The sequence below is a fragment of the Nostoc sp. FACHB-892 genome (genome assembly GCF_014698795.1).
Classification (GTDB): Bacteria; Cyanobacteriota; Cyanobacteriia; order Cyanobacteriales; family Nostocaceae; genus Nostoc.
The window spans coordinates 57,672-173,014 of sequence record NZ_JACJTR010000011.1 but is presented as its reverse complement, the minus strand read 5'-3'; the positions used below and the strand labels follow the sequence as shown (position 1 = coordinate 173,014).

94 protein-coding genes, 3 tRNA genes and 3 pseudogenes (2 of these 100 cut by a window edge) are annotated in these 115,343 nt (G+C 41.8%); 49 read left to right on the top strand and 51 right to left on the bottom strand.

The annotated features are described in order from the left end of the window. Positions 1 to 1,512, top strand: partial view of a S8 family peptidase gene (locus H6G96_RS16995; protein WP_190912543.1) — the 3' portion only. The gene continues 369 nt to the left of window position 1, outside the view; 1,512 of the gene's 1,881 nt are visible here — the last part of the coding sequence; the start codon falls outside the window, past its left edge; it ends in the stop codon at positions 1,510 to 1,512. Between the two features lie 180 nt (positions 1,513 to 1,692). On the opposite strand, the gene H6G96_RS16990 is transcribed toward H6G96_RS16995, so the two are convergent. The 3 genes from H6G96_RS16990 to H6G96_RS16980 all read right to left on the bottom strand — a co-directional run bounded on the left by H6G96_RS16990 (position 1,693) and on the right by H6G96_RS16980 (position 4,778). Further along, positions 1,693 to 3,201: an HlyD family efflux transporter periplasmic adaptor subunit gene (locus tag H6G96_RS16990; RefSeq protein WP_190912542.1), complete on the bottom strand. Its 1,509-nt coding sequence runs from the start codon at positions 3,199 to 3,201 to the stop codon at positions 1,693 to 1,695. 69 nt (positions 3,202 to 3,270) lie between these two features. Then, a complete protein-coding gene (locus H6G96_RS16985) occupies positions 3,271 to 4,146 on the bottom strand; it encodes an SDR family oxidoreductase (protein ID WP_190912541.1) in 876 nt (291 codons plus the stop codon). 254 nt (positions 4,147 to 4,400) lie between these two features. Further along, the gene (locus H6G96_RS16980; protein WP_190912540.1) at positions 4,401 to 4,778 is read right to left on the bottom strand and encodes a hypothetical protein; all 378 of its coding nucleotides are present in this window, start codon (positions 4,776 to 4,778) and stop codon (positions 4,401 to 4,403) included. 129 nt (positions 4,779 to 4,907) lie between these two features. Between H6G96_RS16980 and H6G96_RS16975 the strand changes: the two genes are divergently transcribed. Together H6G96_RS16975 and H6G96_RS16970 are read left to right on the top strand one after the other, a co-directional pair. Next, entirely contained in the window at positions 4,908 to 5,096 is a 189-nt protein-coding gene (locus H6G96_RS16975) for a hypothetical protein (RefSeq protein WP_114085552.1), read from the top strand. A 659-nt stretch (positions 5,097 to 5,755) separates the two neighbouring features. Then, the gene (locus H6G96_RS16970; RefSeq protein ID WP_190912539.1) at positions 5,756 to 6,667 is read left to right on the top strand and encodes a GUN4 domain-containing protein; all 912 of its coding nucleotides are present in this window, start codon (positions 5,756 to 5,758) and stop codon (positions 6,665 to 6,667) included. A gap of 421 nt (positions 6,668 to 7,088) precedes the next feature. On the opposite strand, the gene H6G96_RS16965 is transcribed toward H6G96_RS16970, so the two are convergent. After that, positions 7,089 to 7,991 carry a S1 RNA-binding domain-containing protein gene (locus H6G96_RS16965; RefSeq protein ID WP_190912538.1) on the bottom strand — a complete coding sequence of 301 codons (903 nt, stop codon included), beginning with the start codon at positions 7,989 to 7,991 and terminating at the stop codon, positions 7,089 to 7,091. 101 nt (positions 7,992 to 8,092) lie between these two features. Further along, positions 8,093 to 8,833: a dienelactone hydrolase family protein gene (locus tag H6G96_RS16960; protein ID WP_190912589.1), complete on the bottom strand. Its 741-nt coding sequence runs from the start codon at positions 8,831 to 8,833 to the stop codon at positions 8,093 to 8,095. A gap of 318 nt (positions 8,834 to 9,151) precedes the next feature. Here H6G96_RS16960 and H6G96_RS16955 point away from each other — a divergent pair, with 318 nt between their 5' ends. Both H6G96_RS16955 and H6G96_RS16950 read left to right on the top strand, forming a co-directional pair. Beyond that, positions 9,152 to 10,135 carry a GntR family transcriptional regulator gene (locus H6G96_RS16955; RefSeq protein WP_190912537.1) on the top strand — a complete coding sequence of 328 codons (984 nt, stop codon included), beginning with the start codon at positions 9,152 to 9,154 and terminating at the stop codon, positions 10,133 to 10,135. 41 nt (positions 10,136 to 10,176) lie between these two features. After that, positions 10,177 to 11,376, top strand: a complete 1,200-nt coding sequence (locus H6G96_RS16950) for an FAD-dependent monooxygenase (protein ID WP_190912588.1) — start codon at positions 10,177 to 10,179, stop codon at positions 11,374 to 11,376. 14 nt (positions 11,377 to 11,390) lie between these two features. Here H6G96_RS16950 and H6G96_RS16945 read toward each other — a convergent pair whose 3' ends face one another. From H6G96_RS16945 to tig, 4 genes are all read right to left on the bottom strand, one after another. Then, entirely contained in the window at positions 11,391 to 12,311 is a 921-nt protein-coding gene (locus tag H6G96_RS16945; protein WP_190912536.1) for an alpha/beta hydrolase, read from the bottom strand. Positions 12,312 to 12,408: 97 nt separating this feature from the next. Next, a complete protein-coding gene (gene clpX / locus H6G96_RS16940; protein WP_190912535.1) occupies positions 12,409 to 13,749 on the bottom strand; it encodes an ATP-dependent protease ATP-binding subunit ClpX in 1,341 nt (446 codons plus the stop codon). Between the two features lie 9 nt (positions 13,750 to 13,758). After that, positions 13,759 to 14,457 (bottom strand): ATP-dependent Clp endopeptidase proteolytic subunit ClpP, encoded by a 699-nt coding sequence (clpP, locus tag H6G96_RS16935; protein WP_190730227.1) that lies wholly within the window; start codon positions 14,455 to 14,457, stop codon positions 13,759 to 13,761. Between the two features lie 341 nt (positions 14,458 to 14,798). Then, on the bottom strand, positions 14,799 to 16,241 hold the full coding sequence (tig, locus tag H6G96_RS16930) for a trigger factor (protein ID WP_190912534.1): 1,443 nt from the start codon (positions 16,239 to 16,241) through the stop codon (positions 14,799 to 14,801). Positions 16,242 to 17,347: 1,106 nt separating this feature from the next. On the opposite strand from tig, the gene H6G96_RS16925 reads away from it, so the two are divergent. The 4 genes from H6G96_RS16925 to H6G96_RS16910 all read left to right on the top strand — a co-directional run bounded on the left by H6G96_RS16925 (position 17,348) and on the right by H6G96_RS16910 (position 22,173). After that, a complete protein-coding gene (locus H6G96_RS16925) occupies positions 17,348 to 18,391 on the top strand; it encodes an aspartate-semialdehyde dehydrogenase (RefSeq protein WP_190912533.1) in 1,044 nt (347 codons plus the stop codon). Positions 18,392 to 18,524: 133 nt separating this feature from the next. Then, positions 18,525 to 19,409 carry a 4-hydroxy-tetrahydrodipicolinate synthase gene (dapA, locus tag H6G96_RS16920; RefSeq protein WP_190912532.1) on the top strand — a complete coding sequence of 295 codons (885 nt, stop codon included), beginning with the start codon at positions 18,525 to 18,527 and terminating at the stop codon, positions 19,407 to 19,409. Between the two features lie 283 nt (positions 19,410 to 19,692). Next, positions 19,693 to 21,465 carry a ribonuclease J gene (locus H6G96_RS16915; RefSeq protein ID WP_190912531.1) on the top strand — a complete coding sequence of 591 codons (1,773 nt, stop codon included), beginning with the start codon at positions 19,693 to 19,695 and terminating at the stop codon, positions 21,463 to 21,465. Positions 21,466 to 21,612: 147 nt separating this feature from the next. Continuing rightward, the gene (locus tag H6G96_RS16910) at positions 21,613 to 22,173 is read left to right on the top strand and encodes a Uma2 family endonuclease (protein ID WP_190912530.1); all 561 of its coding nucleotides are present in this window, start codon (positions 21,613 to 21,615) and stop codon (positions 22,171 to 22,173) included. 12 nt (positions 22,174 to 22,185) lie between these two features. Here the strand turns inward: H6G96_RS16910 and H6G96_RS16905 are convergent. Further along, positions 22,186 to 22,413, bottom strand: a pseudogene (locus H6G96_RS16905) (anion transporter); the annotation flags it as partial. Between the two features lie 526 nt (positions 22,414 to 22,939). Between H6G96_RS16905 and H6G96_RS16900 the strand changes: the two are divergent. Beyond that, positions 22,940 to 23,317, top strand: a complete 378-nt coding sequence (locus H6G96_RS16900; protein ID WP_190912529.1) for a Mo-dependent nitrogenase C-terminal domain-containing protein — start codon at positions 22,940 to 22,942, stop codon at positions 23,315 to 23,317. A 94-nt stretch (positions 23,318 to 23,411) separates the two neighbouring features. Here H6G96_RS16900 and H6G96_RS16895 read toward each other — a convergent pair whose 3' ends face one another. Beyond that, a complete protein-coding gene (locus H6G96_RS16895; RefSeq protein WP_190912528.1) occupies positions 23,412 to 25,280 on the bottom strand; it encodes a caspase family protein in 1,869 nt (622 codons plus the stop codon). A 199-nt stretch (positions 25,281 to 25,479) separates the two neighbouring features. On the opposite strand from H6G96_RS16895, the gene H6G96_RS16890 reads away from it, so the two are divergent. The 3 genes from H6G96_RS16890 to H6G96_RS16880 all read left to right on the top strand — a co-directional run bounded on the left by H6G96_RS16890 (position 25,480) and on the right by H6G96_RS16880 (position 27,197). Beyond that, positions 25,480 to 25,971, top strand: coding sequence for a hypothetical protein (locus H6G96_RS16890; protein ID WP_190912527.1), 492 nt, complete (start codon positions 25,480 to 25,482; stop codon positions 25,969 to 25,971). Positions 25,972 to 26,139: 168 nt separating this feature from the next. Continuing rightward, entirely contained in the window at positions 26,140 to 26,313 is a 174-nt protein-coding gene (gene rpmF, locus H6G96_RS16885) for a 50S ribosomal protein L32 (protein ID WP_190892708.1), read from the top strand. Positions 26,314 to 26,591: 278 nt separating this feature from the next. Further along, positions 26,592 to 27,197 carry a sulfite oxidase-like oxidoreductase gene (locus H6G96_RS16880; RefSeq protein ID WP_190912587.1) on the top strand — a complete coding sequence of 202 codons (606 nt, stop codon included), beginning with the start codon at positions 26,592 to 26,594 and terminating at the stop codon, positions 27,195 to 27,197. Positions 27,198 to 27,338: 141 nt separating this feature from the next. Here H6G96_RS16880 and H6G96_RS16875 read toward each other — a convergent pair whose 3' ends face one another. Both H6G96_RS16875 and H6G96_RS16870 read right to left on the bottom strand, forming a co-directional pair. Continuing rightward, positions 27,339 to 28,721: an aldehyde dehydrogenase gene (locus tag H6G96_RS16875; RefSeq protein WP_190912526.1), complete on the bottom strand. Its 1,383-nt coding sequence runs from the start codon at positions 28,719 to 28,721 to the stop codon at positions 27,339 to 27,341. Positions 28,722 to 28,866: 145 nt separating this feature from the next. Next, entirely contained in the window at positions 28,867 to 30,021 is a 1,155-nt protein-coding gene (locus H6G96_RS16870) for a hybrid sensor histidine kinase/response regulator (protein WP_190912525.1), read from the bottom strand. A 784-nt stretch (positions 30,022 to 30,805) separates the two neighbouring features. Here H6G96_RS16870 and H6G96_RS16865 point away from each other — a divergent pair. Beyond that, positions 30,806 to 31,474, top strand: coding sequence for a hypothetical protein (locus H6G96_RS16865; RefSeq protein ID WP_190912524.1), 669 nt, complete (start codon positions 30,806 to 30,808; stop codon positions 31,472 to 31,474). Between the two features lie 364 nt (positions 31,475 to 31,838). On the opposite strand, the gene ureC is transcribed toward H6G96_RS16865, so the two are convergent. The 7 genes from ureC to H6G96_RS16830 all read right to left on the bottom strand — a co-directional run bounded on the left by ureC (position 31,839) and on the right by H6G96_RS16830 (position 37,336). Beyond that, entirely contained in the window at positions 31,839 to 33,554 is a 1,716-nt protein-coding gene (gene ureC, locus H6G96_RS16860; RefSeq protein ID WP_190912523.1) for an urease subunit alpha, read from the bottom strand. Between the two features lie 9 nt (positions 33,555 to 33,563). Next, positions 33,564 to 34,100 (bottom strand): DUF1349 domain-containing protein, encoded by a 537-nt coding sequence (locus tag H6G96_RS16855; RefSeq protein WP_190912522.1) that lies wholly within the window; start codon positions 34,098 to 34,100, stop codon positions 33,564 to 33,566. Positions 34,101 to 34,108: 8 nt separating this feature from the next. Continuing rightward, a complete protein-coding gene (locus H6G96_RS16850; RefSeq protein ID WP_190912521.1) occupies positions 34,109 to 34,414 on the bottom strand; it encodes an urease subunit beta in 306 nt (101 codons plus the stop codon). A 45-nt stretch (positions 34,415 to 34,459) separates the two neighbouring features. Then, positions 34,460 to 35,206: a hypothetical protein gene (locus H6G96_RS16845; RefSeq protein ID WP_190912520.1), complete on the bottom strand. Its 747-nt coding sequence runs from the start codon at positions 35,204 to 35,206 to the stop codon at positions 34,460 to 34,462. Positions 35,207 to 35,300: 94 nt separating this feature from the next. Beyond that, entirely contained in the window at positions 35,301 to 35,603 is a 303-nt protein-coding gene (gene ureA, locus H6G96_RS16840; RefSeq protein ID WP_190736634.1) for an urease subunit gamma, read from the bottom strand. A gap of 39 nt (positions 35,604 to 35,642) precedes the next feature. Then, a complete protein-coding gene (locus H6G96_RS16835; RefSeq protein WP_190912519.1) occupies positions 35,643 to 36,482 on the bottom strand; it encodes an urease accessory protein UreD in 840 nt (279 codons plus the stop codon). 74 nt (positions 36,483 to 36,556) lie between these two features. Beyond that, complete coding sequence (locus tag H6G96_RS16830; RefSeq protein WP_190912518.1) at positions 36,557 to 37,336, bottom strand: class I SAM-dependent methyltransferase; 780 nt, start codon at positions 37,334 to 37,336, stop codon at positions 36,557 to 36,559. A gap of 72 nt (positions 37,337 to 37,408) precedes the next feature. Here H6G96_RS16830 and H6G96_RS41400 point away from each other — a divergent pair. The 3 genes and pseudogenes from H6G96_RS41400 to H6G96_RS16820 all read left to right on the top strand — a co-directional run bounded on the left by H6G96_RS41400 (position 37,409) and on the right by H6G96_RS16820 (position 38,716). Next, positions 37,409 to 38,017 (top strand): annotated as a pseudogene (locus tag H6G96_RS41400) (ParA family protein). Continuing rightward, on the top strand, positions 37,992 to 38,297 hold the full coding sequence (locus H6G96_RS41395; protein WP_242063299.1) for a hypothetical protein: 306 nt from the start codon (positions 37,992 to 37,994) through the stop codon (positions 38,295 to 38,297). The pseudogene H6G96_RS41400 and the gene H6G96_RS41395 overlap by 26 nt, the downstream one beginning before the upstream one ends. After that, complete coding sequence (locus tag H6G96_RS16820; protein WP_190912517.1) at positions 38,297 to 38,716, top strand: hypothetical protein; 420 nt, start codon at positions 38,297 to 38,299, stop codon at positions 38,714 to 38,716. Before H6G96_RS41395 ends, H6G96_RS16820 begins: the two co-directional genes overlap by 1 nt. A gap of 27 nt (positions 38,717 to 38,743) precedes the next feature. Here H6G96_RS16820 and H6G96_RS16815 read toward each other — a convergent pair. The 3 genes and pseudogenes from H6G96_RS16815 to groES form a co-directional block, all read right to left on the bottom strand. Then, positions 38,744 to 39,560 (bottom strand): annotated as a pseudogene (locus H6G96_RS16815) (DUF4351 domain-containing protein). 79 nt (positions 39,561 to 39,639) lie between these two features. Further along, complete coding sequence (gene groL, locus H6G96_RS16810; RefSeq protein ID WP_190912516.1) at positions 39,640 to 41,274, bottom strand: chaperonin GroEL; 1,635 nt, start codon at positions 41,272 to 41,274, stop codon at positions 39,640 to 39,642. A 122-nt stretch (positions 41,275 to 41,396) separates the two neighbouring features. Beyond that, on the bottom strand, positions 41,397 to 41,708 hold the full coding sequence (gene groES / locus H6G96_RS16805; protein WP_190729978.1) for a co-chaperone GroES: 312 nt from the start codon (positions 41,706 to 41,708) through the stop codon (positions 41,397 to 41,399). A gap of 341 nt (positions 41,709 to 42,049) precedes the next feature. Here groES and H6G96_RS16800 point away from each other — a divergent pair, with 341 nt between their 5' ends. Further along, positions 42,050 to 42,508 carry a ferredoxin gene (locus H6G96_RS16800; RefSeq protein ID WP_190912515.1) on the top strand — a complete coding sequence of 153 codons (459 nt, stop codon included), beginning with the start codon at positions 42,050 to 42,052 and terminating at the stop codon, positions 42,506 to 42,508. 329 nt (positions 42,509 to 42,837) lie between these two features. Further along, on the top strand, positions 42,838 to 43,515 hold the full coding sequence (locus H6G96_RS16795) for a response regulator transcription factor (RefSeq protein ID WP_012407592.1): 678 nt from the start codon (positions 42,838 to 42,840) through the stop codon (positions 43,513 to 43,515). A gap of 77 nt (positions 43,516 to 43,592) precedes the next feature. Here H6G96_RS16795 and H6G96_RS16790 read toward each other — a convergent pair whose 3' ends face one another. Then, positions 43,593 to 43,901 carry an NIL domain-containing protein gene (locus H6G96_RS16790; RefSeq protein WP_190912514.1) on the bottom strand — a complete coding sequence of 103 codons (309 nt, stop codon included), beginning with the start codon at positions 43,899 to 43,901 and terminating at the stop codon, positions 43,593 to 43,595. A 636-nt stretch (positions 43,902 to 44,537) separates the two neighbouring features. On the opposite strand from H6G96_RS16790, the gene H6G96_RS16785 reads away from it, so the two are divergent. Continuing rightward, a complete protein-coding gene (locus H6G96_RS16785) occupies positions 44,538 to 45,809 on the top strand; it encodes a hypothetical protein (RefSeq protein WP_190912513.1) in 1,272 nt (423 codons plus the stop codon). A 165-nt stretch (positions 45,810 to 45,974) separates the two neighbouring features. Then, positions 45,975 to 46,172 carry a hypothetical protein gene (locus tag H6G96_RS16780; RefSeq protein ID WP_190912512.1) on the top strand — a complete coding sequence of 66 codons (198 nt, stop codon included), beginning with the start codon at positions 45,975 to 45,977 and terminating at the stop codon, positions 46,170 to 46,172. 130 nt (positions 46,173 to 46,302) lie between these two features. Here H6G96_RS16780 and asnS read toward each other — a convergent pair whose 3' ends face one another. Together asnS and H6G96_RS16770 are read right to left on the bottom strand one after the other, a co-directional pair. Beyond that, positions 46,303 to 47,694, bottom strand: coding sequence for an asparagine--tRNA ligase (gene asnS, locus H6G96_RS16775; RefSeq protein ID WP_190912511.1), 1,392 nt, complete (start codon positions 47,692 to 47,694; stop codon positions 46,303 to 46,305). A 2-nt stretch (positions 47,695 to 47,696) separates the two neighbouring features. Continuing rightward, positions 47,697 to 48,059 carry a hypothetical protein gene (locus H6G96_RS16770; RefSeq protein ID WP_190912510.1) on the bottom strand — a complete coding sequence of 121 codons (363 nt, stop codon included), beginning with the start codon at positions 48,057 to 48,059 and terminating at the stop codon, positions 47,697 to 47,699. Between the two features lie 44 nt (positions 48,060 to 48,103). On the opposite strand from H6G96_RS16770, the gene H6G96_RS16765 reads away from it, so the two are divergent. Continuing rightward, the gene (locus tag H6G96_RS16765) at positions 48,104 to 48,382 is read left to right on the top strand and encodes a DUF6439 family protein (protein ID WP_094328229.1); all 279 of its coding nucleotides are present in this window, start codon (positions 48,104 to 48,106) and stop codon (positions 48,380 to 48,382) included. A 48-nt stretch (positions 48,383 to 48,430) separates the two neighbouring features. Here the strand turns inward: H6G96_RS16765 and H6G96_RS16760 are convergent, their stop codons facing one another. Further along, the gene (locus tag H6G96_RS16760; protein WP_190912509.1) at positions 48,431 to 48,889 is read right to left on the bottom strand and encodes an ATP-binding protein; all 459 of its coding nucleotides are present in this window, start codon (positions 48,887 to 48,889) and stop codon (positions 48,431 to 48,433) included. Between the two features lie 389 nt (positions 48,890 to 49,278). Then, a complete protein-coding gene (rlmD, locus tag H6G96_RS16755; protein WP_190912508.1) occupies positions 49,279 to 50,685 on the bottom strand; it encodes a 23S rRNA (uracil(1939)-C(5))-methyltransferase RlmD in 1,407 nt (468 codons plus the stop codon). A 187-nt stretch (positions 50,686 to 50,872) separates the two neighbouring features. On the opposite strand from rlmD, the gene apcD reads away from it, so the two are divergent. After that, positions 50,873 to 51,358, top strand: a complete 486-nt coding sequence (apcD, locus tag H6G96_RS16750) for an allophycocyanin subunit alpha-B (RefSeq protein ID WP_190912507.1) — start codon at positions 50,873 to 50,875, stop codon at positions 51,356 to 51,358. Between the two features lie 619 nt (positions 51,359 to 51,977). On the opposite strand, the gene H6G96_RS16745 is transcribed toward apcD, so the two are convergent. Beyond that, complete coding sequence (locus H6G96_RS16745) at positions 51,978 to 54,335, bottom strand: hypothetical protein (RefSeq protein WP_190912506.1); 2,358 nt, start codon at positions 54,333 to 54,335, stop codon at positions 51,978 to 51,980. Positions 54,336 to 54,716: 381 nt separating this feature from the next. Between H6G96_RS16745 and purL the strand changes: the two genes are divergently transcribed. The 5 genes from purL (at position 54,717) to H6G96_RS16720 (ending at position 60,279) form a co-directional block, all read left to right on the top strand. Continuing rightward, entirely contained in the window at positions 54,717 to 57,089 is a 2,373-nt protein-coding gene (gene purL, locus H6G96_RS16740; protein ID WP_190912505.1) for a phosphoribosylformylglycinamidine synthase subunit PurL, read from the top strand. 197 nt (positions 57,090 to 57,286) lie between these two features. Further along, a complete protein-coding gene (purF, locus tag H6G96_RS16735) occupies positions 57,287 to 58,786 on the top strand; it encodes an amidophosphoribosyltransferase (RefSeq protein ID WP_190912504.1) in 1,500 nt (499 codons plus the stop codon). A 154-nt stretch (positions 58,787 to 58,940) separates the two neighbouring features. Further along, positions 58,941 to 59,507 carry a Uma2 family endonuclease gene (locus H6G96_RS16730; protein ID WP_190912503.1) on the top strand — a complete coding sequence of 189 codons (567 nt, stop codon included), beginning with the start codon at positions 58,941 to 58,943 and terminating at the stop codon, positions 59,505 to 59,507. Between the two features lie 77 nt (positions 59,508 to 59,584). Next, complete coding sequence (locus H6G96_RS16725; RefSeq protein ID WP_190912502.1) at positions 59,585 to 59,866, top strand: type II toxin-antitoxin system Phd/YefM family antitoxin; 282 nt, start codon at positions 59,585 to 59,587, stop codon at positions 59,864 to 59,866. 74 nt (positions 59,867 to 59,940) lie between these two features. Then, complete coding sequence (locus H6G96_RS16720; RefSeq protein WP_199339572.1) at positions 59,941 to 60,279, top strand: type II toxin-antitoxin system VapC family toxin; 339 nt, start codon at positions 59,941 to 59,943, stop codon at positions 60,277 to 60,279. A 93-nt stretch (positions 60,280 to 60,372) separates the two neighbouring features. On the opposite strand, the gene H6G96_RS16715 is transcribed toward H6G96_RS16720, so the two are convergent. The 3 genes from H6G96_RS16715 to H6G96_RS16705 all read right to left on the bottom strand — a co-directional run bounded on the left by H6G96_RS16715 (position 60,373) and on the right by H6G96_RS16705 (position 62,440). After that, the gene (locus H6G96_RS16715) at positions 60,373 to 60,654 is read right to left on the bottom strand and encodes a hypothetical protein (RefSeq protein WP_190912501.1); all 282 of its coding nucleotides are present in this window, start codon (positions 60,652 to 60,654) and stop codon (positions 60,373 to 60,375) included. A gap of 77 nt (positions 60,655 to 60,731) precedes the next feature. After that, positions 60,732 to 61,778, bottom strand: coding sequence for an ABC transporter permease (locus H6G96_RS16710; protein WP_190912500.1), 1,047 nt, complete (start codon positions 61,776 to 61,778; stop codon positions 60,732 to 60,734). A gap of 143 nt (positions 61,779 to 61,921) precedes the next feature. After that, positions 61,922 to 62,440, bottom strand: a complete 519-nt coding sequence (locus tag H6G96_RS16705; protein ID WP_190729995.1) for an adenine phosphoribosyltransferase — start codon at positions 62,438 to 62,440, stop codon at positions 61,922 to 61,924. Positions 62,441 to 62,872: 432 nt separating this feature from the next. On the opposite strand from H6G96_RS16705, the gene H6G96_RS16700 reads away from it, so the two are divergent. Together H6G96_RS16700 and H6G96_RS16695 are read left to right on the top strand one after the other, a co-directional pair. Then, positions 62,873 to 63,499, top strand: a complete 627-nt coding sequence (locus H6G96_RS16700) for a DUF3038 domain-containing protein (protein ID WP_190912499.1) — start codon at positions 62,873 to 62,875, stop codon at positions 63,497 to 63,499. After that, positions 63,496 to 64,926: a DUF4335 domain-containing protein gene (locus tag H6G96_RS16695; RefSeq protein ID WP_190912498.1), complete on the top strand. Its 1,431-nt coding sequence runs from the start codon at positions 63,496 to 63,498 to the stop codon at positions 64,924 to 64,926. The genes H6G96_RS16700 and H6G96_RS16695 overlap by 4 nt, the downstream gene beginning before the upstream one ends. 127 nt (positions 64,927 to 65,053) lie before the next feature. Here the strand turns inward: H6G96_RS16695 and H6G96_RS16690 are convergent, their stop codons facing one another. Continuing rightward, the gene (locus H6G96_RS16690) at positions 65,054 to 67,324 is read right to left on the bottom strand and encodes a transglycosylase domain-containing protein (RefSeq protein ID WP_190912497.1); all 2,271 of its coding nucleotides are present in this window, start codon (positions 67,322 to 67,324) and stop codon (positions 65,054 to 65,056) included. 430 nt (positions 67,325 to 67,754) lie between these two features. Between H6G96_RS16690 and H6G96_RS16685 the strand changes: the two genes are divergently transcribed. After that, positions 67,755 to 68,438 carry a hypothetical protein gene (locus H6G96_RS16685; protein ID WP_190912496.1) on the top strand — a complete coding sequence of 228 codons (684 nt, stop codon included), beginning with the start codon at positions 67,755 to 67,757 and terminating at the stop codon, positions 68,436 to 68,438. Positions 68,439 to 68,644: 206 nt separating this feature from the next. On the opposite strand, the gene lspA is transcribed toward H6G96_RS16685, so the two are convergent. Beyond that, a complete protein-coding gene (gene lspA, locus H6G96_RS16680; protein ID WP_190730000.1) occupies positions 68,645 to 69,121 on the bottom strand; it encodes a signal peptidase II in 477 nt (158 codons plus the stop codon). Positions 69,122 to 69,456: 335 nt separating this feature from the next. Next, entirely contained in the window at positions 69,457 to 70,044 is a 588-nt protein-coding gene (locus H6G96_RS16675) for a biotin transporter BioY (protein ID WP_190912495.1), read from the bottom strand. A gap of 797 nt (positions 70,045 to 70,841) precedes the next feature. Between H6G96_RS16675 and pstS the strand changes: the two genes are divergently transcribed. The 4 genes from pstS (at position 70,842) to pstB (ending at position 74,924) form a co-directional block, all read left to right on the top strand. Then, the gene (pstS, locus tag H6G96_RS16670; protein ID WP_190912494.1) at positions 70,842 to 72,014 is read left to right on the top strand and encodes a phosphate ABC transporter substrate-binding protein PstS; all 1,173 of its coding nucleotides are present in this window, start codon (positions 70,842 to 70,844) and stop codon (positions 72,012 to 72,014) included. A 197-nt stretch (positions 72,015 to 72,211) separates the two neighbouring features. Continuing rightward, the gene (pstC, locus tag H6G96_RS16665) at positions 72,212 to 73,162 is read left to right on the top strand and encodes a phosphate ABC transporter permease subunit PstC (RefSeq protein WP_190912493.1); all 951 of its coding nucleotides are present in this window, start codon (positions 72,212 to 72,214) and stop codon (positions 73,160 to 73,162) included. Between the two features lie 19 nt (positions 73,163 to 73,181). After that, positions 73,182 to 74,063 carry a phosphate ABC transporter permease PstA gene (gene pstA, locus H6G96_RS16660; protein ID WP_190912492.1) on the top strand — a complete coding sequence of 294 codons (882 nt, stop codon included), beginning with the start codon at positions 73,182 to 73,184 and terminating at the stop codon, positions 74,061 to 74,063. Positions 74,064 to 74,117: 54 nt separating this feature from the next. After that, on the top strand, positions 74,118 to 74,924 hold the full coding sequence (pstB, locus tag H6G96_RS16655; RefSeq protein WP_190912491.1) for a phosphate ABC transporter ATP-binding protein PstB: 807 nt from the start codon (positions 74,118 to 74,120) through the stop codon (positions 74,922 to 74,924). Between the two features lie 454 nt (positions 74,925 to 75,378). On the opposite strand, the gene H6G96_RS16650 is transcribed toward pstB, so the two are convergent. The 3 genes from H6G96_RS16650 to H6G96_RS16640 all read right to left on the bottom strand — a co-directional run bounded on the left by H6G96_RS16650 (position 75,379) and on the right by H6G96_RS16640 (position 80,343). Then, positions 75,379 to 75,449 (bottom strand) — tRNA-Gly (locus tag H6G96_RS16650). 50 nt (positions 75,450 to 75,499) lie between these two features. Further along, positions 75,500 to 76,744: a hypothetical protein gene (locus H6G96_RS16645; RefSeq protein ID WP_190912490.1), complete on the bottom strand. Its 1,245-nt coding sequence runs from the start codon at positions 76,742 to 76,744 to the stop codon at positions 75,500 to 75,502. A gap of 68 nt (positions 76,745 to 76,812) precedes the next feature. Next, complete coding sequence (locus H6G96_RS16640; protein WP_190912489.1) at positions 76,813 to 80,343, bottom strand: response regulator; 3,531 nt, start codon at positions 80,341 to 80,343, stop codon at positions 76,813 to 76,815. A gap of 1,047 nt (positions 80,344 to 81,390) precedes the next feature. On the opposite strand from H6G96_RS16640, the gene H6G96_RS16635 reads away from it, so the two are divergent. Beyond that, on the top strand, positions 81,391 to 81,996 hold the full coding sequence (locus H6G96_RS16635; protein ID WP_242063302.1) for a GNAT family N-acetyltransferase: 606 nt from the start codon (positions 81,391 to 81,393) through the stop codon (positions 81,994 to 81,996). A 711-nt stretch (positions 81,997 to 82,707) separates the two neighbouring features. After that, positions 82,708 to 83,262, top strand: a complete 555-nt coding sequence (locus H6G96_RS16630; RefSeq protein ID WP_190912487.1) for a hypothetical protein — start codon at positions 82,708 to 82,710, stop codon at positions 83,260 to 83,262. 8 nt (positions 83,263 to 83,270) lie between these two features. Here H6G96_RS16630 and H6G96_RS16625 read toward each other — a convergent pair whose 3' ends face one another. From H6G96_RS16625 to gor, 3 genes are all read right to left on the bottom strand, one after another. Next, positions 83,271 to 84,416, bottom strand: a complete 1,146-nt coding sequence (locus tag H6G96_RS16625; RefSeq protein ID WP_190912585.1) for a histidinol-phosphate transaminase — start codon at positions 84,414 to 84,416, stop codon at positions 83,271 to 83,273. 117 nt (positions 84,417 to 84,533) lie between these two features. Beyond that, entirely contained in the window at positions 84,534 to 85,169 is a 636-nt protein-coding gene (locus H6G96_RS16620; RefSeq protein WP_190912486.1) for a YqiA/YcfP family alpha/beta fold hydrolase, read from the bottom strand. Positions 85,170 to 85,274: 105 nt separating this feature from the next. Further along, on the bottom strand, positions 85,275 to 86,651 hold the full coding sequence (gene gor / locus H6G96_RS16615; protein WP_190912485.1) for a glutathione-disulfide reductase: 1,377 nt from the start codon (positions 86,649 to 86,651) through the stop codon (positions 85,275 to 85,277). A gap of 233 nt (positions 86,652 to 86,884) precedes the next feature. Between gor and H6G96_RS40755 the strand changes: the two genes are divergently transcribed. After that, the gene (locus tag H6G96_RS40755) at positions 86,885 to 87,064 is read left to right on the top strand and encodes a hypothetical protein (protein ID WP_242063298.1); all 180 of its coding nucleotides are present in this window, start codon (positions 86,885 to 86,887) and stop codon (positions 87,062 to 87,064) included. A 331-nt stretch (positions 87,065 to 87,395) separates the two neighbouring features. Here H6G96_RS40755 and H6G96_RS16600 read toward each other — a convergent pair whose 3' ends face one another. Continuing rightward, positions 87,396 to 88,838 carry a FecR family protein gene (locus H6G96_RS16600; protein ID WP_190912483.1) on the bottom strand — a complete coding sequence of 481 codons (1,443 nt, stop codon included), beginning with the start codon at positions 88,836 to 88,838 and terminating at the stop codon, positions 87,396 to 87,398. A gap of 677 nt (positions 88,839 to 89,515) precedes the next feature. On the opposite strand from H6G96_RS16600, the gene H6G96_RS16595 reads away from it, so the two are divergent. Beyond that, entirely contained in the window at positions 89,516 to 90,814 is a 1,299-nt protein-coding gene (locus H6G96_RS16595; RefSeq protein ID WP_190912584.1) for a hypothetical protein, read from the top strand. A 40-nt stretch (positions 90,815 to 90,854) separates the two neighbouring features. Here the strand turns inward: H6G96_RS16595 and H6G96_RS16590 are convergent, their stop codons facing one another. Next, positions 90,855 to 91,676 carry a sulfurtransferase gene (locus H6G96_RS16590; protein ID WP_190912482.1) on the bottom strand — a complete coding sequence of 274 codons (822 nt, stop codon included), beginning with the start codon at positions 91,674 to 91,676 and terminating at the stop codon, positions 90,855 to 90,857. 34 nt (positions 91,677 to 91,710) lie between these two features. Between H6G96_RS16590 and H6G96_RS16585 the strand changes: the two genes are divergently transcribed. From H6G96_RS16585 to glmU, 3 genes are all read left to right on the top strand, one after another. Next, on the top strand, positions 91,711 to 92,673 hold the full coding sequence (locus H6G96_RS16585; protein ID WP_190912481.1) for an MnmC family methyltransferase: 963 nt from the start codon (positions 91,711 to 91,713) through the stop codon (positions 92,671 to 92,673). An 806-nt stretch (positions 92,674 to 93,479) separates the two neighbouring features. Next, entirely contained in the window at positions 93,480 to 94,712 is a 1,233-nt protein-coding gene (locus tag H6G96_RS16580) for an HD domain-containing phosphohydrolase (protein WP_190912480.1), read from the top strand. Positions 94,713 to 94,793: 81 nt separating this feature from the next. Beyond that, positions 94,794 to 96,176 carry a bifunctional UDP-N-acetylglucosamine diphosphorylase/glucosamine-1-phosphate N-acetyltransferase GlmU gene (gene glmU, locus H6G96_RS16575; RefSeq protein WP_190912479.1) on the top strand — a complete coding sequence of 461 codons (1,383 nt, stop codon included), beginning with the start codon at positions 94,794 to 94,796 and terminating at the stop codon, positions 96,174 to 96,176. 205 nt (positions 96,177 to 96,381) lie between these two features. On the opposite strand, the gene H6G96_RS16570 is transcribed toward glmU, so the two are convergent. The 5 genes from H6G96_RS16570 to H6G96_RS16550 form a co-directional block, all read right to left on the bottom strand. Beyond that, entirely contained in the window at positions 96,382 to 97,335 is a 954-nt protein-coding gene (locus tag H6G96_RS16570) for an isoaspartyl peptidase/L-asparaginase (RefSeq protein WP_190912478.1), read from the bottom strand. 97 nt (positions 97,336 to 97,432) lie between these two features. Beyond that, on the bottom strand, positions 97,433 to 97,588 hold the full coding sequence (locus tag H6G96_RS16565) for a DUF2256 domain-containing protein (protein ID WP_190912477.1): 156 nt from the start codon (positions 97,586 to 97,588) through the stop codon (positions 97,433 to 97,435). Positions 97,589 to 97,976: 388 nt separating this feature from the next. Further along, positions 97,977 to 98,369, bottom strand: a complete 393-nt coding sequence (locus H6G96_RS16560) for a type I restriction enzyme HsdR N-terminal domain-containing protein (protein WP_199339566.1) — start codon at positions 98,367 to 98,369, stop codon at positions 97,977 to 97,979. Positions 98,370 to 98,454: 85 nt separating this feature from the next. Further along, a complete protein-coding gene (locus tag H6G96_RS16555) occupies positions 98,455 to 98,736 on the bottom strand; it encodes a hypothetical protein (RefSeq protein WP_190912591.1) in 282 nt (93 codons plus the stop codon). Between the two features lie 127 nt (positions 98,737 to 98,863). Continuing rightward, positions 98,864 to 101,785, bottom strand: coding sequence for a GAF domain-containing protein (locus H6G96_RS16550; RefSeq protein WP_190912476.1), 2,922 nt, complete (start codon positions 101,783 to 101,785; stop codon positions 98,864 to 98,866). A gap of 299 nt (positions 101,786 to 102,084) precedes the next feature. Between H6G96_RS16550 and H6G96_RS16545 the strand changes: the two genes are divergently transcribed. Both H6G96_RS16545 and H6G96_RS16540 read left to right on the top strand, forming a co-directional pair. After that, positions 102,085 to 102,867, top strand: a complete 783-nt coding sequence (locus H6G96_RS16545; protein WP_190912475.1) for a PEP-CTERM sorting domain-containing protein — start codon at positions 102,085 to 102,087, stop codon at positions 102,865 to 102,867. A 296-nt stretch (positions 102,868 to 103,163) separates the two neighbouring features. Then, on the top strand, positions 103,164 to 104,297 hold the full coding sequence (locus H6G96_RS16540; RefSeq protein ID WP_190912474.1) for a quinone-dependent dihydroorotate dehydrogenase: 1,134 nt from the start codon (positions 103,164 to 103,166) through the stop codon (positions 104,295 to 104,297). A 26-nt stretch (positions 104,298 to 104,323) separates the two neighbouring features. Here H6G96_RS16540 and H6G96_RS16535 read toward each other — a convergent pair whose 3' ends face one another. Next, on the bottom strand, positions 104,324 to 105,052 hold the full coding sequence (locus H6G96_RS16535; protein ID WP_190912473.1) for a hypothetical protein: 729 nt from the start codon (positions 105,050 to 105,052) through the stop codon (positions 104,324 to 104,326). 541 nt (positions 105,053 to 105,593) lie between these two features. Here H6G96_RS16535 and H6G96_RS16530 point away from each other — a divergent pair. The 3 genes from H6G96_RS16530 (at position 105,594) to H6G96_RS16520 (ending at position 107,526) form a co-directional block, all read left to right on the top strand. Next, positions 105,594 to 105,720, top strand: a tRNA-OTHER gene (locus H6G96_RS16530). A 40-nt stretch (positions 105,721 to 105,760) separates the two neighbouring features. After that, positions 105,761 to 105,888, top strand: a tRNA-OTHER gene (locus H6G96_RS16525). 36 nt (positions 105,889 to 105,924) lie between these two features. Continuing rightward, on the top strand, positions 105,925 to 107,526 hold the full coding sequence (locus tag H6G96_RS16520; RefSeq protein WP_190912472.1) for a TROVE domain-containing protein: 1,602 nt from the start codon (positions 105,925 to 105,927) through the stop codon (positions 107,524 to 107,526). A 171-nt stretch (positions 107,527 to 107,697) separates the two neighbouring features. Here the strand turns inward: H6G96_RS16520 and H6G96_RS16515 are convergent, their stop codons facing one another. Beyond that, positions 107,698 to 110,586, bottom strand: a complete 2,889-nt coding sequence (locus H6G96_RS16515) for an NACHT domain-containing protein (RefSeq protein WP_190912471.1) — start codon at positions 110,584 to 110,586, stop codon at positions 107,698 to 107,700. 322 nt (positions 110,587 to 110,908) lie between these two features. Here H6G96_RS16515 and H6G96_RS16510 point away from each other — a divergent pair, with 322 nt between their 5' ends. After that, the gene (locus tag H6G96_RS16510; protein WP_190912470.1) at positions 110,909 to 111,376 is read left to right on the top strand and encodes a hypothetical protein; all 468 of its coding nucleotides are present in this window, start codon (positions 110,909 to 110,911) and stop codon (positions 111,374 to 111,376) included. A gap of 325 nt (positions 111,377 to 111,701) precedes the next feature. Continuing rightward, the gene (gene gorA, locus H6G96_RS16505; RefSeq protein WP_190912469.1) at positions 111,702 to 113,048 is read left to right on the top strand and encodes a glutathione-disulfide reductase; all 1,347 of its coding nucleotides are present in this window, start codon (positions 111,702 to 111,704) and stop codon (positions 113,046 to 113,048) included. Between the two features lie 230 nt (positions 113,049 to 113,278). Here the strand turns inward: gorA and H6G96_RS16500 are convergent, their stop codons facing one another. Then, positions 113,279 to 115,343 carry the 3' portion of a serine/threonine-protein kinase gene (locus tag H6G96_RS16500; RefSeq protein WP_190912468.1) on the bottom strand. Its footprint extends 296 nt past the window's final position, so only the last 2,065 of its 2,361 coding nucleotides appear in the window; its start codon lies beyond the right edge, outside the window; its stop codon occupies positions 113,279 to 113,281.

The following is a 115,343-nucleotide window of genomic DNA, read 5'->3' as shown; positions in this document are numbered from 1 at the left end:
TACACAGGTAAGAGCGTTGTCGTCGCTGTTGTCGACACTGGAGTTGACTATAACCACGAGGATTTAAGAAATAATATCTGGACAAATGCCAAAGAAATTGCAGGTAATGGTATAGATGATGATGGCAATGGCTATATTGATGATAATTATGGTTGGAACTTCTCTGATAAAAACAACAATACCCTAGATAACAATGGTCATGGCACTCATGTTTCCGGCACGATCGCAGGAGAAAATAATAACTACGGTGTCACTGGTATTGCTTATGATGCCAAGATTATGCCTGTCAAGGTTTTGAATGACTCTGGCTCTGGTTCCTATAGTTCCATATCTAAAGGTATTCGCTACGCTGTGGATAATGGGGCTAATGTGATTAACCTCAGCTTAGGAGGCGCATCTTCCAATCGTAGTTTAGAGTCAGCCATTGACTATGCCAGCAGCAAAGGAGTAATTGTCGTTATGGCAGCAGGTAATGATGGTGAATCATCACCAGACTATCCCGCCCGCTATGCATCCAAGTCGGGAATTGCCGTTGGAGCAGTGGATAGGAATAATAATATGCCCGACTTCTCTAACCGCTCTGGAACAGATGAAATCGCTTATGTTACAGCCCCAGGGGTCAAAGTTTACTCCTCAGTTCCAAATAATCAGTATGCCACTTATAACGGCACGTCTATGGCTACTCCCCACGTTGCTGGTGTAGTTGCCCTGATGCTTAGTGCTAACCCCAACTTGACTGATGCCCAAGTCCGTCAGATTGTCACAGAAACCGCAGGAAATAGTACACAAAGTACAACCTCTAGTTTAAAGCTTTCTAATGTCAGTTCTCTGGCAAAGCAGGTGATTGCAGACACAGCAATAGATGATACACAAGCTACAATTTCTAGTTTTAATATTTCCAATGTCAGTTCTCTGGCAAAGCAGGTGATATCTGGCGACAACCTGCTAACTATCGGCGCACAAACTGCAAATTATCTTACATCACAGACAATTTCTAGTTTTAATAGTTATGATGTCGGTTCTTTAGTTGGTCAGGGAATTACAGAAACAACAAAATATCTGACGCTAGAGAGTATTGCTAATTTTAATAGTTATGATGTCGGTTCTTTAGTTGGTCAGGGAATTACAGAAACAACAAAATATCTGACGCTAGAGAGTATTGCTAATTTTAATAGTTATGATGTCAGTTCTCTAATCGGTGAGGAAATTACAGAAAAAACAAAATATCTAACACCAGAGAGTATTACTAGTTTTAATAATACTGATGTTGGTTCTCTAATCGGTGAGGAAATTACAGAAAAAACAAAATATTTAGCACCAGCCGAAGGGAATAATAGATTAAGTAATCTAGAATTATGGTCGCAATTCCAAAACTATGACAAGATTTTAAGCAGCATCAATATGGATAGCAATGATGATAAAAAAAATGAGAATAATCCTGATTTTTGGAAATTATTAGAGGGAATGCAAAAACAAATGGAGCAGTATAGAAAGTTCTTAGGTATCGCTTGAAAATTATCACAATTTGCAGTTTAGTTCGATACTGCTCGGTTAAAAAATCAACCACTTGCTCGTTTGTCGTGAATGAATATAGATAGGGGTTTAGTAATTCTAAACCCTTATGTCTTAAACATGGTTTGTGGATGCTAGGCGTAGCTTTTGAAGTGGTGATGAAATCAGGAGAGGCTAGACCTACCTAACTGAAAATGCCTCGCTGAACCGGCGTGTCACAGGCTCAGTAATGAATGTCAAAACTGACTTTTTACGAGTGACAATCTCACCTGAAGCAGCCATACCTGGTGTAAATTGTACTTCTTGACCTCGCACATTAACTGAGTGTTTATTTAGCTTAATTCTGGTGGGAAAAACTAAGCCTAATTCTTTATCAACGATTGCATTCGGACTGACTTGCATAACTTCGCCATTAACAGTGCCAAATTCCTGGAAGGGGAAAGTTGCCATTTTCACTTTTGCCTTCATTCCTTGACGAATAAATCCAATATCGCGGTTGAGAACTTTCACCTCTAGGAGCATTTCTTCCCCTTCTGGCAAAATTGATAGCAATTCTTCACCTGATTGCACTGGCCCCTTAGTGGCTTTAACTCTGTAAATCGTGCCGGCAACAGGAGCCTCAATCGTTTCTAAAGCTTGCTGCTTCCTCGCCTGCTCTAATTGACCTTGAACAGTTGTTAGTTCTTCTTTACGCTTGTTGAACTGGGTCAAAATTTCACTTTGGCGTTCTGATGCTACACGCTGGGCTTGGCTGCGTGCAGCATTGTAAGCTTGTTCTGCTTGGCGAATTTCTTGGACTTGAGCAGCAATATCTTTTTCTAATGATGTGACTCTATCTTGAGCCTCTGTGATTCTATTCTGGACATTAATCACTTCATCTTGTGCTTTAGTGATTTCTGTCTGTGTACGAGTTAATCTTTCTTGGGCATCCAAGTAATCGACACGAGGTACAGCACCAGGAGTCATTAAACTGCGTAGGCTTTTTTCCCTTTCTTGTGCAAGTGCCAAATTACTTTCAATTTTGATCCGAATGCTATCTGCGTTGACAAGGTTTGTTTTGGCATTGGCAACGCTGCTTTTGGCATTAACTAAGTTGTCTTGCAACCTAGTCAAGCGGACTTTGGCTTGATCTATGAGTGATTGTTGGCGATTTGCTTCTGCTTCCGCTCCTGCTTGACGCGCTTGGTAGTCTTGCAGGCGGGAGGTTAAAAGTTCATCTTGTAGTTTCGTTCCAGTAGTTGTGCCTCCGGTACGTTCTGCATCCAAACGTTGCAAATCGTCTTGAATCAATCTAGTAGACTTGGTTAGGCGGGCAACATCAGTTATTTGCAAGTCTGGATCTTTTTGAATCAGAACTTGACCTTTAGTAACGCGATCGCCTTCTCGTACTTTAACAGCAACAATTGATCCCCCATTTAAGGATGTCACCGGTCTTACCTGGGTAGAAGCAATTAATTCCCCTGGTGCTGTTGCTACCTCATCGATTTGTGAGAAGTACGCCCAGGCGATCGCTCCAAATACAATAACACTGATCGTTCCCGCTAATAATCTAGTGTATAAGGGTGGTAATTCCTGTACTGCTTTCCCCAATTCATAGGTTAGTTGTTCCTCTGGTTGGGCGAATCGCTCTTTTGTCTGACGTGCTTGAGCAGCATTTACCATATATTTTTGTCCTTTGTCATTTATCATTTATCATTTGTCATTCGTCATTTGCCCTAGTTATTCACTAATGACCAATGACTAATGACAAATGACTATTTAAACTGCTAAATAGCGCCGCAAAAAACTTTCTAATGTCTCTAATTGGAAGTTATAAATCGCCTCTAAATTGGCAATTTCATCTTTTGTACAGAAAAATTCATTTGCTAGCAATGTGCGATAAGTTCCCAAAGCTTTTTGAATTTGGGGATTAATTAAACCCAATGCACTCTGTAACCCATCAATGGCTAATAGTGGTGAGTTAATTATTACTGGCTGTTTATTGAAGATCCGACCAAAAATCCGGGGAATATCTTCTCTTAATAAAATCTCTGGCCCTCCCACTGGTAAAATCTGGTTACGAGCGCCTTCAACTGTCACAGAATCCACGACTATTCTTGCTAAATCATCGGTACTGACAATTGAAGTACGGTTTTTGCGATCGCCAATTAACAAATACACTCCTGTTTGCCGAAATTGTTCTACTAGTGGCAGCAAGTTAGATGCTAATCCAGATGGGCGTAAAATAGTGTAATTTAAGCCACTAGCTGACAAATATCGTTCTACTGCTCGTTTGGCTTTAAATACAGCAGCGTCTTCATATCCGCGATCTGCTCCCAGTACGGAAATGAAGACAAAATGCTCTACGCCATTGGCTTTCGCCTGGTCTATTAGTTCAATATTGGCGCGGTAATCTAAAGATAGAGCATCGCTATCAGAACCGTGGGCGCTGATAACATACTTGACACCCCGACTAGCTTTCTGGATATCTCTTTCTTCTAGCAAGTCACCGATAAAGATTTCTGCACCCCGGTGTTCTAACTCGCTGTAGCGCGAAGTCAGGCGGACAAATGCCCTCACAGACTGTTCTCGTTGCCGTAGGAGTCGCACAACTCTGCGACCAATTCCTCCCGTTGCTCCAGTTATTAGAAACATATAAATACCTAAATTGAATAGTTACAGGGTTTATATAGGGGTTCGCTCGTTTGTATGCAATACACTTTGACCTCACTTCCATTCCTCTCTTTTAAAAAGAGAGAGGCTTTGAATCTTACTCCCCTTCCCTACTAGGGAAGGGGCTGGGGGTTAAGTCTCTATTAGCCAATAAGTCACGCCTTATTTATCTTAATACTCTAAAAATTATCCCCCACATTTTGTAAATGCAGGGGATAGGCTAAATGGGATTAGTTTTACTGGCTCAACAACTCAACAGCTTGTTCAAGCGACATCTTAGCCTTGTGCAAATTCAGCAGGTTCTCCTGGTCGTATCGGTCAGGATAGCTCATTTTCCTGCCCTCTAAAGTTATCCGAATTAGTGCTGCTTGCTCATCTGTGGGTGAATTCATCTCTTCTATAGCAGAACTGATGATCTGGATAGCGTTAAAGTTAGGGAATTTTAACCCTTTACCTTGCTTCATTTGTTGCAATGCTAAAAGTGGAAATGCCATCAGGCTTACGATGTACGAGGTTTTGTATCCTGTATTCCCAGTTGGTTTGATGCCGTATCTACGACACAAGTCGCGTAATTCTTTAATAGTCTTGATTTCAAGTTCGGAACGCGTGAACATAAAATAGTAGTGTCCATTTTTGAAATTGGATATTGGTGGTTGTACTTCCGGCAAGTTGTTGCAACCACCAAAAAACAATCTAATCTGCTGCCTACCAGTGATTCAACTTATATTTATATTTCTACATAAATGCCTAACCCTAAAGGTCATTCAGAAAATTTAAAACCATTTAAATCAGAGAGGGAAGAACCGTTAAGTGAGCGTCTTAATTTACGTGTCACAAAAACTATGAAGGAAGAACTATCTACCAAAGATGATCCTCCAGAATTTTGCCGTCGTGCAATCCAGGAAGCGTTAGATAAAGATAGAGAAAAGTAATCTCAAAGGGATAGTTGTCACGAATGTGGGAATTACTGAAATGAGTCAGCAATTAAGCATATTGCTTTCTCAATATGCTTGATTGCTTGCTGAAAACACTGAAATTAGTAAGTAAAAGCTCATTTTACTTGCGGAAAACATCAAAATGAGAAAGCAAACTGGGGTTTGAGAAAGTAAAAGTTCCTTTTGCTTGCGGAAAACACCAAAATGAGGAAGCAAACCGGGGTTTGAGAAAGTAAAAGCTGCTTTTGCTTGCGGAAAACACTCAAATGAGAAAGCAAACTGGGGTTTGAGAAAGTAAAAGCTTCTTTTGAGTAAGTCAAAGCTTCTTTTGAGTAAGTCAAATGCCATTTTGCTTATTAAATTCGACTTTAACGACTCCCAAATAAAAAATACTCAGCTACTTCTTGTGGGGTAGGCATATAGGGACTGTTTTCAAACTCGAAGATCCCCCCTAACCCCCCTTAAAAAGGGGGGAAAAGAAACTCTAAAGCCCCCCTTGTTAAGGGGGGTTGGGGGGATCAAAAGCTATGGGTAAATGTTAGAAGACTTGTGTGTACATAGTAGCTTGTTAGGAGCGAGGAATGGAAGTGAGATCAGAGTATAATGCGTTGACAATTATTGCCGATATAGATAAATGGATGTAAGGAGACTTATAGATGAGTGACGAAGATCAGTTTGATGTCTTCCTTTGCCACAACAGCAAAGACAAACCTGAAGTTATAGAAATTGCTCACGAATTAACAAGACAAGGAATTAAACCTTGGCTAGATAAGTGGGAACTTCGTCCTGGTTTAGCATGGCAGGTTTTATTAGAAGAACAAATAGAAAATATTAAATCAGCAGCAGTTTTTGTAGGTAGCAGTGGACTTGGTCCCTGGCAAAGTCAAGAGATGAGAGCTTTTTTAAACGAATTTGTAGAGAGAAAATGTCCGGTGATTCCCGTTTTGCTTGGGAATACACCACAGCAGCCTCAACTCCCAATTTTTCTTAAGGGTCATACGTGGGTTGACTTTCGGACAGATTCTGAAGCTATGGAGCAGTTAATTTGGGGTATTACTGGAAAACCGCCAGAGCGAAAACCAAAGCTACAGCCAGTAATTCAAGCCGATGACGTCAGTTCTGAGAAGGGAGTAAACTACACACGATTGCGAGATTTGCTAGCAGCACGCAAGTGGAAAGAAGCGGATGAGGAAACTTTAACTGTCATGCTCAAGGCATCTCGCAGGGAAAAGGAACGTCAGTTTGATACCGAATCCATCAATAATTTTCCCTGTACTGACTTACGCACCATTGATCAACTCTGGGTAAAATACAGCAATGGGCGCTTTGGCTTTAGCGTTCAGAAGAAAATTTATCTCGAATCTGGTGGGAAGACTGGTGAATATAATCAAGAAGCCTGGGAAGAATTTGGCGATCGCGTAGGATGGAGAGTGAAAGGAAACTGGATAGAAAGTGAAGAAGATGTAGCTTTTAAAACTTCAGCACATGAAGGACACCTCCCTATTTTTTCCCTTAAGGGAGAAGAGTTCTCTTTTTTCGCATCGAGACTTATGAAGTGTAACATTTAAGTACATTCAGACTTTTATAAATATTTGTAACAGGGTTGTTTTCTATAAGTTAATCAATATTTTAGAGATCCGATATCTGGCAGTGGGGCCTGATTAATTCTTGTTTAGTCCTCTTAAGAGGAATGCAAGCTATTAGCCGTAGGTTTTTAACCTATGGCGGGTGATGGATTAAAATGTAATATTCTGAACTCAGATATTTGCATCATTGCAGAATATTGGCATTGCCCACACGTCCGCCTCAGAATAAATTCTGCGGCTCATAGCGAAAGTCATCTAAAGCTGACTGAAATTCTTGTTTTCCCAATTTAAAACCCCCCACATCTTTGTAGATGCAGAGGGAGTATTAACAATTCAAAATTTAAAATTCAAAATTGTTTCACATGGGTATTTAAACGCTTTGTGCAAACAGCCCACTTCAAAACTATTCAGCAGCTTTGTTATTAGCTCTATTAGCCCGCGCCTCAGCTGAAGCCATCACCTCTTCCATATTCTCTAACACTTCGCCAGGGAAGTTTTCCAAAACTCTGGTAGAAAGAGCAACCCGCCCTTTACCCTCATCCAAGTCAATAATTACAGCTTTAATTGGCTGACCAACTTGAAATACCTTTTCTAATGAGTCGATGAATTTTTGGCTTACCTGCTTGATATGAAGCAAAGCCCCCATACCATTTAAATCCACAAACACACCAAAAGGTTTGATACCAGTAACTTTACCTTCCACCAGTTGACCTAGTTCTAATAAGCTGAAGTTGCTAGAACGAGTTGCTAATCGCTGGGAAAGGATGAGTTTGTTGGTGTTTTTATTAATTTCCAAAAAGCCCACAGTCAGATTTTGACCTTTGAGTGCTTCTAAATTATCACGCTCTGCCAGGTGCGATCGCGGAATAAATCCCCGCAAGGAAAGAATATCGACGGTGACACCACCTTTATTCACACCCATAACCTTTACTTGCACAGTCTGAGCATTTTCCTGCATTTCCGCCAGTCGTTCCCAGATGTGCTGAATTTCTAACTGCTTTCGAGAAAGGGTGACTTGACCTTCTGCATCCTGATCTCGGATGATCAAAAACTGCATTTCCTCTTGCAATGGCAGCACCTCCGATAAATCGGTAACTGCTCTCAAAGAAGCCTCATCGCGCGGCAGAAAAGCTGACGACTTGCCACCAATATCAACATAGGCCCCATCATGGTCAAGTTGGAACACTTTGCCATGTACAATCTGTCCCTTTTGAAACTGGTAGTCGTGTTTTTCTAGTGCTTTAGCAAAATCGTCCATTGTAAACGGCGAATTGGCTGTTTGAGATAGTTTCGATTCGGAATTCATGACTTTTGAAGATTAATTGTTATTTGATATGGTGCAACAGGAGTTTAGATTGTCATTTGTCATTAGTCATTTGTCCTTTGCTAATGACTAATGACAAATGACTAATTCAGCTGACTAAAGAGTTGTTTGACTTGCTCCCAAGCATCAGCAGCAGCTTTAGGATTATAACTGGCACGACGGTCACAGAAAAATCCATGATCAGCTCCATCGTAGCGGAACACACGATGAGGAATTTTATATTTTTCTAACTCTTTTTCAATCTCATCTACTTGTTCGGCTGGGATGCTAGCATCTCCTGTGCCAAAGAAGGCATAGAGAGTACCTGGAATTTCTCTGGTGCGGGTAACAGTGGGAGCTACACCTCCTGGTGTGCGAGTGGTAATTCCAGCACCGTAGAAGGAAGCCGTAGCTTTAATATCTGGTAAGGTGGCTGCAAGATATGCCACATGACCACCAAAGCAGAAGCCAATACAGCCAAAGCCATCTTTTTTGACTTGGGGCAGATTTTTGAGGTAGTCAATTGCTAGTTGAATATCACTCAATAACTCTGAGGCTTGAGTTTGCATAGCGTAGCCTCTGCCCGTTTCAATATCTTCGGGTGTGTATCCGGTTTCAAAACCAGGAGCAGTCCGTTGAAAAAGTGCAGGTGCGATCGCAACATACCCAAGTTTGGCAATCCGTTCTGTAACATCCCGAATGTGAACGTTAACACCAAAAATCTCTTGTAATACCACGACTCCTGGGTAAGAGCCAGGTTCTTTTGGCTCTGCCAAATAACCTGACACTTCAATATTATCTTGCAAAAGATTAACGGTTGTGGTAATTATTGCTTGCTCTGTCATAATAATTTTTACCAGTGCTATGTGATTAGCCGTATCTTGATTTGATATAACTATGCCAGTATGCCCAGCTTTTTCCGAAACTAAATTATCAATTACCAATAATGAGCGCATTAGAAATTTGTACCAGAAAAACTTTATGTGTAAATAAAATATTTAATATGTAGCAAATGCAGCTAAATACCAAAGGAGGGCTGAGTTAAAAGTGCTGAGTGCTGAGTAGTAAAGCAACACTTGTATACTCCTCACTTCCTAGTACGCGATTAATCGCGTCTCTCCCCCGCTCCAAAACTCAGCACTTAGTATTCAGGAGGTTTGCTGATGATTCAATTCCGTATTCAGCCAGACAGCGAAATTCCGGCATCAACTCAGCTGTTTAATCAAATCCGGTTTGCGATCGCTTCTCGGCAATATCCCCCTGCTTACAAGTTGCCAAGCACACGGGCACTAGCAATGCAAACTGGGTTACACCGCAACACCATTAGCAAGGTTTACCGTCAACTGGAGGAAGACGGATTTGTTGAAAGTATGGCTGGTTCGGGAATTTATGTTCGTCCCCAAGGTCATGAGGGTGGTAGCAGGCTGCAATCACCAATACTCAAACAAAATCCTGATGCATATCAAGTTGTGCAGAAAGCACTTGATGATTTGCTCACCCAAGGATGTTCACTCAATCAAGCCAGAGAACTATTTTTAGCAGAAATTGACTGGCGCTTACGTTGTAGTGCGCGGGTACTGGTTGCAGTTCCATCCTATGATATTGGTGCTGGTGAGTTAATGGTATATGAATTAGAGCGATCGCTAAAAATACCAGTCCAGTTGGTAGCAATGGAAGAATTAACTGCTGTGCTAGATAAAACTACCTCTGCAACAGTAGTCACAAGTCGGTATTTTATCAGTAATGTAGAAGCGATCGCAGCTCCTAAAGCTGCACGGGTAATTCCTCTGGATATCTACGACTACAGCAAAGAACTCAGCCTATTGAAAACCCTACCAAAAGAAAACTGTGTAGGCATAGTTAGCCTCAGTTCCGGGATTGCACGAGCAGCAGAAGTGATCCTCCACGGTCTGCGAGGAGATGAACTATTAGTGATGACTGCACAACCAAAAGATGTTTATAAACTTCAAGCTATGGTTAAACGGGCTGAGGTAATCATAAGTGATCAAGCCAGTTTTGCGGCAGTGCAAGCAGCAGTGCAAGCATCTGATGAAGATATTATTCGTCCACCGAAGCTGATTAAGGTTGAAAATTATATCGGTACTAACTCAATTAACTTGCTAAAACGAGAACTGGGTTTGGGTTAATCCAAAGATAATTCGACCAACATCTATACAGGAGGGCTAAGATAGTGCAAATTGTGATTGTGGGCGCAGGCCCAACAGGTGTAACACTTGCCCTGCTCCTTGTAAAACGTGGTATTGCTGTAACGTTAATTGAAGCAGCAAAAGACTTTCATCGTGTTTTTCGCGGTGAAGGATTAATGCCCAGTGGGTTAGATGCACTAGAGCAAATGGGGCTATCCCCATTGTTGGAGCATATTCCCCATCGACAACTCGACGCGTGGGAATTCATTTTGGGGGAAAAGCAGTTGTTTCGAGTTGATGAACCAATGGGAGCAACCCGACCCTGTACACTGGTTTCACAACCACCGCTACTCAATGCACTGATTTTGGAAGCTCAAACCAATGATGGATTTGAATTTATCCAAGGTGTTCCAGTCAAAGATTTACGCTGGAGTAATCAACGTGTCGCAGGTGTAGTACTAAGCGATGGGAGAGAACTAACTGCTGACTTAGTGATTGGCGCAGATGGTCGAAATTCTCTTGTGCGACAACGTATAGGATTAGAATTGGTACGCCAGCCCAAAAATATTGATATTCTTTGGTTTAAGCTTGCCGCTAGCCCTGAGTTTACAGATGATAATGTGTTCCGTACTATTGTAAATAGCGATCGCACATTTAGCATCTTTCATGGAGCAGAAGAAGGGAAACTGCATCTAGCCTGGGTAATGTCGGCAACCGAAAACACTGACTGGAAGCAAGCCAACTGGGCAGAGATTTTTGCCTCACTATCACCCTCATGGCTAGCAGAACATTTTCGTAATCATGCAGACACCATCGAATCCCCGATTCGGCTTTCTGTTGTGGTAGGTTATTGTCCACAGTGGCACGCACCAGGGGTATTGCTTCTGGGTGACGCTGCACACCCAATGTCTCCTGTCCGCGCTCAAGGAATTAATCTAGCATTCCGTGATGTGATTGTTGCTGCTAATCATCTTGTGCCACTATTGCTCAGAGAAGCTGGACACCAAGATATTGACATGGCACTATCGCACATCCAAGCAGAACGTCAGCCAGAAATTATCCGCGCCCAGCAACTCCAGTTAGAGGAAGCTAAACAAGGCGAACTACTGCGAAAAAATGCACTGCTGCGATCGCTGTTGATTCAACTTGCTCCCTTACTCGGTAAAATAATTAAAAAGTCTTGGTTAAGGCGACAATATAAAATGCGTCAAGGTATCACAGAAGTACACTTAACCGTTTAAAAAACCGTCATCACTTATCCGACTTGTGGTTGTGGGGTGTTAATTTGCAAAAACTCTTGTACTCGTTGCAAGTAAGTTGGCGCATCTTCCAACATTGGGAAATGCGCTGTGTTGCGAATCATCACAAACTCCACCTTGTCACTTAGTGCAGCTGCTTGACGCCCCATCTCGGCTGGAATAATTTTGTCATACTCCCCCGCTACGAGCAGAGTCGGCACTGTCAGCTTGGCAAATTCTTGCGGCATCACTTCAGATTGAGCCTTGCTGACTGAAGTAAAAATTGTTCCTAAAGCTGCATCGTAATCTGCTTCCAGAAAATCTTCCAAAAAAGCTTGACGCTCAGAATGTGGTATAGAACTATATAAAAATCTGGCCATAAACATTCGGTCAACAAATGGAATTTTGCTTAACCACTTGGGACGAAATTTAACTACATAGCCACCAAACTTATGAAAAGCACTAAAGGATTTTTCGTCGTACTCAAAAACGCCGCTACAAGTTAAAATTCCTCGTTCCACTCGTTCGGGATAGCGGTTAAAAAATAAAGTAGCAACAGACGCGCCCATCGAGTGAGCATTGATATAAACACGTTGAAGATGCAACCCATCTAACAAAGCTGCTAAATCATCAGCGTATTCCTCTAATTCATAGGTTAAGTCTTTGATTGCCTGTGATTCTTCCTTGAAGGACTCAGATTCGGCAACAGCTTCACTTGCTTCGGCTATGGTTGGCTTCCCACCAGAACGGCCAAATCCCCGCATATCGTAGAGTAAACAATCAAATTGCTCCGATAAAGCGTCAGCGGTATTTTGCCAATACCTAGCTGAACCAGCCCAACCGTGAATGAAAACCATCACTGGTTTTACCAAAGAACCAGATGGTTTTTTCACCCATTCATAGTAATGCTCAACGCCACGAACTTTAATATAAGGCATTAGTCATTAGTCCTTTGTCAGTTGTCATTAGTCATTTTCCCTTATTAAATGGTTATTAGTCTTTAGTTTTTGACTAATAACCAATGACTAATGACTATTAAGCTGACTCTGGTTTTGGTAGTGAAGATGGATGTATTATCAGTTCGGCAGTTGATCGCTTCTCAACCATCTCCCGTGTTACTGTACAACGTGTCACATCCTTACGAGATGGTAACTCATACATAACATCGAGCATAAGTTCTTCCACAATGCCCCGTAGCGCTCTAGCACCAGTTTTACGGCGGTAGGCTTCTTGAGCGATCGCTCGTAAGGCTTCTGGTTTAAAATCTAACTGGACATTATCCATCTTCAGCAGTTTTTGGTACTGCTTCACTAAGGCACTGCGTGGTTGGGTGAGAATCGCCATTAGCGCTTCTTCATCTAGCGGATCTACTACTGCTACCATTGGCACGCGCCCAATAAATTCGGGAATCATACCAAATTTTACTAAATCATCCGGTGCTAGATGGCGGAGAGTATCTGCTGCTCGTTTCTCCTTCGTTTGGCCTTCTCCAGGTTGCACAAAGCCTATTGCTTTTTTGCCAACTCTCTGATCCACAACCTTTTCTAGACCTACGAAAGCACCACCACAGACGAACAAGATATTACTTGTATCAATCTGGATGCAGTCTTGATAGGGATGCTTACGCCCTCCTTGGGGTGGTACATTGGCGATCGTTCCCTCTAACATTTTTAGCAAGGCTTGCTGCACGCCTTCGCCAGAAACATCGCGGGTAATTGACGGGTTTTCACTCTTTCGAGCAATTTTGTCAATTTCATCAATGTAGATGATTCCTCGTTGCGCTTCCTCTATATCTAAATCTGCCACTTGCAACAGTCGCAGCAAGATATTTTCCACATCTTCTCCCACATACCCCGCTTCTGTCAGCGTCGTAGCATCAGCAACGGCAAAGGGTACATCCAGGATTTTCGCTAAAGTTTGCGCTAAGAGAGTTTTACCGCAACCAGTCGGACCGATTAACAAAATGTTGGACTTTTGCAGTTCTACAGCATCATCTGCCGCAGCTTTGCCAGTGGTTTTAGACTGAATGACCGCCAACCGTTTGTAGTGATTGTAAACGGCTACTGACAGCACTTTTTTGGCTTCGTCTTGGCCAATGACGTGTTCGTCTAGATAATTTTTAATCTCTCTTGGCTTGGGTATTTGATTAAACGAAATACTAGAAGATTGGGTACGTCGTTTTTGAGGTGGTTCTGCTCTTGGTGCGGGTTGTGCAGCCGCACCATTAGTATCGAGTAACTCCTCGTCTAGTATTTCATTACACAAGTCAACGCATTCATCGCAGATGTAGACTCCCGGCCCCGCGATTAATTTACGCACCTGCTCTTGAGACTTGCCGCAAAATGAACATTTTAAATGGGAGTCGTACTTAGACATACCAGCCTCTTATTTCAGAATGGTGACGTTCTCCCCTGCTGTGGGAAGATTTTGCCTGGAAATGACCTGATCAATCAAACCGTAGTTCTTCGCCTCTTCTGCCGACATAAAGAAGTCGCGCTCAGTATCTGCTTCAATTCTTTCTATGGGTTGACCAGTATGATGAGCCATTAACTCATTCAACTTACCCTTAATGTAAAGAATTTCTCTGGCTTGAATTTCAATGTCAATGGCTTGACCTTGAGCGCCACCAAGTGGTTGGTGAATCATAATCCGGGAGTCGGGCAGAGACATTCGCTTACCGGCAGCCCCTGCTGTCAACAAAAATGCCCCCATGCTCGCGGCTAATCCAAAACAGATGGTAACAACATCAGGGCGAATTTGCTGTATTGTATCATAGATTGCCATGCCTGCGTAGACCGAGCCGCCAGGAGAATTAACATACAGTTGGATGTCTTTTTCTGAGTCTTCGGCGTCTAGGAATAACAACTGAGCCACAATTGAGTTGGCTACGGTATCGTCTATTGGCGTTCCCAAAAAGATAATCCGCTCTCGCAGCAGGCGGGAGTAGATGTCGAAAGCCCTTTCTCCCATGCCAGACTGTTCCACCACCATCGGCACGATGTTGCTAGGGCTGTTCAACTGAGAGTTAATGTTGATTCGACTTTGGTTGCTGATGGGGTAGTTTCCCGACTGCGATACAAGCATACAAGCTTTCTTTGACGATAATTTAGGACAAATGTTTCAGCAGCAGATGCTGCCTTTTCGACGAATAGGATTTTTATAGCTACGTGTTAACCATTATGCCTCATATAATTTCCTCTCGTGTAACACAGTATCAAGCTCAGGCAATAATATGTGTCACAATCTGCTGAAAATTTATTCGTTCTTTAATGATTCTGCCTTTATCCCTGAGTTTTCAGGAATCAAGAGTCATGGGGCATTGGTTATTTCTCCCTCTGCTCCCTGCTCCCTCATTTCCTTTACCTTACCCATTTCACCAGTACTTTAACTCAGAACTGGTGAATTGATGGCTGTGGGGTTTTTAATTATCCTTCTGGGACTTCTGTTGAAGCTTCGATGGTTTCTTCCTCTGTCTGGGGTACATCAGCATCAGCGTCTGATTCTGTGGCTTCTATTTCCTCTATAGGAGGATTCAACGAGCCTTCGGGTACAAGTTCAACTGAGGAGTGTTCTAAGAGCCAATCAATGGTTTTTTCAGTTAATAGTTCGTTTTCCACGATTGAGCGCAGTCTATCTTCATCAACATCTTGCTCATCTGGGTACTGTTCCAAAAGTTCTTTGACTCTGGCTGCGATTTCTTCTGGTGTTACCTCAATAGATTCGCGTTTACCAACTTCTCGCAACGACAAGGAACGTTTGATGCGTTCAATAGCCTCAGTACGCGATCGCTCCCGCAATTGAGGAATAATATCTTGAGTAAACAACTTCCTTACATCCAATCCCTGCTGAGACAGCCGCATTGCTGTTTGCGTTAGCATTGCATCCACTTCTTGCTCAATTAAGGTCGCTGGTAAGTCAACTTCTACGTGGTTGAGCAGTTCCGTTAACAAGGCTTCCTGTTTATTTGCTTTTGTTTTTTCGTCTGCCTCTTTTTGATATTGTTCTACCAAAGAAGCGCGTAACTCCTCTAAGGTTTCAAAATCGCTGGTTTCTTGGGCAAAATCGTCATTTAATTCTGGTAGTTCTTTTTCCTTCAGTTCTTTGAGAGTCACTGTGAAAGTTGCCGCTTTTCCAGCTAAATCTTCATTAGCATAGGGATCTGGGAACTGCGCTGCAATTTCTCTGGTTTCTTCAGGATTCATCCCTACTATTCCAGCAATAAAGCCGGGAATAAACTTATCTTCCTGCAACTCAACCTGAAAATCAGTTGCTTCGGCTCCAGGAATCGGTTCTAGTTCAGCTGTTTCGTCTTCGCCCTCTGCTCTGGCGAATGAACCTTTAAAATCGACTACGGCAATATCGCCGATTTGGGCCGCACGTCCTTCCACAGGAATCAATGTCGCTAATTCTTGACGTTCCTTGTCGAGGGTACTCTCCACTCGTTCTGGATCGTACTTGACTTCTTCAGCCTTGGCTTGCAGATCAGTGTACTGAACTAGATTCACTTCTGGTTCAACATCGACAGCGGCCGAAATCGTCAAAGGTTTTCCAGGTTGATAATTCGTAATCAAATCCTCAAAAGAGGAGCGCAATTGCGGCTGACCTATTGCCGAGATAGCTTCTTGTTTAACTGCTTGCTCAATGCCGTCTTGAATTAGTTCTTCCAGCGCTGCTGCCTTGATACGAGTTGTACCCAGCTGTTGTAGCAATATTGGCCGAGGTACCTTGCCTTTACGAAACCCAGGAATATTGGCAGTACTCGCTAATTTTTTAATGACCTGTTCGTAAGTTTGCTTGGTAATTTCCGGCGTAATCTCTATTTCCAAACCAATTTGGCTGGCGGGAAGTTTTTCCTGGGTAACTTTCATGCTTCGTCTCTAGTTTTCTGGTATTTTAATCTCTGAGTACACATAAGACGCAATAATAATTGTTCGCGTTTATGGCTTGATGTCTCTTAAGGAGGATGGGAAATTGTCACAAAGCTTCATGACATGACATCCAAGGATGGATAGTGTGTCCTGCCACAGAGATCCAGTTTACTGCCAATAGCCAAGGACTTGACAATTTACTCTCATAACAATTCTTGACACTTCCAGGGCTAAGAGCTGGGCTTCTTACCTAATATTTGTAATAACTGCTGAATCTATTGCGGATTGGGAAGAGTTTAACAAAGAGGCAGGGAGAAGGGGGCTATTAGCTGGGGAAAATGACCCCATCCTCCTGTTGTGAAGTAGAGCGAAACATGGGTCTGAGTCCCCCACTTTTAGTTAAGTAGTTTTGGTTCAGGTGGGGTGGTCACTGAGCGTAGCCGAAGTATCGAATCCCCATTTGAACTGTCCCCTTTGCTCCCTTTTTGCTTGCCTCTAGTTCAATCCCTATTCGCCGGATCCTAATCTTCAGTTAGTCTGAATTTAGCACTGAAAACCCAGGAATTAATTCTTCAGTAGGCTACCACCGTGATATCCTGGTTTTCAGCCAGTAGTTTAGTACTTTAAAGTTATAGCACTGAGTTTAGCTATCTTGTGGTACGCAACTAAATCTGCTGCCTAGCCACATAGCTCGATTTGATGGTTTGGCGATTTTACAACATTTGCATCATAATACATTCATTATCCTGGCAACCCAATTTACAGCCAAGACGTTTATTCACCTTACAAGTCAAACGCCTAAGTGCAGATATATCTATAATTTTATGCTAAATGGCGCTTTATTGTATAATATTACAATAATCTAGTTTTAGATACATGAAAAAATCGAACGGTGGTTTTGTAAAATGCAATATCAATTAACTTAATTAAATAACCAAGGAAATAAATTTATTAAATCTATCTTTATAGATTTAATTAGAAAAAAATCTAAATCTATTCAAACTTGATTTCAAGGCTGCGATCGCTATTTTAATATAAGCAAAATAAGCAAATAGTCAATTGTTCCAAAAAAATTGTAGATAACTATCTTAAAGGAGGAAGCAAATTTGTCAAAATCCTATCGTTTAGCTATTTTGGGAGCAACTGGTGCAGTTGGCACAGAGTTGCTGGAATTATTAGAAATCCGTGATTTTCCGATTGCTGACTTAAAGTTGTTGGCATCACAGCGGAGTGTGGGGCGATCGCTAAGGTTTAAAGGGGAGAATATACCAGTAGAGCCAGTGAGCGATCGCGCTTTTGAAAATGTTGATATAGTACTAGCTAGTGCAGGTGGTTCTATATCCAAAACTTGGGCAACAGTTGCCGTCGAAAAAGGCGCAGTGGTAATTGACAACTCCAGTGCCTTTCGGATGAACCCGGAAGTTCCCTTAGTAGTGCCAGAGGTGAATCCACAAGCCGCAGCTAATCATCAAGGCATTATTGCTAACCCCAACTGCACAACAATTTTAATGAGTGTGGCAGTATGGCCATTGCATAAAGTTAAACCAGTGCAACGTATCGTAGCTTCAACCTACCAATCTGCTAGTGGTGCTGGTGCTAGAGCAATGGCAGAAGTCAAAATCCAAACAAGCGCTATACTACAAGGACAGCCGCCAGTTGCTGAGGTATTGCCTTACCCACTGGCATTTAATTTATTCCCCCATAACTCTCCATTAAACGATTTGGGTTATTGTGAGGAAGAAATGAAAATGGTCAACGAAACCCGAAAAATATTTGGCACGCAGCAAATCAGAATCACTGCGACCTGTATACGGGTTCCCGTACTCCGTGCCCATTCAGAAGCCATTAATTTAGAATTTGAGACTCCCTTTAGTGCAGAGGAAGCCAGAGAAATTTTAAATTCCTCTCCTGGAGTAAAATTGGTAGAAAATTGGGAAACTAATTATTTTCCGATGCCAATTGAAGCAACTGGTAGAGATGAAGTTTTAGTGGGAAGAATTCGTCAGGATATTTCTCATAGCTGTGGCTTGGAATTATGGTTGTGCGGCGACCAAATCCGCAAAGGCGCAGCATTGAATGCAGTACAAATCGCCGAGTTGCTGGTAGAGCAAAACCTACTCAAACCTGCTAAAGCTTACGTTTCAAGCTAGTCATTAGTAAAAATAAACAACTAATGAAAAAAAGCAAATGTGCAAATTACTGTTGAAAGTAATTTGCAGATAGGTTATTACAAGAGAAAACCACCAAGATATAAAAATATGGCTAATCAGGAGTGAAAACAGGGTGGGAGATTTTGGCAATGTTTTAACCGCTATGATTACGCCGTTTAAAGCAGATGGGAGTGTCAATTATGATGTAGCGGCAGAACTGGCAGCGCATCTAGCTAATAACGGCACAGATACGTTGGTGGTGTGCGGCACAACAGGAGAATCCCCTACCCTGACTTGGGATGAGGAATACCAGTTATTTGTCGAGGTATTGAAATCCGTGGCAGGAAAAGCCAAGGTGATTGCAGGTTGTGGTTCAAATTCCACCAAAGAAGCGATCGCAGCCACCCAAAAAGCGTCTAAAATAGGAGTACATGGTTCCTTACAAGTTGTTCCTTATTACAACAAACCGCCGCAAGCGGGATTGGAAGCGCACTTTCAGGCAATAGCACAAGCCTGTCCTGACTTGCCATTGTTGTTATACAATGTCCCAGGTCGTACCGGACAAAACCTTCAGCCAGAAACAGTTGCCCGGTTAGCTAAGGTTAGCAATATTGTCGGGATTAAAGAATCCACTGGTAATATAGATCAGGCAAGCGAAATTCGTCGCTTGACACCAAAAGAATTCCACATCTATTCTGGTGATGATTACATGACTTTGCCCTTGTTAGCGATCGGGGCAAAGGGTGTAGTAAGTGTGGCTTCTCATCTGGTAGGAAACCAACTACAGCAGATGATCCAAGCTTTTAGTGCGGGTAAAATTGAGGTAGCTAGTGAGATTCATCTCCAACTCTTCCCGTTGTTTAAAGCTTTATTTCTCACTTCAAATCCCATTCCAGTGAAAGAAGCACTCAAACTTCAAGGTTGGGAGGTTGGTTCAACTCGTCCGCCACTATGTGAAGCTGATTTAGAAGTAAGTCAAAAGTTAGAAGCCGTTTTGAAAGAACTTAGTTTAATCTAGCCACCACTTAATTAAGCGCTGGTAGTCTGGTGCTTTCTAAAGATACATATAAACAATGACCATAATTGTTTGTTCATAATTTGCAATTTAAAAATCTGTGCTAGGACTGATAGACACACTATAAATTCTTAAGTGTAAAGTCGATTTTATTGAATAAAAAATTGAAATCTTCAATTAAAACTTGATTGCTTTGGGACTGAATTAAGAGACAAATGATGTTGTCTTAAATACAAGTTCGTTAACTATCAACTTAATTAACCACAAGTAACGATCTAAGGAGAAAATGGCTAAAAACGAAGCTAATAATTCCGCCTTGAAAATTATTCCTTTGGGCGGTTTACACGAAATTGGGAAAAATACCTGTCTTTTTGAATATGACGATGAAATTATCCTGCTAGATGCAGGATTGGCTTTTCCCACAGAGGCGATGCATGGAGTAAATATTGTTTTGCCAGATACGACCTATCTGCGGGAAAATCGCCACAAAATTAAAGGGATGATCGTTACTCACGGTCATGAAGACCATATTGGCGGGATTGCTTTCCATCTCAAGCAATTTGATATCCCTGTGATTTATGGGCCCAGACTAGCAATGGCAATGCTAGAGGGTAAATTGGAAGAAGCAGGAGTGCGCGATCGCACAGAAATCAGAACAGTTCTACCACGCGATGTGGTGCGAATTGGCAAAAACTTTTTAGTTGAATATATCCGCAACACCCACTCCATTGCTGATAGTTTCACTGTTGCCATTCATACTCCTTTGGGTGTAGTCATTCACACAGGGGATTTTAAAATTGACCATACCCCAGTGGATGGTGAAAAGTTTGACTTGCAACGTTTGGCTGAACATGGTGAAAAAGGCGTTCTTTGTCTACTAAGTGATTCCACTAATGCTGAAGTTCCCGGGTTTACACCTTCGGAGCGTTCAGTTTATCCAAATCTTGAGAGAGTATTTAGTCAAGCCACTGGGCGATTATTTGTCACTACCTTTGCTTCTAGCGTCCATCGCATCAACATGATTTTGGATATCGCCAAGAAGCAAAACCGTGTAGTAACGATTGTCGGGCGTTCCATGCTGAACTTGATTGCTCATGCCCGCAATTTAGGTTACATCAAATGTGAAGATAATCTGCTGCAACCATTGCACGCAGTCCGCAATCTGCCTGATGAAAGAGTACTAATTTTAACTACAGGCTCTCAGGGTGAAACGATGGCAGCAATGACCCGCATTGCTAACAAAGAACATCCTCACATCAAAATCCGCGAAGGAGATACAGTAGTATTCTCTGCTAACCCAATTCCCGGAAATACGATCGCAGTAGTCAACACCATTGATAAATTAATGATTCAAGGTGCAAAAGTGGTCTATGGTCGGGATAAAGGGATTCACGTTTCCGGTCACGGCTGTCAGGAAGAGCAAAAGCTGATGATTGCCTTAACTCGACCCAAGTTCTTTGTGCCATTTCACGGCGAACATCGGATGCTAGTGAAGCACGCAGAAACGGCTCAGAGTATGGGCATTCCTTCAGAAAACATGATCATTATTCAGAATGGTGATATTGTCGAACTGACTGAAGATGCTATTCGCGTCGCTGGTAAAGTGCCATCTGGTATCGAATTGGTGGATACCACTAGTTCGGGTATGGTAAGTGCCAAAGTGCTGCAAGAACGGCAACGCATGGCTTCAGAAGGCATTATCACGATCGCAGCTGCCATTGATTGGAATGGTAAACTGTTGGCAAAACCAGAAGTTCACTTACGGGGTGTAGTTACAAGTGTAGAGCGATCGCTTTTACAAACCTGGGTGAAACAAAGGATTGAAGAAATCCTCACTGTGCGCTGGTCAGAATTTGCACCTAGTGAAGGCGAGGCGGCAGATATAGACTGGGGTGGATTGCAAGGAACTTTAGAACGAGAATTGCAACGTTCCATCCGTCGGGAATTGCAATGTCAGCCATCTGTAACTCTGTTGATGCAAATCCCTGATGAGCCACCTGTGAAAGTTGCTGATGGCAGAAGACGACGGACTCGGACTGCTGCTCAGGTAGCATCATAGAGAATTTAAGATAAAATCTTATGCACAAGCGCAGAGACGCAGAGTTTTTCTAACGTCTTTGCGCTTTGGCGTGAGATATAGTCTTTTATTATGGGTATAGAAATCACAGTAAATAGTACTTGCCTATAGTTCTTGGAGGCGATCGCTATGACTAAAACACCAATAAAAATTAATACTCTGGAGGAATACATCAATTTTGATGATGGCACAGACAAGCGTTATGAAATTGAGGATGAGGTGCTGGTAGAAATGCCTCCTGGTACTGGGAAACATGAGGCGATTATCACCCTACTGTTAGTTCGCTTTTTTTTAGAAATTCAAAAAATGGGACTGCCTTTACAACCGCGCCCTAACGGTACAGAGGTGTTGACCAATAAACAACCCAGGCGACCTGATATTTGTGTGATTACCGACCAACAGGCACAAAGTATTGAGAGTACTTCGGCTATCCTTAAAACTGCTCCACCCCTATTAGTTGAGGTGGTAAGTCCTGAATCTGTTGACCGGGACTATAACCAAAAAACCTCTGAGTATGCAGCTATTGGTGTAGTCGAGTATTGGATTGTTGACCCCTTAAAAAATAAGGTGACAGTGTGTTTGCTAGACAATGGTAGTTACAAACAAACTGTCTTTAATGGAAACCAGCAGATTATTTCTCAAACATTCGCAGAACTAACTCTGACAGCCCAGCAGGTGTTTTCAGCTTAGAGTTGTTGCTGTATAGGATAGGTTGGCATTAACTACCATCATGCTCAAGAGAAATACGATGGTATTGACATCAATAGCCTGCCATGCTTCCTCTAAATTCAGAACACCCAAAGCAATTAAAAAGGCAGAACCGACCAAAGCAATGGTGGCGCGGTTCATGCGTAAACCAGGAATGTAGCCCAATGCTAGCCCCAGATAAGTTAGCCCTAAGACGCTATAGACTGCAAATTGAAGAAAAATTACTTTCTTTACTGAGGCTTTGCGACGGCCGATGTTTCATGATTAGCCGCTTTGCATCTAGTGCGAAAGCCAACCCACTTCGTTTTAAAGCGTAGCAGCGTCTACAGACTTCTCTCTGCTTCTACGAAATTCAGCCAGCAATAAAAAGCGAGAACGTGGGGAAGTGAGAATACGGGGAGGAAAACCGCTTGCTAGGGTTTTACTGATATTTATACTTAGCAAAAATACTCTGAAGAATATCTGATATTAAGTTCTGTAAATGTTACACTAATACCTATCCAATGGTGGATGTCTTTATTAAAATTTAAACTATATCAAGTTATGAACAAGATCGTAATATTAGACTACCGATCCCCAGAAAATTGCGATTAACTTGACGTAGTAATAAATTAGGTTCTGACTTAAGTGGCTAATCAGGTATTACATTATATCGCAGTCAGAACGCGATTTTTCTGGGAAAGTTCGTTGCCACGTTGTATATATTCATCAAAAAGATGAATAACCTCAATAACACAGAGGATTAACCATGAAGGTATTCGACAATACCACAAAAAAGATTTTTCTGGCAAGCTGGGTATCGCTCAATCAAGCAGAGACTAGTGACGACAAAGCAACCCAGCTAAACCCTTCTATTTCCAAGCCTTACTGGGATATTCTCCAACCCCTACGGCAGCGTGTAGAAAATATTCAAATCCGCGATCGCCAACTAGCTCACCGCTTGTGTAAATTGATTCCATCTCAGTGTCCCTTTGAGCGAGATGTCAAATTATTTGGGAAAACCTTGTTTCACATTCCGCCCATGTGCAAGCTCAACCCCTTATATGAAGAAGTGGTTGGTTTACGTTTCCGAGCGCTGTGCTATCTAGCTGATGAATGCGGCGAAGATGTATCACAGTACTGCTAAGTGCTAAAAGTAAAGTTGAGGAGTTAGGAATGAGGAATTAAAAAAAATATAACTCCTAACTCCTAACTGCCTGCTATTTTTTACTATTTTTTTACTATTTTTTTTGCCATTTTTGGATGGCATCCTGAGCATCCTCGTAAGCGGCCGTCTCCTCTGGCACTAAAGCAGCTGTTGCGATCGCGGCATTACGTTCTCCTTGGGCGGCGCGACGCTTGGCCAAGTCTAAAATTTTCTCACTCCATTTATTGATCGATTTTTGGGCAGTATCGAAGCCAGGTTGACCTGGTGGTACTTTCCTAGCAACTTCGATCGCACGATTGTAGGTAGATGCCTGTCCAGGCTTAATTAAAGCATTAGCTGCATCTAAAAGAGTTTTGTTACTCACATACTGCTTACCCTCTAGCCGCCACAGGTTTATTGCTGCTTGTGCTTTCGCGTAGGGGGCTTCATCTTTGGTGATTAATCGAGCGGCAGCGATAGCGCTAGCATACTGTCTTTGTTTAGCACGACCCTCTGCTAAATCCAAAATCATCCGGCTCCAAATCTTAATATTCTCCTGAGCTTGTTCGTACAGTGGTTCACCGGGTTTAATTTTCCGGGCTGTAGCGATCGCCATGCTCAAATCACTAGCTTGAGTTTGTTTGAGCGACATTTTCGCCAAGTCTAAGACTGCTTGATTTCGCTTTTCTGATTCTGAACTAGAAGTTATTTGAGCACTAGATTGATTTTTAAATCTAACTTCCGGAGTGCGATTGCTTGGTAAATTCTCGATAACCTGGCGATCGCTAACAGTAGCATTGGGTGATGTGCTTGATATTTGCTTAATTCTAAAAGTTTCTTGATTACGAAGAAAAACTACGGCGATTAAACCTGCTACCAGCAGGCTGCCTCCGCCCCATAAAATAAACTGTTTCCAAAAAGGGATGCTTGGTTGATTCGATGGCAATCGAGAGACGTAACCTTTGGAAGAATTGGGGATAAATCTTCCCCTTGGATTTGCTCCTAAAGAAGTTTCCGCTATTGGCTGGGAAACTAAGCTAGTAGCTGACTCCTGAACTGGTTGAGCTTTAGACTTCTCGACTTTGTGTTGGGAGGAATTCACAATAGCTTCTCCCCATCTATCCCGTTCTGCTGAAGTTCTAGGGTAATCGTCAAGGGGAGGAGCCGCACGGGCAATAGCAAAAGATTCTTCGGGATAAATCACTGCTTCTGATTGGAAATCACTTTCCATTGCTAATTCTGGCAAGATTACCTGCGTCCTTGATGGGATGATCGTGGCAGGGTTTTGCACAGGACGCCAGTGGTGGTGGCATAATTTTGGCATAAGCAGGCTTAGGTAGCTTTCTAAATCTGCCAAATTACTGCCATTACCAGAACGCAAAGCTTCTAACAAGGCTGCTGTAAAGAATCCGTGACCTAATTCGCTACTTTCATGGGAAAATTGTTCTGGTTGACAAGAAAGAATTGTCGCAAGTTGTAGTTCTTGGGCTAATTCTATTGTTTCTTCACCAACCGGAGCATCAGCTTGAGTGCCAAAAGCGCGGTTGATATCGAGTAGTAGCAATACATTCAACTCAGCAAGTTGCAGGCTTTGCATTAGCGATTGCAATTCTATGCCAGTCTCTTGTACGAGTTCGGGGTTACCTTCTACTGGCATTAAGTAATCTTTGCCTTGGTAGTTGACCCCATAACCGCTAAAGAATAACCACAGATAATCTTCCGGTTGCCAACTTGTCGCTGCCAAATCCTCAAGCAGCAGCAGAATATTCTCTTTAGTCGGATAAGTTGATCTGTCGCCAATCGGTGGCGAGGTGTCCGTCATGACTAGACAGTGTTTGGGGAGAAAACCTGCCTCCGTCACCAAAAAATCCTCTACTGCCTCAGCATCTGCTTGGGCACAACTTAAAGGTTGAAATAACTGATATTGATTGATGCCAATCGTGATCGCCCAGTAATTTGCCATCCCGCTCTTTGTCAGTTATTGTTTGCTGGTCTTAAAATTGCGGTTGGCTTTGCCAAAAAAACAAAGCTAACCTATGTCTTATAGTCTAGGTGATTCTGATCGAATCTTAAGTTAGAATGTAATTTTTATTACGTTAGATATTCGGGAAATACTTCCACCTAATTTCAATAACAGATCATCGCTAAGGAGATAAAAGGTCATGAGCAAGACTTATGCTCACCTACCATCATCGATCACTCCCTTTTCAGTTATTAGCCAAATTGCCAGAAGAATCCGGATAGTTCCTTTAGTAATTTTGCTCATATCTACCGTTCCTGCGTGGTTTTTGACGGAAGCGATCGCACCCCAAGTTGTGCGAGCTTACACCGCTAGAATTGATCTAGCTATTGACCGCCTGCCGGAAGAAAACTATGAAACCGTTCTCCGGAGGGCGGAAGCAGCCGCTAGGGCAGCCGCTCAGAGGAGCTTCGACCAAGATATCCTGGTAACAGATGTTTCAATCATAGTATCCGTACAAAATTATGGAGCGATCGCACCAGTTCTGACATTAGATGTTAGTCGTCCCCAATGGCGATCGCGTCCCGATGCTCAAAATTGGGCGACTTATTTTAAAACTGCGCGATCGCTACTTTTCTTTGAAAATAGCTCTAATGCAGTTCCAGCAGCTAGCAATCTGCCAACCCAAAAATGACGAGTTTAGCTTGACACGGACTTCAGGAGACGCAAAGAGGTAATTGGAATTCCCTCTGCCCCATGTCCTACTTCAGTCTCAACCGATCAATTAAATTTACCTGTTGTTCTTCGCGTCATTGGATGGCCTAGAATAAGAAGGTTGTCAAAAATCGCGATATCTGCTGACATGGCTGTTCCTAAGAAGAAAACTTCCAAATCAAAACGAGATAAACGTCGAGCTACCTGGAGGCACAAAGCCGTCATCGAAGCTCAGAAAGCCCTCTCTTTGGGTAAGTCAATTTTGACTGGACGTTCTACATTTGTCTATCCAACTGCTGAAGAAGAGGAAGAAGAATCATAATTCTCCAGTCAGGAAAAGCATAAACAGCACCAATCTTCTTGCCACTGGATAAACGCTTTTTATTAGCTTTCCTGATTGCATTTTGAATCATAGATACTCTAAACAAGCTCATTAGATCAAGAAAAATTGGTAGTGAGTAATTGGGAATATCCATTACCCATTACCTATTATCGATGAGTAATGATCAAGTAATCATATAGAAAGTAAAAAATCTGGTGCTGTTGGCAACTCAGCAAAAAGCTTGTAAATATCTTGAGAAAAATAAGTTTCCTCCAACTATGCTAGGAAAATTTTTTCAGAAACCAGGGAATGAAGAGGGAGAACGCGTTCCCCCCGGTCAACACTTAGCTAAAGGTTTCCCCGTATTAACTTACGGCGCAACTCCTCAAGTCAGCACCCAGGAATGGGAGTTTCGAGTTTGGGGTTTGGCAAAATCTGCTACCTTTAGTTGGTCAGACTTTATGGCGCTGCCTCAACATGAATTCACAGCAGACTTTCACTGTGTAACGCGCTGGTCTAAACTCGATGTTAAATGGACTGGCATTAAAGTTATAGATTTCATGGGTCTGGTTGAGCTAGAACCGAAAGTAGCCCATATTATGGAACACTGCTACGGCGGCTATACTACCAATATTTCTGTAGAAGATTTTATGCGCGAAGAAAACTTCTTTGCCTTTAAAGTCTTTGGTGAAGACCTTCCATCTGAACATGGTGGCCCAATGCGGCTAGTTGTGCCCCATCTTTACGCTTGGAAAAGTGCTAAGTGGATTAATGGTTTAGAGTTTTTAGCTGGTGAAGAACTTGGTTTTTGGGAACGCAATGGCTACCACCGCCGTGGTGAACCTTGGGCTGAGGAGCGTTACAGCAACGCTTTTGGGTTTTAAGAGTTAGGAGTTAGAAGTTAGGAGTTATTAATTTTAGATTTTTCATTCAATCCAAAATTCAAAATCTAAAATTAGCAGAGTTAGGAGTTATAGATTTTTATTTCTCATTCCTAACTCCTCACTTATAACTCCTAACTTTTTTTAACCTAAAAGTTTCTTGATTATTGGTAATTTGCCTTCATAAGGAGCGTATCGCCATTTTAAATCGAGCCAGAATGAGTTTTGCAACACGCTTTTGTTATGGGAAAAGGTGTCAAAACTAGCTTTGCCATGATAGTTGCCAATACCGCTATCTCCCACCCCACCAAATGGTAAAGACGAAACACCAACCTGCATTACTGTATCGTTGATACAAACTCCACCCGATGAAGTTTCCTGCAAAACTCGCTTTTGTAGATTTTTATTTTGGGAAAACAAGTATAATGCCAAGGGTTTAGGTCTAGAGTTAATCAAAGCTATCGCTTCGGCAATGTCAGTATATTCAATAATGGGTAGAATGGGGCCAAAAATTTCTTCCTGCATTACAGAATCTTCTAAGGAGACATTATCAATCACTGTGGGGGCGAGATAACGCTCTGAAGGTTGATTTTCTCCACCGATGATAACTTCACCATCTTTGAGAAAGTTAACCAATCTTTCAAAGTGTTTTTGACTGATAATTCTAGCATAATCAGGACTGTTTACAGGATTATCACTATAAAATTCTTTTAGGCATTTTTCCAGCCCATTTATTAAATCCTTTTTGATTATTTTATTAACTAAAAGGTAGTCAGGAGCGATACAAGTTTGTCCAGCATTAATAAATTTGCCCCAAGTAATTCGTCTGACAGTGTGTTCGAGATTAATATCACTATCTACGATACAAGGACTTTTGCCACCCAATTCTAAAGTAACTGGTGTGAGATATTTTGCTGCTGCTGCCATAACGATTTTGCCAACGGCTGTGCCACCAGTAAAAAAGATATGGTCAAATTTTTCTGCAAGTAATTTTTGACTAGCTTCAACGCCCCCTTCAACCACTGCAATATAAGCAGGGTCAAAATGTTTGGCAATAATCTTAGCAATAACATCAGACGTATGAGAAGCAATTTCTGAAGGTTTGATAATTGCACAATTACCGGCTGCAATCGCACCTACTAACGGTGAGATAATTAACTGAAATGGATAGTTCCAAGGCCCGATAATTAGAACAACCCCTAAAGGTTCTGGATAAATTCTCGCTGAATAGGAAAAAAAATCAAAAGAAACGGGTGCTTTTTTGGGCTTAGTCCAGGTTTTGAGATGTTTTATAGCATAATCGATTTCTTTAATGACACCGATTTCTGTAAGGTAACTCTCTAGTGTTGGTTTATGTAAATCTGCTTTTAATGCCTCGACTATTGACTCTTCATGCTCAATGATTGCTTGCCTAAGATTTTTAAGTTGTTCAATACGAAAAGTGACATCTTTAGTTTTGCCACTTTTAAAAAACTCACGCTGATTCTGGATAATATTGCCAATATTAGATAATTCAGTGGTGATCATTGTTTAGCCCCATAAAAAACTATTTATTCAATGCTATCGTTGCTATATCAGTACACTTGATTTGTTAATTTCTATTATTTTATAATGAAGAACAATAAAATTATGAATTATCAGGGTAGATTCGGTAATTCATAATTTATAATAACTATTTTTCTAATTTTGTAGTTGGTAGAAGGACAATAAATACACTACCTTTGCCCAACTCAGAATTTAACAAAATAATGCCTTGATGTGCCTCGACAATTCGGCGAGCAAGATAGAGTCCTAAGCCACTACCAGAACTCTTGTGGCTACCTTGACGGAATCGTTCAAATATAGTTGCTTGTTCTTCAGGACGAATACCTGGGCCAGTATCTGCTATCTCAATGCTAATATATTCAACGGAATTAGATTTTTCAGATAACTGAGATTGACTACTTTTATCTAACTGGCGTTGAGAACTGAAATGAATAGTCACAGACCCAGAGTCGGTAAATTTGATTGCATTGCCGATAAGATTTGTAAATAGACGATGCAATTCTAAGCGATCGCCCATCACTGTGTTTGCGCTTGAATCCTCAGTAAAGTCCAAATTTAGGGACAGTGCTTTGTCTTGAGCTAGAGGTGCCAATTCTCCAGTCACTTCCTCTAGCAATTGCCCCAGATTAACTGGTTGAAATGCCAAAGTTTTGCGACCTGCTTCAAAACGATAAACTTCTAATAAGGTGTTGACCATAGAAAGCAGGTTTATATTGCTACGGGCCATGATGGCGATTACTTCCTGCATTTGCAATGATAATTCTCCCAACGCACCTTGTTGAAATAGCATCAACATGCGATCGGCCGCTACTAAGGGAGTGCGTAAGTCGTGGGTGAGGCGGGAGACAAAATCTTCTCGCTGACGGGCAATTTCATCACGTTCATCCATACTATGTTTCAAACGCAGGAGCGATCGCACTCGTGCCAGCAATTCATCTACTGTTACAGGTTTGCGGATAAAATCGTCTGCACCCAAGTCTAAACCGTGGGCGACGTTGGGCGCATCGTGGGCAGTGATTAACAGTATGGGGATATATTGTGGCAATTTCATCTCTCCACGAATGTGTTTGGTAACTTCGTACCCATCCATATCTGGCATCATTAGATCCAGTAGAACCAAGTCACAAGGAGAAGCTTTTAATTCTGCTAAGGCCGAAATTCCATTTTCTGCTGTGCTAATTGTGTAACCTTCTTCCTCCAAAATAGTTTTGATCAAAAACACGTTATCAGGAGAATCATCAACAACTAGAATTTTGTCAGAGCGAGAAGATTGTGAAGTCATATAGATGCAAGGTATGGGGTAAAAGTAAATTTTTGTAAGACTAGCTGTATTTGTAACAATTTGTCTGCCAAGTTTTTTATTAAACCTCCCTACCTAAAAAGTATTTTTTACTATTAAATTATGGCTGGTAGAATTTTAGCTTTGAATGCAGTAAATGGTTGAATGACTTATGTAGTCTTTGATGTATCGCTTTCGGTAGGGAACTGGAGATATAATTGCGTAGGCGATCGCCCAAGACTAAGAGTGCCTTCTTAGTTTCTTAAGGCAACATACTTTTTATGGTAGAGTGAGCTTTCCCGTATGTAGAATAATCCCTGTTAAGCATTCTGTGCAATTTGTTTTCAAAGTGAGACCATAGAGAAAACCGTTACCTTCCTCACCAAAACTAGCCAGATGTGTGTCAATCATTCTCTTTTGTTGGCTCCGGCAGAGATTTTAGAGATGTTTTGAGCAAAATTCCATCGAGATAGAGTATAAGAATCTGCATTTTCAAAAAGTGGTTGAGTCGTTGGAAGCTTTCATTCTTCAGCAGTCATGCCCAGATTTGTTTTAGCAGTAGCACTAGGATAACTTCAACGGATTTTTTGAGAATCAGATTAATTAATATTTCTAACATTGCGATCGCCTTCGTTGCTTGACTGAGTTCAATGTCGCAATTTTGTTTTGTAGTTATTTATTTGACTTGTAGTGACTTACATTGGCTTGTATTGACATATCGTGACTTGCCATAATTCGCTTGAAACGCACAGTAAACTTAACTTTAAGCCGATTTTAGAATAGGTATATGTCGTTACCAAAAGACTTCTTTACACAACTAGAGCAATACAGCGAACTGTCAAATAAAGAAAAGGCAGTTTTTGCGGAAATCTTTGGTAATAGCAAGAGCCGAGTCGAAGTGACACAAGCGTTTCACATCTCTGAGAGCAATCTAAGAAGTTGCCTGACAGGTATTTACAAGAAGTTCAGTATCAGTGGCAGCGGGCCTGTGAAAGAAACCCGGTTGCGGGAGTATCTACAAAAGCGATATTCCCAGCAGAAACCTTCTGGTAGATCAACTGCTGACGTTGCAGAGGATGATATTGATGCTCTAGTTCAAGAAATCCGGGAAAAGATTAAACCCAGCATCAAACAAAAGTGTGGAACGATGCGTGTGCTGGATATGGATCAGCCTATTGAATTAACTGGAGAGCGAGGCATCTATACAAACGTCAACATTCTGGAGAAAACCACAAAGCGCAGGCGAGTAAAAATTGGGCAACTGCTGCAAAAGTTTGATCGGGAGGACTTTGATCATTTTGGACTTCATGAACCCAGTGAGAATCGAGTACCAGGACTGCAAGCAGTGCAGCGTCACAATAAACTAATGGTTTTAGGTAAACCGGGCGCAGGAAAGACTACATTTTTGAAGTATTTAGCGATGCACTGCATCGAAGGGCAGTTTTTGAAAAACTAGAAGGATTTGGAGACTGGTGGGAGAAAAATAGTCAAGCCTGGACTGAACAGTTAATAGCTTTAATGATTGAACATCGTAATATTGGTCATAATTGGCAGTTCAGTTATAAACAAGTTAAACTACTACAGCAGTATTATAATAGTAACAAGATCCTGGTAAACTGCTTAAACAGCGATTGTAATATTAGCAATAAAGTTGGACAACGAATTGAGCATAACTTGCTATTACCAATAAGTAAATTAGAAACGGAAAATAACAAAGATATTTTCTAAGTTTGCATTTTAAACCTTTATCCACGTCTTTAGAAGTTTCGATAATCCTTTCTTGGTAACTTCTGACTTCAGTAAATTGATCTAGGATGCAATTAAAACAAAAAGTACCTCTGTGCCATTGGTAAAACTGTCGCAGGTTCACAAATCAGCAACTCACCATCGGCTCTGACTTGATATGTTTCTGGATCTACTTCTATGTGGGGTAGTGCATCATTCAGCTTCATATCCCGCTTACTCAATTGGCGTGTCCCAGAAACTGCTACTGCTGCCTTTTGTAAACCTAGCTGGCTGGGAATTTCGTTCTCTAAAGCTGCTTGGGAAACAAAAGTTAATGATGTGGCATGACGCGCCCCTGCAAAACTACCAAACATCGGTTGCATATACACTGGTTGCGGTGTGGGAATACTGGCGTTAGCATCGCCCATTTGCGACCATGCAATCATTCCGCCTTTAATGACTATCTCTGGTTTCACGCCAAAAAATGCAGCACGCCACAAACATAAATCTGCTAATTTTCCTTCTTCCACTGAACCCACATATTCAGCAATTCCGTGAGCGATCGCTGGGTTAATAGTATACTTAGCAACATATCTTTTCGCCCGAAAATTGTCTGCTTTTTGCTCACTTCCTTGTGGGTTAAGAGTTCCCCGTTGCACCTTCATTTTGTGAGATGTCTGCCAGGTGCGAATTATCACTTCACCTACCCTTCCCATCGCCTGGGAATCGGAAGAAATCATGCTAAATGCGCCTAAGTCGTGCAAAATGTCCTCCGCAGCAATGGTTTCTCGGCGGATGCGAGATTCGGCAAAAGCGACATCTTCGGGGATCGCAGGGTCGAGATGATGGCATACCATCAACATATCCAGGTGTTCGTCTAAGGTGTTGAGGGTGTAAGGACGTGTGGGATTGGTGGAAGATGGCAGAACATTGGCTTGGCTGCAAACTTTGATGATATCTGGTGCATGTCCTCCGCCTGCGCCTTCAGTGTGGTAGGTGTGGATGGTACGATTCTTGAAAGCTGCGATCGTATCTTCGACAAATCCAGCTTCATTCAGGGTGTCAGTATGAATCGCTACTTGCACATCATATTCATCGGCAACGCTGAGGCAAGTATCAATTGCTGCGGGTGTGGTTCCCCAGTCTTCATGAAGTTTTAACCCCATTGCACCGGCGGCTACTTGTTCTACAAGTCCTTGGGGTTGGCTGGCGTTACCTTTACCTAAAAATCCTAGGTTGACGGGAAAAGCATCAGCAGCTTGCAGCATTCGGTAAATATTCCAAGGGCCGGGGGTACAGGTAGTGGCATTTGTACCCGTAGCTGGGCCAGTACCACCGCCGATCATGGTGGTAATTCCAGAAGCGATCGCAACTTCAATTTGTTGGGGACAAATAAAATGAATATGGGCATCAATACCGCCAGCAGTGATAATCATTCCTTCCCCTGCTAAGGCTTCAGTTCCGGGGCCAATAATAATATCTACATTATTTTGAATATAAGGATTTCCGGCTTTACCAATTTTGAAAATCTTGCCATCTTTAATGCCAATATCCGCTTTGACAATACCCCACCAATCGAGAATTAAGGCATTAGTAATTACTAAATCTACAGCACCATCGGCGTTAGAAATGGGGGATTGTCCCATTCCATCGCGGATGACTTTACCGCCGCCAAATTTTACTTCATCGCCGTAGGTGGTGAAATCTTGCTCAACTTCTATAAATAACTCAGTGTCTGCAAGTCGGATGCGATCGCCTAACGTTGGGCCATAGGTTTCGGCGTAAGCGCGGCGATCCATTTTGTAACTCATAACTATTCCTCACAAAGTGCGAATTTGGAATTTTTCAAACCTCATCTGGAAACCATTCCCTTCAGGCGAGGCACACATCACACCAACACTTAATGTTTCCACTGAAGTCAAATAAGCAAGCCGCAGCATTGTGTATTCAGTTCCATTTAAAGAGTATTCCACCTCTATTGCTGTGCCGCGTCGAGTTACACGCACCCAAATTGCAGATGGATTTTGCGGTATTGGAATAACAGACCAATCCGAGTAATTACGTGTCACGACTGCGCTAACTTGTTGCACGCCATTGACAAATTCAATGCCACATTTCAACCAATTAAACTCATCTAAACGTACCATCAGTCCAGCTTGATCGTATAAATCCTGATATTGTCCGCTGATTTTCACTTTAGCAATAAAGTCACCTTGAATCTTTTGATAAAAAAAGTGACCATTATCTCTAATAAAACCGTAATGAGTTTCCCGCCAGAAATCTGTTTTTGCGCCGGAAGTGATAGCGATCACTTCATCTTTTACTTCCCAAACAGGTGGTTCATTGTACCATTCCATTTTCATACCTACAGAGAACCGTTAATTTTAGCGTTGAAGCCGTAGACTTGGCGAGTACCCACTAAGGGGATTAAAGTTACTTCTTTTTCGTCGCCTGGTTCAAAGCGGACTGCGGTTCCGGCTGGGATATCGAGGCGCATTCCTCGCGCTTGTTCTCTGTGAAAATTTAAGGCGGTATTAACTTCATAAAAGTGATAATGGGAACCAACTTGTATGGGGCGATCGCCTGTATTTGATACTTGTAATTTTATCGTTGGACGACCAACATTTAGTTCAATCTCACCTGCTGGTGTGACAATTTCGCCAGGAATCATGTTCAATTAATCCAATATTTAATTTAAATAGGAATTACGTACACTCTACGATTTTTTGGCGTTTCTAGCATCTTGACGGTTTAATAAATTAAGATTTTTGGCTATTTTTGCGTAAATATAGCTATTTTTGCGTAAGTCATGATTAGATTTTAAAAACTTTGCTTGTTGAAGCTTAAGGTTTGTAAAAGTATTAAGAATATCAGTTTCAAATTGTAATGGAAAGTCAAATTTTGATTTCCCCGAATATTTAATTTGCTGTTCTTGCCACCGCAGATGTTCCATTTTCCAAGAATTATGGTAATCCAAAAATTTTCTATAACTTTCTGGCATTATTTCACCTTCAATTAAGTGTGTCTTTGTCATCAAAAGCTTTTTAATTTTTTCATGGCGAGGAAAAGCATCTTTTTCTATCCAAAAAATCCAGAGTTCAATTTCTTCTTGGTTTTGCAAGGGACCTATTTTATCACCTTTATGTTTAATTTCTTCTTGGTTTTGCAAGGGGCTTATTTTTTCATCTTTATCACCATTGTTCTGTTTCTGATGGCGCATTTCTATAAACTTTTTTACTAAATCTGTATAAGTACATCTACCTTCCCAGATCAGAAAAGCGAGTGGCCCATATAGTTCTTCTAGCTGCTGCTCAGTATATTTTAAGGATGCAATTTTCTGCTGATTTTCTCTGTCTCTGTTACCAGACATAATGTGATTAACTATTCCGGCTACAATGGCAAAGGCAGTAGTTATAGCAGTGGTTAGAATGGTTGCTGTCAAGCCAGGGTTTCCTGTATTCATTGCCTTTATGCTTGACTATTGTCAAGCAGTAAAATTTTAGCTAGTGCTAAATTTTATACTGTTAGACTTAAAAATAACACAGTATTAAGTAAATTTAACGAATTGGATTATGTACTGTCACTAACTTGGTACCATCAGGAAAAGTTGCTTCTACCTGCACTTCATGTACCATTTCAGGTATCCCTTCCATGACATCATCTCGCGTCAATAGAGTTGTACCGTAACTCATCAATTCAGCTACAGTTTGCCCATCCCTTGCGCCTTCTAAAATGGCAGCAGAAATATAAGCGATCGCTTCGGGATAATTCAGTTTTAAACCCCTCCCTTTCCGTCTTTCTGCTAATAAAGCAGCAGTAAAAATTAATAGCTTATCTTTTTCCTGCGGCGTAAGTTGCATTCTTACCTCCTCTGTGTTCTCTGCGCCTCTGCGGTTTGTTCAAACCTGCCACACTCTTGGTATACAATTACCACGATTTAAGAAAGAAACTCGCAGCATCTGCCAAACATCAATAAACCAATTTCTCACCTCAGATGTAGAAGCACCGCGATATCGACACAATAATCCATGTTGTAACCGACTAACACCCGCTTCTCCTTTCCCATCCCATAAATTTCGCGTTTTTTCGACAATTTCTACTGAAACTGCACTACCAACCCAAACAAGACTACCTACTATTGGTTTTCCAGCCAAACCGTGCGGACTGTGAAAAGTTTCTTCGCTACCCCGTAACCATTGTCGATCAATCCACAATGGAACATCTTTTTGCCAAATTTCAGTGTGCGATCGCCATTCTCCTTGCAAGAATTTTTCTCCTCTAGCACTGCGACCAAATCGGGTAATTTCCCAGCCTAACCAACTAGCCCCGGTTGCTAATTCTACCCGTAAATTTTGCCGATAAATCGCGTCGTTAAATAAAATTGTCTCTTGCGGCAACCATTCCAAACAAGCACCAGCATCAACTTGCATCTGGATAGTTTGTCTAGCTTGTAAGCCATTGCTGCGGTATATCTTGCTTGCAGCAGCTGTAGTGATTAAGGTTTGGGCTTGGGGTTGGAGGTGGATGTTAGAGGATAAGCGATCGCCTGCCACCATTCCCCCAGCCGTGTGTAAAATTACGCTATGACAAACTTTTTCCCCTTCTGGATAAAATGGGCGTTGTACCTTCAGGGGCGCTTGTTGGTGATTGTAAATTAATTGGGTTTTACCCTGGCGATCGGCATAGACTAAATTAAGTTTGCCATGCCAACCTTCTGCTACTTGCGAATTGCAGGCCATTTATAAATTCAAGATTAAAGTTCAGATATTTTATATTTATTTAATGCATTCTCTACTACTTTACTTGCAATTTATCATTGATTTTCGCCAAGGTGTACGCTAGTACGATAGACCATATAGATAAAACCACTTTTATCACGAAAGCGCTGATATAATTCTTGAAAATTATCAATAAGCTGTTCGTATGCCGAGCCTTCACACGGAAGGTAAGAAACACTCATTGCTCGTCCAATAAGTCCAGTTAAATCTAACTGTTGTCTATAAGTAAAATTATATTCACGGATATTAATAAAATGGGGAGTTACTAACAATGGCTCTACCGATTGCATTCGAGATTCTGCTGGATGATTATTAGATGCCTCACGGACTATTCGGCTATATTCTGTAGTTAACGCATCTTCTTGATCGCGGTTATTCCACACCACAGCCAAGCGTGCTGATGGTTTTAGAATGCGCTGAAATTCCAATAAAGTTGGTTCGGGATTGAACCAGTGGAAAGCTTGAAAACAAGTAACTAAATCAACTGAATTATCAGGTAGTTGGGTAAATTCTGCTGTTCCATCACGAAACTCTATAAAAGGATGTGGTTTAGCAGCTTCTCGCATCGCCGCGTTTGGTTCTATGCCTATGACATTAACTCCGCGTTCAGCTAACAATCTTGAAGCAATTCCTGTACCTGCACCAATATCTACTGCTACGAGTTTTGAATTTTCGCCTAATCCTTCTAAAATAATATCAATTGCCTCTGCGGGGTAGCTCGGTCGATATTTTACATAATCCTCTGCTCTGTCAGAAAATCGTTTGAGTGGGTTTAAGGTATGTAAAGGAGTTGTTTCAGGATTAATTTGGCTCATGAGTTTTTATGGAAAAGTAAAAATAAATTTGTTAGCTGGGCATATTTTCAGGGAAACATAGAGATTTAGCCTATGAAATGCGTCAATCTACCAGAAATTATGACAGCTAAAGTGATAAGCATTTGCAACCTCAAGGGTGGAGTTGGCAAAACTACCATCGTTATGGCATTAGCAGAATATTTAGCTGGCGATACCATGTACAAAAAGCGTGTACTTGCTATTGACCTTGATCCTCAAAGTAATTTGACTAGTGCTTTAATGTCAGAAGAGATTTGGGAAAAAAAATTTGAAAGTAAAAAATTGACATTGCCTTATTTATTCAAAGATCCTGAATATTTTTTAGAAAATGTTAAAAATGAAAATTTTATAGTTAAACACAATGTTTCAAATGTTAGGAATGGAAATTCTTTTGCTCACTTACATCTGATACCTAGTAGCCCAAGGCTATTTGAAATCTAGGAAGAATTGCCATCCGGTTATTATTCTTTTAACTTTAAACCTGTTGATCTTATTCGTACAATCATTAAACCCTTACTAAATAATTATGATTATATTTTAATAGACTGCGCTCCCAATATTAACACAGTAGTTAAAAGTGCATTTCTAGCTAGCCATGCTTGTATAATCCCTTGTGTACCTAACCGAATGTCAATTCATGGATGGATTAGATTTATTACTTGAACACATTGAAAAGTTTAATAGAGATTATGTACATAACTTAAAAGCAGTTGAAACATTAATTTCTCGTTACAACCGAACTATAGCCCAAAGTGAAAATTTAAACTCTATTATTGTTAACCCTTTCTATCCACAAGTTTTTGAAACCAAAATTTTAGAAAGAGCCAAAATTGCAGAAGGGTTAGAGTTGAGTAATTATTTGACATATAAACAAAAATATGCTGATTCTCATGATTCTATGGTGAAATTAACTAAAGAATTTATACAGAGAGTAGGTAGATAATGGAAGCATCACAAATTGCAGATTTATTAAGAGCGATCGCAGAAGTCGTAGAAGCTGATCCAAAACTTGCCAAGGCTGTAGAAAAATGTCTAACTAACAGTTTAAATGCTCAAAAAAGTAAAGATTCATCTGACGTAATACCAAAGCAGTCAAACGCTAGTAAAACTCTCGAAAATGGCGATATTATCCTAACTGAATGTCGGCAAGTTTTACGCGAACAGGGTGAAGAACAACTGAGGTTTTATTTAACTGAGCTAGGAGAACAGGTTAGAGAATTGTTGAAACACGGTCAACTTGACCTGAAACGCTCTATGCGCCGCCGGAAGGATTTGAATAGTATTATTGAGCATATTATTCAAAAATTGCAAGCTCAAGATAAAAGTGGAAAACTACTTGCAGTCTCAATCTCTAAAATATAATGCAGCTTTAAAAGTAAATCGTTTTTATTAATTCCTCTTCTGCTGTTCTAACCAAACTACCAAATCAGCAATTTCGGAAAAATCAAGTAGTTCCTCTCCCAAATTTTCTAACTGTTCAGCAGATAAATTACGAACCTGTTCAACTAACGATCCATCAATATCACCAAAACGCCGTTTAAGTAGACGACTAATCAATTTAAACGCTTCCTTTTGAACGATATCTTGATAAATTACAGACTTTTTCATAATATCCTCCCGCAAAAATTGCCGAACCAAATCCTTTTCAAACCGCAAGCAAACCCGCCAGAATTTCTACACAACCCGCGATATTTTGTCGCTCCTCTCTATCTGGAATTGTAGAGACTTGTTCAGCCACTTGTGCCAGTAAAGTTTGCGGCGAGTCAGTTCGCGTCAAACTTGCTAAAGATAACAGCGCCGGATTAGCTAAAAATAGTGTTGAATCTTGCTCCCAAAGACGAACAACCTGATATTGGTGAATCGTCGTGTTATCCCGATATTCTTCAGTAAAAACGATTTCGTTAGTAGTTTCTTGTAAAAAGATTAGCACTTGCACTACAGGACAACGATATTGACGCTTCAACCTCACAGAATAATCGAGCATTTGGAAATTAAGCGCCGGATTAGATTTTGCCAAAGTTTGAAATTCAATGTGCAAAATTTGGTTAGCTACTTGCAAAAATGTCACAGAATCCGCGCGAATTGGTTCAAGCGTGAGTTCCGTTTTTAAGACTTTAATTTGTTGCACCTCTACCCCAAGCAACCAACGGGCAAACTCGGCTGGGTACTGTTCAGCTAAATATTTACAAGCGTTGTCGTAACTCACCCTTTTCCTCTTCTTTTGACACAAAAAAACAGCCGCCTCCACAAGGGAAGCAGCTGTTTTATTATGTAACTACAAAGTATTAGTAATCGAAGTCGCCGCCACCAGCGCCAGCGCCAGCAGGAGCGCTATCTTTAGGCTCAGGCTTGTCAACTATAATACATTCGGTTGTCAACACCATACCAGCGATGGAAGCAGCGTTTTGCAGAGCAGAACGAGTCACTTTAGCAGGGTCAACAATACCAGCAGCTAACAAATCGACGAATTCGTTTGTCGCAGCGTTGTAGCCAACGTTGAAGTCTTTCTCTTTGACGCGTTCAGCGATCACAGCACCATTCTGACCGGCGTTTTCAGCAATCCGCTTCAGAGGGGCAGGTAAGGCACGAACGACAATCAAAGCACCAATCAACTCTTCATCCTTAAGGTTGCTCTTTGCCCACTCTTCCAATTCAGGAGCAAGGTGAGCCAGAGTTGTACCACCGCCAGGAACAATACCTTCTTCCACAGCAGCTTTAGTGGCGTTGATAGCGTCTTCTAGGCGCAACTTCTTGTCTTTCATTTCGGTTTCGGTCGCTGCACCCACTTTCACTACAGCGACACCACCAGAGAGTTTAGCAAGACGCTCTTGTAATTTCTCTTTGTCGTAAGAAGATTCAGTTTCATCGATTTGACGACGAATCTGTTCTACACGAGCCTTAACAGCAGCTTCGTTACCTTCGGCAACAATTGTGGTGCTGTCCTTGGTGATGGTGATCCGGCGAGCTTTACCCAGGCTATCTAACTTGGTGTTATCTAGCTTCAGACCAGCATCTTCGGTAATTAGTTGACCACCAGTTAAAACAGCGATGTCTTCTAGTAGTGCTTTGCGGCGATCGCCAAAGCCAGGAGCCTTAACAGCAGCTACGTTGAGTACACCGCGCAAACGGTTTACTACCAAGGTTGCTAAAGCTTCTTTTTCGATATCTTCAGCGATAATTACCAAAGGACGACCAGCACGAGCTACTTGTTCTAATACTGGTACAAGGTCTTGAACTAAGGCAATTTTCTTGTCAGTCAACAGTAGGAAAGGCTCATCAAAAACCGCTTCCATCCGTTCAGCGTCGGTAGCGAAATAGGGAGAGATGTAGCCTTTGTCAAAGCGCATCCCTTCAGTGATTTCCAACTCGGTGAACATAGATTTCCCTTCTTCTAGGGAAATTACGCCTTCCTTACCCACCTTGTCCATTGCTTGGGCAATCATTTGACCGACTTCTTCGTCATTACCAGCCGAGATCGCACCAACTTGTGCAATGGCTTTGGAATCTTCCACTGGACGGGCGTGTTCCTTGATTCTGTCTACAAGGAAATTAGTAGCTTTGTCAATCCCGCGCTTGAGTGAAATTGCGTTAGCACCAGCTGCAACGTTCCGCAAGCCTTCTTTGACGATCGCATGAGCTAAAACGGTAGCAGTTGTAGTGCCATCGCCCGCGGCATCATTGGTCTTAGAAGCAGCTTGACGAATCAAAGCTACACCAGTATTTTCAATGTGGTCTTCTAATTCGATTTCTTTGGCGATCGTTACACCGTCATTAACAATTTGCGGTGCGCCAAATTTCTTTTCTAGGACTACGTTACGACCTTTAGGGCCAAGGGTAACAGCTACAGCCTCAGCCAAGATGTCCATGCCTCGTTCTAAGGCGCGACGGGCGTTTTCGTTATAGATAATGCGCTTTGCCATAGGTGTCTAAATTTTGGGAGTTAAGTCAATTTTTTCTTGAATTGGGCATTGGGCATTGGGCATCGGGCATTGGGCATTGTCTTTATTTTTGACATTCCCTATTCCCCATTCCCCACTCCCTACTAAACAACGACTGCTAAAATATCTTTTTCAGAAAGCAGTACATATTCTTCGGTGCCGAGTTTAATATCTGTGCCAGCGTACTTAGAGTACAGCACCTTATCGCCTACTTTAATTTCCAATTCTTGACGGCTACCGTCATCGTTACGCTTGCCAGGGCCAAGAGCCACTACTTCCCCTACTTGGGGCTTTTCCTTGGCGGTATCGGGCAAATACAGACCACCTGCGGTCTTTTCCTCAGAGGCGTTCACTTTTACGAAAACGCGATCGCTCAAAGGTTTAACTGTAGAAACGCTTAAAGATAAAGCTGCCATATTATTTCTTTCCCTTAGAGTTTAGCACTCTCGACTCCTGAGTGCTAATTTACCGAAAAGTAGCATCCAATGGCAAGAATTCTTTGAGTACGGGTTCCCGAACTAGAAGCTCATAGATATACTTAAGTATAAATGCTTAATTATTTTTACCCTTCAGGTTTTGTTCAATAAGTTACGTATATTTCTATATGGTCAAAGGAAGTCGGGAGTCAAGACTAGTGAAGAGTTTTCACAATGTCTAATGCCCCATCCCCCATTCCCTACTCAGTCAACTTTATTTGCAAAGCTTGGAAATTGTTATAAAACTGTAATCAGGGAGTCGCTCGATAAGTAACAATACAGTGATCCAGTCTAGCCATCAAATCCCCAAAACCACTAAATCTCTAGAACATAAATCCCTGAGTAATTGTGTAGAAAGTTTAGGACTTGCAAAAACTCAGCGACACATTTTTATTGGCGCTGTCCAGACAATTGCTAACTGCTGCTCAAAACGAGCTAGTCTGGAATCCTGGGAATACTTAAAAAAGCGGCTTAAAGAGTTAAAATTTGATGAGCCACAACAGAGTTATCCCATTTGCGTCTATAGAACTAAAGCCAACTGCTTGCGCGTTTGTTGTTCTAGACCCATAATGATGGTTTACCCTGATGGTGTCTGGTATCGCCAAGCAAGCCCGGAAGTTATTGAGCGGATCATCCAAGAACACTTAATAGGCAATGAGGTGGTACAAGAATATGCATTTTTAACCCATCCTTTGCCAGAAACTTCCTTAGTTTCTTGTGAACACCTCATAGAGGTTTAACAACCGAAGGATATGTTATTGCAGTAAGCTTTAAGAAAGTGCGGGTTGGTTTTGAGGTAGGGTCATCTTTAAGCCAATACTTACTTGTGAGTCAGAAGGATTATTATTTAATCAGTGTTTTCTCGCCCGCCACTTTCAATGCGATATATAATAGCGCATTATAGATACTACTGCTATACGTATCCTTGCTGGACTTTTGCTATCGAGCGACTAGTCTTTTAAAAATGCTCGGCATTTTTGAGACTTCGAGACAGCAAAGGCAAGTTAAGTAGGGAAAAGGACAACACCTCCAAATAACCCACCATAGAGGATAAATATTCAAGACTTTGATGGACCGAAGCGCGACAAGTGCCACTGCTATGAAAGAGCCCAGCATGAAAGATCACAAACGACTTCTATTGATTGATGATGACCCTAACCTCATCTTGCTGGTGAAGGATTACTTAGAATTCCGGGGATATGAAGTTATCACCGCCGAAAATGGACGTGAAGCTCTGGAAATTTTAGAGCAAGATGTTCCAGACATGATCATCTGCGACGTGATGATGCCGGAAATGGACGGATATACTTTTGTGGAACAAGTCCGGCAAAACGAACGCACCAGCTGGATTCCGGTTCTTTTCCTTTCAGCTAAGGGACAAAGTGCAGACCGAGTTAAAGGTCTGAATAAAGGTGCTGATGTTTATATGGTCAAACCCTTTGAACCAGAAGAACTCGTAGCGCAAGTTGAATCCTCACTGAAACAAACTATCCGTTGGAAAGAACACCAAGCAAAAGGAGGCGAAAACGGTTCCCGTATCCAGGTTCCCTTCGATGTGCAATTAACCCCAACTGAACTGAAAGTAGTCCAGTTTGTTGCTAGAGGTTTAGCTAACCGGGAAATTGCTGAAGAACTAAATGTTAGTCAGCGCACGGTTGAAAGCCATGTGTCCAATATGTTGGGCAAAACCAATCTCCACAACCGCACTGAACTAGCACGGTGGGCGATTGAAAATCAAATGGCTTAAACAAAGTTAAGAGTTAAAAGTTAGGAGTTACGAATTATGAATTTTTTAACTTCTAACTCCTAACTCCTAACTAAAATTTACCAACCATCTTCTTCAGGGCTGGATTGGTGCAAAACTTCTAAATCCAGTTCATCTAGGTAAGTTAGGGCGCTTTCAATCTGAGAAACAGTACCTCGCAGTTCCAGATCGAAGCAGCTATATTGTGGCACGTTTGCGCTTACCTGAGCATCAGCAATAATGACTATGACCCCATAGTGAGAAACCAGTCGTGAAATGACTGGTTCCTCATACAAGTCTTTAGGAATGCGAACTTGGATGCGAGTTTGGGTGCGTCTATTATCTAAAATATCAGTATTAGATTTTACTTGTTTATTTGGAATTGCCATTCTAGCTTCCTACTCGACTTCTGGGATGGAGGTTTTACTTTGCACAATTCTTTTAACACTAGCGTCACTTATCCCACGTAGGCAAGCAAGAAAGTATTTACCTTTGCAAACCATTAAACTAGATGTAGTAAATGTGAAGAATTGCTCATAATTCGGTAGTTATGAGGTTAATTGTTATTATATAAGGGCTTTCGAGCAAATTGAATATAGCGAATCTGTAGGGTTACAACAATTGTTGTAACCCTAATTTATTATGTATAAAAGAAATATTATTGCAGGTGCATATTCTAAATATTTGAGCCTTCGGTGTATTTCCCTTTACCTGTCTAGGTTTAAGCCTTGTTTCTGTCTCAAAAATGTTTAAGTCTCGCTAGGACAAGGTGGCTTTGGTAACACTTTTGAAGTTGACGAGCGTGGCAAAACTAAAGTTTTAAAAATGCTGACTGAGAATAACCCCAAACCCATTGAACTATTTAAGTACGAAGCAAAGGTTTTGAGTCAGCTAAACAATACGGGTATGCTCAATCTGACTAAGGAGTTGTACTAGCAAAATATGCGCTCAAGATTTCTCTTCTTTTGGCAGATTTAATGGACATACACTATTAGATAAATTCTCCCACAGATAACAGCGAGGTTATGAGAGAACACGACCTAGTTTCTTCTTCTAGTGCAGCACTAGAGGGATTAAAGGGCATTAGATATCGTTTGCGCGGTGGTTCTACAAAAGAAAAAGTCGCTGCTCTTTTAGAAGCATTTCAATATGGGCCTAAAGGAATTGATCTAGTAATCCAGGCATTGGGCGATGGCGTCAGAGAAGTGCGGGAATTAGCTTTGCTGTTATTGTCCTACAGCAGCGAAGCTACTGCTGAACAAGCCCTATGGAATTATCTGCCCTTTGCAAAAATGCAATGCCTGCATACCTTGACGGAATTTAATCTAGATTGCTACAAACCTGAACAACATCATCCATATTATTTTGCGATCGCAGATTACAATAACACCCTTATTTGTTATTGGGATCTGTCTTATAAGCAATCTTTCGTTAATATTTGGCATTTGGAAACAGGTCAAAGTAAGAAAGATTTTGATCTGGCGATGGCTCACGAATTTGGTTTAGGCAAAAGCGGCAAGGTGTGTATCATTAGCTTTCAGGACTTTCTCTGGCCATTAGATACAGAAACACAAGAGCCGATTGGTACTTATCCCGATTACCTTATGCGTACTGTTCAAGCCCATCCCCATTGCTTGGCTGTCTGCCCAACTAAACAGCCATTAGTTGCTACTGGCTATACTCAAGGCAGAACAGGAAAGTTAGATATCTGGGATTATCAAACATATACTCGTCGCCTCCATCATCAATTTCAAGATGTGGCTTTAATTCCTTATGATAATTCATGGAATCAATCAAAGCTAAACCTTTGGTTGACTACACCCCTTCTCTTCACCCCTGATGGAAAGTTCTTGGTTGCACGTTTCAAGCAGAGATTGCAGAATAGGCTACAAATGTGGAATACCGAAACAGGAGAACTTACTCAAACATTAGATAATCTGCCTACCCTGACAGTAAATTCACTTGCGAATCGTCTTGATGGGCAAGTTTTGGCTTGCGGAATCCGGGAAAATAAGGCGTGTGTGTGGGAATTGATCAGCGATCGCATTCTCTATACATCTTCGGGTGTTGCTCCTTGCCTTATAAGCTCAGATGGTAGAGTTTTAATCTACTGTACAGACAACTACGAAATAGTTGTTTGGGATTTGGCAATGAACAGAAAATTATGTACATTGCAGGGGCATACAGCGCCAATTGGTTATGTTGCCATGAGTAGCGATCGTAACTTCATTGTTAGTTATAGCATTGATAGAAAAATTAAAATTTGGGGAGTGCCAGAGTCCCTTAAATACCTGTAGCAACCTGTAAATAACGTCCGAATTAGAGAATACATTATTTACAAATAACTGGTAGTTTATAGGATCGCCAGCTACAAAGAAATATGGCTGCTGCCAGTGGCATTTTAGCAGGTCTGGTGTTAAATAAAAATGTAAGTAATTAGCAAGATTTTAAGGAGTGAGATTATGCGCGAATCAGTCATTTATAAACAAATCCTAGAAGAAGGCGAAGCCAAAGGGGAAGCTAAAGGTAAAGCAGAAACAACAAGAAAGTTTGCTTTAAATTTGTTGCGAATTGGAATGAGTTTAGAACAAATTGCTCAAGTTACTGAATTATCTATTGAGCAAGTTCAAGTTTTACAAGAGGAGATTCAAAAATCTTAATTTTCATTAATAGTTTTAGAAAATACGTGGCTATACAAACAAAACTCGCATTCGCGGGTTTCAAAGTTTTTATTAATCCGTGCAGATAGAATTGGTTTGTGTAGACGCGATAATAGGTCTAAAATTTAAACTAAAACTCAGCACTTTGTGGTGTACGTGGGAACGGAATCACATCACGAATATTTCCCATACCTGTCATAAATTGGACAAGTCGTTCAAAACCTAGTCCAAAACCTGCATGTGGAACAGTACCATAACGACGCAAATCAAGATACCACCACAAATCTTCTGGCTTTAACCCCTGCGCTAACACACGGCGTTCTAATATTTCTAGGCGTTCTTCGCGCTGGGAACCGCCGACAATTTCGCCAATTTTTGGTGCGAGAATATCCATTGCACGGACGGTTTTTTCATCGTCGTTTAAGCGCATGTAAAAAGCTTTGATTTGCGCTGGATAATCTGTAACGATCGCAGGCTTTTTAAATAGTTGTTCAGCTAGATACCGTTCATGTTCTGATTGTAAATCTAAACCCCAACTCACTGGATATTCAAATTTAACATCAGCTTTTTCTAAAAGTTTAATGGCTTCTGTATAAGTTAACCGTTCAAACTGATTATTAATAATATTTTCGGCTGTTGCCAACACAGATTTATCAATGCGTTCATTGAAAAATTCCATATCTTCTGGGCAAGTTTCCAACACATATTTAAAAATGTGTTTGAGAAATGCCTCAGCTAAATCCATATCGCCTTCTAAGTCACAAAAAGCCATTTCTGGCTCAACCATCCAAAATTCTGCTAGGTGACGGGAGGTGTTGGAATTTTCTGCACGGAAGGTAGGGCCAAAGGTGTAGACGTTACTAAACGCCATCGCCATAACTTCCGCTTCCAACTGGCCGCTAACTGTTAAATATGTGGGTTTCGCAAAAAAGTCTTGGCTGTAATCTACTGCTTGATTTTCTGTGCGGGGAATATTCTTTAAATCTAAACTGGTAACGCTAAACAGTTCACCCGCGCCTTCGCAATCGCTAGCGGTGATGATCGGTGTGTGTACCCACAAAAAGCCTCTTTGCTGGAAAAATTGGTGAATTGCTGTCGAACAAGCATTTCTGACACGAAAAACTGCACCAAAGGAATTAGTACGCGATCGCAAATGTCCAATGGTTCGCAGAAACTCAAAGGAATGGCGTTTCTTTTGCAGAGGATATGTATCGGGATCAGCTTCACCATAAACTTTCACGGACTCGGCTTTCAATTCAATTCGCTGTCCTTTACCCAGAGAAGCCACCAGTACCCCTGTAGCTTCAACAGCAGCACCCGTATTCAATTTTTTCAATATAGCTTCGTAATCTGGCAAATCCTGATTGATGACGACTTGCAAATTAGCTAGTGATGAGCCGTCATTGACTTCAATAAAAGCAAACCCTTTGGACTCGCGCTTTGTCCGTACCCAGCCTTGCACTTGGAGGGACTCATCAGGTTGACCACTTCGCAATATTTCTGCAATCCGTCGATTTGCCATATTTACCCAGCATAAGACTTTAATATCCAGCCTATGATAACGCCCATTCCACCAAAGCGGACGACTTGCCAGAAAGGTTTTTTGAGGCTACGCCAAGAAAATAACTGGCTTTCTAAGTTTACTTCTAGCATTTCCAACTGCTGTTGAATGTGCCGTAACTCTGCTTTGATTTCTGGTGTCTGAGATTTATTGTGCTTTAGTTGATCCCGGCGCTGTTGCCATTGTGCCTGTTGTTGGCGATCGCGTTGCACTTGATCGTAACGTTCTTTTAAGGATAGGAGCGATCGCTCTACTTCCTCTAGTTCTTGTGCAAAATCTGGTTCGGGATTTTCTGCTGACGGCTGTGATTGTTTAGGCGGCTTCATTTACAAGTAGTACAGTAGAAGTAAATGCAAATGTGCCAATAGTTATGTCCCAATCTACCCAGCTGCCGAAAACCAGTCAACTGAATGAACTTAGTACTCTAGAACTTGCTCAAGCCCTCATGGAAAGACTGAGCATTTCCCCTAACGATTGGCATCGCCTCAAGTCTAACCGCAATTCCCGCGCTAATGAACAAGTGGCAGCAGCGATTGTGTATCTTTTAAAGAATCAGCCACAAGAAGCTCAAGCTAGATTAGAACAGGCAATTGGTTGGTTAGATCGCTCCATTTCTGCTCCTCCCTGTCCGACTCACGGAAAAAGTTAAAAGTTAGGAGTGAGGAGTTAAAAGTTTTAAATTATTAACTCCTAACTCCTAATTACGTTCCCGTCGCAGAGATAGTCCTCGGCGATTTTCCATTTGTTTACAAAGCCTCAATTCTGTGCCTTTGCGGTTCCACTCTACCTGATCAAAAATTTGATGGAGAAGACATAAACCACGGCCACTTTCTGATTCATCTGGTGGTAAATAGTCTGTTGGCTCTTCTTCACTAGTAGATGAAGGAGTAAAGCCACTACCCTGATCTGATATTACCCACCAATATTGATTATCTATTAAGGAAAAACGAACTACAACTGTTTTACTTGGATCAAGATTATTGCCATGTTTAGCTGCGTTTACTAAGGCTTCTTGAAGTCCTAGCCGCAGTTCTGCTTGTAATTTAGCTGGGATTTCTGCCAACAGTAAATCTAAGATTGGACAAAGGTAGAGGGTTGAGGCAAAACTAATAGTGCCCCAATAACGTGCAACTGGACGGAGTGAAATTGTAATCACAAGAGAAACCCCATAGCTTTCAGTTAGCTAGACATCAGTTTGCTATTACAGGCACCCTGATAAAATTGAGGTGGTCATGCTGCCTTCAAACTTGCGTCTTTAAAACTAAATTTTGAAAATGCTAGGGAGCATTTGCTCTATAGTATGAGTTGGGATTGATTAGATATATAACGGCTGGGATGCTTTTGATAATCAATTTAGCGACTTAAAAAGATGCTAGTAATTTGACAGAGTATTGGCATACTCTAGTTAATTGCCGATTTGTAATTTACACAATCCAATTCATATTTCTAAGAACCTATGCAACTTGAATTTATTTAAACAAAATGAATTTTTATTTTTGCCTTAATTCAATTTTAGCATCTTTAGTATCCACTAGACTAAAAATTTCAAATTTCAGTTTTTGTAAAGGAATTACTATCCTTGTCCAAATGTGATAGCACAAGAAAGGCAGCAGCTTCAACATGAGCAGTTTGAGGGAAAAAATCAGCAGGTTGTACCCGTGTGATAGTATATTGCCCATCTTGACAAAGCAATTTCAGGTCACGGGCGAGGGTGGCTACTTTACAGCTGACGTAAACTATCCGAGATGGTTTCAATTGCCGTAAAGTTTCGATTACAGCCCGATCGCACCCCTTACGTGGCGGATCGAGTATTACTACTTCTGGTATTGTGCCCATTTTCGGAAGCAATTTCTCTACTGCGCCGACTTGGAATGTCACATTATCAATTCCGTTGCGGTGAGCATTCAAAATAGCTTGTTCCACTGCTGCTGGTTGCACTTCTAATCCTGTGGCAATACGTACTTTTTTGGCGAGAGGTAAAGTTAAAGTCCCAATACCACAGTAGGCATCAACTAGCAACTCATGCCCTTGAAGATTGAGTTCTGATTCAATTACCTGCAATAGTGCTTCTGCTGTTTCTGTATACACTTGGAAAAAGGTATCTGGGCGCACTTGAAATTCCAGTCCAGCAAAATTCTCACGCAGGTGGGGGACTCCAGCGATGCAACGGGTTTCTGATCCAAAGATAGCATTTGTGCGATCGCTATTGCGGTTGAGCGACACTCCTACTAACTGCGGATAACGCTTTAACCATTCTTGCGCTTGGGTTTCAATTCCTGATAAATTCCAGTCCTTTACCACCAAAGTCAGCAACATTTCTCCAGTGTGTCGGCCAATGCGTAAACCAAGATGGCGAATTTGTCCAAGATGGCGCTGTTCGTCATAGATTGGCCAACCTTGTTGTTGGATATCCTGCTTAACTTCGGCAAGCAAGGGATTTAATCGTGAATCTTGGACTGGACATTGATTTAAATTAATTAATTGGTGACTACCTTTTTGGTAGTAACCAGCTTGTACCTGTCCCGTTGCCGAGAGCGAGAGAGGATATGTAGATTTATTACGATAGCCTAAAGCAGAAGAGGCGGCGAGTACCGGATCTACTGGTGGTTGGACAAAACCGCCAATCCGTTCCAAAGCTTGGATAACTTGATTTTGCTTGGCTACTAGCTGGTAATCATAATTAATATGCTGCCACTGGCAACCACCGCACTTATCCGCCACAATGCAACTAGGTCGGATACGGTGGGGGGATGGTTCCAATAGCTCCTGGAGCTTCCCGTGTCCGTATTTTGGTTTAACATGAACCAAGCGGACAAGGGCGCGATCGCCCGGAACAGTATCTGGGACAAACACTACACGCTCATCAGCGCGTCCCACACCATCACCTGTATCACTCAGGTTAGCGATCGTTACTTCAATTAATTCACCCTGTTGCCAAATTATTTTAGTCATTAGTCATTAGTCATTTGTTATTGGGCATGGAGCATTTGACATTAGTTATTAATTCTTCTTCCCCTGCTTCCTCTGCTCCCCACTCCCTAAAAAGATAAATTCAATACATAAGTAGCTCCTATCCCTTCACTTGTGTACCTCCAACTCGCTAAACTAACAGATAATATTTCAGGTGATTTCAATAATCATGACTGTAATTAGCCAAGTTATTCTCAAAGCCGACGACGAACTGCGTTATCCCAGCAGTGGCGAACTTAAAAACATCAAAGACTTTTTGGAAACCGGCGTACAACGGACGCGGATTGCGGCTACCTTAGCCGAAAACGAAAAAAAGATAGTTCAAGAAGCAACCAAACAACTTTGGCAGAAGCGTCCTGACTTTATCTCCCCTGGAGGTAATGCTTATGGAGAACGCCAACGCTCTCTATGCATCCGCGATTTTGGCTGGTACTTGCGTCTAATTACCTATGGTGTGCTTGCCGGCGATAAAGAGCCAATTGAAAAAATTGGTTTGATTGGTGTGCGGGAAATGTACAACTCATTGGGCGTTCCCGTGCCTGGAATGGTAGAAGCGATCAATTCCCTCAAAATAGCCTCCCTTAGCTTACTGAGTGCAGAAGACGCAGCCGAAGCTGGACCTTACTTTGATTACATCATTCAAGCGATGTCTTAATACAAAGTATGTGCTGGTTTTAGGAGTATACTTCCGGTCTACTAGAGTGAGTGCAATATATAGCGCTCCATAGGCATAAGATACCCAATTTGATCATACCCTCCCCACACTTGGTAGTGGCTGTGGCAAAATCTCTGTCAAGTTACTAACCAGTTGTGGGGAAATTTATTTAAGTATAACTATGGGGCATTTCTCAAAGGATGAAAGACATACGGACACAAAAAACCGACAGTCCTTGATAAAGGCTGTCGGCTATTAAGTGTGTTCCCTATTAATGACTCGGCTAGAGTTCAGTTGTCATTAATTATGCCTAGTTAGCGATCGCAAAGTAACGATCCTAATCATAAATATGTGTGATTCTCGTCACATGATTGTTACAAGTAAGCTGCATATAGCAGAATATTTTCTTTCCAGCAGTAAATATACGTAATTCTTAGTTAAGAATATATACGCTGGTAAATGCTTTTTCAGCTTCAGAGGAAACAACACCATTAGACATTTAAAGGTTAAAACACGAGATAGAGGAATTACAGCAGATTCAAAGTTAGTGAGGTACACAAGCTAAGTCTGTTATCCACGCATAAAGCGTGTTTTACTTCTGAATTCTGCTTTAACAAACCTATGCCCCGTTTGCTAAAGTACTGTAGCAGAAAGAGCTATCTGCAAAGATAAATTTCTCAAAGCCAATGGTAGATAAACTAATGGAGCTTTCATTGTTGTTGAAAGTGAGGTTGGCACTTTTAAGGGTATTGCCAGAAATCACACCAGATACCAGGAGTTGAGAGCGATTGAAAGCTCTCAGATCGAGGGTATCAAAACCGTCCCCGCCATCAACAGTTGCTTCCCCAAAGCCTTTGAAGTAGTCATCCCCAGTGCCCAAATCAATGCTGATGCCGCCACCAATAGAGACTTTTTGTTGAACTCCATCTAGGATACTGGTAGCGATAAGAGAGTCATTGCCATCGCCAGTCTTGATGATTCCTTCTCCATAAATGCCGTATGCAGTACCACCAATTGTGGCTGTAGCCTGTCCGGTAAGATTGTCAGAACCCTTGTCGGTTTCAATCACTCCATCGTTGACGATGCCATAGGCGGTGGCGTTTGTTCCAGAACTGTTCCCATAACCCGTAATCGTGTCATTGCGCCACCCTGTAGTGATAGTGCCGTCTTTAGTGTTCTGGATGCCGGTTCCAGCACCGACGTCGCCGATGCCATCAGAAGTAAGGTTGCCGATGCCACCAGTACCAGTTCCGATAATCGTGTCTTCTCCGTCTCCGGTATCCAGTTTGCCACTGTTGGTGATGCCGATCCCAGTTCCGCCGTCGTTACGGGCGATCCCGCCATTACCACCAGTACCGATACCAGTGATTGTGTCTTCTCCATCTCCTGCATTTAGAGTGCCACTGTTAGCGATGCCTGTCCCAGCTGTTCCAGCTCCACCGTTGCCATCATTGTCGCCGTTGCTGCCAGTTCCTGTACCCGCGATCGTATCTTTTCCGTCCCCTGCATTTAGAGTGCCACTGTTAGCAATGCCTGTGCCAGTAACGCTGATGACGTCGAAGTAGATAAAGTTGGGGATGCCAGTAGTACCGATACCGGTGATTGTGTCTTCTCCGTTTCCTGCATTTAGAGTGCCACTGTTAGTGATGCCGATCCCACTACCTGTGCCGTTGCTGACGCCGCCGTTGATGTCGTTGCCTCCAGTACCAATGCCGGTGATCGTGTCTTCTCCGTCTCCTGCATTCAGACTGCCATTGTTGCTGATGCTGATGCCTGTGCCAGTACCACCCCTACCGCTGCCAACGCTGCTGCCGCCGTTGCCGCCCTTCCCTGTACCAGTGATCGTATCTTTTGCATTCCCTGTATTCAAACTACCACTGTTGGCGATGCCAGTCCCAGTTCCGCCGTCACCACCTCCCGCATTGCCAGTGGTGCCGCCGTTGCCGCCCTTCCCTGTACCTGTGATCGTGTCTTCTTTGTCTGCCGTATCCAGTTTGCCACTGTTGCTGATGCCGATGCCATCTCCACCGGGACCGCCACCGTTGCGGCCATTGCTGCCGTTGCCACCCGTACCAGTACTGGCGATCGTGTCTTCTCCGTCCCCTGTATTAAAATTGCCACTGTTGCTGATGCCTATCCCAGTTCCGCCGTAGCCCCTATTACCAAAAATATAGTCGCCATTGCCGCCCTTCCCTGTACCGACGATCCTATCTTTTCTATCCCCTGTATTAAAATTGCCATTGTTAGTGATGCCTGTCCCAGCTCCACCGACCCCGATTATGGCGCCCCCGTCGTCAGGATTTCCACCTCCGCTACTACCGCCATTGCCGCCAGTACCGATGCCAGTGATCGTGTCTTCTCCGTCCCCTGTATTTAAAGTGCCAGTATTAGTGATGCCAGTTCCAGCTCCACCGTCACCAGGGATTAGCATATTTTCGTTAGTCCTGCCACCGTTGCCGCCCTGACCAGTGCCTGTAATCGTGTCTTGTCCGTTCCCTGTATTCAGACTGCCACTATTGGTGATGCCGATCGCACTACCACCATTGCCGCCGTTGCCACCGATGCCGCCGTTGCCGCCAGTACCTGTACCTGCGATCGCGTCGTTTCGGTTCTCTGTATTCAGACTGCCACTATTGGCGATGCCGATCGCACTACCACCATCGCCTCCAGAAGTGAGTTCGATGCCCTTGCCGCCGTTGCCGCCCTGGCCAGTACCTGCGATCGTGTCTTCTCCATCGCCTGCATTCAGTTTGCCACTATTGGCAATGCCTGTCCCAGTACCGCCGTTGCTGCTACCTTCGAGGTCGTTTGTGCCTGTAGCGATGCCAGTAATCGTGTCTTTTTCTGAGCGCATACAAATAAAACCTCCAGTTAAAATATCAATGCCAATTGCCACAGATACATTTAACTGTTCCCCGATTAAAGTGTCGGAACCAGTGGTGCCAATGAAATTTGGTGGAACGGTTAGTCTAGGCATAATCAAAATCCTCTAAATTAAGTTTAAATACTTGTATTTATGTGGGTGCGTAGGCGTAGTTCGCTACAGGCATCCCATTCTATGAATTGTTTCTGCGTTCAGAATAATGTCTTGTCTGACAGGCTGATAGCCATTTCTATAGCCTGAAAATTACCTATGCATCTTACAAAAAAATAAAATTTTATTACTTCTTACTCAGTACAATTACCACTCTTTTAAGATGTAATACAATTTATTTTTAGACGTATTACGAATATTTTATTAAGTAAATCTATTTATTTAGTTAATCTTTAACATTTAGCCATGAACCATCCTAGAAATCCACCTATGGGGCAAGTAAATCGATAGAATAATGCTCTGTACAATTGGTGCATTATTTCCATGACCGCCACATCTCCTGCTTCCTTTTCCCCTCAAGAAATAGCTGCTGAAGGTCTTAAACCAGAAGAATACGCAGAAATTGTCCGTCGGTTAGGGCGTCATCCCAACAAAGCTGAACTAGGAATGTTCGGGGTGATGTGGTCAGAGCATTGCTGTTATAAAAATTCTCGACCTCTACTCAAACAATTTCCCACTGAGGGGCCCCGCATCCTCGTGGGGCCTGGTGAAAATGCTGGTGTTGTAGATTTGGGTGACGGACTCCAACTAGCTTTTAAGATTGAATCCCACAACCACCCCTCAGCTGTTGAACCCTTTCAGGGAGCCGCAACGGGAGTAGGAGGCATTCTCAGAGATATCTTTACAATGGGTGCGCGTCCTATTGCCCTTTTAAACTCACTGCGCTTTGGTTCCCTAGAAGATGCCAAAACTCAAAGGCTGTTCCAAGGCGTAGTTGCAGGAATTTCACATTATGGTAATTGTGTGGGAGTACCGACCGTTGGCGGCGAAGTTTACTTTGACTCTGCTTATTCTGGTAATCCCCTGGTGAACGTTATGGCACTAGGGTTGATGGAAACACCAGAAATCGTCAAATCTGGAGCATCTGGCTTAGGTAACCCCGTGCTTTATGTTGGTTCCACTACTGGGCGCGACGGCATGGGAGGCGCAAGTTTTGCTAGTGCAGAATTGAGTGATCAGTCAATAGACGATCGCCCTGCTGTACAAGTGGGCGATCCATTTTTGGAAAAGTCGTTAATTGAAGCTTGTCTGGAGGCGTTTAAGACAGGTGCAGTTGTTGCCGCCCAAGATATGGGAGCAGCCGGTATCACCTGTTCTACTTCAGAGATGGCGGCAAAAGGCGGTGTGGGAATTGAACTGGATTTAGATAAGATTCCCGTCAGAGAAAGGGGGATGGTTCCCTATGAATATCTACTTTCGGAATCTCAAGAACGAATGCTGTTCGTTGCCTATAAAGGGCGTGAGCAAGAATTAATCGACATTTTTCACCGTTGGGGACTTCAGGCTGTTGTCGCTGGTACTGTCATCGCTGAACCTATCGTGCGGATTCTCTTTCAGGGTGAAGTTGCAGCAGAAATTCCCGCCGAGGCTTTGGCAGAAAATACCCCACTATATAACCGGGAATTGTTGACAGAACCGCCAGAATACGCCCGTCAAGCTTGGGAATGGACACCTGATTCCTTACCTCCTTGCACAACTGCTGGAATAGAACTCCAAGAAGGCGTGCAAAGTTGGAATGATATTCTGTTAACTTTGCTCGATACACCCACGATCGCATCTAAAAACTGGGTATATCGTCAATATGACCATCAAGTACAAAATAATACAGTAATACTACCAGGTGGTGCAGATGCGGCTGTTATCCGTTTGCGCCCCCTTGAAGAAATCCCCAATCTCAAATCCCGAATCCCAAATATAAAATCAGGAGTGGCGGCAACAGTAGATTGCAATCCTCGTTATGTTTATCTTGACCCTTACCAGGGAGCTAAGGCAGTGGTAGCAGAAGCTGCACGTAATCTTAGCTGCGTGGGTGCAGAACCTCTGGCGGTGACGGATAACCTAAATTTTGGCTCTCCAGAAAAACCGATTGGTTACTGGCAATTGGCAGAAGCTTGTCGTGGTTTGGCAGAAGGTTGTCGAGAACTGGCAACACCCGTCACAGGGGGTAATGTCTCTTTGTACAATGAAACCCTCGATTCTCAAGGCATTCCACAACCCATTTATCCTACTCCTGTTGTGGGTATGATAGGCTTGATTCCCGATATCACCAAAATTTGTGGTCAAGGTTGGCAAGCAGTCGACGATGTGATTTATCTTCTCGGATTGCCTCTAGCATCCAAAATCAGTTTGGGAGCATCCGAGTATTTAGCTACTATCCACGGTACTGTTGCCGGAAAACCGCCACGAGTAGATTTTGACTTAGAACGTCGCGTCCAGAAAGTTTGTCGTGAAGGAATTCGTAATGGTTGGGTACGTTCAGCCCATGATTCTGCTGAGGGCGGATTAGCGATCGCATTAGCAGAATGTTGTATTGCTGGCAACCTTGGTGCCGAAATCAATTTAGAAATAGCACCAACACAGTTCAACCGCTTGGATGAGGTGTTGTTTGCCGAAGGTGGTGCCAGGATTTTTGTTTCTGTAGCATCAGAACAACAAGAAATTTGGGAATCCTATTTACAGGAACATTTGGGTCAAGACTGGCAAAAACTGGGTAAGGTTGGTAATTTCGAGACGGGTTTGGGGGTTTTCACCACTGATAACCAAGCCTTAATCAAAGTTAGGATCGAAGATATGAACGATCGCTATTTCCATGCGATCGCTAGGCGTCTCGCCATCCATACCACTAATCCCAGTTAAACAAGTCAGGGGTTAGGAATAAACAGCATAATCTCTAACTCTTCACTTCTAAACTTCTAACTCTTTTAGTAGCGTCTCTGATCATAATTACGGTACTGTTTTAATAGATGGTTAAAGATTTATTAAGAAAGCTGCAACTATCTATAGACAGACATAATCCCAGTGACTTGACCCCCCCCACCAGGAGCAAAGCTAGCATGATTTCTATTCATTCTGTCACTTCGGATGAATACCCCGACCAGACCAACAACCCAATCAATAGTCATGAAAATCAGCCTGACAAGCCAGAAGAAGCTTGTGGTGTTTTTGGCATCTATGCACCAGGAGAAAACGTTGCTAAACTGACCTACTTTGGATTGTATGCCCTCCAGCATCGGGGTCAAGAATCAGCTGGTATTGCCACCTTTGAGGGTACACAAGTACACCTGCATAAAGATATGGGCTTAGTGTCTCAAGTCTTTAATGAATCCGTTTTAGATCAGTTGCCTGGTAGCCTTGCTGTTGGCCACACTCGTTATTCCACCACAGGTTCTAGCCGCAAAGTTAATGCCCAACCCGCAGTCCTGGAAACTCGTTTAGGTTCATTAGCACTTGCACACAATGGTAATTTAGTCAACACAGTACAACTGCGTCAAGAGTTGCTTGAGAAAAAATGCAACTTAGTCACGACAACAGACTCAGAAATGATCGCTTTTGCGATCGCAGAAGCAATCAACGCTGGCGCAGATTGGCTAGAAGGTTCAATTCAGGCATTCCATCGTTGCCAAGGAGCCTTTAGTTTAGTTATTGGCACTCCTAACGGCGTTATGGGTGTTCGGGACACCAACGGCATTCGCCCCTTAGTAATTGGCACTTTGGCTGGTAATCCAGTCCGTTACGTTTTGGCTTCCGAGACTTGTGGTTTAGATATTATTGGAGCCGAATACCTGCGAGACGTAGAACCAGGCGAATTAGTTTGGATTACTGAAGAAGGTTTAGCTTCCTATCATTGGAGTCAACAGCCCCAAAGGAAACTGTGTATCTTTGAAATGATTTACTTTGCCCGTCCTGATAGCGTCATGCACAACGAGAGTTTGTACAGCTATCGAATGCGCTTAGGACATCAACTAGCTAAAGAATCTTTTGTAGATGCCGATATTGTCTTTGGTGTCCCTGATTCTGGTATCCCAGCTGCGATCGGATTTTCCCAAGCTTCTGGTGTAGCTTACGCCGAAGGACTGATTAAAAATCGCTATGTTGGACGAACCTTTATTCAGCCAACCCAAACCATGCGCGAGTCAGGTATTCGGATGAAACTCAACCCCCTTAAAGATGTGCTGGCGGGTAAACGAGTAATTATTGTTGATGACTCGATTGTACGGGGTACAACCAGCCGTAAATTGGTTAAGACTTTGCGTGAAGCGGGTGCAGTGGAAGTACACATGCGAATTTCTTCTCCACCAGTAACTCATCCTTGCTTCTATGGTATCGATACCGATTCTCAGGATCAGCTAATTGCTGCTACCAAGTCAGTAGCGGAAATTGCCAAGCAACTGGAAGTAGACAGCCTCGCCTATCTCAGTTGGGAAGGAATGCTAGAAGCGACACGAGAAGATACCAATAGTTTCTGCTCTGCCTGCTTTACTGGAGATTATCCCGTAGCGATTCCTGAGCAAGTGAAACGTTCTAAATTGAGTTTAGAAAAGGTAGTGGTGTAGAGGCTACTAGCATTAGGGAGATGAGGGAGTAGGAAGAGCAAAGGGTGAGTAATAACTCTTAACTCCTAACTCCTAACTCCCAACTCCCAACTCCCAACTAATGCCCCATGCCCAATCCGTCTAAAATAGGTAAATCCCCTAACAAAGATGGTTTATGAACCAGCCGATATCTGAGAGAGTGCGCTGGACTACCGCCGATTTAGAGTTGTTTCCAGATAACGGGAACCGCTATGAAATTATTGACGGAGAATTGTTTGTGACCAGAGCGCCTCACTGGAATCATCAAAAAAGTTGTGTCAGAATTAGCACTTCTTTGGATAATTGGTCACAAACTACTGGTTTGGGAGAAGTTGTGACTGCTCCAGGAATAATTTTTGGCGATAATGATAACGTGATTCCTGATGTTGTCTGGGCTAGCAATGAGAGATTGCCCCTGCTTTTGGACGAGGCGGGGCATTTGACTGGTGCGCCAGAACTGGTAGTAGAAGTTCTATCTGCTGGTATTGAAAATGAAAAGCGAGATAGGGAACTTAAACTAAAGCTTTACTCAGCAACAGGTGTCAGAGAATATTGGATTGTAGATTGGCGTAAGCAACAGGTGGAAGTTTATCGACGTGAACAAGCAAGTTTAAAGTTAATTGCTACGTTGTTCAATGGTGATGAGTTGAACTCACCCATATTGCCTGATTTTAATTGTGCGATCGCATCCTTATTTACCTAATACAAGTTTGCAGAATTGCTGTAATTTCTTACTACTCGCAATTTTTAATAAATAGTGACGCATACAGGTGAAAGGCAATGTCTCAGCAGTATTCAATTGAGCAAGTTCCTAAGAATCTAGATAAAATTTTTCAGAGAATTGAACAAGGCAAATCGGTACAAATTACGCAACAGGGGCAGCAAGTTGCTGTAATTCTACCTGCGGCTGAATATCAGCGTTTGTTGCATGAAAAGCCAGGTTTTTGGGAATCTGTGGAGCGATTTCGTCAAGAACTCATGGAAGAAGGAACCGAGATTGATCCTGATGAGGTTTGGAAAGATGTACGCGACAAGTTTCCTGGACGAGAGATCATCTTGTGAGCCGCTTTTTACTGGATACTAACGTCATCTCTGAGCCATTAAGACCATAACCAAATCCAGCAGTTATCCAAAGGTTGCAACAGTATCAAGGAAAATTTGCTATTGCTTCCGTTACTTGGCATGAATTGCTATTTGGTTGCTATCGTCTGTCCGCTTCTAAAAGGCGAGAGAGAATTGAGCAGTATCTCTTGCATATAGTCCAACCAAATATTTCTATCCTGCCCTATGATAATGTGGGAGCTGAATGGTTTGCTTTAGAAAGAGCGCGACTAGTAACTATAGGCAAAACTCCCGCATATCCAGATGGACAGATTGCAGCGATCGCAAAAGTAAATGGTCTAATTTTGGTAACAAATAATGTTTCAGACTATGCCGATTTTCAAGAACTTCAACTAGAGAATTGGTTTTCTTAGTTGAGTAGGTTACTTTTTTCAAGATGGCAAAACTACTTTTAATTGCAGAGCAATCGCATCCTTATTTACTTAATACAAGTCCACATAATTGGCTTAACTGTGTTGTAAAAACTCGACCTTGGGCAATAACGGGTCAGTCACAATACCCACACCGCTAAAACCCCAACGTTTTAGCAAGTTTCCTAGCTGTGTACGCCCAATAGATTCCACAGAAAAGCGATTGGCTACTTCTGCTGCGTGAGTGTTGAGATAGCTAAGGGCATCAAAGTTTTCCTGAAACAGCAACAAATAACCTGATGTTTCGGTGTCAGGACGAGCTATGAGATAATTACCGTCAGTTTTTGAGCGCACCAAGTAATAGACTTCGGACAGCATGGGGATAGCGATGGAGAGAGTGGGGGAGCAGGAGGAAAAGAATTAATAACTAATGGCCAATGACCAATGACAAATGACTAATTAAGATTTTCTAGGCGAATGCGTGGATCGGCGGCTTTTAACATTAAATCGGCGATTAAATTACCAACAATCAGCAACACTGCACCCATTACCAAGCTTGCCATTAACAAATATAAATCTTGAGCTTGTAAAGCCTGTAGAGTCAACCTCCCTAAACCGGGCCAGTTGAAGAAAAATTCGGCAATGAAAGCACCGTTTAATAAACCAGCTAATTCAAAACCCAACAAGGTAATTAAGGGATTTACGGCGTTGCGGAGAGCATGAACGTAGATGACGCGGTTTTCTGGCAGTCCTTTGGCGCGAGCCGTTTGGATATAATCTTGACGCAAAACATCCAATAATTCGCCACGAGTAATGCGTTGTAAACCAGCAAAACTAGTAATTGAGAGAGCGATCGTAGGTAAAATCATGTGCCAGCCGATATCTAAGATTCTGCCAAACCATGTCAGTTCTGAGTGATTAATGCTAGTCATACTACCCACTGGGAATAAGGGCGAGGTGATTTGGGCTAAAACCAGCAGCCCTAAGGCAGTTATGAAACTGGGAAAGCCTTGTCCGGCATAGCTAATTACCTGTAAAACCCGATCTGCTAGCTTATTTTGGTTAACAGCAGCAAAGATCCCAAGAGGGATGGCGATCGCCCATGTGACAATTAAAGATGCGATCGCTAATAGTAAAGTCGCTGGCACTCTTTCCCACAACAGCGATGCCACTGAACGTTGATAAATAAAACTCGTGCCAAAATCCCCCTTTGTCAAGATTCGCCATAGCCATAGCCCAAATTGCTCTGGCCATGACTTATCCAGACCAAACTGCCGCTTGACTTCTTCAATCCTTTCTGGCGATATCTTTGGGTTTTGCCGCAGCGTATCTACATAATCACCGGGAGCGAGTTGAATAATAAAAAACGACAACGCTGATGCCAACAACAAAGTCAATAATGCTTGCAATATCCGCTTTACTACATAAACAAAAGTTTCGCTAGTGACTAGCGTTATTAGCCAATCCCGACCTGTCTCCAAGGAAATTTTCGTAGATGTCATTTGTCCTTTGTCCTTTGTTATTTGTTATTTGTCCTTTGCTAATGACCAATACTTCTCTACGAGAGGCTGCGCCCGAAGCGTAGCTATGCGGCAGGCTTTATGACTACGCTTAGTACAAGTAACTAATGACCAATGACAAATAACTAATATTCAATTAGAGAGATAATCGGCACTTCCGGCAGATATTTACGCCCTTGTAAATCCCGTAGCTCGATAATAAACCCAAACCCTACTAGTTCGCAGCCAATCTTCTGCACTAATTTTGCTGTTGCACTCGCAGTTCCGCCCGTGGCAATCAAATCGTCCACAATTAAAACTTGGCTACCTTGCTGTAAAGCGTCCTGATGCACTTCCAAGCAGTCCATACCATACTCTAGTTGATATTCAATTGAGTGAACTGCTGCTGGTAACTTACCTCTTTTGCGGACAGGAATAAAACCAGCTCCTAATTTATAAGCCAGAGGTGAGCCAAAAATGAATCCCCTCGACTCCATACCAATAACATAATCCGGCTTTATTCCAGCTTCACTGCATTTTTGTGTTAAAAAGTCAATAGTGTAGCGCAATCCTTCAGGATCACGCAATAGCGTAGTAATATCCCGAAATAAAATTCCGGGTTTGGGGAAATCTGGTATGTCACGAACGAGAGACTTCAAATCCATAAAATGGGGAGTAGGGAGTGAGGGAGTAGAGAGTAGGGAAAGTTAGGGGTGAAGAGTGAGGAGTTATTGATTTAAATTAAATTCATAGCTCTCCCAGTCCCCACTCCCCAATGCCAATATTCCGATACCTGAAAAATCGTACACTATAATGTCATACGCTGGGGTCGAGGCTGAAGCTTCACCCTTTATTGACGATAATTAGAATTTAAATCAAGCTAGAAGAGGTATTGCAGTAATAAATGAGGTAAATGAGGTGAATTAACTGATGTTTTAAAATTTTGATTTCAATATAGGGAAAACTTTGAGTAGAAAGAGTTAAGTAATGTATATATCAGGTAGTCATGCTACTGCTACACGTCTAATACTCTTGTCTGGCTACCGATCTTAAATTTGTTTATCTAGTCTGTTGGAACCGCACAAGGTATTTATAGAATGAATGTCTCAGCAAGTTTAACGCCGTTCAACAGTCCAACTCAAGACTCACTGCCGATGGTTCTGGACACTTTACCAGATCCTGCGATCGCTTCCAAAACATGCCCTCGGAGAACCAGGTTGCAAATTGACCTGATTTTACTGGCAATTGAAGCTTTAGAGCTTGGTGGTTCGGAAGCGATCCTGGCTTTTGCTCAAGAGTTGGATCTAAAAGGAATTGTTAAAGACAGGGTGAATTTATGGCGGATGCGTAGCTCTAATCCGCTACGGAGAGCGCACATGCGCCGTCCCTTAAGTATCATGGAAGCAAAAGCTCTGGTGGTCATTGCTTGCTACATAGCGCGGCGTTTAACTGTTGTCATTCGCCAGTTATTAATGATATGTCAACAAATGGAAGAAAAGCAGATTCCATTAGAACAGAATTTGCGCCTATCTAATTACCTAGAGCGCTTTAGAGCACATTTTAAGAGCCGGATGAATGCTCGACGTTCTGGTGTACTGGCATTAACTTCTGATCAAAAATTAGATGAGCTAGCTATAAATTTGTTAGGACAATTACTATTTTGTACTGGTACAGCTGGAATGCAGCGGTTCTGGATTAGTCTTTTTGACGGTGAAGTGGAATGAATATTCAACGTAAGTACAGTTTGCCTAATTGTACACTGCTTTTAGAAGGCTTAAGTGATGTTACTAGGGCTGCACAGTTCCAGGAAATGCGCCCGGAATTATCAATATTGGTAAATGCAGAATGCTATTTATCTGGTTACAACCAACCCATAACGGGAGGGCGGGAATTTTTTGAAAGTTTGGTAAGGGCTGTTAGTGGCTATGCCCAAGAATTTTTAAGTAGTGTACCCAATCCGCAAGCACACAACCAAGAATCGGAGCTAGTAGAATTTCAGAAAGTTGATAGCAACCGACACAGGCTAATTATACATTCAGAAGGTGCTTCAGAGGGGTTCGATCACTCTAACAATTCCAAACGTCCGCCTATTGAAATAGATTTGAATACGGTGCAGTTGTTTGATTTAGTAGAAGCAGTGGATCAGTTTTTTGCTGATACCCAAACTTTACCTGAACTTTCTCTAGAACTACAACCAGTTACCAGACGCTATGGCGGTGCTAGTCAAGCTTTAATTAGGCAGGCTGTACCTGCTGCTGTGGGTGTGTCAAGTTTAGCAGTAGCAGCGATCGCTTTTAACTTGATTCCACCTCCCCAAATTCGTCCACCGCAGCCTACGCCAGATGAGCAAACTAGCTCTACAATAAACAATATCACTCCTTCAGCATCAGCTACTACAACTCCCATCGCGGCTGCAACGCCCACAGCAACGCCCACAGCTAATGCAAAGCCAGTAGTTAAAGATTTAGAAGCACTTTTAAATACAGTTCCAGAAATTACTGATCCATCCCAGTTACGTGCATTGAATCGTCAAGTCTACAACCAAGTTCATCCAGCTTGGACTAATCGCTCTGGATTGCAACAAGATTTGATTTATCGTTTAGGTGTAGCTGCGGATGGAGCGATCGTTGGTTATAAAGCAGTGAATAAAGAGGCGAATTTAGGAGTCGGTCAAACTCCTCTGCCTAACGTACTTTACAATCCAGCTAGCCGCCCTCCCATTTCCAATGAACCGATCGCTCAATTTCGAGTAGTATTTACTACACAAGGTGTGCTGCAAGTTAGCCCTTGGCGGGGATATGCTAGAACGCCAGAGGTAGTGGGTGCAAAAATTGCTGACTCTAATATAGTCAAAAATTTAAACCAAAAGCTTTATAGTACAGTTCGCCAAACTTGGAGTGGTACTCCAACCTTTACGCGAGATTTGAAATATCGGGTAGCAGTCAACAAAGATGGTGTAATTGCTGACTATGAACCACTGAACCAAGTTGCCTTTGACTATTTCCGGGAAACACCGCTTCCCACGATGTTCAACGCCATCTACGGCTCAAATGTAGCAGCTCCCAACAATAAAGAACCTCTCGCCCACTTCCAAGTGATATTTAAGCCTAGCGGTACGCTCGAAGTTATTCCTTGGCGGGGATATCAATAATAATTGGGGACTGGGGACTAGGGATTGGGGATTGGTGGAAATTAGGAAGAGATAAGGTAGCAAACGTGAATTCTGCCCACCCTGTAACCTTTTGCCTTTCCCTAGCCCCCAGTCCCCAGTCCCCAATTTACCTTGTAATTCTCCGCATATAATCTCCCCACAACTGAGCTGCTTGAGCGCTGCTACCAGATGTAGGGGAATTATTGTCGTTTCCTAGCCAAACACCAGTTACAAGCCGCCGACTGGGGATAAAACCTATGAACCATAAGTCAACGTTTTTATCAGTCGTGCCTGTTTTCCCAGCTTCCCCCAGGCCAATTGCTGCACCACGACCAGTACCCCTTGTGACTACGCCACGCATCAAACTAGTCATCTCATCGGCTACACCATTTGGCAGGACTCGTTTATTGGCATCTGGATCTTGGTCGAAAGAGTAGATTACACGGCAGGTTTTGATATCATTGCGATCGCGGCAATCACCACTGTCTAAAATTCGGTTAATCGCATGGGGAGGATTTCGTACACCACCATTACCAATAGCGCCGAAAGCACCAGTCATTTCTAAAACATTGACCACACTTTGACCTAGTACCAAGCCAGGAACTGGATCAAGTGTTGACTTTACCCCTAAACGCTGCGCCATTGACACGACTTTATCCAGCCCGACTTCTCTAGCAACTCGCAGGGCGATGGGATTTTCTGAAAGCGCCAGTCCAATAGCGATATCTAAATTAGCGCCAGCGCCAGCACGACAGGGCTTATAAGTAAAGCCTTGCCAAGTTAAAGGAGCGCAAGAATAACTTTTTGATTCTGAAATTCCCTGTTGAATAGCAGCCGTGTAAGCAAAGATTTTGAAGGTTGAACCTGGTTGTCTTTTGGCTTGAACAGCACGATTGAACTGACTTTTTCTGTAATCAGTCCCACCCACCATTGCGAGGATACTGCCTGTACTAGAGTCAAGAGTCACCACCGCCCCTTGAGAAAAATTAAAATTTCTACCAGCGTTGTTCACTGAATTATTCAACGCTGCTTCTGCTTGCCTCTGTATAGCTAGATCAAGCTTCGTTTCAATGATATAATTTCCTTCTCTTGCAGCTCCTTCCCCCAAAATCGATTCAAGTTCAGAGAAGACGTAACTGTAAAAATAAGGAGCGATCGTCTTAGCTTGCTGTTCGCAAACTTTAGGACTAACTTGCACAGTGGAGCGTCTAGCTCGGTTCGCATCTTCAGGTTTAATTTTGCCCATCTCCAGCAATCGCTTAATCACGCGATTCCGGTATTCGGCTGCTTCTAGCTTATTTGGCCCATCCCCACAGAAATCGAAAGCGTTGGGAGCAGGTAAAATTCCTACCAACGTTGCTGCTTCTGCCAAAGTTAATTCTTTAGCCGACTTTTCAAAGTAATACCGGGCTGCATCCTCAAAGCCAGAAGTATCTCCCCCCAAAAAAACCCGATTTAAATACATCAGCAAAATTTCATCTTTGCTGTAAAAGGTTTCGAGCTTCAGAGCGACAACTGCTTCCCGCAATTTGCGTCCAAGGGTATCTTGTCTACCTACATAATCACGGAACAAACTGCGGGCAACTTGCTGGGTCACAGTGCTGGCTCCTTGCTGCACATCTCCGCTGCGGCTATTGATCAAGATGGCTCGTAAAATTCCCACAGGGTCAACACCAAAGTGCCAGTAATAACGACTATCTTCTGAAGCCACCACCGCAGCAGGTAAATAAGGGCCAAATTCCTCTAATCGCTTCATGTCTACATGAGAGGTAGTCCGAGGTTCTCTCAGGGGAGTGGCTCCATCACGGGCGTAAACAACTACTGGGGCGCGTGTAGCTGTCGGTAGGGGTTTAACTTGAAATTTTAGCCATTCGACACCAATCACTAACGCTAACAGGGCACTAGCACCACCTACACCAGAAGCTGTCCAGCTTGCAGCTTTAACATACCAGGCTGGTGGATCGACGTATTGCAACCGCACAGAAGCGGCGAGTTCTGGGGGACCCAAGGTGAGAATATCCCCGTGACGCAGTTCCAGGGAATTAACACGACGCTTGCCACGATAAATACCATTAGTGGAGTTTTCGTCTTTGATAACGAAAACTGGTGTGCTATGAGTAGAATTCCGCGATAGCGATAGGTGAATTTGGCTGACAACAGGGTTACGGATGACGATATCGCTGGATTTGGAGCTACGACCTAGAATATAGCGATCGCCTAATAGTGGATATACCTCTGCCTTATCCGCCCCCGCATCCTGCACCCAGAGTTCCGGTACTTTGGCATTAGGCTTGAGCGCCAATTTAGAAAAATCGACCCTAGCTTGAATAGTATGTACCGCTTGAGTCAGTTGACCAAGTAAAGTTTGTGGCTTTTGAGGGGGTTGGGGAAAACTCATCGGCTATTTACATCACACTTTTTAGTGAAGAATCGGGCGAATTACAATTTAGATGTTAGTCTTTCATCATTTTACTCATAAGCCAAAGCATAAATTAGTTATACGGAACTTCTTGAGCTATTTTATACTTAAAATTTATCATGTAATCATAATTGTTTTGTTATTTTTGTCACTTCGTTAATAAGGACACAGATTTTATCCTCATTCTCCAAGGGTCGCATTATCTACAATTACCAGTTTAATAACTACAATCATAATTTTTCTTTTGTATTATTAAACACTAGCTTCCAAGCAATAACAGATTTAATTTTTACGAATTTACATATCCACATATTCTGAAACAAACCTAAATATATTCATTTAGGAAGATTTTCTAAATCCTATTGTCTGTTTTAATGGGGCGAGTGTTCCGTTGAGGATTAATTTCAGAATGATCGGAAAATCTCTGACCATGATTGGTACAGCTCTATCTTTGGCACTCAGCGCTAACATTGCTGTAGCCGAATCTAGTAAATCCCCTATAGCCCAATCCGGTGGCGACTCTACTAGTGCGCCAGCGGAAATCAAAATGTCGCCAGAAGGGATGAAAATTCTGTGCCAGAATTTTCCGCTTAACTCCCGCTGTCAAGGTGGTACACCAGTCACTCCTAGCGCTCCTGGTAGCACTACGGCACCAGCAGAAACCACGCCTAGCACCACCACTCCTGATAGCACAACTACACCAGTAGAAACCACGCCTAGCACCACTACTCCTGATAGCACAACTACACCAGGAAGCATTACCCCATCTACACCTGGCACTCCCGAAAGCGTTCCCCCATCTGAACCTAGCGCTCCTAGCAACTTAACTCCAGCACCAGGAAGCATTACCCCATCTACACCTGGCGCTCCCGAAAGCGTTCCCCCATCTGAACCTGGCGCTCCTAGCAATTTAACTCCAGCACCAGGAAGCATTACCCCATCTGAGCCTGGAACTCCTGACAGCACTACCGAACCAGGAAGCTCAACTTCACCTGAGTCTGGCACTCCTGGCAGCACCACCGAACCAGGTATAAATTCTCCCAGCACAGCTCCAGGCTCTAGTTCGCCAAATACTCCTGCTACAGGTAATTAAATTAAAAGCTGGGGCATAGTCTGAATACTAGTTTGCCATCAGCGATTGTCAGTACATTTTGACCTCTTACACCAGTTATGCAAGCTGGTGTAAAATAGCAAACAAATAAAAATCGCTGGAATTAATAAATCAAGTATTCACGTATATTACTGAGCAAGGGTTTCAGTAATTAATAGCCTGGGATTAATCATCCCAGGCTTAATAGTTTAATGCGATCTGCCAGTTGAAGTCGGTGTTTTTTGCAAGGAACCAATTAACAGGCAAACTATACCGATACTAATAAATGAATCAGCCACATTAAATACAGCAAAGTTAATCAGGCGAAAATCAAGAAAATCAACTACATAGCCTAAAACAAAGCGATCAATACCGTTGCCCATAGCTCCACCTAAAATCAAGCCATAGCCCAACTGATCCCATAAATTTAACGTTGGACCAAACAAAGCCAACGCTATCAATACTAAACTCACTCCTAAAGATAGCCAGCGCAACCACTCTACTTTTCCACTTAACAGACTAAAAGCGGCACCAGTGTTAGTGACATAGGTGAAGTGAAATATCCCAGGTAGAAGTGGTAGTGTCTGCCCTAAGCTAAAGGTCTGCACCACCCAATATTTTGTTATTTGGTCTAAGAAAAAAGCTATGAAGGCAGCTATCCAAAAAAGGCGATTTTTTAAACGCATGGCGAATTAGTCATTAGTCATTGGTCATTGGTCACTTGTACTGAGCATACTCCTACGGTGAAGCAAGCTACGCGTAGCGTTTTGTAGAGAAGCTGTAAAACCTGGGCATAGCTACGCTTCCGGCGTAGCCGTAGAGAAGTATTGGTCATTAGTGAGCTAGCACAGTCTTCTCCGTAAAGCCCTTCTCCGAAAGGAGACGCTACGTGAACGGGCATCCTACGGCAGGCGCTAACCTCTCTTTGTGGGAGAAAGAAGGTGAACGAGCGTCACTCTTAAGAGTCATTGATCATTAGTCATGAGCTTGTGACAAATGACAAAGGACGAAGGACAATGAACTAATAAAACATTAAGTGACGCAATACATATGCTATTACAGTAACGGCACAGACCACAGTTAGTTGTCCTGGTAGTGTAAACCAGGAATATCTGAGGATTGCTTGCATTAAGGGTAGATTTTCTGTGCCTTTCCACTGAAAAATATAACTAATAATCAAATAAGTAATACCGCATAGGTGGAGAGTTAACAAGCCACAGATGCAACTAAAAGCAAGAGTTTCTAGTCGAGGTCTTGCTTTAAAAGCAAACAAGCCACAAATCCAAGCTCCAGGAATAAAGCCTAGTAAATAGCCAAATTGAGATAACTTGATATAACCGATACCGCCGCCATCAGCAAATACAGGTAATAAGGTTAAACCCATGACTAAATAAGCAATTTGTGAGAGCGCACCGGCATTTTTGCCTCCTAAGCAACCTACCAACAGTACTGCGCCAATTTGAAAAGTGACACCTAAAGAAAAAGTCTGAATTCCGTGCTTACTCCAACTCCAAGGTAAGGTGATACCATAAACTTCTAGGAAGGTGCCACCCATTGTCAGAAGTAAGCCAATCATAGACCATAGTAATTGATTGGAAGCAGCAAACATTTATCAGGCAACCAAGGAAAGGCAAAAGGGAAAATGAACAGCAATTAATATATTAATTTAGTATTAAAATGCAATTGTAATGGCATTTTTAAGACTTAGCATATTCTTTTTTGCCTTTTTGATATGCAACTTTTCAGTTCTACAAATTATGGTTTAGGTGTTTATGCCCTAATTTTATTAACCGAGGTGTTATGTGATTCTGGTATTTAACTTAACTTGTGGTAAAATTAACTTAACACAAATTAATACTTAAATATAAATTTTTAGATTCAGCGCCCAATTATGCTACAAGATATTAAATATAGTTCCTTAATGACTTATATTTCTAGCGATCGCCCTGCTTTCTCTCCATAAAATATGCAATTTATTATGTTTCTCTTTCTGCTTTTTCTAAAAAATAATCTCACCGACTAAAGTTAAATCGTTTAGTTATGGCTTAAAGTCTGCTTATTTTCAATAAACAGAAACAAATTTCATAAATTTCCAAATTAATTAGGTCTAAAATGACACTCTGCTTTATTAAGTTATTACATATTTTTTCTGACTTGACCAATAAATCTACATAACTAAATAGAGTATTGTAAATATCTGTAACGAAATTACTTTAGTATTATATGTAATGTGTGAAGAAGACAGCAGTATAAATTTTATCAAGCAAAACTAGAAACAATTGTCTGTTATTCATCAAAAAAAACAAGCATTTTTAGCTCTATTAACCAATCCTTTACCTTAAACTTTATCCTTTAGAGGTATCCTTAGAAGCGCTCACCCGAAAAGTTACTAAAATATTTATAGCAATGCGTTCACACTTTAATGTAACAAAAGTTCATAGCTTTACAGCCTCAGTTTCAGTGTTAGCACTGACAATCAGCTTGGCTGCATGTGGTGGACAGCAAAACTCAGATAATACAACCTCCAATCCTGGTACTGCTAAAGATACTACTGCCTCCAGCTCAACCAAATTAGATTTGGGTGGAAATGTCAAGTTAAGCGGGGCTGGTGCGTCTTTCCCAGCACCACTATATGATACATGGTTTACGGATCTAAACAAAAAATATCCAAACCTGCAAGTTGACTATGCCTCAGTTGGTAGCGGTGCTGGAGTTGAGCAATTTATCAAAGGAACTGTAGACTTTGGTGCCAGTGATGTTGCCATGAAGGATGAAGAAATTCAAAAAGTGCCAGCGGATAAGGGCGTTATTTTACTGCCTGTAACTGCTGGTAGCATCGTGCTAGCTTACAACTTGCCAGATGTTGCAGAACTAAAGCTACCACGAGCCGTTTACGCTGATATTCTACTAGGCAAAATCAAGTCTTGGGATGATCCTCAAATTGCCAAGGCTAACCCAGGTGTAAAGCTTCCTAACCAGCCAATCACAGTTGTTTATCGTTCAGATGGTAGTGGAACAACAGGTGTGTTTACAAAACACCTTAACGCTATTAGCCCGGAGTGGAAGAGTAAAGTTGGTGAAGGCAAAACTGTCAACTGGCCTGTGGGAGTTGGTGCAAAAGGGAATGAGGGTGTTACCGCCCAAATCCAACAAACACAAGGTTCTATTGGTTATGTCGAGTACGGCTATGCCAAACAAAATAGTCTCAAGTTCGCTGCTTTAGAAAATAAAGGCGGTCAGTTTATTGTACCTACTGAAGAGTCAGCCTCTAAAACTCTGGCATCAGCAACTCTACCGCCTGATCTCCGCGTCTTCATTTCCGATCCAGAAGGAGCTGATTCCTATCCCATCGTCACTTACACTTGGCTGTTGACTTACAAGAAATATCCCGATGCAGCAAAAGCTAAAGCAGTTGAAGCTGCAATCGAATATGCCTTAACTGAGGGTCAAAAGAATTCTGTGGCACTAGGGTATGTTCCTTTACCCCAAAACGTCATTACAAAGGTGGCTGCTGCTGCCGATCAAATCAGTCCAGAGTATAAAATCGCTGTTGGTGATGGTACTAGCGCTAGCAAGTAACTACAGTCAAAACATGAGGCATTCCTAAACAATAGTTTGTCGGCTGCTCGTTAAACTTATTGTTTTATCGACATTCGTAACTTGGAACTCTAAGTTATCAATGTTTCAGTTTCAAGAAATGATGAGGTGGCAATTTTACTAATCTGGTTGCCTCCCATCCATATTTCTCTCTGATTTAATTGTTAAAATTGGTAGTCATGGCTACAAATACTCAAAACCTTTCATCAGCGACAAAAAATCGCTCTGATGTAGAAAAGTCCCTAGATCAGGGTTTTATTTGGATTACTAAAATTTTCGCCTTTGGGGTTGCTGCTACTTTATTATGGATCGGCTTACAGGTGGCAATTGCTTCTTGGCCTGCCATCCAACAGTTTGGTGCTAGCTTTTTAGCTAACACTACTTGGAACCCAGTTAATGATAACTACGGGGTGCTACCTCAAATTTATGGAACTCTTTTGAGTTCTTTTATTGGTTTACTAATAGCTGTACCGATTGGAGTTGGTACTGCTATTGTACTAAGCGAGGATTTTTTACCCTCAAAAGTGAAGTTGGTACTGGTTTTTGCGGTAGAACTGCTCGCAGCTATTCCCAGTGTTGTTTACGGGGTTTGGGGTATTTTTGTTTTAGTGCCTATCTTAACTAACTTAGGAAAATGGCTCAATAGTTACTTTGGCTGGATACCATTTTTTAGCACCCCCCCTACAGGCCCAGGAATGTTACCGGCGGGAGTCATATTAGCAATTATGACTTTGCCAATCATCACAGCTTTATCACGCGATGCCTTAATTTCTATACCCTCCAGTTTGCGCCAAGCAGCCGTAGGTCTAGGAGCAACTCGCTGGGAAACGATTTTGCAAATACTGATTCCAGCAGCCTTTTCGGGCATAGTTAGTGCTGTGATGTTAGCACTCGGTCGGGCAATGGGAGAAACAATGGCCGTAACAATGTTGATTGGTAATTCCAACAACATTAGTATCTCACTGTTAGCACCAGGTAATACGATTTCTTCTCTACTAGCGAATCAATTTTCAGAAGCTAGTGGTTTGCAAGTTTCGGCTTTAATGTACGCTGCATTAGTTCTATTCTTCTTGACCTTGATAGTCAATATCATGGCCGAATTTATCGTTCTGAGAGTCAAGCGACTGTAGCTTATTTTTGGATTAAATTATGACTTCTAATTTTCCAGAGCGCAGTCTAACTCGCGCTGCCATGTCTCAAAGAACATTGTTTAATACTGTAATGACAGTAGTTGGATTTATCTGCGGGGTCTTGGCACTTGTGCCTTTACTAGCAGTGCTTTCTTATGTCATTATTCAAGGCTTTAGCAGTTTGAGTCCCAGCATCTTTTTTGAACTGCCACCCAAAGCGTTACAACAGGGAGGAGGCTTTGGTAATGCAATCTTGGGTACACTATTAATGGTAGGAATTGCTGCCTTAATTAGTATCCCATTTGGTGTTTTAGCGGCAATTTATATCACAGAATTTAGCTCGGCCCAAGTCGCGAGATGGGTACGCTTTGCGGCTAACGTCCTGAGTGGAGTCCCCTCAATTATTGCTGGGGTATTTGCCTATGGGATTGTAGTTTTGACACTGGTAAAGTTAAACTTAGGATCATATTCTGCTTTAGGTGGAGGATTTGCGCTGGCAATTTTGATGTTGCCAATTATTGTCCGAACCACTGACGAAGCCTTGCAGTTAGTTTCGCAAGATTTACGACAAGCATCTGTAGGGTTAGGAGCAACTAACTTTCAAACAGTAACACAAGTAGTGTTGCCAGCAGCCTTACCAGCAATTGTAACTGGAGCAACGCTAGCGATCGCCAGAGCCTCTGGAGAAACTGCACCATTACTGTTTACAGCTTTATTTTCCAACTTTTGGCCCGATGGCATATTCCAACCAACAGCTTCCCTTGCTGTTTTGGTTTACAAATATGCCATTTCTCCGTTTAAAAATTGGCAATCACTAGCTTGGGCAGCGTCTTTGATTTTAGTATTGATGGTTCTAATCACAAGTATTATCGCTCGCTGGGTAACTCGCAAAAAAGCTTAGTCAAATATCTACATAGCGAATTTAGCTCGCTAAAACTAATACTACACTTAATTTATGACTAGTAACATTAGCACAGTGAATGATACTGAAACAGTTTTACATACTGAAAACCTTAACGTATACTACGGTAAGTTTTTAGCCTTACAGAATATTTGGTTAGATATACCGAAAAATAAGGTAACAGCCTTTATTGGTCCTTCTGGTTGTGGTAAAAGTACGTTGTTGCGATGCTATAACCGCCTCAATGACCTAATTGAGTCATTTCGGGCAGAAGGTAAAATACTTTTCTACGATAAAAACTTGTATGCATCCGATATTGATCCTGTAGAGGTGCGTCGTCGGATTGGGATGGTATTTCAAAGACCAAACCCGTTTCCAAAATCAATTTATGATAATATTGCTTTTGGAGCCAAAATCAACGGCTACAAAGGTAATATGGATGAATTAGTGGAACGGAGTTTGCGACAAGCAGCTTTGTGGGATGAAGTAAAAGATAAACTGCGACAAAACGGCTCGTCTTTATCGGGTGGACAACAGCAGAGGTTATGTATTGCTCGTGCAATCGCAGTACAACCTGAAATTATATTAATGGATGAACCTTGCTCCGCCCTCGACCCTATTTCCACCTTGCGCGTTGAAGAACTAATTCACCAACTTAAAGAGCAATATACCATTGTTATCGTTACTCATAATATGCAGCAAGCAGCGCGGGTTTCTGATAAAACAGCCTTTTTCAATGTTCGGACTACAGAGAAAGGAGAGCGTAACGGCTACATGGTAGAGTACGATGCGACAGAACTAATTTTCAACAATCCTCAGCAGCAAGATACCAAAGATTATGTTAGCGGCAGATTTGGATAAATAGATAAATATTACACATTGTTGATGCTAGAGGAAGGAGGAATAGTCGAAAATTAAACCTTTACGATATTCCTCTAGTTTTTATTTGTCTGTCAAGGTTGGCGATCGCTTGATCAATTATGGTTGTTGTTTAGTCAAGAAAAGCAATAATGAAGCTTGTTAAAAAACTTGCATTGACTCGGTGGATAAAATGTTTTATAAGCGGGGAAGTGTCAACTTGCTATTTATTACCTACCTGTAGGTCTTGTGATAAATAACTGTAAAGTAGGTATTCCATGATTTAAAGAGTTATTTAACTGGTTATTTTAGCAAACCTAGACTCACTTCTTGCACTAGTAATCTATGCCGGGAGTTTGTTTATCTTTAACAATTTCCTCAATCCCCAAATCTTGTTAATTATGATTGGAAAGAGATTTATGCCGTACTTTACTAGTGCATTTAAAAGTTTTTTCTAAGCGGGCGGCGGGAATCGAACCCGCATTAATAGCTTGGAAGGCTATAGTTTTACCACTAAACTACGCCCGCAAATCTCCAACCCTATAAATATAACATAGTTTTCGGAAAAATTCAAGCATTTAGTTGGAATTAGCAGGCTGGATTTTGATTCGTACAAATAAATTACTCAAATCTGGTTTTGTGCCATCGTTGTTGTGAGCAGCAAGAAAGTTTTCAGTTTTAAAAACGTCGTTGAGAAGTTGCTCATATGTGCTTTTTTCACTTTGTAGTGTTGCCGGTTCTATTTCTAAAACTTGAGCCTGTTGAAAATTGCCATTACGATCAATTATTAAGCTAGCAAGGATCTGTGCAGGCTTAACTTCCGAATCGCGGGGGAGAAAACTTGAATCCAATTGTTTGGCATTGCTTCCCCTGTATAAAGCGATAACGTCGGGTAAAGCATCTTGTCGTAATCTTCCTGATTGTATCAAGTTACTCACTTCATCTCTAAGCAAAGGAGCTACTACTGCTACCGATGCTCCCCCAGTAGGAGTTGGTGGAGTTTCTCTACTTGGAGCTGATGGAGTTTCTCCACTTGGAGTTGATGGAGTTTCTCCACTTGGAGTTGATGGCGTTTCTCTACTTGGAGTTGATGGCGTTTCTCTACTTGGAGTTGATGGCGTTTCTCTACTTGGAGTTAGTGGAGTTTCCTGAGTGGGGGTGCGTGGAGTCTCTCTATTTTCAGCTTCCGAAACTGGTGGATTTGATGGAATACCTGTTGGTAGAGCCGTTCCCCTTCCCAGTTTAATTTCTTGACGGCGGTTCCAAGGTAGATTACCAACTGGAACTGTTGAGGTCGGTATCGGTGTGATTGTAGGTGTAGGTGTAGATTTCGGTATAGGAGTTGGTGTCGATGTTGGCGTCGGCGTGGGTTTCGGTGTGGCTGTAGTCGTAGGTGTCGGCGTAGAAACTCTCTGTTGCCTAAAGGGTTGACTATTAGGTTTAGAGGCGTAAATTCGGCTTTTTGGCTGGAGATTATCAGCAGAATTTATTGCGCCCAAATCCTGATTTTTAGGCGTAGTTCGTGCTGTTTGTGGTAAACGTGCTGGTACAGACTTTTTAGTTGAGGATAGTGGCTTTGGTGAAACTTTTCTAGCTGTTGATTTTTTTGTAGGAGCAATGTCTATCAATTCAATGGGAACAGTAGATTGACTTTGCTGGGGAAACCAGAGACTAAATGCATTAGATGAGCGCATCAGCCAGAAAGCCAGCAAGTGCAGACAAATTGAACCTATAACGACAGAAATCCACAAACCCGGTGGGTCAGTGTGTCGCCTCCAGACTTTGGCTGGAATTGGAGTTTTATCTGCAATTGATGGTGTCATATTATATAAACTGGATATGATTAGGCACTCTTACTCATTGGTAATGCTTTAAAATACCAGTCTAAATTTTAGCGATTAACAATTAGCTCTGGTGTAACAGCAAAAGTCAAAACTGTTTCATCTACTCCTTTAAGTTCTAGCGGACTACCTTTAGTAATTTCTCCTTCTTGCAAATAATCTGCCACAGCAGCAGAAACTAGGATAGTACCGGGAACAGCAGCAGCTTGCAACCTTGCAGCAATATTCACACTTGGTCCAATGGCAGTATAATCGGCACGTTCAGCGCTACCAAACATCCCCACAACAGCAGTACCTTGGTGGATACCGCACCGGAACTGGACGCTAGTAAGTTTGTCCCCATCGAATACACCTTGGTTTCGCCAACGCTGGTTTAAGTCAGCCAGTGAGCGGTGCATTGCTCTTGCTGTATTGATGGCACGACGTACTTGTTCATTGGGGGTTAGTTCTTCCGGCGCTCCGTATAAAGCTAAAATAGCATCTCCCATAAATTTATCTACAGTGCCGCCATTGGCAAATACAACCTTGGTCATGGCTTCTAAATATTCATTTAGCAATTCTGCTACTCGCCGCGACCTAAGAGTATTTGCTAACTGTGTAAAACCTACGATGTCACTAAACAAAACTGTAATTAAGCGTGGTTCTGGGCGCAAATCTAACGTTAAATCTCCGGTTGCGGCTTTTTGAACCAATACAGCCGGCAAAAACCGCTTTAACACCGATTCTGTTAAATAAGTATTTAACTCCACGATTCGCCTTTCATTTTCTTTCAATGCTAAAAGATTCCGAACTTCCGCCAAGAGTTCCCGATCATTGAATGGTTTTGCTAAATAAGCATCTGCCCCATATTCTGTACCTTCGATGCGGGTTTCTTCGTCAATTTTTGCAGTCAGCAGAATGATTGGTGTTCCCTTCAACTTCTCCTCATGGCGGATCATCTGAATCATTTCAAGTCCACTCACTAAGGGCATCATTAAGTCAGTCACAATCAAACTAGGTATAATTTCCTTAGCTATACTATGCCCTTCATAACCATTACGAGCTGTGCGTACATGATAGCCGTTGCGACGGAAAATTTCAGATACATAGGTTCGTAAATCCGGGTTGTCATCTACAACTAAAATTGAGTGCTGAGTTTTAAGCGCTGAGTTTTGGGTATCAATACTAGAGGAGAAATTTATTGTAATATCTTCAATATTGTCTATTGTTGAGTCTACCAGTTCTAAATCAGCCAATTCTACGCTAGCGCGGCTCGTATTCAGTTCAGTAGGTGTTTCTAGTAATTGCTGTGTCGGTAAATGAGTATTTCCAATAACAAGCCATAAACTAAAGGTAGTGCCTTCGCCGTAAACTGATTCCACAGTGACTTGGCCACCATGTAATTCTACTAGTTCTTTAACTAAAGCTAAACCCAAACCACTGCCTTCATAGGAGCGGTTTGCTGAACCTTCAGCTTGGCGGAAACGCTCAAATAGGTGGGGAATTTGTTCTTTAACAATGCCAATCCCAGTATCTTTTACCTGCAATATGCAACGATCATGTTCAGATTTTAGCCTGACACTGATCGTGCCACCTTCGGGAGTAAATTTCATGGCATTTGACAGGAGGTTGTAAACCACCTTGTCAAATTTTTCCATATCCAAGTACACCGTAGAACATTCATCTAACTGGGTGACGAGTTGCAGTCCTTTTTTCTCACAGTAGGGGCGAAAAGACTCAACAATTTGGCTGACAAATTCGACTATATTGCAAGGGCGGAAACTAGGCTGCATTCTCCCCGCGTCTAGACGTTGTAGATCCAAGAGTTGATTTACCAATCGCAGTAAACGGCGGGAGTTACGCAAGGCGATCGCACTTTGGGAGTAAGATAATCCTTCACCAGCTGCCACCGCCGACTCTAAAGGCCCTTGAATCAAGGTGATGGGTGTGCGAAACTCATGGGAGATATTTTGGAAAAATTCGGTTTTTTGTTTGTCTAACTCCAGTAAGCGTTCAGCTTGTTGGCGAGTTTTTTGATACAGATGTGACTGCTGCACTGCGATCGCTGCTTGAGCTGCTACCGCTTTCGCCAAATCAATATCAGATGACAACCATTGGCGTACTTTTTTACCTTCGTGTAAAGTAATACTACCGATACATTTACCGTCAGCCAGTAATGGCACAACCATTAGCGATCGCGCTGGCATTTTTAACGGCAAATCAAAACCCTGCACATTTGAGGGAGAATGGCTCACATTCCCAATTACTACAGGTTCATGTGTCTGTAGCATTTGTTGGAGGATTGGATTCTCCTGTATGGATGCTTGAGCATAAGGTAATCTCAGTGGCAATAGGTGATTATTCTTACTGGAATTATTGTCTGGGTCTGGCAATGCCTGCGCCGGGCTGTGCCTACCCAAATTTTCCGAATTTTGAAAACTGTCATACAAGCCTACACACTGGACAAACTCATCTTCCTCTGTCCACAAAGATAGGACACAGCCATCAACTTGTAAGGCTTGTCCCAGTTGTTGGGTGATCGCCGCAAAAATATCTTGGGGGTCTAAGCTAGAGCGAATCGCGCTAGTAATTGTATTAATTAGGGCTTCTCTCTTGGCAAGGGCACGTACTTGCTCGTAAGCATAAGCTTGAGATAAAGCTAAAGCTGCCTGATCCGCCACCATCAACACTAGCTGCACCTCATCCTCCTCCCACAAGCGAGGCAGAGAACACTGATGCAGTGCCAGCACTGCCATCAGTTCTTGTTGACAGATCAATGGCACCACTAAACTAGAGCAAATGTTAGCGGCAGTAAAAGCTTCCCCACGTTGGCGCAGTTCGGGAGTATTACCGTGAATGCGCTCATCATCGGTTACATCGTGAATCACCTGGACTTCACGAGTTTCCCACACAGTTTGAGCCAAAAGAGGCAGAGGGGTAGAGGGTGAGACGGGCATAGCAAAAGAATTATTTGTCTGCACCTCTGCTTCTTCAGAAAGAGCCTTCTGATAAATAAATCCTTTATCCGCTAACTGCTCATCTTGGAAGGGGCGCAACAGGCAAACATCTACCTCCAACATATGACCTACTGTATCTACAATTGCCTGCAAAATTTGGCGATAGTCTAAAGCACTGCGAATCGTATTTGTGACAGTGTTCAGCAGCGATTCTTGCCGGAGTGTGCGGGTAAGTTCGCGGGTGCGAGCTTTGAGGACGTTGTGAGTATCCAAAGCTTGGCGTACCACTGCTTTGAGTTCCTCAGCTTCCCACGGTTTAGTAACATATTTAAATACCTTACCAGCGTTGATAGCTTCCACCAGGTCTTCGACATCGGTGTAGCCAGTTAAAATAATCCGGATAATATCTGGATATTGAGTTGCTGTCAGGCTCAAAAATTCTGTACCGCTCATCATCGGCATCCGCTGATCGGAGATGATCACTGAGACTTCTCCCTCTTGAGCCAGCAGATCGAGTGCCGCAGGGCCAGAGTTTGCCCTTAGCACCTTATAGTCGCGATAGAAAGTGCGGTAAAGCAAGTCAAGGTTGTCTGGTTCATCATCGACAACCAAAATTTTAGGCTTACTGTTTGGTTGGGGTTTCATGCACCGCTTTCCTGCTGCAACGGCAGTCGGATAAAGAATAATCTGATCAGGTAAGAATTTTTCTGAGTCAGGTAAGAGCAGAGCATTTCGACCAATAAGGCTCTTTGGCTACATGACTGCTGAGTGTAGGAGCGTTTACTCACAGTAATTCGTCTCAATGGCTTATGCCTATTACCGTTTGCTTTGGTGCAGTGTAATTGCTTTCATTGTCAGTTTTAGGGTTACAGAGCCGATGATTGCTTGCCAAATTTAACTTCACCTCCTGTAAGCAATGTCTGATAGTACATACAGCGCTCATAGCTAGCTGAAAAATCCAGATGAAGCTGCATATTAAGTTTTCCCTCCGCAACAGTTGTACTAACACTTGCAGGTAAATTTTATTTATGGTAGTCATGGTAGAGTCAGAAATATTAAAACAATAAGATTTAAAGCCAAAGTATACTATTAGACAAATACCTCTTTCTAATTTAGCAATCAGAACTATCATTAAGACAAGTGTAGAGTCAAGAAGTTAGGGAGTAGGAATCTTGCAGATTCTTCCCTAGCACTTATACAGCCTGTTACTATAACCTAGTATTACAGTCGTGTTAGTGTAGCGGCAATTGCATAAACAAGTTTAGTACTGCAATCAAAGGTGGTTTGTAGCTAGAGTTTCTTGGTAATGTACTTACTTAACAATTTTTTAGGTAATGCCTACGGACAGGTTATGCTATTTATCTACCCATTAACCTAAACCTGTAAGACTTTGCAGATGTTTTTCTGATAAAGATACTGGTATCCTCGTTACCTAAACCAAGGGATACACCTGAATCTACTGAGTTTAAGATTGTAGTTTGATGAAGCTGTCAGTCTTAAGACCTTTTCAAAATGCGGACTATAAAGCCCCAGAATAAAGTGTAAAACTTTGTATGCTCTACAAGGAAAAGCGAATTACCAATCTTAGGTCAGTTCAATCTCTAGGGCAAATGTAAATTTTTCTTCAGTTTAAATGGTGTCTGAGAATATTTAAAAAAATTTCCATTGAATAGAATCAATACTAAACTAGCCTTGAAATATCGGTTTTTTCATTCATACCAGCAAAAGCCAATCGATCCAGCTTGCTGCCAATTTCAAATTCGTACAGCTGCACCTGCTGATTTGATTGATATTTCTCAAATTATTGCTGAAAGTTTTCACTCCCAACAGGGTATATGGGGATGGGCTTTTCCATTACTACGTTTGGGTATTTACGAAGACTTAAGGCATCGGATGGCATCACCTCCGTCACGTCATATTTGTTTAGTTGCCTTTGAAGCTACTAGTGGTGCGGCTAATAACTTAGTAGGAAGTGTAGAACTGGGTGTACGTTACAGTGATTCATGGGGCCAGGTTGGCATGGCTTTTCCTTACTTATCCAATTTAGCTGTTCACCCACAATACCGTAGACATGGTGTAGCTTCAGCTTTACTGACTAGTTGTGAAAAAGTTGCTCGTGAGTGGGGATTTCAAGATTTATATCTCCACGTTTTAGAAAATAACCATCAAGCAAGGCAACTTTACTTCAAACTGGGATATCGGGTGCATAAGGTTGAATCTAATTGGAATAAATTTTTTCTAAGACGCTCAAGCCAAATGTTATTGCACAAGCATCTAAGTGCTGATTCCACTATTTGAGCTGTATTTTGGCAATTATATTTAATATTGTAATTACTTTAGAAACAATTTATGACCAATATTGACAACCAAAGCACAAACTAACCTAACAAAAACTCAGCTATAGCGGTTCCTGTCCGGGTAAGGTAACTTTTTTAAGCTGTTGATTTTGCTAGAAAAGATGAGCGTGACTTAATTGCTTAGGAAACATTATAATATAAGCTAAATGTAGCTAAATAATTATCTAAATTTAGATTTAGATAATTATTTTAAAAATATTTTTTTGTACTTTTTATGGATATTCTTATTCGGCATATTAATAAAACTATAACTATCAAAAACTTATCTTAAATGGTTAAATATTATTAAATTCTGTATTTTTAAAATAAAAAATCTTAGAGTATTTTATATATCCAAATAAATAAATTATAATAAAAATAGCTGTACAATTGTCCTTAAAAAATTAGCAATAGCTCATAAGAACTTTTTAATTAAGATATTCATCTTTATAAAAACTTTAAGAAAAAACGCTCCAAATTTGAAGACAAATCTAGCTATATCTCATAAAATATGATTACTCAATTACTAAACAATGCCTATTTATTACTATCTTAGTAAAATTGGCCAAACGATTCTTTATATTATCAAGAATTCAAAAACCTGATTTGACATAACAGCTAGTTCTGTTTTGAAGTGCATATTACTACCAAAATCGTTAAAAGTTTAAAAAACATGGATAGCGAACAGCATCGGCGCTATCAAATCTCTATGGTATCAACCTATTACCCTGAAACTACTTTCCTTGACTCTCTTGTCATGCCAGATGGAACTGAGCAATCGCAAAGCTCGGATATCCTTACACGTTTACACAGTGGAGAAGTTTTCATCGTTAATAGTCGTAGACGAAATGGATTAATCCTCTTTAAACGCTACCATGCAGAGTTTGCCGGGCCTGGGGCTGCTGTAGGTGGAGATTACGATTGTGATTGCCAAAGGGCACTGCCCATAGGTAATCTGTCTTTATTAACTCCCGAATCTAATGAAGAACGCCAGAAGGCTTACTTAATTAGGCGACAGTGGATTCGATTGATCAAACAAATTACAGAAAATCCTGTGGCTGGGCAGCGAGTTCAGAAAATTCTTGATCAATTTGAACAATACTTTCCACCACAAATAGTGGCTCTTTTGCCGGATGCTGCTTTTGCTCTTTTAGTAGGTGTGCTGCCACAAACAGTAGGAGTAGTACGCCGTTTGGGCAGTGAGATGGACAATCGATTTAATTACTGAGTAAATTGCTAAAATTCCAAATTTGCCAAAACAGCTTTTACTCGATTAATGGTGCGGGCGTTTTCCTCTATTGTTCCTACAGTAATTCGTAATCCTCCGCTAATGTGTCGCACAAGGGTGCCAAGTGTTCTAAGTTTCTGGTGGAAAGTTTTTAACGCAGCATCTTGTGAATCAAAGCTATTTGGTTTAAGACGCAGGTAAATAAAATTAGCAGCGCTTGCGGTAACTTGTAGTTCTGGTTGCTGAGATAAAATTTCGATGAGTTTGGCTCTTTCACTCAGGGTTTGGGGAATCGACTCCAGCAAGAGTGTGCGGTTTTGTAAAGCAACTAATGCTGCTGCTATGGAAAAGCTGGGGAGATTATAGGGTAAGCGAACTTTTTCTAAAATGGCGATCGCTTCGGGATGAGCTACGCAATAACCAACACGGAGAGATGCCAATCGGAAGGCTTTAGAAAAAGTGCGTAATATCACCCAATTGGGGCGTTGTGCTAATTCACCTACTAACGTAGTTCGACTGAATTCAAAGTAAGCTTCATCAATTACTACCAAAATATGCTCATTCAAACTTCTTAACCATGCCAACTCTGCCGCAGTTAAGCTATTGGCAGTGGGAGAATTGGGATGCACTACGAAAACTACGCGAATGGGTGGATTTTGAGTTTGTTCGATCGCAGCCTGGGCGGCTTTTAAGTCAATTTCAAAATTTGTTTCATTTCTACCCACTGCGACTACAGGAATGCCCAAAGTTTGTGCCAAAATTCCGTACATAGAGAAAGTGGGATTGGCAATTAGAATTGAACCTTCTCCTCCTAGACAGGTGGCGATTAATAAAGAACGAATTAGTTCATCTGAACCATTTCCAACAGAAATATTGGCACCAGTATTGGATAGTGAGATGGCAGATGATTCATTGACGTATTGGGCGATCGCATCTTTAAGTGTCTCATGTCCACCATCAGGATAACGATTTGTTTCAATTACTTGCTGATACGTCCACGCCAGCTTCTCTTTTAACTCAGGTGGTAAATCATGGGGGCTTTCATTTGTATCTAGCCGATCAAATTGCGCTGGGACAGATTCGGCTGTATCGCTGCTGGGGTGAGGTTTGTATGCGGTAAATTGGGCTAAATCTGACCGGATAAATGGAAGCATAATTTTAGTCATTAGTCATTAGTCATTGGTCATTAGTCATTGGTAATTGGTAATTGGTCATTACTAACTAAAGAAATGACTAAAAATATTAGTTATGTGATTTAATATTTTACAACTTCAAGGTAATTGGCAAAAGAGGCGAATTGCCTGCCAAATTTCTTCCATAACATTACCTAAACCGTGATCGCTATCAAGTTCGACTAACTCCACCCAAGGACGCGAATACCCAAAGTTACGGCTGGCTTCGATAGGAATGACTTCATCTTTTTTCCCATGCAAAATTAGAGTGGAGATAGGACGTTGCAAAAACTCCTCTTGGTATTGGGCAGCATCTGTAACGAAATCGTAACTTAAAGGAAGCTTTTGCTTCTTCCCATAGTGGTAGACCATGATATATTTTTCTTCCTGCCACCGTTGTACTTCTTCATCGCCTAGCTTGGGTAACCAATAGGATAAAAACCCAAAAGCTGGTGCTAGCAGCACCAACTTTTGTACTTGTAAATCTTGCTGTCCCAAGTGGGCAGCAGTTAAGCCGCCTAAACTTGAGCCAATGAGTGTTACTGGCGTAGAATTATTACTGAATTCTGCGGTAACTTGAGTAATTTGGCGAGTGATTGTCAACTGGGAAAAATCGCCAGCATTTAAATCGGGAATTTTTAGCTTTGTTTGAATTTGAGCAAAGCGATCGCTAATATCCCGCCCTTTGACAGAATTAGGACTGGAAGCGAAGCCGTGAAGATATATATATTGCAAAGCTGTAGATAGTTAGGAGTGAGAAGTTAAGAATTTTAAATTTTAAATTATGAGTTGAAGAAAGAAACTCATAACTCATAACTCTTAACTCCTAACTCTTATTTATTACCGCATTGTGACAAATTCTTCGGCTGCGGAGGGATGGATACCAACGGTAGCGTCAAAGTCTTTTTTAGTTGCGCCCATCTTCACAGCGATCGCTACACCTTGAATGATCTCAGCTGCGTTATCACCGACCATGTGAGCGCCTAGCACTTTGTCAGTGTTACTATCAATCACCAACTTCATCATTGTCTTCTCTTGCTTACCAGTCAAACTATGGTACATGGGGCGAAAGCGAGTGCAAAAAATTTTGACGGCATCACCAAGTTTTTCCCGTGCTTCGGTTTCTGTCCAGCCTACTGTAGCGGCTTCTGGAGTAGAAAATATGGCTGTGGGAACAGTTTCGTGACTGAATTCGCGGCGGTTATTGCCGAATTCACTATCTGCAAAGGCTCGTCCCTCGCCGATGGCGACGGGAGTTAAATTGATTCGGTCAGTGACATCGCCAATGGCAAAGATATTCGATTGACTAGTTTGACTATATTCATTGACTGCGATCGCATTTGTGGTACTGTACCCTGGCCCTTCTATAGAACTATCGACAACATCAACTCCAGCGTTTTCCAAACCTAGTCCATCTACATTGGGAGTTCGACCAGTCGCCACTAAAAACACGTCGGCAATTACTGGTTGTTGGTCTTCTCCTGATAAAGTCAGTTTAAAAGCTTCTGGCACGCGTTCAACTGTTTTTACCACATTATTTTTAATCAACCGAATTCCCTGGTTTGTCATCCCCTCTTCAATTTCTGTAGGGATGTCCTCATCAAACCCCCTCAAAATCTTGTCACCTCTGGTAATTTGTGTAACCTGAGAACCCAAACCACGCATGATACAAGCAAACTCTGTGCCAATATAACCAGCGCCAAGAATGACAATGTGTTTTGGTTGTTCTTTTAGATGAAAGATTTCGTTAGAGGTAATGCCATATTCCATCCCTGGTAAATCTGGTTTGATGGGACGTCCGCCAACAGCAATTAAAATTTTATCTGCTGTAACTTTGCGTCCATCAACTTCTACTGTGTGGGAGTCTACCAATGTGGCACGGCTAGGAATTAGTTCAACTCCCGCTTTTTCTAAAAAGCTGATATGTAGTTGCGACAGTCGCCGAACTTCCTTATCTATAGATGTAATGAAATGTTCCCAGTCCAATTCAGCATTAACTACTTTCCAGCCATAGCCTGCGGCATCACTGAAGAGTGCAGGAAAATGAGAGGCATAGACCATGAATTTTTTAGGCACACAACCGCGAATTACACAAGTACCGCCAACTAAATCATTTTCTGCGATCGCTACTTTTGCCCCATAGCTAGCCGCCCGTTTGGAAGCCGCCAAACCTCCAGAACCGGCACCAATTACAAACAGGTCGTAATCAAAAGTCATAAATTTATGTTCTCTCTAGCAATAAGTTAGTTCCTGAGAACTTACACACAGAATGTCATTGAACTCTATACAAGGATATCCGGTGAAGCCTGTGTAAGTCCTATCCTTGATTTAATCTAGCGTTAGCCGATGTTCTCTAGTCGTAGGGAATATCACTTTTTGCTGTGGTTGCTGTAAAGGCAGTAATAGCTCTCGACAATATTTGTTTAAACAGGATTTGCAAACTCTAGTCAATGAGTTGGGGATTGAAATTCGCATTGCCCACTATCCCCCCTACACCTTCAACCAAATACAACCCGATTGAGCATCGTCTATTTCCCCATGTTTCCCGTGCTTATCAAGGCGTGATTTTCGATTCGGTCGAGATTGTCAAAAACGAAGACGCAAACAGGTCTTATATCATGTCGAGTTAATTAATTATGATTCCAACATATGTGCAAAAACCGGAAAGTCCTTTTTCCCCCTGCTCTCTGCGGCCTTCATGATAAGCCTTTAAGCGGACATAATATTACGGTGTTTGCCACTGTTTTGGAGAAAGTATATAAAACGGGTCTTAAAATCACAGAGGATTTAAAGCAAACGATGGAAATTGTCTTTGATGATTATTTGCCGCGATGGAATTACACTGCCAAGCCAAAGATGTCATAATTTTGGATTTTATTTAATCCACATTCCTTACATAAAATTATGACAAAATGAACCACGTTTGGTGTTCGCAGAGCCTTTTGTACCCCCATTAGCAGTTTATGTGCTTGGAGAGGCAGTTGGAGTTACAGGTGCTGGGTCAGTTGGGGTTACAGGTGTTGGGTCAGTTGGGGTTACAGGTGCTGGGTCAGTTGGGGTTACAGGTGCTGGGTCAGTTGGGGTTACAGGTGCTGGGTCAGTTGGGGTTACAGGTGCTGGGTCAGTTGGGGTTACAGGTGCTGGGTCAGTTGGAGTTACAGGTGCTGGGTCAGTTGGAGTTACAGGTGCTGGGTCAGTTGGAGTTACAGGTGCTGGGTCAGTTGGAGTTACAGGTGCTGGGTCAGTTGGAGTTACAGGTGTTGGGTCAGTTGGAGTTACAGGTGCTGGGTCAGTTGGGGTGACTGGTAATTTCTCTGTTGGGATTACGGGTGTTGTCTGAATTGGGGTTATGGGTGTTGGTTCAGTTGGGGTGACTGGTAATTTCTCTGTTGGGATTACGGGTGTTGTCTGAGTTGGGGTTACAGGTGTTGTCTTAGTTGAGGTGGCTGGTGATGTGTTATTTTGTGAATTTTTATTTGTAGGATTTGGGATTACGGGTGTTGTCTGAGTTGGGGTTACAGGTGTTGTCTTAGTTGAGGTGGCTGGTGATGTGTTATTTTGTGAATTTTTATTTGTAGGATTTTTCGTTGAGGAGTTTTGAGGTGTTGTTAGGGTTTCATCACTACTAGGCGAATTTGAAGGGCTAGGAGTTAGTCGCACAAAAGAGGGGTTTTCAATTACTCCTTCGCCTTTTATCGGTGGCTGTGCTTCTAAAGCTGCAGCAGTTTCGGCTTGAACACTGGTGATTGCAGGATCAGGTGTAGGCACAGGACTTTGCCTGTTCAAATCAAGTTCCCGGACCAATTGGCTTGTTTCATAAAAATTTCTCAGATCAAAATCATATAACCTTTGAAATTTCCCTTTAATTATAATCACCATTTGTCCTGCTTCCAGGACTTGAGTTTCAGAAGCTTCTTTATTAGAAACTTCAATACCGCTATTTGTCAGCGCACCCACAATCGTGGTGTCTGTTTTTTGGTCGTAGCGTACAAATAATGCTGAACCACGAATTGCTGCTGCTGCATTTGGTGTTTGTATACGTGTTTGCCCCTTTCCTGGTGGGATGAGTAGCAACACAGTTCCATTTGAGAGTTTAAAGTCACGAGTCTTCGGTAAAAATTGAAATAACGCCTGTTCTCCAACTCGTGCCAAAGAGCCATCATTGAAACGCAAATCTGCTAGGGAAGCTCGACCAGTTGACAACCCGTCTCCAGGAGCCATTGCATCTAATTTGCGTGCAGGACGTTTCTTCAGTTTATCTTTGGGTATTAGTTGTACCATGTTGCGGAGATCCTGAATCTCTGCTCGCGTTAGAGGAGTTATGGCACTTACCCGATTTGGCCAAGGCAGTACTATAACTCCCCATAAACTAATAACTAATAGTGGAAACGATTTATAAAGCATATTTTGATAATTTTTGATGTTTCACTAATATCAAAAAAATAGAATATTTAAGCTAAGGTTAACTGTTTCAGAGGTTTTTTGAAGCAAATGTAGTTGGAATTTCAGCTTCCACATTCAATACATAAAATAGATAACAAATCAACTATATGGCTCATATTTAATTTTTGAAACAACTCAGCATATATCTATTCTTTTTTTTCCTACTTCCTGCTCCTTGACTACGCAATTATTTTCAGGGATCTAATTTGATTTATATACGTATTTAGTTTATTTAAGTTTTTATGCTGAAACTGACATTGTGTGCAATCAAGCCTGTGGCAAATTTAAAACTTAGCGTTTGATATAAACAATTAAATAAAGAGTCCCTTACATATAATCCTTTCTAATCAAATCAGCCACAGGGTCATTAGTTATGCAAGACGATATGTTGCTAGGGATTCGTTGTGGAATTACTCAATGGCTATATTTAACTAAATTTTAGGATAAATGCTATCGGGGTATTTCAGCTTTGCAAAACAATCTGAGAAAAAATCCGAAAAGCAGCAATTTTAATTTGTAGTTTCAGTATATACCTACAAAGCTAAAACAGATGTACTCAATTGTATATTCTAAATCGGAACTTCTGATGCAACTTGTGGGTCTACATTTGCCAAATGCGATCAATGCGATCTAACCAGATGCGACTCAAAAACTGGAAAAATTTGTTTTTTTGTATTTTGTTAGCATCCACTGGTGAAAGCTGGTGTTGCATTGGAGTGGATGCGACAGAATCTGCAACTACAGATATCTGGCATCCTAAAAATTTAGCAAGCACACAGGTAACTTATCGGCAGCGATGTCAGAATTTGGAGCAAGAGGCAATTAACTCTTTGTGCAAGGATTCCGGTGAGTTGCATACTTTAAACTTTCAGATGCCGTTGAATCTGACACAGCAAACACCAGAAACGGCTCAAACCCTAGGTCAAACTGAAGAACCAATTACTCAAAAGCAAAATGATTCTCCACAGCTAGAATTGCAGCCAAGTAATTTGCCCATATCTCCTTCAGACTCAAAAGAGCAACTATTAGAGGCACCTGAGATAAATTATTCCCAAAGGCTAGAGAGGCTAATACAACTGCTACGATCGCCAAAACTACCCCCTGAGTCTGATAGCGATCGCGAATTGGGGTTGCGGGTGCGGTTACGACCCCTAGAACAGCAGCTACCACCGATAGAACAACCTATAATACCTAAGTTTAAACCCATAGGTTATCTACAAGGCCGTGTAGGTTACTTCCAGACGACTAATATTTTTTCATCAAATGATAGTCCCATAGAAGATGGTTTAATTATTTCTGGACTAACACTAGCCTCTGCATATTTCCCTTTGGGACCTAAGACTTTTTTAAATGGCTCAATTGATGGCAATCTTATTCGTTATATAAATCAGTCACAATACCACTATAACCAGGTAAGATTTAACCTCAGTATTTACCAGCATATATCCCAGCGAATGTTTGGAGAAGTGAGTTGGAGCAATCAACAGTTATTTTATGCCAACAATAGCGATCGCCCGGATAACTTCAAAGCAGGCGATCGCTTGTTAAATGAGAACTCCCTGCAACTATCTCTGGGACGGCGAGATCCCTTAACTCCGAAATTAACGCTAGATAGCTTCTACGAATTGAGTGTAAATTTTGCTGACCCCCTAAGTCGTAATCGGGTAATCAATACTTTTTGGGTGTCTCTGAACTACTACTTGCAAAAGCCTCTCCAGGTTGGTATTAACTATCAGGGCAACTTCTCGGACTTTACACAGCGCGATCGAGAAGACCAATTTCATCGCCTATTCGGACACTTAAATTACCGAATATCTGATACCAGTAATTTGAATGTACAGGCTGGAAGAAGTTTAGGTAGTTCAACCGCTGAAAACATTGATTTTGATGGCTGGTTCTTCAGTATTAATTACAGTTTGCAATTAGGTCAGTTTTAAATTTGTCATTAATCATTTGTTAAAAACCCATGACTAATGACTATAAATAAGAAATCCAATCACTCCAACTGCCAGCATAAAGTTTACCCTTACTAATGCCAGCTAATTCTAAAGAAAGTAAATTTACGCAAGCAGTAACGCCAGAACCGCAATAAACCAAGATTTCTTCGGCTGTTTCTAGTTGTTCCCATCGACGGCGTTGTTCCTCTTGAGGTAGTAGGTAGCCGGAAGAGTCTGTAACTTCTTGCCAAGGATAGTTGATTGCACCAGGAATATGTCCGGCAATTCTATCAATTGGCTCTCGTTCACCTCGATAGCGATCGCTTTCTCTTGAATCTACCAATACTACCTCGTGGCTATCTTTTCGGCTTTTCACTGCTGTAATATCTACCACCTTTTCTGTTTGCACTTGAGCTACAAACGTACCCATTCGAGGTTGAGGAACGACATCCGTAACAGGGTACCCAGCTTTTTGCCATCCAGCCAAGCCTCCATCCAGTACCGCGACTTGCTCATGTCCTAGATAGCGCAAAAGCCACCATAGACGAGCTGCAAAGGCAAAGCGCGAATCATCATAAGCTACAACTAAAGTTTTTTGGTAATTCACCCCAGTGGCTGCAAATTTGTTAGCGATATCATTAGGATTAGGTAAAGGATGTCTCCCACCATGCTTACCCACTGGACTGGAAAGATCCTGATTTAAATCTAGGTAATATGACCCTTTAATATGACTTGTTTGGTACTGTTGGTGTCCTAGTTCTGGATCGGCTAAAGAAAAGCGACAATCAACAATCACGACTTGCGGATCTTCTAGATGTTCAAATAGCCAAGCTGGCGAAACAACAAATTGGGAATTGGACATGGGGCATTAGCCATTATCTAGTTTTATTTATAAAATGTCAGACTTAGAGAATTTTACACCTAAGCAAACAGCAGATGGTTCCTTCACCTTTATCTCTCAAGAGTTTGGTGAATCCTTTCACAGCCATTATGGGGCTAGGCAGGAGAGTTTTTTCAAGTTTGTGGAACCTACTCAATTGGCTACAGCCGCGCAAAAATCTGTTGTACGGCTGTTGGATGTTTGTTACGGTCTAGGATATAATACAGCTGCTGCTTTGCAGACAATTTGGGCAGTAAATCCCAACTGTTACGTTGAAGTAATTGGTTTAGAAGTGAATCCAGCGGTTCCACAAGCTGCGATCGCTCATCACTTGTTCGAGAATTGGAACTGTAACTATATTGAAATTTTCTCCCAGCTAGCTTTTGAACATCAAGTGCAAACACCTTGTCTAAAAGCAAAGCTACTAATTGGCGATGCTAGAAATACGATTGCGCTAGTACATCAGTCGGATTTCTGTGCAGATGCAATTTTCCTCGATCCCTTTTCACCACCTCAATGTCCTCAATTATGGACTGTTGAATTTATTAAACAACTATCATTCTGTTTACATTCAGATGGTTTATTAGCCACCTATTCTTGTGCTGCTGCTGTACGCACAGCACTTTTGTCTGCTGGTTTAGTAATTGGTTCTACGCCACCTGTAGGAAGGCGATCGCCTGGTACTGTGGCAGCACATTCTGGGAGTGCTGAGTTGAAAGACCACTCAGTGCGGGCTAAATACCGCGCTAACAGCAATCAGCACTTAGCGCTCACTCCCCTTTCGCAAGTCGAAAAAGAACACTTGTTAACCCGTGCTGCCATTCCTTATCGCGATCCTGGATTAAGCGATTCAATCGAAGTTATAGTGATGCGGCGACAACAGGAGCAACAAGTCTCTTCACTCGAACCCACCTCCCGTTGGCGAAAAAGGTGGCTGTTGGGAACACAAGGTAGGGATTTTATGGGAAGTAGTCTTTAATTATATCGATTACCTGTGAGGTTACTCCTAAACAAGTTGCTTAAGCCCCAAGTCTGATTAAGCTTAATTTTGTGCAGTTTCACAAAGCATTGCTATTAGGCAGCGATACCTTTCTTGCGGAACGCTACGCGAACGGTAAACTTCTCTACGAGACGCTGCGCTAACGCTAACGCAACGACAAACTAGTGCAGCACCGCGTAAATAAGCAGACTATTGAAAAGCCCTGAACATTTTATTTCATAATACTTTTGACTTTTGATTTTTGACTTCCGCCTTGCGGTACTAGTTCCTCACTCCCTAATTTCAGAGAAATTATCCATATTTTCCAAAAATTTTGATTTTGTTTTTAGATACTCAAGTAACAAATTTTTTTGATGTAAATGAAGAAGAACTATGATAGTATACAATTTTACATACTTTTTAGCAGTGTTTGGATATTACAATAATTGAGTAAGTAAAAATATGTACACTTAATGATCACCATAAATGCTTTTAAATAAAAACCCTATAGTTTGATCTAAAGCAAGCAATTTTAGACATTTATGGCACTACTGTGTAAAAAACCTCAGTAAAAAGCCTGATTTAATATTTGTGCAAATTTATCATACTGGAATTAGAAGCAAAAAAATTTGACAACAAGATATTCCTTGTTCGTAAGATAAAAGATACACGCTGCGAAAAACTTAGTTCGGCAGCTTGACATCATGCATAATCCCTATTAAAACTCTGGCTCAGATACAGTTGAATATTAAATTTGTTTTTGAAATCTGACGCTGTTAACTTGTGCAAAAACTTGGAGTGCCTTTGTGATTCAATGGAAATCCAACCATACAGGCTTTACAGAACAAATTGTTAGTGGGTCAAACCCCATTAGCACAGTGAAGAGTATCGGTTCAAATCGTGCTGTAGGGTCGCAAAATGATGTAGAGGCTTATTCTTTAGGCTTATCTAAAGAAAACCTTATGGTTAAAGATAACCAAGCAGTGTCTTCTTGGATAAAAGTTGATGTTAATTGTGGTGATGATTCATTGGTTTCTAGAACACTACAAGCCGAAGGTTCTAAAGTGAATGGGTTTGATTTAGATCCGCCGAAGGTTTTAGTAGTTGACGATCATGCCGCCAGTCGCATAACTGCTGTTGCGCTGTTGGGGGTGGAAGGATACGAAGTGATTGAGGCGGATAGTGGTTCCAGTGTTATAGGATTGGTAACTCAAAAACAACCAGATTTGATTTTGCTGGATGTGATGATGCCAGGGATGGATGGATTTCAAGTGTGCCAATTGCTCAAGCAGGATGAGCAGACTAGGCTAATCCCAGTGATTTTTATAACGGCCTTAAATGACAGGCGATCGCGTATTCGAGGAATTGAAGTTGGAGCAGATGATTTTCTCACCAAACCCTTTGATCGTGTGGAGCTGGCGGCACGTGTAAAGTCCTTAGTGCGGCAGAAGCGTCTGAACGAAGATTTAGACCATGCCGAACAAGTACTATTTTCCATTGCCATGTCGATTGAAAGTCGCGATCCCAATACAGGCAACCATTGTGAACGCTTGGTAAAACTGGGACAAGTTTTTGGTGAATACCTCAACCTCTCACGCTACCAAATTCGAGATCTGAGGTGGGGTGGTTATCTCCACGATATTGGTAAGGTGGGTATTCCCGATGCAGTGCTACTAAAAAAAGGTAAACTCACCCCCGAAGATTGGAAAATCATGCAGCAGCATGTTTTGATTGGAGAAAAAATTTGCCAGCCACTACGGAGTATGCGGGGTGTAATTCCCATTATTCGCCATCACCACGAACGCTGGGATGGCTCAGGTTACCCAGATGGACTCAAGGAGGATGAGATTCCTTACTTGGCGCAAATATTCCAGCTAATTGATATTTATGATGCTCTGACTAGCGAACGACCTTACAAAAGAGCTTTTACTTCAGCAGAAGCACTTTCAGTGATGCAAGAAGAAGCTGATTCCGGTTGGCGTAATCCCAAATTAATGCAGCAGTTTGCGGAGTTTATTGTATATTTCACTCTTCTATGATTAGCTGGTAGAGATTTGAGCCTACATTTTCAAAGTACCAACAGCATTAATCATAATTTCACTGATAGCTGATAGCTAATTATGGTAGTTGTAGCAATTCTAGCGGCGGGACGCGGCACACGGATGAAATCACGCTTACCCAAGGTTTTACATTCTTTGGGTGGGCGATCGCTAGTCGAGAGAGTTCTCGAAAGTGTAGAACCCCTTTCCCCCTCACGGCGAATCGTGATTGTAGGGTATCAGTCCGAGGAAGTGCAAGCCGCCATGCATTCAATTCCCAGCTTGGAGTTTGTCGAACAGACTGTGCAACTAGGGACAGGTCATGCCATCCAGCAATTACTTCCTCACTTGGAAGATTACACAGGTGATTTGCTAGTACTTAACGGTGATTTACCGTTGATACGTAGTGAAACTCTTCAGCAGATGTTACAAACTCACACCCGAAATAAAAACGCCGCCACTATTCTCACCTCCCACCTACCCGATCCCACGGGCTACGGGCGAGTCTTTTGTAACGATGAAAACATTGTGCAGCAAATGGTCGAACACAAAGATTGTACTGCTGCTCAAAGAGAAAATCACCGGATTAACGCTGGAGTTTACTGCTTCCGTTGGCCAGATTTGGCAAAGGTGCTTCCCCACCTACAAGCAAACAATGCTCAAAAAGAATACTATCTCACTGATGCTGTAACTCAGGTAGGAAAAGTTATGGCAGTGGATGTGGAAGATTACCAAGAAATTCTCGGCATTAACGATCGCCTGCAACTAGCCACAGCCTACGAAATTTTGCAAAAACGAGTCAAGGAAAAATGGATGCTGGCGGGTGTCACTCTCATCGACCCCACCAGCATTACCATTGATGAAACTGTAGAATTACAGCCGGATGTAATTATTGAACCCCAAACTCATCTGCGGGGAAATACAGTGATTCAAACAGGAAGTCACATTGGGCCGGGAAGTTTAATTGAAAATAGCCAGTTGGCTGAAAATGTCACGGTGCAATATTCAGTGGTAATAAATAGTACTGTGCAGGCGGGAAGCCGAATTGGTCCTTATACTCATTTGCGCGGTCAGGTACAAGTGGGTGCTGGTTGCCGTGTGGGGAATTTTGTGGAATTGAAAAATACGCAATTAGGCGATCGCACAAATGCTGCACATTTGTCATATATAGGTGATACCGTTGTCGGCAATCAGGTGAATATTGGTGCTGGTACAATTACTGCCAATTATGACGGTGTGAAGAAACATCGTACAAAAATAGGCGATCGTACGAAAACTGGTGCCAATAGCGTTTTAGTAGCTCCACTCACCTTGGGTGATGATGTCTATATCGCAGCTGGTTCCACTGTTACCGAAGATGTGTCTGATGATTCTTTGGTAATTGCCCGTAGTCGTCAGGTGGTAAAACCAGCTTGGCGAAGGAAAAGTGTTGAAAATGAAACCACAGATCAACACAAAATGTAATACATCTATTAATTTACCGCAGAAGGTAATAATTATTTGATTTGGTTTGCAGTTCATCAGTCAAGCGACCTCTAAAAGATCACGAAACTCTGTCGTAGTTAAGATGACTATGGCAGAGTTTTTTCTAGATTTCGAGTTATGAAGCCCAAGAATTAGCTGCAATGGTTGAGCAGCAAGAAACTTTAGCCGAAACGCTGAAATGAATTCAACAATAGCCAATTAATTCACTATCATTCCATTCCAAAGTATCACCAACTTTTTCGCCGTCGTGGTAGGCGGCGAGTAAGATTTCGCTGGTTTTTCCCCAAGCGATCGCTCCACTACAATCTAAAGCGATCGCTCCCAAATCCCGTTTGTTCTGGTGGGCTTCTCCAAAAGAGCGCTGCATCGCCTCCTTCAGGGACATCCCATCAGTGACACGTACTACAATTCGGGGAGCAAGACACTCATCGATGATATCTTCGCCAATGCCAGTACAGCTAACACCAGCATTATTAGTAGCATAATTACCTGCTGGCATCGCAGAATCACTTACCCTACCAATTCGCTCAAAGCCCTTACCACCAGTAGAAGTGCCAGCAGCGAGCCTACCAGATGCATCTAAAGCTACCACCCCGATGGTGCCACGTCCAGCATTGCTGGTTTCTACTAGTTCGGGTTCTGCTACTACGCCAGCCATTGCGCTTTTAAAATTATCTTGGCGCTCTTGTATCCACTCTTGTAACCGCAAATCAGTTAAAGCGTTATAGCTGGGAATTTGCATTTCCCGCGCCAATTCAGCCGAGCCAAAATCTGATAGCACTCGGTCTGGGGAGTTTTGTAAAAATTGTGCCAACTCAATGGGATTTTTCACCCGCGAGATATTAATTACACCACTAAACCGCCCTAATGCGCCATCCATCAGAGAAGCACTCATGCGGATTTGCCCATCAGATTGCAGTACTGAACCAGTACCAGCATTAAAGCGGGGGTTATCTTCGAGCATGTGGCAACCATGCACCACCGCCTCAGAGGCAGTTGCTCCGCATAATAGTAGAGAATAGACTTCTTCTATTACTGTATGGAGCGATCGGCGCACCGCCTCCAATCCGCCTTTACCGTGGAGAGAACTACCAGCCCCCCCATGAATAATTAATTTAGGTTGCACGTGTAACTCCATTAATCTCTTGCGCTATTTGCGTCTGTGTTGCGGTTAATTTCATTAGGGACTAGGGATTAGGGATTGGGTATTGGAAAGAATTCATTCCCCAGTCCCTTTAAGTTTTCGCTTCAGAACGGCGACGACGACAACGTTCTGAGCAGTATTTCACATCGTCCCAACAATCTTGCCACTTTTTACGCCATGTGAAAGGACGTTGACATACCGGACAGATTTTTGTCGGTAGGTCAGATTTAGAACGGATGCGTCCCATATAAATGCTATGTATATGAGAATTTTATTTCTGAGAGAGATGGAAAATAATTATAACCAGTTTGCTAGGAAGGGAGGAAACTTTCGCTTAACAAATATATTGTCAATCTATCTCTAGAATTATTTTTTACCTCTCTCTTACAGAGCTTATACACAAGCAACGGAAAAACGAACCACGTTTGCGTAGTGTCTCGCAGAGAACGAAGAAGTAAAGAAGAGAAAAACCTACTAGTTCTTTAGTATCTTGATAAATGGAATTTATTTTTTCTTCAATTTCATTTCTAGCTTGTTGAATTACAAAAGCTTGAAGCATAGAGACATAAAAATTCAGTTTCTTGAATCTGTTGAGCATAAGAAAATAATTGTCCGCCGTTGTTTTGAATATCTTTTCAAGCTTTCTCAAACTCTTTACCAGCAGTTTTGCACTCAATGATCAACATTGGTTTCCCTTGTTGATTTTTTACTAAAATATCTGCACGACCTCCACTAGCACCATGCCCAACTTTCCATTTTGGTTCAAGTTCTATATGTTCAGGTTTATATCCCTTTGCTAACAGTCGATCCACGCACTTAAAAACCACAAAATTTTCATTTTGAGAGAAGTTACAAGTCTGACGCTCATTAATAATTAATCCATGATCTTCAGGATAAATTAATTGTTTTTTATTAAAATCTACCTTGAGCATACCTTCAGGATGCAAAAAGTGCTTTGATAATACATCTCTATTTTGCTCAAAACCTAGCGATAGTAAAAAAGATTTAAAATTGTCTTGAGTAATCATTTACTGCTTGTTTACGCCGATCTACCCATCATATATGAAATGTATGAACATTTATGCCGCCCTTCTTAAGTAGCTATTTGAGGTTTTATCTACCAAATTGCCACAGCAAGATGACACCCAAGCCGAACAGATTGACTAGGAAAACTACTAACCCTCTGAAAAATGGAATTAGTGCCAAAACTGTTAGGATAGCTAAACCTATCAAAAATTGCTGTTGTAACAACCGATCGCCATTACTAAATAGGCGTGTCCAACGCTCGATAGACAGCTTGAAATTGTCGAATTTATAGATGAAGTTCACGATCGTGCCAGACAAAGTAGACTTAGAGAAAACAAAACAAGAAGTTGAGGCAATGATTTTAGGCATTGAATAAGCTGACCGTTGTGGCAAAGTTTTGCGAACTCTAAACTTTGTAATTGAGATAACACTTTGCTTTGTGGATAAGGTTTGATAAACTAAATCTTATTTTCAGACGCTTTTTTGAAAAATAATACTAAGAATCATTACCAACTAACGGTAAAAGTAAACGGCTAACTACTCGATTATCTGGTAACTGATAGAAATTCAACTCTCCTCCTAGTTCCTGCATGAGGTTTTGGCAGATTAGCAGATGTAAACCTGGCGGTTGATCGAGGTTGCAGGAAGCAAGCACATCTTTGGATGTATTATCATGTAGCTCTGTTAATAGCTGTGGTTCGATCGCACCGTTGTATGTAATCGACAGTTCTAGCGATGTCTGATGATCAGCCCCTAACTTTGCAGAAGAATGCTTTGCATCTGAGGGTTTTGACGGATCTAAACGACGACACCAAATATCAATCCTGCCGCCGCTTTGAGAAGAGTTACAGGCATTGATTAATAATTCATGGATAACTAACTCAATTTTGACAATATCACCAGCGATCGCCATTGCGGATTGAGCGTTGGAGGTAGGAATACCTCTGGCGAGTGAAGAGTTCTTTGGCGATTGCTCTTCAATCTGTTGCCCTAAACCATGTACACCAATCCACAACTTTTGTTGTTTGAGTAAATTTTCGATGCGTTCGAGCGATCGCTTTAGTAAACTGGCTATGGGCATAGTTTCCCAACTCAGATGTAGCTGCCAATGCTCAAGTTTGAGCATTCCACTCATAGAGGCAGCTGTATGGTCTAGTTGCCGCAGCAATAGTTGGTAGCGCATCTGAGTGAGTTCATTAGCAGGAATACCCAAATCATGTATTTGTTTAAGGGATAGCGCCGTTATTCTTTGAATTTCCTCTAAACGACGATGTTTGTACCAATTGAGTTGTCGTAATTCTTCTGTTGTAGACTCTAGAAGTCGGGTAATTTGCTTTTCACGACGCCACCAGGCTAATTGAGAAATTAGAGTTGTTGTTGCACTGAGGCTTTGTTCTGACCAACGACGCTCTTGATAGTCTGCTAACAACACTACACCTGTAGTTTCATAATCAGCATTGGTACGTAATGCCATTACTAAAATTTGACCTTTATCTGGAACACTCAACCATTTTCGAGTTTCGGGGGGTAAATTATCTACCTTCAAAGTTAGGTAACTCTCCGTAGCAAGTGCCCACTGAATTAAAGCTTCAGTCTTGATAGGAATAGATGCATCAGAAAAAATCCCAAATTGACTATTTTCAACCACTCCAGGGATAATTTCTGCCCAACTTTCACCAAGCGGCCAAGATAGCATTACTGCTAGAGGACAGCCTGAAATTGATGCTATTTGTTCGAGTGCTGTACGTTCTAAATGCTTTTTTTCAACTTCGATTTTGCTGTTCTGAGATTGTGTCAGGATGCGTAGGCATTGCTCAAATGCCTGGGAAGATTTTTGCTGCTGGGTGGTGCGGTTATGTAATTGCCACTGACGAACAATTACACCAATCTGTTGACTTACGGCCCAGAGCAATTCCTTTTCCACAGTTGTCCAAGAACGATGGGTTTCGTGAGTGATGACCAAAAGCGCTCCTGGTATATGACCATGAGTGCATTTACAAACAAGTAGCGATCGCACCCCGCTTTCTAACAACAAGGAACGCCAGCTAAAAAAGCGTAAATCTTCATCTAAGTTCTCAATTTCTACCGCTTGAGTTGAACGTTGCAAAAGCTGTTCATCTAATTCTTTGAGAGTATTAAGAGCAAATGCCAACGGCCGGCGATTATGAGGCTGACTTTGGTAAATAATTTGATAATTATTCTGCTCAGAATCATACTGCAACAGCAGAAAGCGGGTGGCAGCTAGCCGAGCTAAAACTTTTTTAGCACAGCTGTGTAAAGTTTCCTGAAGGTCATGTTCGCTATAGATACCTTGAGCAACTTGGCCAGTCAGTTGGGCATCCTCTTGAATCTGTTTGATAGTGCTTTCCATGCTTTCATTGGGTGCAACTAGCGAGATTAAGCCAGCAGCACCTTGGACAAAATTTTTGTCTGCCTCCGCCCAGATTCGAGGTTCATTGCTTTCCACCGCCAGAAAACCGAGCAAGTTCTTTTGCCAGATTATCGGAGCCGCCAAGAGCGATCGCACCTTCAGCCGTTGCAGTAATTTTGCCGTAAAATGGCTTTTTAAAGAACTGCGTGCATCACCAATTGAGACAATTTGGTTAACTGTCAAAGCATAATAAAAATCGCTCAACTCCTGTACCGTCATTCCCGCCGCTTGCTGGCTGCTAGAATTGCGATCTATTTTCACAAGCTGATTGCTCATCCGACACCAAAAGTAGCGCCCCTCCCGCTCAAACCAGTAAACATTTGTCCGGTTAGGGGAGACAAATTTATGAGTTGCTTGCACGGCCGCTTCTAGTCTTTGATTCAGGTTAGTGAGGGTACGCAAATTTTCTAGCAACTCTAATAATGGTTCGTCGGTTCGCTTGGTTTGCTTATGCTGCAAATCCATCTCATTTTGATAAAGCACTGCCCCCAATTCGCCTAAAACCATCATCAAACGTGCTTTTGCTTCCCCTGGAAGTAGGTAGCCCCAACGTTCTGAACCCAGTAATAACAAACCTAAGCAACGATCTTTATAGCGGATTGGTAAAATAATCGTTCCTTTAATATGGAATTTTTCTGCCATTTTTCGCCATTCGGCGGCGCGGATTTCAGTTTGCAAATCGGCTACGCCCAAGGGATGCTGTTCAATCACCACTTGCTCTAATAAATCCCCAGGACTGAGAACAACCCTTTGGCATAAAAAGCTCGTGTCATGATCAGGTGTGGTGCCCCCTTTACCGAATAAGATGTGATTCAGGCGATCGTAAAGAGCAATCCAAATCAGCTTGTAGTCAAACTGTTCTTTAAGATAAGAAATAGTGGTTTCAATCAGAACGTCAACATCTTCTTCTTCTCTGAGGCTCTGGAGGACGCGCCCCAATGAGAGGATCTGCTGTTCGGCGGCTATAGGTTTTTGCGGCTGCCCCATCTGATTTATTGGTTTACATAACTTGTAATATATAAGATGCCCAGAAAAGCACCCTAAGTAATAAGCGATCGCGCATTTTCCCTAGACGATACTCTTAAATCAGTAAATAGTAAACATTTATAACTTTATAAAAGCTTTATTTTAAGTAAAGACACTGTAAAAAAGCTGCAACCCTGCTATATAGTTTAAATATATTTAATTTCATAAAAAATAAATCATACATGATGTTGATATTATGTTGATTTGGTAAAAAGCTCAATTAGCGATTGATACTAAGTATTTTTAGCAGTAATATATCTGTGCTGTCCGACGATGTACGTCAGGACGGACTAAATTTGAGCTTTTTTGGAGAGCAAATGAGTTTTACTTTCATTTCAAATCCTAATTCTCTCAAACTTGGGCTAACAGGGATATTAGGATCAGTTGCTTTATTGTTAAGTGGAACAACTTCGGCGCACGCTGTCAATATTACAGCAACCCTGACAGCAGATAATCACTATGGCCTTTACTACGGTCAAGAAGATGGTAGTGGGTTGACATTTGTTGGTAGAAACGAGAAGGGTGAAGCTGGCGATCCTGGTCAATATAACTGGTCTTTGCCTGAAACCTTCAATTTCAACGCCAATAACGGGGACTACTTGTACGTCCTAGCTTGGGATGATGGCTTCCCACAAAGCTGGATAGGCGAGTTCAAATTGCCTAGTGGCGTTTCACTCTTATCAAATACTAGCGATTGGATATACACAATTGGTAGTGGTGCAAATCCAGGTGTGTTTGGTGATGTTCCTTTATTAACAACTGTCGCTAGCGAAATAGGTAACGCAACTTGGAGTATTCCACAAGCGTCGGCTCCTCAAGGAACTTCTCCTTGGTTTACCATTCCAGGTATATCTTCGCAAGCAAACTTTATATGGCATGACTCGCTGGGCGATGACTCTAGTAGCGATCGCAATTATGCCATCTTCAGAACGAAAGTAGCGCTTACCTCTGTTCCTGAACCCAGTACTCTTAGTGCCATAGCAGTTGCTGGTGTCATGGGATGGATGATCAAGCGCAAGCAAAAAGCCTCCCAAGCAGAATAAATTCGTCGTTGTTACACAGCTAAAAAAATGTTTTATCCCTGTTTTGTCACTCTCGGTAAACAAGAATGGAAGCCAAATTCCAAGCTATAAAGGTTTGAAGCTTTATTTTCTAACATCAACTAAAAACTATAAACAGAAACTGGAAACTAAAGCCCCTTAACCTTTGGGCTATTACATTCTCCCAAAGTTACAAAACAAGGATATCTCATACATAGTAATATTCCAATACCCTTACCCCTAAGTGAGGGTATTTTTTATGCAACTATGCCTAAGTGGGTAATTTTCTTGAAAAGCTAATGGATATTTATAAATTTGCCATTCGTCCGCTTTTGTTCAATGTGGTAAAAGCCGATTCAGAGTGGTTACACCAGCAGACGATTCGCAGTTTTAGCTGGCTATCGCAAACCCCTGTTAGTTGGGCAAACCAACGCTTACAAAAATCTTTATGTTTGTATGATTCACGTCTAGAACAAAATTTGTTTGGGCTAAACTTCCCAAATCCGGTAGGGTTGGCAGCTGGCTTCGATAAGGATGGAGTAGCTGCTAACATTTGGTCTAACCTGGGTTTTGGCTTTGCAGAATTAGGAACTGTAACTTTTCACGCACAACCAGGAAATCCGCCTCCTCGTTTGTTTCGCTTGCCGTTAGACAAAGCTGCTCTCAATCGGATGGGCTTTAATAATCGCGGTGCAGCAGCAATGGCGGCACTTTTAACACAGGAAAAGCAGAAGTCAACCCAGTCAATACCCATAGGGATAAATTTGGGTAAATCGAAGGTAACTCCTCTAGAAGCAGCCGCACAAGATTATCTCGATAGTTTTTGCTTACTTAAGGATTTGGGAGACTATTTTGTTGTTAATGTATCCTCGCCAAATACACCGGGATTGCGATCGCTCCAAGATGCTTCTATGCTCAGTGCCATCTTGAATTTATTACAACAAGAAAATACCGCACAAAAACCAATTTTTGTCAAGATAGCGCCAGATTTATCATGGGAAGCGATCGCTGACATTATAACTCTTGCTAAAACCTACCAATTGGCGGGAATTATCGCCACTAACACCACCATCAGCCGTGATGGACTCAAAACCCAGGTGATTGACCAAACAGGCAAATCACCCCAGGAAGAAGCTGGCGGAATTAGTGGTGAACCATTGCGCGATCGCTCCACTAAGGTAATTCGTTTTATTTGGCAGCAAACCCAAGGACAAATCCCGATTATTGGCGTTGGTGGCATCTTTTCTGCTGAAGATGCTTGGGAAAAAATTACTGCTGGTGCTAGCTTGATCCAGGTTTATACAGGCTGGATTTACGAAGGCCCATTGATGGTACGCCAAATTCTAGCAGGTTTGCTTTCCAAGCTAGAACAAAGCGGCTTAAATTCCATCAACGAAGCTGTGGGTTTACAAACAAAAATTCCAAAATTCTAATTACGAATTACGAATTACGAATTGTTTTACCCTTCTTCTTCCACTGGAAAAAACTCCTTAGTTTTTTCTGAGTATGTCCAGGCAATACCATCAGGATCTTTGCTGCGACTCCACTCAGGAAACTCTGGGTCGTTTCGTCGTTTATAAACCGTGCTGGAATAGACATTTAGCCGTTTGGCAAGTTCAGATTGAATCAGAGAGCCAAAAATTAACTGTTTTTCCAGCGATTGTTTAGCTGACTCATGGGTTGGCTGTGGTGGTGATTCGGTTTCTGGTTCCTCCTCCTGTGGGGTTGCTGGTGGTGGTGCTAAGAGCGATCGCGCAGTTTTAGTAACTGGTTGAGTAGGAAGTTCTTTAACAGGCTCACTACTATCAAGAATATTACCGAGAATGCTGGCAGTTATAAAGTAATAAGACTGCCCAGCATCTTCGGAGTTCACTATACTAGCGCCAAATTCCGAGGCTTTACTATCCAAGTAGCGTTTTGCCGTCGTTCCAGGAAAATTGCCCCTCATTGCCAAGTCCATTGGCGTAAGTCTGCCTTGATTTTCCCGAACCAACTGATGAAAAATTGGGTTAACTCGATGAGTCCACTGTTGCCATTGATATTCCTGCCAAAGCTTGAAGCCAATTACCAGAACAATTAGTGCCAGTAAAAATCTCCAAGTGGTAACTAGGAAAATAATCAAGAACGAGATGGGCAAAAGTAGAACGAGAAAAGCCTTGCCGTTATCTTCTATGGGTTTCTCACTCATGCCGATTTTTGCCAAGTGAATTTTGGGAAATAATACTATCTATATTGGCAAAAATTAGGACACTTTTTTGTATCTTTTGGCAAAGTTGCCGGCAAAACCTTTCCATCGTAGCTGTTATGACCTTTTGCATCTGCAACTAATATAAGATTGGTCTGCGATGCCTACGGCGGTAAACGACGTGCAAACTTTTTTACCAGAGAAAATTAGAGGGTTCTTGACTCAACCAAGAACTGTATAAAATAAATTGCCAACTCCTTGACAACCTATAATACACGTACTACATTAATAATACAAGTCAACTTTAGTTGATATGTGATGGGTAGTTCAATGGTTAGAGCGCCTAAACATCCTTATTCAGCCCTTGCCTGAAAAGGCCAACGAATTGAGGGTTATCGCAGCAGGCTTCTCGCCTGCCAAGCAGGAGGTCGCGGGTTCGATTCCCGCTCCACTACACCAAATTGAGTACTAAATGCTGAGTAGAAACTCAAGAGTGAGAAGTTTTAGATATTTAACTACTAACTCTTGACTTTTAACTTTTTATGTGGCGGGTAGCTCAGAGGTAGAGCGCTAAACATCCTTATTCACCCCTTGCCTGAAAAGGTCGACGAATTAGGGTTATCGAATCGGGTTCGAGAGGTCGCGGGTTCAAATCCCGCTCCGCTACACCAAAACAATTTTAGATTCAATCCAAAATCCAAAATTTTCATGTGGCAGGTAGCTCAGTTTGGATAGAGCGCTGAAAAACATCCTTGTTCACACCTTGCCTGAAAAGGCCGACGAATTAGGGTTATCGCCTGTTAAGCCGGATGTCGCAGGTTCAAATCCTGCTCTGCCACCTTTCATTTTGCCCACAAGGGCCGGGAGATGAAACGATGAATTACAATTTTTTTACTAACAAGAAGACTACAACACCACAAAATCAGCCTATCCCCGGTCGGGAAGCCGAAATGGTTCAGGGACGTTCCGGCGGCTTTATGTTTGATGCTGGCATTTGGAAGATGCTGCGTCGCTGTCTTTTGGTTGGCACAGCAAAAAGCACTTACTACGCTGGTAAACAGGAATTAACTGAAGATTTTGTGGCAGTTGTCAGACAAGCTGTTGCTGAAAATCCCGGTCGTGTAGCGGAAGAAATTTTGTATGCTAGTGATGGACGCGCCATCAATAACAGTGCGCCTATCTTAGCTTTGGTGTTGCTGTCGATGGGTGAAGCGCCAGAAGCAAAACAAGCGTTTGGTGAAATCTTCCCGAAAGTTGTGCGCACTGGTAGTCACTTCTACGAATGGTTGAACTACACCAAATCTTTGCGGGGATTTGGCAAGGTGGTACGGGAAGCTGGTAAAACTTGGCTCTCAAGGGAAGATGTCAAGGGTTTAGCTTATCAACTGTTGAAATATCAACAGCGTCAAGGCTTTTCCCACCGAGATGCATTGCGGTTGTTCCATGTCAAACCGCCTACAGAAAATCACCGTCAACTATTTGAGTGGGTAGTTAGAGGCTGGGAAGAATTGCCAGCAGATATTCCCTCAGAGGCGTTGGCGCAGATTTGGTGGTATGAGTGGCTGAAGCGGAATCCCACCCAAACCCATGAAGCTATTTCCCTAGGACGCTTAACCCACGAAATGGCTGCACCAGTGGGCAAAATGGACAAGCTTGCTTGGCAGTTGCTATTTCAGGAAATGCCAATAGGTGCAATGTTGCGTAACTTGGGTTCTTTAACTGAACTGGGTGTCTTGCAAGCTGATGAAAACACTAATTTGCAGCAAGTGGAAGCAGTTCTTAATCGCAGAGAACATCTGCGTAAAGGTCGTATCCATCCGATTGATGTTTTGAAAGCACTAAAAACTTATGAATCTGGTGGGACATTAGGACGCAGTAAAAAGACTTGGAACCCAGTTCCTCGAATTGTGGACATTTTAGAAAAGGCGGTTGAACTATCTTTTGATGTTGTGCAACCCACAGGTAAGGTGTTCATGCACGCCGTAGATGTTTCTGGTTCTATGGGTAACTTGGTTGCAGATATGGGCCTAACTTGTTGTGAAATTGCCACCACAATGGCACTAGTGACAGCAAAAGCAGAGAAAAACTACATGATTCGCGGCTTTGCTACCGAATTCCGTGAATTAGATATTACCGCCAAAGATAGCTTTAGTTCTGCGGTTCGCAAAGCAAGCAACCAAAACTTCGGTGGAACAGATGCATCTGTAGCTTACGACTGGATGATCAAGAATAACTTTAAAGCAGATGTTGTCTGCTTTTGGACTGACTCGGAAAGCTGGGCTGGGTATAAGCATCCAAGTCAAGCGTTGAAGAAGTACCGGAAAAAGGTAAATCCTGAAGTTAAGGCGGTGTATGTCACCTTGACACCTTACCAGATTACTTTGGTAGATCCTGAAGATTCGCTGTCTTGGGATTTGGCAGGGTTCGATCCAGGTACGCCTCGGATCATCCAGATGCTTGCTACGGGTGAATTGTAGATATTGCTGAAGGGTAAAGGATGAAAACCTTTATCCTTCCTACTTCATGGCGGGTTATCCTTGTTCGCAACTTGCCTTTCGAGGCCGAAGAATTTAAGGTTATCGGTTACATCTCCACCATTGTGGGGATTAGCGGGTTCAACCCCCGCACCATGCAAAGAAGAAGGCGATTTAATTTTTGAATGGTCGTTTTTCTATTTCAGCGATGGGTAAGAGTAGGGTGTCTTCGATGTGCGATCGTATTTTGGAACTAATAGTTTTAGCTTTATCAGCATTATTTAGGCAATTAACCAAAAGCTTATTAGCATAGTAATAATTCTTCAATAATTTATAATTTCGAGAATTAATAAATTCCCAATTATGTCCTATGTTGCGATGCTGAATTATTATATTTCTTAATTTTTCTATAAAATCTTCACCATTTTCTTTCCACCAGTTATCATACTCTGTTATTTCATCAGTTTCACTATTATCACTTTCATAATTGCCTGTAATATCCCACTGAGGTAATCTATGTCCAAGTTGTATTAATTCTTTATTCAATTGGGAGTTAGAGGTACAGTTTTGAGAAATAGCAATAGTATCTATAGGAGCAGCAGCAGAGGTAACTCTAATTTTATTGATAAGATTTAAGTCAAGTGCCAATTCTGTAGAATTAGTAAGATTAAGAGAATCAATATAATTGGAAGCTCCTGTAATATCTATTGAAAATTCTTCATCTATGTCACAGACTAGAGTAAAGTCTATATTACTAGTTAAACTCTTTTTAGAGTTATAAATCATATCTAAAGCAAGAGAAAAATAAAAAGTTCGAGCAGTTACTAACTTATATTTTACTGCGACTGAATTTGATTTTTCCTCTAACCATAATAACAACTCTTGTAACTCATCTTCTCCCTCACTACTAATAAAATTATCAATTACCCTCTTTAAAAAAAGTATTTGTTCAGAATTCCAGGTCATATTAGTAGCTATTGAAAAGACTTCACGCCAGCGTTCATCTGAAACATTCAACAGTAAACTATGCACTTTAATATCACAATTATCAATCAAGTTTTTGAACTTTGTTGCTGTAAAATACTCTTGAAATGTTAAATGAGAGAAAGAATAAAGCTCTTGCGCTCTTTCTACCAACAAGCCATGTTGAGCCTCAATAGATTCTAGAACTACTCTACTATTATTTTTTAATGTAGCTGTATCATTTGAGATAAAACTTAAAGTAAAAATGTATTTATAAATTTCTTCCTGAATTTCATATTTTGTAAAAAAATAACGATTTTTTTCAAACGTATTAGTTGCTACTTGTGTCAAAAGTTCTATTTTATGTTCTAGAGATAGTTGTCGATAAACATCATCCCGTTTAATTCCTCTCGCTTCATCCCATTTTATTAATAAAGCTTCTATTCCCCGTTTGTATAAAGTTGCTCTATTAGAAGGAAATTGTGTTTTTTGTTGAAAAGCTAAACATAGTAAAGTTAGCAAAATTGGTGTTACGGCTATATCTTTTAATTGTTGATTTTCTGGGCAATTTAGCTGTTCTATAAACTGATAGGCTTTAAAAATTCCATCTTCTTCAGATTTATTGTCAACTGCCATAAACCAATTTTTAGCAAAAACCTTAATTTGCTCGAATGTAAAATCTGCTACTTCAATATCTTTAAAGCTAAAAAATTTATATTTTTGAGCAGCAATTCTACAAGTAATAATAATTTTATTCTTAAAGAAAACATTACAAAAACTATTAATACATTGTATTGCCTGATTACTACTTTCTTGCGATACCTCATCTAATCCATCAAGCAGAATAAGCAATCTGCCATATTCTAAGAGGTTATCTACTAATGCAGCTTCGGTAATACCACAAATTTCAAACTCTTTACGGATATAGTTTAATAAATCGTATTGTCCTATTTTTCTGGAATCATCAGCAAATTGTTTTATTCCAATAAAAATAGGAACTCTGTCAGCTTCTAATGTACCTTGATTACATTGGACTGCTATATGTTTCAAAAAAGTACTTTTACCCGCGCCTGGTTTACCTAGTACCATTAAATTCTGATATTTTTCTACAGCAAAAACTCCTGCAACTCTTTCTTGAGTAACTTTCCCTAAGCCCAAGCGATCAAATTCATGTGTCTGTGGGTTATAAACTTGAGGTATATCCGTAAAGTCCAACCATTGGTAACTGGGCGGATTATCTAGTATATTCACATCTACATAAAGCTCATCTATTTCAAGAGACTTTGAGAGATATAATACATTGAGCTTCCCACAAAAATATGTAATTCTTTGAGAGTATTGTAACCGTATCTGCGGTACTAATAAAACTAGTGTTTTTACAAAATATATATCTGTAAGGTTTTTCCAATCAATATTTAATACTAAGCATATTTTAATAAATTTTGACTTTTCTATTGGGATTTTATCAAAAAACTGTTTAATATAAAAAATATTTAAGTTTGTATCTCTTGCTAAAAACTCTTGTCTATCTTGTAAGGTAATATCTTTTTCAAGAAATCTTAATTTATCATCATCTTTAGCATTGAGTTTTTCTTTTTTCGACTTTTTATTTAATTCTAATAATTCAGCTTTGCGAATTTGTCTTTCATTTATTAATGATGGAATCTTTTCAAGAGCATCTTCTAGTTGTTTGATAGTTTCTGGAAACGGTGTAATCTGCAACAATGTTGCCTTTTGCAATATAGCAAATACTTCATCTTGTAGCTTAACGCCTGCGTCAGAATTATTAAATATCGTTTTCTCTTCAGTGATATTTTCAGATTGTGGGAATTCTAAACTAGCTTGATTTAATAACTCAGGCTTGTACTTGGCAAACAGAGTAATCAATTCGGGAAGCTTTGAACGGCGTTGATCTTGAAATTCATTCGTTAAGCCAAATGCCTCGCAAATCTCCTGACGATGTTTTCTAACCGTTGTTGGTTCGATATTCAGAGATTTTGCGATCGCTTGATCTTTTTCGTTCGCTAACAATTTCAGTAATACTTCCTTTCGTCTATCACTTAGCTGATTAAATACTTGATTGAAGTGTTGTTTATTCATATTCTTCAGAACATCCAAACCATAGTACACATCTGTGTACTCTATCTATTTACAAAGACTCACAGTATGTGTATTACTTGTGTACTAGGCTAACGCAAAAGTTGATGTAGTAATTCACTACTCGCAACTTATAAAATCTACTTACATCAACGGACGATGCTACTATCAAGGCAATGGTAGTGTTCTTCTTCCTGCTGTCACCACAGTTTTAAAAGCGACACAGCCACCAAAGTCTGTAGCCGCCCTTTCCCATTGGCGTAATAAAGTTGGCGATGCAGAAGCAAATCGAATCGCTGCTAACAGCCGTCGCCGAGGAAATGCCTTGCACCAGTTGATTAAAGAACACTTGCAAGGTTACTCACCCAAACCTGACAGCAGCCTGATTCAGCCTTACTGGGATAGCGTTCAATCTGTGCTAAACCAACTTAGCGATGTTCAACTGGTTGAACAAGCCGTGCCTAACTATAAGGAACTTTACGCCGGGAAATTTGATTTGGTTGCTCGTTATCAAGGTGTTCCGCATTTAATTGAATGGACTACAGCCGAAGAACCAAAACTGAGAATTGATAAGCTTTATGACAAGCCTTTACAACTAGCTGCTTATGGTGGTGCGATAAATCGGTATTATAGCGATCGCCTCTTTAACTGCAAAATTAACCATGCTCTTATCGTTGTAGTGTTGCCAGGTGAGGAAGCAGAGATTTTTGAATTTGACCGTGCAAGGCTAATTCATGTCTGGCATCAATGGCTTAATCGGCTGAATTTCTTCTTCAGTGCAGTTGCTGCGTAAAAGTGCGATCGCATACCCACCCAACAGAAGCGATGTATACTACGGGCTACGCCTACGCAAACATCTACCTCTTGTAGAATAGACAAAATGCTTGTTTGGTAACATAATGTAATATAACTTAGCAATAATCGAGCGATGTCTACGGCGGGCTGCGCCTATGCTGTTCTTTTTGGATGTAATTACGATTAATGCCGCTATGTGCTACATATCAGCCTGGTTTAATCTCAAATTGTCCACCCAAAGGCAGTAGATGAAGTTTTGTTTGAATAACTATAAGGGATGAAATAGCTCTGCTTTCCAAAAAGTGAAAAAGGGACAGATTTTTATGACATTTGATTACGATTTGTTTGTCATTGGTGCTGGGCCTGGAGGATTGGCAGCAGCTAAAAAAGCAGCTAGTTACGGTGTACGTGTCGCTATCGCCGAACAAGAATCCGTTGGTGGGACTTGTGTAAATCGCGGTTGTGTTCCTAAAAAACTTATTGTCTACGCTGCTGATTTCGCCCTGCAAAATCAAATAGCGCACAGTTATGGGTGGAGTGACTGTCAAACATATTTTGACTGGACATTATTTATTAAGTCAGTACATCAGCATATTAACACCATTAACCAGTCGTATTTTCAGCAATTGCAAAAAGCTGGAATTGAACTAATTTCCGAATGTGCCACTTTTATCGATACCCATACTATCGATATAAATGGACGCAAAGTTACAGCAGACAAAATTTTAATTGCTGTGGGAGGGCAACCCCTCAAGCCCAAAATCCCAGGTATAGAATACGCCATTACATCCCGTGAGATGTTTCATTTACCCTATCTACCGAAACGTTTGGCAATTATTGGCGGCGGCTACATTGGCGTAGAATTTTCCAGCATGATGCACGCTTTTGGTTGTGAGGTGGTGGTAATTGAAAGAGGCGAGATGATTTTATCGGGGTTTGATGATGACATTTGCTCTGCGGTACAACAAGGTTTGACTAAACGCGGAATTAAGTTTTTCACCAACAGCACCGTTGATGAAATCAAATTTTCAGAAGAAGGTTTTTTGGTAACTATTACTGGTGAGAGCCAAGAAATAATTACAGCAGATACCATCTTAGTTGCCACAGGCTACGCTCCAAATACTAAGAATCTTGGTTTAGAAAATGTCCATGTTGAACTTGGCGAACATGGTGCAATCAAAGTAGACGAATACAGCCGCACTAGTGAAGAAAACATTTTTGCTGTGGGTGACTGCACCAGCCGCGTGCAATTGACTCCAGTGGCTAAGGCAGAAGGTATTGCCTTTGCCGATACAGTTTTTGGCAACAAGGCGCAAAAACTAAATTATGATTATGTGCCTACTGCTGTTTTTTGCCGTCCAGAAGCGGCTAGTGTGGGAATGACGGAGGCAAAAGCACGGGAAAAATTTGGTGAATCTGTACAATGCTATTGCACCCAATTCCAGCCACTGTTATATCAGTTAATCGAACAGAATCAATCAACCACTATAAAGGTAGTGATAAATGGTGATTCTGGGAAAGTTTTAGGCGCTCATATGGTGGGTGAACATGCAGCAGATATCATTCAAAGTCTGGGTGTGGCAATTCGCAAAGGCATTACCAAGGAAGACTTGGATGAAACAATAGGCATTCATCCCACAGCAGGAGAAGAATTCCTGTCGTTAAATTAACGTGAGTTCGATGAATCTCTCCCTCCCAGCCTCCCTTTCCGTTTCGGAGAGGGAGGAGCAACGAAAAATTCAGCTTTTTGCTCCCCTCTCCGTGTCGGAGAAAGGTCAAATAAGACTTGTCGAACTCACGTTAACCAAGCGAAAAAAGAAGCACGAGTGCTTTAGCCTACAAGCGAGGTTTATACCTTTTTGCCTGCCCCTGCGCCCTTATTAATGTCCCCGCGTCCTCTTTAAGTAGTTTCTGAAGATGTTTCTGAACAAGATTTTGTGGGAGCGCCTAATTCATCTAAAGTATTCATTAATGAGTCATCCTGTTGCATGGGGTATATGGTTTGGGAACTTACAATATCGTTAAAAACTTTAAGATCCTCAAGAGCCTCTGATGCCGACTGATATCGCTCCTTAAAGTCTTCAAGCACCATTTTACTGAGAATCTTAGCTAGAGAGTGGCTCACTTGAGAGCGTAGTTTACCGCCGTAGGCATCGCTCCATTTTATCTCTCCATCAGCATCTCTATCTAGCTCACGGGGTGTTATACCAGTCAAGGCTTTAATCCCAACCATGCCGACTGCATAGATATCACTACTGTAATGTGGACGCCCAAAACATTGCTCACTTGGTGCGTAACCCTGAGTACCAATGCCAATAGTGAAGGGGGTTTGCTCTTGATGATCAAGCTGTCTTGTACTGACTTCTTTGACAGCTCCAAAGTCAATCAGTACTAGTTTACCGTCTGAATGTCGGCGGATGATATTGCTGGGCTTAATATCCCGGTGAATCACATTGTTTTTATGGACAAATGTTAATGTTTGCAATAAGTCTCTGACAATTTTGATCACTGCAATTTCCTCAATTGCTCTGCCTGTTGGCAATTCCTGATTTAAAGGATGACCAATGATCTGTTCTTGTACTAAATAAAATTCTTCATCTTCTTCAAAATACGCCAAAAGTTGCGGAATTTGAGGGTGTGTTCCCAATTTTTCGAGTGTTTGCGCTTCTGAGCTAAATAAACGTCTGGCAAGTTGCAAAGCTTCTGGTTTGGTGTTGGCTGGTTTTAGTTGTTTAACAACACATCGTGGATTTCCAGGACGTTGGGTATCTTCGGCAATGTAAGTTTCGCTGAATCCACCGGAACCGAGAACTTTGACAATTTTGTAGCGTCGAGCCAGGACTTTTCCTGATAAGGCTAAATCTCGTTGCTGAATTAGGTCTTGCAAGTCATCTTGTTGGCTAATAATCTCTTGGACAACAGGGGAAGTTTTATACTTCTGAAAAATGTCTACTATTTGGCGTTTTTTGATGCTTTCTCTCACCAATGAGGTTGTCAGATAGCAAAGTCCGGTCATCGCGATCGCAATCATTGGTACAGTAGTGGGGAAAATTAACTGACCATAGACAAATAACCCATAGCTAATTCCTACCCAAGTGCCAGAGAGGGCAAGGCTATATAGAAATCTATTGATACTATGCTTGCGTCTGCTAATCATCAAGGCTGTACTGCCAACTATAATTAGCACAAACAAACCCCGCAACGGTCGACTATCAATTCCTGGGGCGATGGCTTTACCTTTCATCAAAGTTGCGATCGCATGGGCGTGAATTTCCACGCCTGACATCCGTTTAGTGCTGTTGCTAACAGCTACTGGATAATAATCATTATGTAACTTATCTGTTGCACCAATCAGCACTATCTTGTCTTTGAAGACCTTTCCCTGCTGCAAATAGGTGTTCCAGTTCTCCGGGTCGAGTACATGCCAAAGGGGTATTTGCTCAAATGTACCAGCAGGCCCCCAAAAATGAATGCGATTGCCCTTTGGTTGGGGATAATTGACTTGTGCTGCCCTGAGCGTTGCTTCATCAAAAGTGGGTAGATTTTCGATCAAATTATCTTCAGCTAACAACTTAGAAAACTCACTTCCCAATTGATGAACTTTACCATCTACCTCTAGGGGGAAATTAACTGAGCCAATGGACACTGACCCTATACGAAACATCTCTTGTGGGTCAATTAATTGCATAAAAGACCCTTGGCGGATCTGGGAATTTTCGTAGACGGCTGCTAAGGTAACTTTGCTGCCATATTTTTGTAATACTGCCTGGAGTTGGCGATCGTCAGCCACTCCATAACTACTTGGCGTGTCAAAAACGACATCTACCCCTACAGAACGGACACCTGCTTTCATTAACTTTGTAATTATCTGAGCATATGCAGCCCGTTTATAAGGATAAGATTTCAGTGTTTCTAAGTATGCATACTGTTTCGGATTTGTTCTATAGTACTGTTCGGGAACTGAT

Coding starts and splice junctions, on each gene's coding strand:
- H6G96_RS16990 (WP_190912542.1), bottom strand. CDS start 3,201: ATGATAAATGACAAAGGACAAAAATATATGGTAAATGCTGCTCAAGCA.
- H6G96_RS16985 (WP_190912541.1), bottom strand. CDS start 4,146: ATGTTTCTAATAACTGGAGCAACGGGAGGAATTGGTCGCAGAGTTGTG.
- H6G96_RS16980 (WP_190912540.1), bottom strand. CDS start 4,778: ATGTTCACGCGTTCCGAACTTGAAATCAAGACTATTAAAGAATTACGC.
- H6G96_RS16975 (WP_114085552.1), top strand. CDS start 4,908: ATGCCTAACCCTAAAGGTCATTCAGAAAATTTAAAACCATTTAAATCA.
- H6G96_RS16970 (WP_190912539.1), top strand. CDS start 5,756: ATGAGTGACGAAGATCAGTTTGATGTCTTCCTTTGCCACAACAGCAAA.
- H6G96_RS16965 (WP_190912538.1), bottom strand. CDS start 7,991: ATGAATTCCGAATCGAAACTATCTCAAACAGCCAATTCGCCGTTTACA.
- H6G96_RS16960 (WP_190912589.1), bottom strand. CDS start 8,833: ATGACAGAGCAAGCAATAATTACCACAACCGTTAATCTTTTGCAAGAT.
- H6G96_RS16955 (WP_190912537.1), top strand. CDS start 9,152: ATGATTCAATTCCGTATTCAGCCAGACAGCGAAATTCCGGCATCAACT.
- H6G96_RS16945 (WP_190912536.1), bottom strand. CDS start 12,311: ATGCCTTATATTAAAGTTCGTGGCGTTGAGCATTACTATGAATGGGTG.
- clpX (WP_190912535.1), bottom strand. CDS start 13,749: ATGTCTAAGTACGACTCCCATTTAAAATGTTCATTTTGCGGCAAGTCT.
- clpP (WP_190730227.1), bottom strand. CDS start 14,457: ATGCTTGTATCGCAGTCGGGAAACTACCCCATCAGCAACCAAAGTCGA.
- tig (WP_190912534.1), bottom strand. CDS start 16,241: ATGAAAGTTACCCAGGAAAAACTTCCCGCCAGCCAAATTGGTTTGGAA.
- H6G96_RS16915 (WP_190912531.1), top strand. CDS start 19,693: ATGGCTAAAAACGAAGCTAATAATTCCGCCTTGAAAATTATTCCTTTG.
- H6G96_RS16910 (WP_190912530.1), top strand. CDS start 21,613: ATGACTAAAACACCAATAAAAATTAATACTCTGGAGGAATACATCAAT.
- H6G96_RS16900 (WP_190912529.1), top strand. CDS start 22,940: ATGAAGGTATTCGACAATACCACAAAAAAGATTTTTCTGGCAAGCTGG.
- H6G96_RS16895 (WP_190912528.1), bottom strand. CDS start 25,280: ATGGCAAATTACTGGGCGATCACGATTGGCATCAATCAATATCAGTTA.
- H6G96_RS16890 (WP_190912527.1), top strand. CDS start 25,480: ATGAGCAAGACTTATGCTCACCTACCATCATCGATCACTCCCTTTTCA.
- rpmF (WP_190892708.1), top strand. CDS start 26,140: ATGGCTGTTCCTAAGAAGAAAACTTCCAAATCAAAACGAGATAAACGT.
- H6G96_RS16880 (WP_190912587.1), top strand. CDS start 26,592: ATGCTAGGAAAATTTTTTCAGAAACCAGGGAATGAAGAGGGAGAACGC.
- H6G96_RS16875 (WP_190912526.1), bottom strand. CDS start 28,721: ATGATCACCACTGAATTATCTAATATTGGCAATATTATCCAGAATCAG.
- H6G96_RS16870 (WP_190912525.1), bottom strand. CDS start 30,021: ATGACTTCACAATCTTCTCGCTCTGACAAAATTCTAGTTGTTGATGAT.
- H6G96_RS16865 (WP_190912524.1), top strand. CDS start 30,806: ATGTCGTTACCAAAAGACTTCTTTACACAACTAGAGCAATACAGCGAA.
- ureC (WP_190912523.1), bottom strand. CDS start 33,554: ATGAGTTACAAAATGGATCGCCGCGCTTACGCCGAAACCTATGGCCCA.
- H6G96_RS16855 (WP_190912522.1), bottom strand. CDS start 34,100: ATGGAATGGTACAATGAACCACCTGTTTGGGAAGTAAAAGATGAAGTG.
- H6G96_RS16850 (WP_190912521.1), bottom strand. CDS start 34,414: ATGATTCCTGGCGAAATTGTCACACCAGCAGGTGAGATTGAACTAAAT.
- H6G96_RS16845 (WP_190912520.1), bottom strand. CDS start 35,206: ATGAATACAGGAAACCCTGGCTTGACAGCAACCATTCTAACCACTGCT.
- ureA (WP_190736634.1), bottom strand. CDS start 35,603: ATGCAACTTACGCCGCAGGAAAAAGATAAGCTATTAATTTTTACTGCT.
- H6G96_RS16835 (WP_190912519.1), bottom strand. CDS start 36,482: ATGGCCTGCAATTCGCAAGTAGCAGAAGGTTGGCATGGCAAACTTAAT.
- H6G96_RS16830 (WP_190912518.1), bottom strand. CDS start 37,336: ATGAGCCAAATTAATCCTGAAACAACTCCTTTACATACCTTAAACCCA.
- H6G96_RS41395 (WP_242063299.1), top strand. CDS start 37,992: ATGGATGGATTAGATTTATTACTTGAACACATTGAAAAGTTTAATAGA.
- H6G96_RS16820 (WP_190912517.1), top strand. CDS start 38,297: ATGGAAGCATCACAAATTGCAGATTTATTAAGAGCGATCGCAGAAGTC.
- groL (WP_190912516.1), bottom strand. CDS start 41,274: ATGGCAAAGCGCATTATCTATAACGAAAACGCCCGTCGCGCCTTAGAA.
- groES (WP_190729978.1), bottom strand. CDS start 41,708: ATGGCAGCTTTATCTTTAAGCGTTTCTACAGTTAAACCTTTGAGCGAT.
- H6G96_RS16795 (WP_012407592.1), top strand. CDS start 42,838: ATGGACCGAAGCGCGACAAGTGCCACTGCTATGAAAGAGCCCAGCATG.
- H6G96_RS16790 (WP_190912514.1), bottom strand. CDS start 43,901: ATGGCAATTCCAAATAAACAAGTAAAATCTAATACTGATATTTTAGAT.
- H6G96_RS16785 (WP_190912513.1), top strand. CDS start 44,538: ATGAGAGAACACGACCTAGTTTCTTCTTCTAGTGCAGCACTAGAGGGA.
- H6G96_RS16780 (WP_190912512.1), top strand. CDS start 45,975: ATGCGCGAATCAGTCATTTATAAACAAATCCTAGAAGAAGGCGAAGCC.
- asnS (WP_190912511.1), bottom strand. CDS start 47,694: ATGGCAAATCGACGGATTGCAGAAATATTGCGAAGTGGTCAACCTGAT.
- H6G96_RS16770 (WP_190912510.1), bottom strand. CDS start 48,059: ATGAAGCCGCCTAAACAATCACAGCCGTCAGCAGAAAATCCCGAACCA.
- H6G96_RS16765 (WP_094328229.1), top strand. CDS start 48,104: ATGTCCCAATCTACCCAGCTGCCGAAAACCAGTCAACTGAATGAACTT.
- rlmD (WP_190912508.1), bottom strand. CDS start 50,685: ATGACTAAAATAATTTGGCAACAGGGTGAATTAATTGAAGTAACGATC.
- apcD (WP_190912507.1), top strand. CDS start 50,873: ATGACTGTAATTAGCCAAGTTATTCTCAAAGCCGACGACGAACTGCGT.
- H6G96_RS16745 (WP_190912506.1), bottom strand. CDS start 54,335: ATGCCTAGACTAACCGTTCCACCAAATTTCATTGGCACCACTGGTTCC.
- purL (WP_190912505.1), top strand. CDS start 54,717: ATGACCGCCACATCTCCTGCTTCCTTTTCCCCTCAAGAAATAGCTGCT.
- purF (WP_190912504.1), top strand. CDS start 57,287: ATGATTTCTATTCATTCTGTCACTTCGGATGAATACCCCGACCAGACC.
- H6G96_RS16730 (WP_190912503.1), top strand. CDS start 58,941: ATGAACCAGCCGATATCTGAGAGAGTGCGCTGGACTACCGCCGATTTA.
- H6G96_RS16725 (WP_190912502.1), top strand. CDS start 59,585: ATGTCTCAGCAGTATTCAATTGAGCAAGTTCCTAAGAATCTAGATAAA.
- H6G96_RS16715 (WP_190912501.1), bottom strand. CDS start 60,654: ATGCTGTCCGAAGTCTATTACTTGGTGCGCTCAAAAACTGACGGTAAT.
- H6G96_RS16710 (WP_190912500.1), bottom strand. CDS start 61,778: ATGACATCTACGAAAATTTCCTTGGAGACAGGTCGGGATTGGCTAATA.
- H6G96_RS16705 (WP_190729995.1), bottom strand. CDS start 62,440: ATGGATTTGAAGTCTCTCGTTCGTGACATACCAGATTTCCCCAAACCC.
- H6G96_RS16700 (WP_190912499.1), top strand. CDS start 62,873: ATGAATGTCTCAGCAAGTTTAACGCCGTTCAACAGTCCAACTCAAGAC.
- H6G96_RS16695 (WP_190912498.1), top strand. CDS start 63,496: ATGAATATTCAACGTAAGTACAGTTTGCCTAATTGTACACTGCTTTTA.
- H6G96_RS16690 (WP_190912497.1), bottom strand. CDS start 67,324: ATGAGTTTTCCCCAACCCCCTCAAAAGCCACAAACTTTACTTGGTCAA.
- H6G96_RS16685 (WP_190912496.1), top strand. CDS start 67,755: ATGATCGGAAAATCTCTGACCATGATTGGTACAGCTCTATCTTTGGCA.
- lspA (WP_190730000.1), bottom strand. CDS start 69,121: ATGCGTTTAAAAAATCGCCTTTTTTGGATAGCTGCCTTCATAGCTTTT.
- H6G96_RS16675 (WP_190912495.1), bottom strand. CDS start 70,044: ATGTTTGCTGCTTCCAATCAATTACTATGGTCTATGATTGGCTTACTT.
- pstS (WP_190912494.1), top strand. CDS start 70,842: ATGCGTTCACACTTTAATGTAACAAAAGTTCATAGCTTTACAGCCTCA.
- pstC (WP_190912493.1), top strand. CDS start 72,212: ATGGCTACAAATACTCAAAACCTTTCATCAGCGACAAAAAATCGCTCT.
- pstA (WP_190912492.1), top strand. CDS start 73,182: ATGACTTCTAATTTTCCAGAGCGCAGTCTAACTCGCGCTGCCATGTCT.
- pstB (WP_190912491.1), top strand. CDS start 74,118: ATGACTAGTAACATTAGCACAGTGAATGATACTGAAACAGTTTTACAT.
- H6G96_RS16645 (WP_190912490.1), bottom strand. CDS start 76,744: ATGACACCATCAATTGCAGATAAAACTCCAATTCCAGCCAAAGTCTGG.
- H6G96_RS16640 (WP_190912489.1), bottom strand. CDS start 80,343: ATGAAACCCCAACCAAACAGTAAGCCTAAAATTTTGGTTGTCGATGAT.
- H6G96_RS16630 (WP_190912487.1), top strand. CDS start 82,708: ATGGATAGCGAACAGCATCGGCGCTATCAAATCTCTATGGTATCAACC.
- H6G96_RS16625 (WP_190912585.1), bottom strand. CDS start 84,416: ATGCTTCCATTTATCCGGTCAGATTTAGCCCAATTTACCGCATACAAA.
- gor (WP_190912485.1), bottom strand. CDS start 86,651: ATGACTTTTGATTACGACCTGTTTGTAATTGGTGCCGGTTCTGGAGGT.
- H6G96_RS40755 (WP_242063298.1), top strand. CDS start 86,885: ATGAGTTGGGGATTGAAATTCGCATTGCCCACTATCCCCCCTACACCT.
- H6G96_RS16600 (WP_190912483.1), bottom strand. CDS start 88,838: ATGCTTTATAAATCGTTTCCACTATTAGTTATTAGTTTATGGGGAGTT.
- H6G96_RS16595 (WP_190912584.1), top strand. CDS start 89,516: ATGCGACTCAAAAACTGGAAAAATTTGTTTTTTTGTATTTTGTTAGCA.
- H6G96_RS16590 (WP_190912482.1), bottom strand. CDS start 91,676: ATGTCCAATTCCCAATTTGTTGTTTCGCCAGCTTGGCTATTTGAACAT.
- H6G96_RS16585 (WP_190912481.1), top strand. CDS start 91,711: ATGTCAGACTTAGAGAATTTTACACCTAAGCAAACAGCAGATGGTTCC.
- glmU (WP_190912479.1), top strand. CDS start 94,794: ATGGTAGTTGTAGCAATTCTAGCGGCGGGACGCGGCACACGGATGAAA.
- H6G96_RS16570 (WP_190912478.1), bottom strand. CDS start 97,335: ATGGAGTTACACGTGCAACCTAAATTAATTATTCATGGGGGGGCTGGT.
- H6G96_RS16565 (WP_190912477.1), bottom strand. CDS start 97,588: ATGGGACGCATCCGTTCTAAATCTGACCTACCGACAAAAATCTGTCCG.
- H6G96_RS16560 (WP_199339566.1), bottom strand. CDS start 98,369: ATGATTACTCAAGACAATTTTAAATCTTTTTTACTATCGCTAGGTTTT.
- H6G96_RS16555 (WP_190912591.1), bottom strand. CDS start 98,736: ATGCCTAAAATCATTGCCTCAACTTCTTGTTTTGTTTTCTCTAAGTCT.
- H6G96_RS16550 (WP_190912476.1), bottom strand. CDS start 101,785: ATGGGGCAGCCGCAAAAACCTATAGCCGCCGAACAGCAGATCCTCTCA.
- H6G96_RS16540 (WP_190912474.1), top strand. CDS start 103,164: ATGGATATTTATAAATTTGCCATTCGTCCGCTTTTGTTCAATGTGGTA.
- H6G96_RS16535 (WP_190912473.1), bottom strand. CDS start 105,052: ATGAGTGAGAAACCCATAGAAGATAACGGCAAGGCTTTTCTCGTTCTA.
- H6G96_RS16520 (WP_190912472.1), top strand. CDS start 105,925: ATGAATTACAATTTTTTTACTAACAAGAAGACTACAACACCACAAAAT.
- H6G96_RS16515 (WP_190912471.1), bottom strand. CDS start 110,586: ATGAATAAACAACACTTCAATCAAGTATTTAATCAGCTAAGTGATAGA.
- gorA (WP_190912469.1), top strand. CDS start 111,702: ATGACATTTGATTACGATTTGTTTGTCATTGGTGCTGGGCCTGGAGGA.